General features: G+C 62.6%; 111 protein-coding genes, 1 other RNA gene, 3 pseudogenes and 1 riboswitch (2 of these 116 only partly in view). Of the genes and pseudogenes, 75 read left to right on the forward strand and 40 right to left on the reverse strand.

Features of this window, described 5'->3' with window-relative positions; all coding sequences use genetic code 11:
• The 4 genes from NKI29_RS13685 to NKI29_RS13700 all read left to right on the forward strand — a co-directional run.
• A protein-coding gene (locus NKI29_RS13685; protein WP_352754660.1) for a divergent polysaccharide deacetylase family protein crosses the window boundary here: on the forward strand, positions 1–395 show its final stretch. 799 nt of this gene lie to the left of the window's left edge; 395 of the gene's 1,194 nt are visible here — the last part of the coding sequence; its start codon lies beyond the left edge, outside the window; it ends in the stop codon at positions 393–395.
• Position 396: 1 nt separating this feature from the next.
• Positions 397–918 (forward strand): RNA pyrophosphohydrolase, encoded by a 522-nt coding sequence (locus tag NKI29_RS13690; protein ID WP_352574652.1) that lies wholly within the window; start codon positions 397–399, stop codon positions 916–918.
• A gap of 29 nt (positions 919–947) precedes the next feature.
• The gene (alr, locus tag NKI29_RS13695) at positions 948–2,099 is read left to right on the forward strand and encodes an alanine racemase (RefSeq protein WP_352754659.1); all 1,152 of its coding nucleotides are present in this window, start codon (positions 948–950) and stop codon (positions 2,097–2,099) included.
• 138 nt (positions 2,100–2,237) lie between these two features.
• The gene (locus NKI29_RS13700; protein ID WP_502896693.1) at positions 2,238–3,494 is read left to right on the forward strand and encodes a D-amino acid dehydrogenase; all 1,257 of its coding nucleotides are present in this window, start codon (positions 2,238–2,240) and stop codon (positions 3,492–3,494) included.
• Positions 3,495–3,531: 37 nt separating this feature from the next.
• Here NKI29_RS13700 and NKI29_RS13705 read toward each other — a convergent pair whose 3' ends face one another.
• A complete protein-coding gene (locus NKI29_RS13705) occupies positions 3,532–4,413 on the reverse strand; it encodes a LysR family transcriptional regulator (RefSeq protein ID WP_023678060.1) in 882 nt (293 codons plus the stop codon).
• A gap of 378 nt (positions 4,414–4,791) precedes the next feature.
• Here NKI29_RS13705 and NKI29_RS13710 point away from each other — a divergent pair, with 378 nt between their 5' ends.
• From NKI29_RS13710 to NKI29_RS13720, 3 genes are all read left to right on the forward strand, one after another.
• On the forward strand, positions 4,792–6,288 hold the full coding sequence (locus NKI29_RS13710) for a CoA-acylating methylmalonate-semialdehyde dehydrogenase (RefSeq protein ID WP_352471248.1): 1,497 nt from the start codon (positions 4,792–4,794) through the stop codon (positions 6,286–6,288).
• A 190-nt stretch (positions 6,289–6,478) separates the two neighbouring features.
• Complete coding sequence (locus NKI29_RS13715) at positions 6,479–6,775, forward strand: hypothetical protein (protein WP_023678058.1); 297 nt, start codon at positions 6,479–6,481, stop codon at positions 6,773–6,775.
• A gap of 303 nt (positions 6,776–7,078) precedes the next feature.
• Positions 7,079–7,393, forward strand: coding sequence for a hypothetical protein (locus NKI29_RS13720; RefSeq protein WP_352569558.1), 315 nt, complete (start codon positions 7,079–7,081; stop codon positions 7,391–7,393).
• A 13-nt stretch (positions 7,394–7,406) separates the two neighbouring features.
• Here the strand turns inward: NKI29_RS13720 and NKI29_RS13725 are convergent, their stop codons facing one another.
• Positions 7,407–7,997 (reverse strand): GntR family transcriptional regulator, encoded by a 591-nt coding sequence (locus NKI29_RS13725; protein WP_502895519.1) that lies wholly within the window; start codon positions 7,995–7,997, stop codon positions 7,407–7,409.
• 166 nt (positions 7,998–8,163) lie between these two features.
• Between NKI29_RS13725 and NKI29_RS13730 the strand changes: the two genes are divergently transcribed.
• The 13 genes and pseudogenes from NKI29_RS13730 to NKI29_RS13790 all read left to right on the forward strand — a co-directional run bounded on the left by NKI29_RS13730 (position 8,164) and on the right by NKI29_RS13790 (position 22,783).
• Positions 8,164–9,057: a dihydrodipicolinate synthase family protein gene (locus NKI29_RS13730; protein WP_352569559.1), complete on the forward strand. Its 894-nt coding sequence runs from the start codon at positions 8,164–8,166 to the stop codon at positions 9,055–9,057.
• A 48-nt stretch (positions 9,058–9,105) separates the two neighbouring features.
• Complete coding sequence (locus tag NKI29_RS13735; protein ID WP_352569560.1) at positions 9,106–10,356, forward strand: NAD(P)/FAD-dependent oxidoreductase; 1,251 nt, start codon at positions 9,106–9,108, stop codon at positions 10,354–10,356.
• A gap of 28 nt (positions 10,357–10,384) precedes the next feature.
• Positions 10,385–11,386: a 4-hydroxyproline epimerase gene (locus NKI29_RS13740; RefSeq protein WP_352634258.1), complete on the forward strand. Its 1,002-nt coding sequence runs from the start codon at positions 10,385–10,387 to the stop codon at positions 11,384–11,386.
• 333 nt (positions 11,387–11,719) lie between these two features.
• Positions 11,720–12,622 carry a branched-chain amino acid ABC transporter permease gene (locus tag NKI29_RS13745; RefSeq protein WP_023678052.1) on the forward strand — a complete coding sequence of 301 codons (903 nt, stop codon included), beginning with the start codon at positions 11,720–11,722 and terminating at the stop codon, positions 12,620–12,622.
• 4 nt (positions 12,623–12,626) lie between these two features.
• Positions 12,627–14,255: a high-affinity branched-chain amino acid ABC transporter permease LivM gene (gene livM / locus NKI29_RS13750; RefSeq protein ID WP_352574662.1), complete on the forward strand. Its 1,629-nt coding sequence runs from the start codon at positions 12,627–12,629 to the stop codon at positions 14,253–14,255.
• Positions 14,255–15,415: pseudogene (locus NKI29_RS13755) on the forward strand (ABC transporter ATP-binding protein); the annotation flags it as partial. The gene livM and the pseudogene NKI29_RS13755, both read left to right, overlap by 1 nt.
• Positions 15,416–15,423: 8 nt before the next feature.
• Positions 15,424–16,152: an ABC transporter ATP-binding protein gene (locus NKI29_RS13760; RefSeq protein ID WP_352455032.1), complete on the forward strand. Its 729-nt coding sequence runs from the start codon at positions 15,424–15,426 to the stop codon at positions 16,150–16,152.
• Between the two features lie 19 nt (positions 16,153–16,171).
• Positions 16,172–16,519 carry a DUF6867 family protein gene (locus NKI29_RS13765; protein ID WP_023678048.1) on the forward strand — a complete coding sequence of 116 codons (348 nt, stop codon included), beginning with the start codon at positions 16,172–16,174 and terminating at the stop codon, positions 16,517–16,519.
• A 138-nt stretch (positions 16,520–16,657) separates the two neighbouring features.
• Positions 16,658–17,788, forward strand: a complete 1,131-nt coding sequence (locus NKI29_RS13770) for a branched-chain amino acid ABC transporter substrate-binding protein (RefSeq protein ID WP_023678047.1) — start codon at positions 16,658–16,660, stop codon at positions 17,786–17,788.
• A gap of 231 nt (positions 17,789–18,019) precedes the next feature.
• A complete protein-coding gene (gene pyc, locus NKI29_RS13775; RefSeq protein ID WP_352796498.1) occupies positions 18,020–21,478 on the forward strand; it encodes a pyruvate carboxylase in 3,459 nt (1,152 codons plus the stop codon).
• Positions 21,479–21,639: 161 nt separating this feature from the next.
• Positions 21,640–21,900, forward strand: coding sequence for a DUF2312 domain-containing protein (locus NKI29_RS13780; RefSeq protein ID WP_023678045.1), 261 nt, complete (start codon positions 21,640–21,642; stop codon positions 21,898–21,900).
• 61 nt (positions 21,901–21,961) lie between these two features.
• A complete protein-coding gene (locus NKI29_RS13785) occupies positions 21,962–22,402 on the forward strand; it encodes a hypothetical protein (protein WP_352569564.1) in 441 nt (146 codons plus the stop codon).
• A 66-nt stretch (positions 22,403–22,468) separates the two neighbouring features.
• Positions 22,469–22,783 (forward strand): hypothetical protein, encoded by a 315-nt coding sequence (locus NKI29_RS13790; RefSeq protein ID WP_023678043.1) that lies wholly within the window; start codon positions 22,469–22,471, stop codon positions 22,781–22,783.
• Between the two features lie 3 nt (positions 22,784–22,786).
• Here the strand turns inward: NKI29_RS13790 and msrB are convergent, their stop codons facing one another.
• From msrB to NKI29_RS13805, 3 genes are all read right to left on the reverse strand, one after another.
• Positions 22,787–23,191, reverse strand: a complete 405-nt coding sequence (gene msrB, locus NKI29_RS13795) for a peptide-methionine (R)-S-oxide reductase MsrB (protein WP_352569565.1) — start codon at positions 23,189–23,191, stop codon at positions 22,787–22,789.
• A gap of 109 nt (positions 23,192–23,300) precedes the next feature.
• Positions 23,301–24,122, reverse strand: coding sequence for an MBL fold metallo-hydrolase (locus NKI29_RS13800; RefSeq protein WP_352569566.1), 822 nt, complete (start codon positions 24,120–24,122; stop codon positions 23,301–23,303).
• Positions 24,123–25,313 carry a vWA domain-containing protein gene (locus tag NKI29_RS13805; RefSeq protein ID WP_352569623.1) on the reverse strand — a complete coding sequence of 397 codons (1,191 nt, stop codon included), beginning with the start codon at positions 25,311–25,313 and terminating at the stop codon, positions 24,123–24,125.
• A gap of 630 nt (positions 25,314–25,943) precedes the next feature.
• On the opposite strand from NKI29_RS13805, the gene NKI29_RS13810 reads away from it, so the two are divergent.
• Positions 25,944–27,005, forward strand: a complete 1,062-nt coding sequence (locus NKI29_RS13810) for an RNA-directed DNA polymerase (protein WP_352644587.1) — start codon at positions 25,944–25,946, stop codon at positions 27,003–27,005.
• Between the two features lie 15 nt (positions 27,006–27,020).
• Here the strand turns inward: NKI29_RS13810 and NKI29_RS13815 are convergent, their stop codons facing one another.
• Together NKI29_RS13815 and NKI29_RS13820 are read right to left on the reverse strand one after the other, a co-directional pair.
• Positions 27,021–27,467 (reverse strand): GNAT family N-acetyltransferase, encoded by a 447-nt coding sequence (locus tag NKI29_RS13815; protein WP_023678039.1) that lies wholly within the window; start codon positions 27,465–27,467, stop codon positions 27,021–27,023.
• Between the two features lie 117 nt (positions 27,468–27,584).
• Positions 27,585–28,424 carry an AAA family ATPase gene (locus NKI29_RS13820; RefSeq protein ID WP_352569568.1) on the reverse strand — a complete coding sequence of 280 codons (840 nt, stop codon included), beginning with the start codon at positions 28,422–28,424 and terminating at the stop codon, positions 27,585–27,587.
• A 175-nt stretch (positions 28,425–28,599) separates the two neighbouring features.
• Here NKI29_RS13820 and ssrS point away from each other — a divergent pair.
• The 7 genes from ssrS (at position 28,600) to NKI29_RS13855 (ending at position 32,407) form a co-directional block, all read left to right on the forward strand.
• Positions 28,600–28,755, forward strand: a non-coding RNA gene (gene ssrS / locus NKI29_RS13825) — 6S RNA.
• 141 nt (positions 28,756–28,896) lie between these two features.
• Complete coding sequence (locus NKI29_RS13830; RefSeq protein ID WP_352569569.1) at positions 28,897–29,481, forward strand: 5-formyltetrahydrofolate cyclo-ligase; 585 nt, start codon at positions 28,897–28,899, stop codon at positions 29,479–29,481.
• Positions 29,482–29,559: 78 nt separating this feature from the next.
• Positions 29,560–30,081: a DUF3592 domain-containing protein gene (locus NKI29_RS13835; protein WP_352569571.1), complete on the forward strand. Its 522-nt coding sequence runs from the start codon at positions 29,560–29,562 to the stop codon at positions 30,079–30,081.
• A 54-nt stretch (positions 30,082–30,135) separates the two neighbouring features.
• Entirely contained in the window at positions 30,136–30,960 is an 825-nt protein-coding gene (locus NKI29_RS13840; RefSeq protein ID WP_023678036.1) for a TIGR00282 family metallophosphoesterase, read from the forward strand.
• A 70-nt stretch (positions 30,961–31,030) separates the two neighbouring features.
• Complete coding sequence (locus NKI29_RS13845) at positions 31,031–31,798, forward strand: TerC family protein (RefSeq protein WP_352569572.1); 768 nt, start codon at positions 31,031–31,033, stop codon at positions 31,796–31,798.
• Between the two features lie 53 nt (positions 31,799–31,851).
• A complete protein-coding gene (locus NKI29_RS13850) occupies positions 31,852–32,139 on the forward strand; it encodes a BrnT family toxin (protein ID WP_352569573.1) in 288 nt (95 codons plus the stop codon).
• On the forward strand, positions 32,120–32,407 hold the full coding sequence (locus tag NKI29_RS13855; protein ID WP_352450852.1) for a BrnA antitoxin family protein: 288 nt from the start codon (positions 32,120–32,122) through the stop codon (positions 32,405–32,407). Before NKI29_RS13850 ends, NKI29_RS13855 begins: the two co-directional genes overlap by 20 nt.
• A gap of 42 nt (positions 32,408–32,449) precedes the next feature.
• Here the strand turns inward: NKI29_RS13855 and NKI29_RS13860 are convergent, their stop codons facing one another.
• The 3 genes from NKI29_RS13860 to NKI29_RS13870 are packed head-to-tail and all read right to left on the reverse strand — an operon-like array spanning position 32,450 to position 33,809.
• The gene (locus tag NKI29_RS13860; protein WP_352569574.1) at positions 32,450–32,917 is read right to left on the reverse strand and encodes an SRPBCC family protein; all 468 of its coding nucleotides are present in this window, start codon (positions 32,915–32,917) and stop codon (positions 32,450–32,452) included.
• 30 nt (positions 32,918–32,947) lie between these two features.
• Positions 32,948–33,310 carry a VOC family protein gene (locus tag NKI29_RS13865; protein WP_352454915.1) on the reverse strand — a complete coding sequence of 121 codons (363 nt, stop codon included), beginning with the start codon at positions 33,308–33,310 and terminating at the stop codon, positions 32,948–32,950.
• Between the two features lie 16 nt (positions 33,311–33,326).
• Positions 33,327–33,809 carry an SRPBCC domain-containing protein gene (locus NKI29_RS13870; protein WP_352569575.1) on the reverse strand — a complete coding sequence of 161 codons (483 nt, stop codon included), beginning with the start codon at positions 33,807–33,809 and terminating at the stop codon, positions 33,327–33,329.
• 51 nt (positions 33,810–33,860) lie between these two features.
• On the opposite strand from NKI29_RS13870, the gene NKI29_RS13875 reads away from it, so the two are divergent.
• The 3 genes from NKI29_RS13875 to NKI29_RS13885 all read left to right on the forward strand — a co-directional run bounded on the left by NKI29_RS13875 (position 33,861) and on the right by NKI29_RS13885 (position 35,480).
• Positions 33,861–34,184, forward strand: a complete 324-nt coding sequence (locus tag NKI29_RS13875) for an ArsR/SmtB family transcription factor (RefSeq protein WP_352569576.1) — start codon at positions 33,861–33,863, stop codon at positions 34,182–34,184.
• A gap of 238 nt (positions 34,185–34,422) precedes the next feature.
• On the forward strand, positions 34,423–35,172 hold the full coding sequence (locus NKI29_RS13880) for a YebC/PmpR family DNA-binding transcriptional regulator (RefSeq protein ID WP_352540320.1): 750 nt from the start codon (positions 34,423–34,425) through the stop codon (positions 35,170–35,172).
• Entirely contained in the window at positions 35,169–35,480 is a 312-nt protein-coding gene (locus tag NKI29_RS13885) for an Rdx family protein (RefSeq protein WP_352644582.1), read from the forward strand. Before NKI29_RS13880 ends, NKI29_RS13885 begins: the two co-directional genes overlap by 4 nt.
• Positions 35,481–35,507: 27 nt before the next feature.
• On the opposite strand, the gene NKI29_RS13890 is transcribed toward NKI29_RS13885, so the two are convergent.
• Positions 35,508–35,987 carry an anthrone oxygenase family protein gene (locus NKI29_RS13890; protein ID WP_352590001.1) on the reverse strand — a complete coding sequence of 160 codons (480 nt, stop codon included), beginning with the start codon at positions 35,985–35,987 and terminating at the stop codon, positions 35,508–35,510.
• Between the two features lie 131 nt (positions 35,988–36,118).
• Between NKI29_RS13890 and NKI29_RS13895 the strand changes: the two genes are divergently transcribed.
• On the forward strand, positions 36,119–36,760 hold the full coding sequence (locus NKI29_RS13895) for a TetR/AcrR family transcriptional regulator (RefSeq protein WP_352589998.1): 642 nt from the start codon (positions 36,119–36,121) through the stop codon (positions 36,758–36,760).
• Between the two features lie 69 nt (positions 36,761–36,829).
• Here the strand turns inward: NKI29_RS13895 and rpmE are convergent, their stop codons facing one another.
• Positions 36,830–37,051, reverse strand: a complete 222-nt coding sequence (gene rpmE, locus NKI29_RS13900) for a 50S ribosomal protein L31 (protein WP_006327661.1) — start codon at positions 37,049–37,051, stop codon at positions 36,830–36,832.
• Positions 37,052–37,255: 204 nt separating this feature from the next.
• Here rpmE and NKI29_RS13905 point away from each other — a divergent pair, with 204 nt between their 5' ends.
• A complete protein-coding gene (locus NKI29_RS13905) occupies positions 37,256–39,058 on the forward strand; it encodes an ABC transporter transmembrane domain-containing protein (RefSeq protein ID WP_352796501.1) in 1,803 nt (600 codons plus the stop codon).
• A gap of 118 nt (positions 39,059–39,176) precedes the next feature.
• On the opposite strand, the gene NKI29_RS13910 is transcribed toward NKI29_RS13905, so the two are convergent.
• Both NKI29_RS13910 and NKI29_RS13915 read right to left on the reverse strand, forming a co-directional pair.
• Positions 39,177–41,204: a DUF3857 domain-containing protein gene (locus tag NKI29_RS13910; protein ID WP_352696868.1), complete on the reverse strand. Its 2,028-nt coding sequence runs from the start codon at positions 41,202–41,204 to the stop codon at positions 39,177–39,179.
• Positions 41,205–41,411: 207 nt separating this feature from the next.
• Positions 41,412–42,896 carry a carboxypeptidase M32 gene (locus tag NKI29_RS13915; RefSeq protein ID WP_352454909.1) on the reverse strand — a complete coding sequence of 495 codons (1,485 nt, stop codon included), beginning with the start codon at positions 42,894–42,896 and terminating at the stop codon, positions 41,412–41,414.
• A gap of 182 nt (positions 42,897–43,078) precedes the next feature.
• Between NKI29_RS13915 and NKI29_RS13920 the strand changes: the two are divergent.
• A pseudogene (locus NKI29_RS13920) lies at positions 43,079–43,422 on the forward strand (DUF1304 domain-containing protein).
• A gap of 78 nt (positions 43,423–43,500) precedes the next feature.
• Here NKI29_RS13920 and NKI29_RS13925 read toward each other — a convergent pair.
• The 7 genes from NKI29_RS13925 to NKI29_RS13955 form a co-directional block, all read right to left on the reverse strand.
• The gene (locus NKI29_RS13925; protein WP_352454908.1) at positions 43,501–43,899 is read right to left on the reverse strand and encodes a hypothetical protein; all 399 of its coding nucleotides are present in this window, start codon (positions 43,897–43,899) and stop codon (positions 43,501–43,503) included.
• Positions 43,900–44,184: 285 nt separating this feature from the next.
• Complete coding sequence (locus NKI29_RS13930) at positions 44,185–45,216, reverse strand: peptidoglycan -binding protein (RefSeq protein ID WP_352796504.1); 1,032 nt, start codon at positions 45,214–45,216, stop codon at positions 44,185–44,187.
• 1 nt (position 45,217) lies between these two features.
• Complete coding sequence (locus tag NKI29_RS13935) at positions 45,218–46,243, reverse strand: MotA/TolQ/ExbB proton channel family protein (protein ID WP_023678019.1); 1,026 nt, start codon at positions 46,241–46,243, stop codon at positions 45,218–45,220.
• Positions 46,244–46,358: 115 nt separating this feature from the next.
• On the reverse strand, positions 46,359–47,066 hold the full coding sequence (gene trhA, locus NKI29_RS13940; protein WP_352796507.1) for a PAQR family membrane homeostasis protein TrhA: 708 nt from the start codon (positions 47,064–47,066) through the stop codon (positions 46,359–46,361).
• Positions 47,067–47,165: 99 nt separating this feature from the next.
• Positions 47,166–47,966, reverse strand: a complete 801-nt coding sequence (locus NKI29_RS13945) for an inositol monophosphatase family protein (RefSeq protein WP_023678017.1) — start codon at positions 47,964–47,966, stop codon at positions 47,166–47,168.
• Between the two features lie 81 nt (positions 47,967–48,047).
• Positions 48,048–48,614, reverse strand: a complete 567-nt coding sequence (gene efp, locus NKI29_RS13950; RefSeq protein ID WP_023678016.1) for an elongation factor P — start codon at positions 48,612–48,614, stop codon at positions 48,048–48,050.
• A 138-nt stretch (positions 48,615–48,752) separates the two neighbouring features.
• Complete coding sequence (locus tag NKI29_RS13955; protein ID WP_352796509.1) at positions 48,753–49,610, reverse strand: LysR family transcriptional regulator; 858 nt, start codon at positions 49,608–49,610, stop codon at positions 48,753–48,755.
• A 112-nt stretch (positions 49,611–49,722) separates the two neighbouring features.
• Here NKI29_RS13955 and NKI29_RS13960 point away from each other — a divergent pair, with 112 nt between their 5' ends.
• Positions 49,723–50,739, forward strand: coding sequence for a zinc-dependent alcohol dehydrogenase family protein (locus NKI29_RS13960; RefSeq protein ID WP_352796512.1), 1,017 nt, complete (start codon positions 49,723–49,725; stop codon positions 50,737–50,739).
• A gap of 42 nt (positions 50,740–50,781) precedes the next feature.
• On the opposite strand, the gene NKI29_RS13965 is transcribed toward NKI29_RS13960, so the two are convergent.
• The 3 genes from NKI29_RS13965 to NKI29_RS13975 all read right to left on the reverse strand — a co-directional run bounded on the left by NKI29_RS13965 (position 50,782) and on the right by NKI29_RS13975 (position 53,523).
• Positions 50,782–51,813: a tetratricopeptide repeat protein gene (locus NKI29_RS13965; RefSeq protein ID WP_352796515.1), complete on the reverse strand. Its 1,032-nt coding sequence runs from the start codon at positions 51,811–51,813 to the stop codon at positions 50,782–50,784.
• Between the two features lies 1 nt (position 51,814).
• Positions 51,815–52,462: a thiamine phosphate synthase gene (locus tag NKI29_RS13970; RefSeq protein ID WP_352450837.1), complete on the reverse strand. Its 648-nt coding sequence runs from the start codon at positions 52,460–52,462 to the stop codon at positions 51,815–51,817.
• A gap of 176 nt (positions 52,463–52,638) precedes the next feature.
• Positions 52,639–53,523 (reverse strand): DMT family transporter, encoded by an 885-nt coding sequence (locus NKI29_RS13975; protein ID WP_352796518.1) that lies wholly within the window; start codon positions 53,521–53,523, stop codon positions 52,639–52,641.
• A 132-nt stretch (positions 53,524–53,655) separates the two neighbouring features.
• Between NKI29_RS13975 and NKI29_RS13980 the strand changes: the two genes are divergently transcribed.
• Positions 53,656–54,105: an Lrp/AsnC family transcriptional regulator gene (locus NKI29_RS13980; protein ID WP_023678010.1), complete on the forward strand. Its 450-nt coding sequence runs from the start codon at positions 53,656–53,658 to the stop codon at positions 54,103–54,105.
• 94 nt (positions 54,106–54,199) lie between these two features.
• Complete coding sequence (locus NKI29_RS13985; RefSeq protein ID WP_352450835.1) at positions 54,200–54,970, forward strand: sulfite exporter TauE/SafE family protein; 771 nt, start codon at positions 54,200–54,202, stop codon at positions 54,968–54,970.
• Here NKI29_RS13985 and NKI29_RS13990 read toward each other — a convergent pair.
• Positions 54,907–55,563, reverse strand: a complete 657-nt coding sequence (locus NKI29_RS13990; protein WP_352796521.1) for a DUF2269 family protein — start codon at positions 55,561–55,563, stop codon at positions 54,907–54,909. The genes NKI29_RS13985 and NKI29_RS13990 overlap by 64 nt on opposite strands.
• A 580-nt stretch (positions 55,564–56,143) precedes the next feature.
• Between NKI29_RS13990 and rcdA the strand changes: the two genes are divergently transcribed.
• Positions 56,144–56,671 (forward strand): protease adaptor protein RcdA, encoded by a 528-nt coding sequence (gene rcdA / locus NKI29_RS13995; RefSeq protein WP_352796523.1) that lies wholly within the window; start codon positions 56,144–56,146, stop codon positions 56,669–56,671.
• 38 nt (positions 56,672–56,709) lie between these two features.
• Here rcdA and NKI29_RS14000 read toward each other — a convergent pair whose 3' ends face one another.
• Positions 56,710–57,027: a winged helix-turn-helix transcriptional regulator gene (locus NKI29_RS14000; protein WP_245274745.1), complete on the reverse strand. Its 318-nt coding sequence runs from the start codon at positions 57,025–57,027 to the stop codon at positions 56,710–56,712.
• Positions 57,028–57,219: 192 nt separating this feature from the next.
• Here NKI29_RS14000 and NKI29_RS14005 point away from each other — a divergent pair, with 192 nt between their 5' ends.
• The 18 genes from NKI29_RS14005 to ftsH all read left to right on the forward strand — a co-directional run bounded on the left by NKI29_RS14005 (position 57,220) and on the right by ftsH (position 72,589).
• Entirely contained in the window at positions 57,220–58,074 is an 855-nt protein-coding gene (locus NKI29_RS14005; protein ID WP_352796526.1) for an SDR family oxidoreductase, read from the forward strand.
• Between the two features lie 264 nt (positions 58,075–58,338).
• Positions 58,339–58,851, forward strand: coding sequence for a crossover junction endodeoxyribonuclease RuvC (gene ruvC / locus NKI29_RS14010; protein WP_352796529.1), 513 nt, complete (start codon positions 58,339–58,341; stop codon positions 58,849–58,851).
• A 56-nt stretch (positions 58,852–58,907) separates the two neighbouring features.
• Complete coding sequence (locus NKI29_RS14015; RefSeq protein WP_352589970.1) at positions 58,908–59,177, forward strand: AbrB/MazE/SpoVT family DNA-binding domain-containing protein; 270 nt, start codon at positions 58,908–58,910, stop codon at positions 59,175–59,177.
• Complete coding sequence (locus tag NKI29_RS14020; protein ID WP_352796531.1) at positions 59,155–59,577, forward strand: type II toxin-antitoxin system VapC family toxin; 423 nt, start codon at positions 59,155–59,157, stop codon at positions 59,575–59,577. The genes NKI29_RS14015 and NKI29_RS14020 overlap by 23 nt, the downstream gene beginning before the upstream one ends.
• A gap of 13 nt (positions 59,578–59,590) precedes the next feature.
• Positions 59,591–60,211, forward strand: coding sequence for a Holliday junction branch migration protein RuvA (gene ruvA / locus NKI29_RS14025; protein ID WP_352454898.1), 621 nt, complete (start codon positions 59,591–59,593; stop codon positions 60,209–60,211).
• Between the two features lie 67 nt (positions 60,212–60,278).
• Positions 60,279–60,563, forward strand: coding sequence for an AbrB/MazE/SpoVT family DNA-binding domain-containing protein (locus tag NKI29_RS14030; protein WP_352569593.1), 285 nt, complete (start codon positions 60,279–60,281; stop codon positions 60,561–60,563).
• On the forward strand, positions 60,560–60,964 hold the full coding sequence (locus NKI29_RS14035; RefSeq protein WP_352569594.1) for a type II toxin-antitoxin system VapC family toxin: 405 nt from the start codon (positions 60,560–60,562) through the stop codon (positions 60,962–60,964). Before NKI29_RS14030 ends, NKI29_RS14035 begins: the two co-directional genes overlap by 4 nt.
• Positions 60,961–62,001: a Holliday junction branch migration DNA helicase RuvB gene (gene ruvB, locus NKI29_RS14040; protein ID WP_023677999.1), complete on the forward strand. Its 1,041-nt coding sequence runs from the start codon at positions 60,961–60,963 to the stop codon at positions 61,999–62,001. The genes NKI29_RS14035 and ruvB overlap by 4 nt, the downstream gene beginning before the upstream one ends.
• Before the next feature lie 128 nt (positions 62,002–62,129).
• Positions 62,130–62,600: a tol-pal system-associated acyl-CoA thioesterase gene (gene ybgC / locus NKI29_RS14045; RefSeq protein ID WP_023677998.1), complete on the forward strand. Its 471-nt coding sequence runs from the start codon at positions 62,130–62,132 to the stop codon at positions 62,598–62,600.
• A gap of 296 nt (positions 62,601–62,896) precedes the next feature.
• The gene (tolQ, locus tag NKI29_RS14050) at positions 62,897–63,607 is read left to right on the forward strand and encodes a protein TolQ (RefSeq protein WP_023677997.1); all 711 of its coding nucleotides are present in this window, start codon (positions 62,897–62,899) and stop codon (positions 63,605–63,607) included.
• A 9-nt stretch (positions 63,608–63,616) separates the two neighbouring features.
• The gene (gene tolR, locus NKI29_RS14055) at positions 63,617–64,075 is read left to right on the forward strand and encodes a protein TolR (protein ID WP_352569595.1); all 459 of its coding nucleotides are present in this window, start codon (positions 63,617–63,619) and stop codon (positions 64,073–64,075) included.
• Positions 64,076–64,082: 7 nt separating this feature from the next.
• The gene (tolA, locus tag NKI29_RS14060; RefSeq protein WP_352569596.1) at positions 64,083–65,240 is read left to right on the forward strand and encodes a cell envelope integrity protein TolA; all 1,158 of its coding nucleotides are present in this window, start codon (positions 64,083–64,085) and stop codon (positions 65,238–65,240) included.
• A 79-nt stretch (positions 65,241–65,319) separates the two neighbouring features.
• Positions 65,320–66,591 (forward strand): Tol-Pal system beta propeller repeat protein TolB, encoded by a 1,272-nt coding sequence (gene tolB / locus NKI29_RS14065; protein ID WP_245274748.1) that lies wholly within the window; start codon positions 65,320–65,322, stop codon positions 66,589–66,591.
• A gap of 74 nt (positions 66,592–66,665) precedes the next feature.
• Positions 66,666–67,043 (forward strand): four helix bundle protein, encoded by a 378-nt coding sequence (locus NKI29_RS14070; RefSeq protein WP_023677993.1) that lies wholly within the window; start codon positions 66,666–66,668, stop codon positions 67,041–67,043.
• A 221-nt stretch (positions 67,044–67,264) separates the two neighbouring features.
• A complete protein-coding gene (gene pal, locus NKI29_RS14075; RefSeq protein WP_023677992.1) occupies positions 67,265–67,771 on the forward strand; it encodes a peptidoglycan-associated lipoprotein Pal in 507 nt (168 codons plus the stop codon).
• 188 nt (positions 67,772–67,959) lie between these two features.
• Positions 67,960–69,069, forward strand: a complete 1,110-nt coding sequence (gene ybgF, locus NKI29_RS14080; protein WP_352569598.1) for a tol-pal system protein YbgF — start codon at positions 67,960–67,962, stop codon at positions 69,067–69,069.
• A 57-nt stretch (positions 69,070–69,126) separates the two neighbouring features.
• Entirely contained in the window at positions 69,127–70,557 is a 1,431-nt protein-coding gene (gene tilS, locus NKI29_RS14085) for a tRNA lysidine(34) synthetase TilS (protein ID WP_352569625.1), read from the forward strand.
• Between the two features lie 106 nt (positions 70,558–70,663).
• Positions 70,664–72,589, forward strand: a complete 1,926-nt coding sequence (ftsH, locus tag NKI29_RS14090; protein ID WP_023677989.1) for an ATP-dependent zinc metalloprotease FtsH — start codon at positions 70,664–70,666, stop codon at positions 72,587–72,589.
• A gap of 587 nt (positions 72,590–73,176) precedes the next feature.
• On the opposite strand, the pseudogene NKI29_RS14095 reads toward ftsH, so the two are convergent.
• Positions 73,177–74,180, reverse strand: a pseudogene (locus NKI29_RS14095) (hypothetical protein).
• A gap of 535 nt (positions 74,181–74,715) precedes the next feature.
• Here NKI29_RS14095 and glmM point away from each other — a divergent pair.
• From glmM to serA, 5 genes are all read left to right on the forward strand, one after another.
• Entirely contained in the window at positions 74,716–76,068 is a 1,353-nt protein-coding gene (glmM, locus tag NKI29_RS14100) for a phosphoglucosamine mutase (RefSeq protein WP_031213285.1), read from the forward strand.
• 225 nt (positions 76,069–76,293) lie between these two features.
• Entirely contained in the window at positions 76,294–77,121 is an 828-nt protein-coding gene (locus tag NKI29_RS14105; RefSeq protein ID WP_352796534.1) for an outer membrane protein, read from the forward strand.
• Positions 77,122–77,353: 232 nt separating this feature from the next.
• On the forward strand, positions 77,354–78,103 hold the full coding sequence (locus NKI29_RS14110; RefSeq protein ID WP_352450819.1) for an outer membrane protein: 750 nt from the start codon (positions 77,354–77,356) through the stop codon (positions 78,101–78,103).
• Between the two features lie 182 nt (positions 78,104–78,285).
• A complete protein-coding gene (locus NKI29_RS14115; RefSeq protein ID WP_352589938.1) occupies positions 78,286–79,461 on the forward strand; it encodes a phosphoserine transaminase in 1,176 nt (391 codons plus the stop codon).
• A gap of 185 nt (positions 79,462–79,646) precedes the next feature.
• The gene (gene serA / locus NKI29_RS14120) at positions 79,647–81,245 is read left to right on the forward strand and encodes a phosphoglycerate dehydrogenase (RefSeq protein WP_352465712.1); all 1,599 of its coding nucleotides are present in this window, start codon (positions 79,647–79,649) and stop codon (positions 81,243–81,245) included.
• Positions 81,246–81,304: 59 nt separating this feature from the next.
• Here serA and NKI29_RS14125 read toward each other — a convergent pair whose 3' ends face one another.
• A complete protein-coding gene (locus NKI29_RS14125) occupies positions 81,305–82,207 on the reverse strand; it encodes a DMT family transporter (RefSeq protein WP_023680655.1) in 903 nt (300 codons plus the stop codon).
• A 321-nt stretch (positions 82,208–82,528) separates the two neighbouring features.
• Between NKI29_RS14125 and NKI29_RS14130 the strand changes: the two genes are divergently transcribed.
• On the forward strand, positions 82,529–83,827 hold the full coding sequence (locus NKI29_RS14130; RefSeq protein WP_352574737.1) for an adenylosuccinate synthase: 1,299 nt from the start codon (positions 82,529–82,531) through the stop codon (positions 83,825–83,827).
• A 72-nt stretch (positions 83,828–83,899) separates the two neighbouring features.
• Positions 83,900–85,570, forward strand: a complete 1,671-nt coding sequence (locus NKI29_RS14135; protein WP_352569604.1) for a hypothetical protein — start codon at positions 83,900–83,902, stop codon at positions 85,568–85,570.
• A 31-nt stretch (positions 85,571–85,601) separates the two neighbouring features.
• Here NKI29_RS14135 and NKI29_RS14140 read toward each other — a convergent pair whose 3' ends face one another.
• From NKI29_RS14140 to NKI29_RS14155, 4 genes are read right to left on the reverse strand one after another with little or no spacing between them, the layout of a single operon-like run.
• Entirely contained in the window at positions 85,602–85,901 is a 300-nt protein-coding gene (locus tag NKI29_RS14140; protein WP_352569605.1) for a CcdB family protein, read from the reverse strand.
• Positions 85,901–86,143, reverse strand: coding sequence for a type II toxin-antitoxin system CcdA family antitoxin (locus NKI29_RS14145; protein ID WP_352569606.1), 243 nt, complete (start codon positions 86,141–86,143; stop codon positions 85,901–85,903). Before NKI29_RS14145 ends, NKI29_RS14140 begins: the two co-directional genes overlap by 1 nt.
• Before the next feature lie 57 nt (positions 86,144–86,200).
• Positions 86,201–88,021: an ABC-F family ATP-binding cassette domain-containing protein gene (locus NKI29_RS14150; RefSeq protein ID WP_352569607.1), complete on the reverse strand. Its 1,821-nt coding sequence runs from the start codon at positions 88,019–88,021 to the stop codon at positions 86,201–86,203.
• Positions 88,022–88,036: 15 nt separating this feature from the next.
• Positions 88,037–88,681, reverse strand: a complete 645-nt coding sequence (locus NKI29_RS14155) for a thiamine diphosphokinase (protein ID WP_352569608.1) — start codon at positions 88,679–88,681, stop codon at positions 88,037–88,039.
• A gap of 127 nt (positions 88,682–88,808) precedes the next feature.
• Positions 88,809–88,923, forward strand: a riboswitch (TPP riboswitch).
• A gap of 43 nt (positions 88,924–88,966) precedes the next feature.
• On the opposite strand from NKI29_RS14155, the gene thiB reads away from it, so the two are divergent.
• From thiB to NKI29_RS14175, 4 genes are all read left to right on the forward strand, one after another.
• Positions 88,967–89,980, forward strand: a complete 1,014-nt coding sequence (gene thiB / locus NKI29_RS14160; RefSeq protein WP_352569609.1) for a thiamine ABC transporter substrate binding subunit — start codon at positions 88,967–88,969, stop codon at positions 89,978–89,980.
• A 251-nt stretch (positions 89,981–90,231) separates the two neighbouring features.
• Complete coding sequence (gene thiP, locus NKI29_RS14165) at positions 90,232–91,851, forward strand: thiamine/thiamine pyrophosphate ABC transporter permease (protein ID WP_352569610.1); 1,620 nt, start codon at positions 90,232–90,234, stop codon at positions 91,849–91,851.
• Positions 91,848–92,639, forward strand: coding sequence for a thiamine ABC transporter ATP-binding protein (gene thiQ, locus NKI29_RS14170; protein ID WP_352569612.1), 792 nt, complete (start codon positions 91,848–91,850; stop codon positions 92,637–92,639). Before thiP ends, thiQ begins: the two co-directional genes overlap by 4 nt.
• A 254-nt stretch (positions 92,640–92,893) precedes the next feature.
• Positions 92,894–94,363, forward strand: coding sequence for a M48 family metalloprotease (locus NKI29_RS14175; RefSeq protein WP_023680559.1), 1,470 nt, complete (start codon positions 92,894–92,896; stop codon positions 94,361–94,363).
• Between the two features lie 13 nt (positions 94,364–94,376).
• Here the strand turns inward: NKI29_RS14175 and NKI29_RS14180 are convergent, their stop codons facing one another.
• Entirely contained in the window at positions 94,377–95,234 is an 858-nt protein-coding gene (locus tag NKI29_RS14180; RefSeq protein ID WP_023680558.1) for an RNA polymerase factor sigma-32, read from the reverse strand.
• Positions 95,235–95,559: 325 nt separating this feature from the next.
• Here NKI29_RS14180 and NKI29_RS14185 point away from each other — a divergent pair, with 325 nt between their 5' ends.
• From NKI29_RS14185 to NKI29_RS14195, 3 genes are all read left to right on the forward strand, one after another.
• Positions 95,560–96,333 (forward strand): amino acid ABC transporter substrate-binding protein, encoded by a 774-nt coding sequence (locus NKI29_RS14185; protein WP_023721021.1) that lies wholly within the window; start codon positions 95,560–95,562, stop codon positions 96,331–96,333.
• 122 nt (positions 96,334–96,455) lie between these two features.
• Positions 96,456–97,136: an ABC transporter permease subunit gene (locus NKI29_RS14190; RefSeq protein WP_352796538.1), complete on the forward strand. Its 681-nt coding sequence runs from the start codon at positions 96,456–96,458 to the stop codon at positions 97,134–97,136.
• Positions 97,133–97,903: an amino acid ABC transporter ATP-binding protein gene (locus tag NKI29_RS14195; protein ID WP_352452513.1), complete on the forward strand. Its 771-nt coding sequence runs from the start codon at positions 97,133–97,135 to the stop codon at positions 97,901–97,903. Before NKI29_RS14190 ends, NKI29_RS14195 begins: the two co-directional genes overlap by 4 nt.
• A 78-nt stretch (positions 97,904–97,981) precedes the next feature.
• On the opposite strand, the gene NKI29_RS14200 is transcribed toward NKI29_RS14195, so the two are convergent.
• The 6 genes from NKI29_RS14200 to NKI29_RS14225 form a co-directional block, all read right to left on the reverse strand.
• Positions 97,982–98,563 carry a CarD family transcriptional regulator gene (locus NKI29_RS14200; RefSeq protein WP_006327799.1) on the reverse strand — a complete coding sequence of 194 codons (582 nt, stop codon included), beginning with the start codon at positions 98,561–98,563 and terminating at the stop codon, positions 97,982–97,984.
• Positions 98,564–98,931: 368 nt separating this feature from the next.
• Complete coding sequence (gene fdxA / locus NKI29_RS14205; protein ID WP_023680554.1) at positions 98,932–99,270, reverse strand: ferredoxin FdxA; 339 nt, start codon at positions 99,268–99,270, stop codon at positions 98,932–98,934.
• A gap of 148 nt (positions 99,271–99,418) precedes the next feature.
• Positions 99,419–99,805 (reverse strand): RNA-binding S4 domain-containing protein, encoded by a 387-nt coding sequence (locus NKI29_RS14210; RefSeq protein ID WP_023680553.1) that lies wholly within the window; start codon positions 99,803–99,805, stop codon positions 99,419–99,421.
• Between the two features lie 12 nt (positions 99,806–99,817).
• A complete protein-coding gene (locus NKI29_RS14215) occupies positions 99,818–103,225 on the reverse strand; it encodes a helicase-related protein (RefSeq protein ID WP_352796541.1) in 3,408 nt (1,135 codons plus the stop codon).
• 731 nt (positions 103,226–103,956) lie between these two features.
• Positions 103,957–104,682, reverse strand: coding sequence for an acetoacetyl-CoA reductase (gene phbB / locus NKI29_RS14220; RefSeq protein ID WP_023678447.1), 726 nt, complete (start codon positions 104,680–104,682; stop codon positions 103,957–103,959).
• Between the two features lie 94 nt (positions 104,683–104,776).
• Positions 104,777–105,964 carry an acetyl-CoA C-acetyltransferase gene (locus NKI29_RS14225; protein WP_352696845.1) on the reverse strand — a complete coding sequence of 396 codons (1,188 nt, stop codon included), beginning with the start codon at positions 105,962–105,964 and terminating at the stop codon, positions 104,777–104,779.
• 278 nt (positions 105,965–106,242) lie between these two features.
• Here NKI29_RS14225 and phaR point away from each other — a divergent pair, with 278 nt between their 5' ends.
• A complete protein-coding gene (gene phaR, locus NKI29_RS14230; protein WP_352454871.1) occupies positions 106,243–106,851 on the forward strand; it encodes a polyhydroxyalkanoate synthesis repressor PhaR in 609 nt (202 codons plus the stop codon).
• Between the two features lie 66 nt (positions 106,852–106,917).
• On the opposite strand, the gene NKI29_RS14235 is transcribed toward phaR, so the two are convergent.
• Complete coding sequence (locus tag NKI29_RS14235; RefSeq protein ID WP_352634179.1) at positions 106,918–108,066, reverse strand: citrate/2-methylcitrate synthase; 1,149 nt, start codon at positions 108,064–108,066, stop codon at positions 106,918–106,920.
• A gap of 92 nt (positions 108,067–108,158) precedes the next feature.
• Between NKI29_RS14235 and NKI29_RS14240 the strand changes: the two genes are divergently transcribed.
• The 4 genes from NKI29_RS14240 to NKI29_RS14255 all read left to right on the forward strand — a co-directional run.
• A complete protein-coding gene (locus tag NKI29_RS14240) occupies positions 108,159–109,247 on the forward strand; it encodes a citrate synthase/methylcitrate synthase (protein ID WP_352634177.1) in 1,089 nt (362 codons plus the stop codon).
• A gap of 184 nt (positions 109,248–109,431) precedes the next feature.
• On the forward strand, positions 109,432–110,214 hold the full coding sequence (locus NKI29_RS14245; RefSeq protein ID WP_352696842.1) for a 3-hydroxybutyrate dehydrogenase: 783 nt from the start codon (positions 109,432–109,434) through the stop codon (positions 110,212–110,214).
• Between the two features lie 26 nt (positions 110,215–110,240).
• Entirely contained in the window at positions 110,241–111,371 is a 1,131-nt protein-coding gene (locus NKI29_RS14250) for a patatin-like phospholipase family protein (protein WP_352572011.1), read from the forward strand.
• 280 nt (positions 111,372–111,651) lie between these two features.
• On the forward strand, positions 111,652–111,755 hold the 5' portion of the coding sequence (locus tag NKI29_RS14255; protein ID WP_352724341.1) for an efflux RND transporter periplasmic adaptor subunit. 1,108 nt of this gene lie beyond the right edge of the window; the window shows 104 of its 1,212 coding nt (coding positions 1–104); it begins with the start codon at positions 111,652–111,654; its stop codon lies beyond the right edge, outside the window.

Below are 111,755 nucleotides of genomic sequence, written 5' to 3' on the forward strand. Positions count from 1 at the left end.
CCAACTACACCGGCGTCATGAACTATATGGGCGCCCGCTTTTCGGCCGACGCGACGGCGATGGGGCCGTTGATGGCCGAGCTTGGCAAGCGTGGTCTGGCCTATGTCGACGACGGTTCGTCGGCGCGCAGCCTGGCACCCGAACTGGCGCAGAAGGACGGCGTGCCGTTCGTCGGCGGCGATACGGCGATCGATGCGGTGCAGGACCGCGGCGCCATATTGAAGAAACTGGATGGGCTGGAAGCGACGGCACGGGCGAAAGGGTTTGCCGTCGGCATCGGCTCGGCTTTCGACCTGACGGTGGATACCGTGTCTTCCTGGGTGACCGAGGCCAAGAAGCGTGGCATCGAGATCGTGCCGGTTTCGGCGGTGGCCATAGATCCGGAAAAAGGCTGAGATGGCAAAGAACAAGCTCGTTGACCCCGAGACGCTGCCCTACCGGCCCTGCGTAGGGGTGATGGTCCTCAATGAGGCCGGCCTGGTCTGGGTCGGCCGTCGCATTGCCGAGCCGGACAGCGAATTCGCTGGAACGACGCAGCTCTGGCAGATGCCGCAGGGCGGCATCGATGATGGCGAGGAGCCGCTGCCCGCGGCGGCGCGTGAACTTTACGAAGAGACCGGCATGCGCTCGGTGTCGCTGCTGGCCGAGGCGCCGCACTGGATCAAATACGACCTGCCGGCGCATCTGGTCGGCGTCGCCTTCAAGGGACGATATCGCGGCCAGACGCAGAAATGGTTTGCCTTCCGTTTCCACGGCGACGAAACCGAGATCGCGATCAATCCGCCGCCGGGTGGCCACAAGGCCGAGTTCGACCGGTGGGCGTGGCGGCCGATGCTGGAATTGCCGGGCCTGATCGTGCCGTTCAAGCGCAAGGTCTACGAAGACGTGGTGGCGGCGTTCCGGCACCTGGTGGCGTAGCCGCCGGCCTTCCGTTAAAACAGGTCGGCATGAACGACATCTCCAGCAAATCTCTTCCGCCGACCGTCACCCTGGGCGAACCGATCAGCGAAGCCGCGGCAGGGGCGATCCTGACCATCGATCTCGGCGCCGTCCGTGAGAACTACCGGCGGCTGAAGGCGCGGCTGGGCGGCGTCGGCTGTGCTGGAGTGGTCAAGGCCGACGGCTATGGGATTGGCGCGGCGCCGGTGGCGGCGGCGCTGATGGGTGAGGGCTGTAATACTTTCTTTGTTGCGCATTTGGCCGGCGGCATCTTGCTGCGCAAGGCGCTCGGCTCAGACCCGGCCATTTATGTGCTGAACGGCATTCCGCCGGGTGCGGAAAGGGAAGCGGTTGCGGCAGGGCTTTGCACCGTACTCAACAGCGCCAGCCAGCTCTCGGCATGGCGTGAAGCGGCGGGGCGGGTGGGCCGCAAATTGCCAGCCGCCGTCCAGGTCGACAGCGGCATGTCGCGGCTCGGCATGACGCCATCCGAGGTGAAGACAGTCGCGCAGGATCCGCAGGCTTTCGACGGTGTCGAACTGACGTTCGTGATGAGCCATCTCGCCTGCGCCGATGAACCCGAGCAGCCGGCCAACGAGCGGCAGCGGCTGGAATTCGAACGGCTGCGCCGGATGCTGCCGGAAGCGCCGGCTTCCTTTGCCAATTCATCAGGCATTTTTCTCGGGCAGCGCTATCACTACGACCTCGTTCGTCCGGGTGCCGCTCTCTATGGCGTCAATCCGACGCCGGCGAAGGACAATCCGATGCTGCCGGTGGTGCGATTGCAAGCCAAGGTCATCCAGACGCGGATATTGGAGGCCGGCGCCGGTGTCGGCTACGGTCACACTTTCCACACCAAGGCTCCGCTTGCCGCGGCTACGATTTCGCTCGGCTATGGCGATGGCTGGCATCGACGCGCCGCTTCCTCCGCCTGGCTCGAAAATGTGCGGCTGCCCTTCGTCGGCCGGGTTTCGATGGATTCGATCATCCTCGACATTTCCGCATTGCCGCCCGGCAGGCTGAAGGCCGGCGACCTCGTCGAACTCATTGGACCGTCGTCGCAGACGGTGGACCAGGTAGCCGGCCAAGCCGGCACCATCGGCTATGAGGTCTTGACCAGCCTCGGCCACCGTTTCCACCGGCGCTATGTGAATGGCTAGGACGCAAGGTTGTTGTCCTCACGCATGTCTTTTCCCTAAGCATCGGCACTTGGCTGACGCCACAGAATCCGGCAGACATGAGGCGGCGATGATCCCGGTCTCGAATCCCGACGAGATGCCGCCGCGGAGAACCAAACGATGAAGATCTTCGTGCTGGGCGGCGGCGTGATCGGGGTCACCACCGCCTATTTTCTTGCCGAGGCCGGTCATCAGGTGACGGTGATCGATCGCCAGAAAGGCCCGGCGCTGGAAACCAGCTTTGCCAATGCCGGCGAGATCTCGCCCGGCTATGCCTCGCCCTGGGCCGGGCCCGGCGTTCCGCTGAAGGCCATCAAATGGCTTTTGATGAAGCACGGTCCACTGGTGGTGCGACCGGCCCTCGATCCGCATATGTGGATGTGGCTGGTCAAGATGCTGCGCAATTGCACGGCTGAACGCTACGCGCTGAACAAGGCGCGCATGGTGCCGCTGGCCGAGTACAGCCGCGACACGCTGAAGGCGCTGCGCGAGGCGACCGGCATCGCCTATGACGAGCGCGCCAAGGGCACGCTGCAGCTCTTCCGAACGCAAAAGCAGCTCGACGGCGTCGGCGGCGATGTCGAGGTGCTGAAGGCCTATGGCGTCCCCTACGAGGTCCTCGACCCCGACGGCTGCATTGCGGCCGAGCCTGGGCTGGCCGGCGTGCGCGAAAAATTCGTCGGTGGCCTGCGGTTGCCCGGCGACGAAACCGGCGACTGCAAGATGTTCACCGACAGGCTTGCCAAGCTTTGCGCGGTACGCGGCGTCACCTTCGAATACGACACGGAGATACGGCGCGTCGTCAAGAAGCGCGATCGCATCACCAACGTCAGCACCAGCAAGGGCTGGATGGTCGCTGATGCCTATGTGATGGCGATGGGCAGCTATTCGGCACGGTTCATGCGCATGCTGAAGCGGCCCATCCCGGTCTACCCGGTCAAGGGCTATTCGATCACCCTGCCGATCAAGGACGCCGCCGCCGCACCGGTCTCGACCGTGATGGACGAGAGCTACAAAGTAGCGATCACCCGGCTCGGCGACCGTATCCGGGTCGGCGGCACGGCGGAGATTTCCGGCTTCGACCTGCGGCTGCACGAATCGCGGCGGCGCACGCTCGAACATTCGGTCGGCGACCTGTTTCCGGGCAGCGGCGACATGCGATCGGCGACCTTCTGGTGCGGGCTGCGGCCGATGACACCCGACGGGCCGCCGCTGATCGGCCGCACCGATTTCTCCAATCTCTATCTCAACACCGGCCATGGCACACTCGGCTGGACCATGGCCTGCGGCTCGGCCAAAGTTCTGGCCGACATCATCTCCAGCCGGGTGCCGGACATCGACGTCGGCGATCTCGGGCCCGGACGATACGCCAAGTAAGACGCCCACCAGCTAAGACAGCCAGCGGCCGGCAGGCTCACGCAAACAAACCCCTGTCCCGTTCGACGGCCTTGGTAATGAAGCTCGCGACGACCTGGACGCGGCGCAGCGGCCTGACCGATTCATGATAGACCAGCCAGTAGGCGCGGCGTATGGGTGCGACGATATCGAGAGGCACCAGCTCCGGCATCGAGCGGGCAACGAAGGTGTGCAGGATGCCGATGCCGGCGCCGGAACGCACTGCTTCGGCCTGGCCGAGCGCGGAGGAAATAGCGAAGCTGGTGCGCCAGTCGGGGCTGAATTCGGCCGCGTAGTCGAGCGAGCGACTGACGATCAGGTCCGGCACGTAGCCGATCAGCGTATGCTGGCCTAGCTCGGCGGCGGTTCCGGGCAGGCCATGGGTGTCGGCGTAGGCCCGCGACGCGAACAGGCCGAGCGTGTAGTCGACCAGCTTTCCCGCCACCAGGCGGCCTTCCGTCGGCCGTTCGACGGTGATGGCAATGTCGGCCTCGCGCCGGGACAAAGAGAAGGAGCGTGGCACCGGCACCAGCTGGATGGTGAGCTCACGGTGCAGAGCGGTCAGCGCGCCGAGGCGCCTGGCCAGGAAGGCGACGCCAAAGCCATCCGGCGCGCCGATGCGCACGGTGCCCGAGACGTCGTCGCCTTCGCCTGAAACGGTCGAGCGCGCGGCGATCATGTCGCCCTCCATGCGTTCGGCAATCTCGAGGAAACGCTCGCCCGCCGGCGTCAGCTCGCTGCCGGTGGTAAGCCGGCGAAACAGTTTTGTCCTGAGCGCATCCTCGAGGGCGGCAATGCGGCGCGAGACGGTCGCGTGATTAAGCTCCAGCCGCCTGGCGGCGCCGAGGATCTGGCCGGCCCGCGCTACGGCAAGGAAGATACGGGCATCATCCCAGTTCATGAGGGTGGTCCTGGCGATAACGATCAAAACCGCGTTCCTTCGCGCCCCCCTCTGTCCTGCCGGACATCTCCCCCTCAAGGGGGGAGATTGGCAGTTTCGCCGCAGGCGTCTTTCTTGCCGCGGTGAAGATTTCCGAAGGCGGGCGTGACAGCCAATCTCCCCCCTTGAGGGGGAGATGTCCGGCAGGACAGAGGGGGGCGGTGAAGGAACTCAATCTCAATCCTTGCTGCTGGGGACCTGCATTCTTCCTATTTGCGAGAATTGATGCTCTGCCGTCAACCGCTATCTATTCTCCGCACAACGGTTGCGTTTTCGCTCGCGTTGCCATCGCTCCCGCAAAGGCGGACAATGCCTCATCACGAACCAGGGAGAGAGACCATGATCGAATACGGTCATTTCATCGGCGGCAAGCGCGTCGCCGGAACCAGCGGCCGCAAGCAGGACGTCATGCAGCCGATGGACGGCACGGTGCGCGGCACGGTGGCGCTGGCTTCGCAGGCGGAATTGCGCGCGGCGGTCGAAAACGCCAAGGCCGCACAGCCCGGCTGGGCGGCGACCAATCCGCAGCGACGCGTACGCGTCCTGATGCGGTTCCTCGAGCTGGTCGCCAAGGAGTATGACGCGCTGGCCGAGATATTGGCGCGCGAACACGGCAAGACCATCGCCGACGCCAAGGGCGACATCCAGCGCGGCCTCGAAGTGGTCGAGGTCTGCATCGGTGCGCCGCATATGATGAAGGGCGAGTTCACCGATGGCGCCGGCCCCGGCATCGACGTCTATTCGATGCGCCAGCCGCTCGGCGTCGTCGCCGGCATCACGCCGTTCAATTTTCCGGCGATGATCCCGTTGTGGAAGATCGCGCCGGCCATCGCCTGCGGCAATGCCTTCATTCTCAAGCCGTCCGAACGCGACCCGGGCGTGCCGATGCGCATTGCCGAACTGTTCATCGAGGCCGGTCTGCCGGCGGGCATCCTCAATGTCGTCAACGGCGACAAGGAAGTGGTCGACGCCATCCTCGACGATCCCGACATCAAGGCCATCGGTTTCGTAGGCTCGACACCGATCGCCCAGTACATCTATTCGCGCGGCTGCGCGGCCGGCAAGCGCGTGCAGTGCTTCGGCGGCGCCAAGAATCACATGATCATCATGCCGGATGCCGACATGGACCAGACCGTCGACGCGCTGATCGGCGCCGGCTACGGCTCGGCCGGCGAGCGCTGCATGGCGATCTCGGTGGCCGTCCCGGTCGGCAACGACACCGCCAACCGGCTGATGGAAAGACTGGTGCCGCGCGTCGAGAGCCTGAAGGTCGGTCCGTCGACGGATTCTTCCGCCGATTTCGGCCCGCTGGTCACGGCGCAGGCGCTGGAGCGGGTCAAGTCCTATGTCGACACCGGCGTCAAGGAAGGCGCCAAGCTGGTCGTCGACGGCCGCGGCTTTTCCATGCAGGGCTACGAGAACGGCTACTATATGGGCGGCTGCCTGTTCGACAATGTGACCGCCGACATGCGCATCTACAAGGAAGAGATCTTCGGGCCGGTGCTCTCGGTCGTTCGCGCACCGACCTACGAGAACGCCATCAAGCTCGCCAACGAGCACGAGATGGGCAATGGCGTCGCCATCTTCACCCGCGACGGCGACGCGGCGCGCGACTTCGCCTCGCGGGTTCAGGTCGGCATGGTCGGCATCAACGTGCCGATCCCGGTGCCGATCGCCTACTACACCTTCGGCGGCTGGAAGGCGTCCTCCTTCGGCGACCTCAACCAGCACGGGCCGGACGCGTTCCGCTTCTACACCAAGACCAAGACGGTGACGTCGCGCTGGCCGTCCGGTGTGAAGGACGGTGCCGAGTTCGTCATCCCGACGATGAACTGATCCAGATCGCAAACACTGAACGAGGCCTGGGCTCGGACCCGGGCCTTTTCGTTTGAACGTTAATGTGATGGAACCAAGAAGGCAGCAATCTTCTTAGGTTGCAGTCCTGCCGCGAAGGAGACGCTGGCAGATCAACCAACGGCGCTGGTGACGGCTCCGGGGGAAATGTCCGGCGCAAAGGAGGTGTCAGATGACACGTCTCATGGCGACTATAGCTTGCGCTGCGATGGCCCTTTCCGCCGTCCCGGCAATGGCTGCCGAGCAATGCGCGGCTCGCGCCGATATGGTCAAGGCGCTCGGCGAGAAGTTTCATGAAAACCCGAGCGCGGTCGGCGTCGTCAATCCGAATGTGGTGCTTGAAGTCTTCGTTTCCGACAAGGGCACCTGGACCATCCTCGCCAGCGACACAAAAGGTCAAAGCTGCGTGATTTCAGTCGGCGAAGGCTGGGAAAGCGCGATGACGACAGCGGCGCTGCCAGGCATCTGAACGATTTATCACGGGTCTGCGCGCCTCGGCATGGCCGCGCGGCCTGTGGCCCATTCTTTCGGCGACAACCGTAAAACGGATCTGCAGGCGCCCGCTTGGGCGCCTGCTTGCGCTTTTCCATTGCCGATACCATATATCGAGAACATAATGGGAACATCTGGAATCGTTCCCACCAATGGCAGACCGGAACACAGAAAGGAACGACGCGATGATGATGACGTCGGAACCGGCCTGGATCGCTCCGGCAAAATGAGGCAATCAAACCCCTCCTTTGCCGGAACGTGATGGCAAAGGAGGTGCCCTATGGCACGCAAATCGCTGTTGAGATGGGTGAAAACCCTGGTTTTTGCTGGCGCATTGGCGGTGGGTACGAACACCGCAGGCGCGCAATATCAATACTGCGTTGAACATGGCGAGATCGTCGCCCATTTGAGCGAGAAGTTCCAGGAAAGGCAGTTTGCTTTGGGGCTGATCGGTCATGAGGCGGTCATGGAAGTCTTTGTCGCCGAGACCGGAACCTGGACCATCGTCGTCACCGATATCGCTGGCAGAAGCTGCATCGTCGCGGCCGGCGACAATTGGGAAAACGTGATGGCCCTGCCCGGCCAGGGCGCATGACGAAATGGCAGGCTCAGCGCGTAGCAGCCGCCTCGGCATGGCCGCGCAAAAGCGCCATCAGCCGCTTGGCGTCCTTGGCCGCGGCCTCTTCGTCGCCGGCGAGGATCGAACGGATCAGCGCGACATGATGCTCGGCCGATTCGGCCAATCCGGTATCGGCCTTGTAGCGGAACCAGAAGCGACGGCTGTGGGTTTGCAAGGGTGCCGCCAGGCGCGCGGCGAACGGGTTGTCGGCAGCCAGCGCCAGCGCCTCGTCGAGCGCCTTGTCGGCCTGGATGAAGTAGAACACATTTTCCGAAATCACTGCCTTTTGCATGGCAAGGGCAGCGTCATGGAACAGGTCGGCGGCCTCGCGGGTAACGAAGCGGGCGGCCGAGCGGGCAAGCACCACCTCGACGCCACGGCGGGCGTCGAGGACACGCAGCCAGTCGCCGGGGTGGAGCGGCGCGATGGCGATGCCGGCGCGCGGCCGGACCTCGAGCAGCCCCTCCCAGGCCAGCCGCTGGATTGCTTCGCGAACCGGGGTGCGGCCGAGGCCGAGCCTGTCGATCAGCGCCCCCTCGGTGATGAAGCTCGCCGGCGCCAGTTCGAGAGTTACGATCATGTGCTCGAGCCTGCGGTAGGCCTTCGCGGTCGCCGGCTCGGAGCCCGGTCTGTCATATACCAATGCGACTTCTCCTGATATATTGTTGATATATCATATCAGATTCAATGTTGACAGCCGGCTTCTTAAGAAATATACGACTGATATATCAGATGGAGCGATCGACATGTGGGCCGGAGTCTTCCCCGCCGTTACGACCAAATTCACCGAGGACGACGGCCTCGACCATGCCGAGATGGAGCGCTGCTTTGCGCTGCAGATGGAGGCCGGCTGTGACGGCATCATCGTCTGCGGGTCGCTCGGCGAAGGCCCGATGCTGTCGCACGACGAGAAGATCGCGGTGCTGAAGAACGCGCAGAAGATCGCCGGCAAGAAACCGGTGCTGTTGACGGTCAACGAGGCCGGTACACGCGAGGCGGCGGCGATCGCGCGCCGCGCCGCCAAGGCGGGCGCCAACGGTTTGATGGTGGTGCCGAGTCCGATCTACCATACCAATGCCGAAGAGACGGTCGCGGCACTCAGCGCCGTCGCCGCGGCCGGCGACCTGCCGGTGATGATCTACTCCAACCGGCTTGCCTACCGCGTCGACGTCACCGTCGACCAGATGGAGGAGTTGGCGAAGGACCAACGCTTCGTCGCCATAAAAGAGTCCTCCGACGACATCCGCCGCTCGACCGAGATCATCAACCGCCTCGGCGACCGCTACGACCTGTTCACCGGCGTAGACAATCTCGCCTTCGAGGCGCTGTCGGTCGGCGCCATCGGCTGGGTGGCGGGCCTGGTCACCGCGTTCCCGCGCGAGACGGTCGCCATCTACCAGCTGATGAGACAGGGCCGTCGCGAGGAGGCGCTGAAGATCTACCGCTGGTTCCGGCCGCTGCTCGACCTCGACGTCTCGACCTATCTGGTGCAGAACATCAAGCTCGCCGAAGTGTTGGCGATCAACACCAACGACCGCGTGCGCATGCCGCGCCAGCCATTGTCGGGCGAGCGGCGCAAGGCAGTCGAAAAGATCGTCAGGGATGCGCTGGCGGTGCGGCCAGAGCTGCCGACATTCTGATCCAGTCGCTTTGAAGGCATTTGCAGATGTGCAGCGCGGCGCATGGCAATGAATGATAATGCTACGCTCGATGTCGCCATCATTGGTGGCGGCATCATCGGCATCTGCGCCGCCGCCTTTCTGGCAGAGGCGGGCCAAAATGTCACGATCTTCGATCGGACGGGGATCTGTGAGGAAACCAGCTCCGGCAATGCCGCTGCCTTTGCCTTCTCCGATGTGCTGCCACTCGCCCACAAGGGCATGATCAAGCAGTTGCCGAAATGGCTCGCCGACCCGCTCGGCCCGCTCAGCATCCCACCCGCGTATCTGCCGAAGCTGCTGCCCTGGCTGGTCCGCTTCTGGCGCGCCGGCCGAAGCGACCGCTATGAAGCCGGCCTTGCCGCGCAGGCCGGGATGATGAAGCTCGCCGAGGCGGAATGGATGGGCTTGCTCGACCGTTCCGGCACACGGCCGATGCTGCATGAGGACGGCTCGCTCGAACTCTACGACAGCGAGGCCGAGTTCAAGGCCTCGCTGACCGGCTGGGCGGCAAGGCAGCGCTTCGGCATCGGCTTCAGCCATGTCGAGGGGAGCGCTCTCACAGCCCTGCAGCCCGGTCTGTCGCCGCGCTTCGTCAAGGGAACGTTCGTGCCGGGGTGGAAAACCGTTGCCGATCCCAAGCTGCTTGGAAAGGCCTTGTGGGCCTATGCCGAGAGGTTGGGCGCCGGGTTCGAAAGGGCCCGGATCGAGCGTGTCAAGGCGGGACAGGACGGCGCGATCTTGACCACGGCCGACGGCACGCGGCGACGGGCGAAGCACGTCGTCATCGCTGCCGGGGCCTGGTCGCATCTGCTGGCGAGACATCTCGGCGACGGAATCCCGCTGGAGACCGAGCGTGGCTACAACACGACGTTGCCGAAGACTGCCTTCGATGTAAGGCGGCAATTGATCTTCTCCGGGCATGGCTTCGTCATCACGCCGCTCGAGACGGGCCTGCGCGTCGGCGGCGCGGTCGAACTCGGCGGCCTTGAGCGGCCGCCCAATTATGCGCGCTCGAAAGCGCTGCTCGAAAAGGCGCAGAAATTCCTGCCGGGACTGGATCCGGCCAATGGACGCGAATGGATGGGGTTCCGGCCGTCGCTGCCGGATTCGCTGCCGGTGATCGGGCGGTCGCAACAAACGCCGTCGGTGGTGTATGGTTTCGGCCACGGTCACCTCGGCCTGACCCAGGCTGCGGCGACCGGGCGCTTGATCCGCGAGCTCGTTCTCGGGCAGAATCCATCGCTCGATCTCGGCCCGTTCAGCCCGCAACGGTTTTGAGTTCGAAGACATTCAGTTGGGAGCCGGCATGGCCAAGAATTCCTTCTTCTGCATAGACGGCCACACCTGCGGCAATCCGGTGCGGCTGGTCGCCGGCGGTGGGCCTTTGCTCAAGGGCTCAACGATGATGGAGCGGCGAGCGCATTTCCTGGCCGAATATGACTGGATCCGCACCGGGCTGATGTTCGAGCCGCGCGGCCATGACGTGATGTCCGGCTCGATCCTCTATCCGCCGACGCGTGAAGATTGCGACATCGCCATCCTGTTCATCGAAACCTCGGGCTGCTTGCCGATGTGCGGCCACGGCACCATCGGCACGGTAACTTTTGCCGTCGAGCATGGGCTGATCAAGCCGAAGACACCGGGCGTGCTCAGGCTGGATACGCCGGCGGGCGTGGTCGTAGCGGAGTACAGCCAAGTCGGCGACTATGTCGAGGAGGTGCGCATCACCAATGTGCCTTCCTTCCTCTATGCCGAGGCACTGACGGTCGAATGCCCCGGGCTCGGCGAGATCAGCGTCGATGTCGCCTATGGCGGCAATTTCTACGCCATCGTCGAACCGCAAAAGACCTATCGCGACATGGCCGACCATTCGGCCGGCGAACTGATCGCCTGGAGCCCGGTGGTGCGGCAGCGGCTCAACGAAAAATATACCTTCGTGCATCCGGAGAATCCCGGCATCAATACGCTGTCGCACATATTGTGGACCGGCGCGCCGACCAACCCGCAAGCCGATGCCCGCAACGCCGTCTTCTACGGCGACAAGGCAATCGACCGGTCGCCCTGCGGCACCGGCACCTCGGCGCGTATGGCGCAGCTTCACGCCAAGGGCAAGCTTGGGGTCGGCGACGACTTCGTCCACGAATCGATCATTGGTTCGCTGTTCAAGGGCAGGGTCGAGGAAGAGGTCACCGTCGCCGGCAAGCCGGCAATCATTCCGTCGATCGGCGGCTGGGCACGAATGACCGGATTGAACACGATCTTCATCTACGACCGCGACCCGTTCGCGCACGGCTTCGTCGTCAAATAGAAAAAACACTGACGCAAGGGAAAGAGAGAGCGCAAGCGGATTGACGTCAACGGCGCAACGATCCCGCTCATCAACTTATTTTGACGGCGATTTCTTCGAAATGGAGCGCATGCTGCGATTGAATCGTCAAAGACATTGCGTTAGGCCAATGGTAGGGTCCGCGATGGTCCAGGGGGCGGACGGGAACAAAACGGGCAATCGAACGGCGTGCGGCGAAAACACGCATAATGATCGAAAAATCACGTTGCAATCCGGGCTCGAAACTTTACGACTAGGGGAAATACGAAAAGGAATGCGTCTGCATGGGCGACATTCCAGGGGAGCCACGACAGCATGCAGTATTTTGTCCAGCAGCTTATCAATGGGCTGACGCTGGGATCGATCTATGGGCTGATCGCGATCGGCTATACGATGGTCTACGGCATCATCGGCATGATCAATTTCGCCCATGGCGACATTTTCATGATCGGCGCTTTCACCGCGCTCATCGTTTTCCTTATCCTCGGTGCGTTGTTCTATTCGCTGCCGATCGTCGTTGCGCTGCTGATCATGATGATCGTCGCAATGCTGCTGACCAGCCTGTATAATTGGACGATCGAGAAGGTGGCCTACCGGCCTTTGCGCGGTTCATTCCGGCTGGCGCCGCTGATCACCGCGATTGGCATGTCGATTGCGCTGTCCAATTTCGTCCAGGTGACCCAAGGGCCGCGCAACAAGCCGGTCCCGCCAATGGTGTCCAAGGTCTACAACATCGAAGGCATCAGCGTCTCGCTGAAGCAGATCATCATCGTCCTGGTCACCATAGTCCTGCTGGCGCTGTTCTGGTACCTGGTCAACAAGACCTCGCTCGGCCGGGCGCAGCGCGCCTGCGAGCAGGACCGCAAGATGGCCGCACTGCTTGGCATCGACGTCGACCGCACCATCTCGATCACCTTCATCATGGGCGCCGCCCTTGCCGCCGTCGCCGGCACGTTGTTCCTGATGTACTACGGTGTGGTGGTGTTTTCCGACGGCTTTACGCCCGGTGTGAAGGCATTTACTGCCGCGGTGCTCGGCGGCATCGGCTCACTGCCCGGCGCCGTGCTCGGCGGGCTGATGATCGGCTTCATCGAGAGCATGTGGTCGGCTTATTTCTCGATCGACTACAAGGATGTCGCGGCGTTCTCGATCCTGGCGATCGTACTGATCTTCCTGCCTTCCGGCATTCTCGGCCGGCCAGAAGTCGAAAAGGTCTGAGATCATGGCGGTTACCGTGTCTCCGGAAAGCACCGTCGTCGCCACCCCGGTCCAGCGCGCCTTTCGCGAAGCGCTCTATGCCGGCGCCATTTCGCTTGGCCTGTTCGTGCTGTTCATCGGCCTGAAGACCGACCAGAACATCTCCAACGAACTGATCCTGGTGCAGCGCTGGGGCTTGCTCGCCGGCGTCGTGATCGCCACCATGGCCGGACGCTTCCTTTACGTCGCCTATGGCCAACCCTTCCTGGCGAACCAGAAGATCGTCGACGTCGCCACCGGCCTGCTGCCGGTCAGCCTGGCTTCGCGATTCTTCCGCTTTCCCGCGTTCATCGTGGCGCTCGCCGTCGCCGTTATTCTGCTCGCACTCAGCGGCTTTCTGACCGAGGCCTTAGGGCCGGAACTTTCCGATTTCGTGCGGTTCGTGCGGGCGCTTGCAATCATCTATGCGCTGGCCTGGCTGATTTATCATTTCCGGGCCTTCATTCATGCTCATTTCTCGGCATTGGGCATAACTGCACTGGCGCTCTACCCGATCGTGGTGGTGTTGGTGCTAGCGCTATATGCCGGGTCGATGGCCGCCGGTTTCCAGGGCTCGCTGAAATATGTCGACAATTACGGCATCCAGATCCTGATCTACGTGATGCTGGCCTGGGGGCTGAATATCGTTATCGGCTTGGCCGGCCTGCTCGATCTCGGCTATGTCGCCTTCTACGCCGTCGGTGCCTACGCCTATGCGCTGCTCGGCACGCATTTTGGCCTCTCCTTCTGGATCCTGCTGCCCGCCGCCGGCCTAATGGCTGCGTTTTGGGGGGTGATGCTAGGCTTCCCGGTGCTGCGCTTGCGCGGTGACTATCTGGCGATCGTGACGCTCGCCTTCGGCGAAATCATAAGGCTGGTGATCATCAACTGGCGCGAGGTGACCAACGGCTCGGCCGGGATTTCCGGCATCCCGAAGGTCTCTTTCTTCGGCCTGATGTCGTTCAACGTCTCCGATCCGAACTACATCTCGAAGGTGCTCGGCATCGCCCAATCGGGTGCCTACTACAAGATATTCCTCTACTATTTGATCCTCGGGCTCTGCCTGCTGACGGCCTTCGTCACCGTGAGGCTCAGGCGGATGCCGGTCGGCCGTGCCTGGGAAGCGCTGCGCGAGGACGAGATCGCCTGCCGTTCGCTCGGCATCAACACCACCACCACCAAGCTCACCGCCTTTGCCACGGGCGCGATGTTCGGCGGCTTCGCCGGCTCGTTCTTTGCCGCGCGGCAAGGCTTCGTCAGCCCGGAATCCTTCGTCTTCCTGGAATCGGCGATCATCCTCGCCATCGTCGTGCTTGGCGGCATGGGCTCGCTGGTCGGCATTGCCGTCGCCGCCATGGTGATGATCGGCGGCACCGAAGTCCTGCGCGAACTGGATTTCCTCAAGACCGGCCTCAGGTGGGGCAACACTACGGTCATACCCGGTTTCGGGTCCGGCTTCACGCCGGAACTGTATCGCATGCTGCTGTTCGGCATGGCGATGGTCATCGTCATGCTGTGGAAGCCGCGCGGCTTCGTCGGCAGCCGCGAGCCGACAGCTTTCCTCAAGGTGCGCAGGGCGGTGTCCGGGTCCTTCACCAAGGAGGGACACGGCTGATGAACGCGAGCCCCTCCATGAACAATGCCATCCTGCAGGTCGAGCATCTGTCGATGAAGTTCGGCGGTCTCGTCGCCATCGGCGACCTTTCCTTCCAGGCCAAGCGCGGCGAGATCACCGCGCTGATCGGTCCGAACGGCGCCGGCAAGACCACCGTGTTCAATTGCATCACCGGTTTCTACAAACCGTCGGAAGGCATGATCACGCTCAACCGGCGCGACGGCTCGACGTTCCTGCTCGAACGCTTGCCCAACCATGAGATCCCGGCGCGCGCCAAGGTGGCGCGCACCTTTCAGAACATCCGCCTGTTCTCGGGCATGACGCTGCTGGAGAACCTTCTCGTCGCCCAGCACAACAAGCTGATGAAGGCCTCCGGTTACACCATTCTCGGCCTGTTCGGCTTTAGCGGCTACAGACAGGCCTCGGCGGAATCGGTTGAACTGGCCGAGCACTGGCTGGAGAAGGCCGATCTTGTCGACCGCGCCGACGATCCGGCCGGCGATCTGCCCTATGGCGCGCAGCGGCGGCTCGAAATCGCTCGCGCCATGTGCACCGGGCCTGAGCTTCTGTGCCTCGACGAGCCGGCCGCTGGTCTCAATCCGAAAGAATCGGCGGGGCTCAATGCGCTGCTGATGGACATCAAGGACAACACCGGCACGTCGATCCTTTTGATCGAGCACGACATGGCGGTGGTGATGCAGATTTCCGATCACGTCGTGGTGCTCGAATACGGGCGCAAAATCTCGGACGGCAACCCGCAATCGGTGCGAACCGACCCGCGCGTCATCGCCGCCTATCTTGGCGTCGACGACGAGGAGGTCGAGACGGTGCTCACCGAAGTCGGCGACGAAGATGTCATCGAGCAATTGGATACGGGCCCGGATGCCGCCCACGGCCCAGGCACATCGTCTTCCTATCTCGCCGGACCGGTTGCCGACACGGTCGGCCACAGCGAGGGCGAGCGCGTCACCGTGTCGAAAGGTGCCTCGAAAGCCGGGCAGTTCGATGCGAGGTCGAGTGCCGCAGCAAGCAAGGCGGCAGCGCAGGCCAAAGCCAAACCGACGGCGAAATCTTCTGCCGCGAAATCCTCTGCAGCAAAGCCGGCCACCAAGGCTCCGGTGAAGCCGAAGACGCCGCGCGTCTCCAATCGGCGCGGAGGGCGCAAGTGATGGCCGGCACAACGCTGCTCGATATCAAGGGCGTTCAGACCTACTACGGCAACATCAGGGCGCTGAACGGTGTCGACGTCACCGTCAGGCAAGGTGAGATCGTAGCGCTGATCGGTGCCAACGGCGCCGGCAAGTCGACGCTGATGATGACCATCTTCGGTGCTCCCCGCGCCCGCGCGGGTACCATCACATTCGCCGGTACCGACATCACCCAACTGCCGACCCACGAGATCGCGCGCATGCGCATCGCCCAGTCGCCGGAAGGGCGCCGCATTTTCCCGCGCATGACGGTGATGGAAAACCTGCAAATGGGCGCCAGCCTCGACAACCTTGAGCATTATGACGAGGACGTCGAGAAGGTGTTCACGCTGTTTCCACGCCTGAAGGAACGCATTGCCCAGCGTGGCGGCACGCTGTCCGGCGGCGAGCAGCAGATGCTGTCGATCGGGCGCGCGCTGATGGCACGGCCGAAGCTGCTTTTGCTCGACGAGCCGTCGCTCGGCCTGGCGCCGCTGATCGTCAAGCAGATATTCGACGCAATCCGCGAGCTGAACCGGACTCAAGGCCTGACCGTGTTCCTGGTCGAGCAGAACGCCTTCGGCGCGCTGAAACTCGCCACGCGCGGCTATGTCATGGTCAACGGCAATGTGACGATGAGCGGCACCGGCAAGGAGTTGCTCGCCAATCCGGAAGTGCGCGCCGCCTATCTCGAAGGCGGCCATCACTGAGTTTCAGGAGGCATCAATCATGCAGGGCATTCTCTATGAGGAACCCTCGATCTGGCAGTTCTTCTTCGTCACCTGCCTGCTCGGCGGCTGGGCGGCGTGGATGACGGGCAAGGCGTGTGCGCAGACGTGGCGCAGCTTCGCCCAGTTGTTCGCCTTCATGCTGGGGCTCGGCATCGGCATAAGGTTCATTCATCACGCGCTGTTCGGCGGAACGATGTTCTCGCTGCATTACTACATCGTCGATACCATTGTGCTGATGATCTTGGGCTTCATCGGCTACCAATACACGCGCACCAACCAGATGGTAACGCAGTATAATTGGCTTTACGAAAGAGCCTCTCTTTTGAGCTGGAAACCAAAAGGTTGACATTTATCATTAACGGCGTTTCAGGGATGAATCGGCGTGACAAGTGCCTGAAAATCGGCAAAGTACTCTTTCTGCGAGCAAGAGTGGGCATCGCATGAAAGCAACATCCACGCCCACTCGGTAAATGGGAGCGTTTCAATGAAAAAGTCACTTTTGTCCGCCGTCGCCCTGACCGCGCTTGTCGCGTTCAGCGGCAACGCGTGGGCTGACATCCTGATCGGCGTTGCCGGTCCGATCACCGGTCCGAACGCAGCGTTCGGCGCCCAGCTTCAGAAGGGTGCCGAACAGGCAGTCGCCGATATCAATGCGGCCGGCGGCGTTCTTGGCCAGCAGCTCAAGCTTGAAGTCGGCGACGACGTCTCCGATCCCAAGCAAGGCATCTCGGTCGCCAACAAGTTCGTCGCCGACGGCGTCAAGTATGTCGATGGCCACTTCAACTCCGGCGTCTCGATCCCGGCGTCGGAAGTCTACGCCGAGAACGGCATCCTTGAGATCACGCCGGCCGCGACCAATCCGAAGTTGACGGAACGTGGCATGTGGAACACCTTCCGCACCTGCGGACGCGACGATCAGCAGGGCAAGGTCGCTGGCGACTATCTCGCCGCGAACTTCAAGGATGCCAAGATCGCTGTCATCCATGACAAGACGCCTTATGGCCAGGGCCTCGCCGACGAAACCAAGAAGGCGCTCGCAGCCAACGGCGTGACTGAGGCCATGTATGAAGGCATCAATGTCGGCGACAAGGATTTCTCGGCCCTCATCGCCAAGATGAAGGACGCGGGCGTCTCGGTCGTATACTATGGCGGCCTGCACACCGAAGCCGGCCTGATCATACGCCAGCTCGCTGACCAGGGCCTCAAGGCAACCTTCATGTCCGGCGACGGCATCGTGTCGAACGAATTGGCCTCCATCGCCGGCGACGCCGTCGAGGGCACGCTGATGACGTTCGCTCCGGATCCGCGCAAGAATCCGAACGCCAAGGAACTCGTCGAGAAGTTCCGTGCGGCCGGCTTCGAGCCCGAGGCCTATACCCTCTATTCCTACGCAGCGATGGAAATCATCGCGGCCGCCATCACCAAGACCGGTTCAGCCGATGACGCTCAGAAGGTAGCCGAGACCATCAAGTCGGCCGGCCCCTGGAAGACCGCGATCGGCGAGATCGGCTACGACGCGAAGGGCGATATCACCCGTCCTGACTACGTCATGTACACCTGGAAGAAGGGTGACGACGGCAAGTACACCTATGTCGAGAACGCACCCGGCAAATAACCGGACGTTGCTACATGAGAATGCCCGGCGCCTCGCGCCGGGCATTTTTTATGAGAGTTCCCGAAAGCCTGGATCGGAACTGCCCAGGCGTTCTTCGGATCGACACGCAATGTGTCAGCGCGATAGATCAAATTAAATCGGTTTAATCCTCTTTTCGATTTTGTTTGCACTGCAGCATTTTCGCGCTAATCATATCCGGCAGTTCCCTTCCCCGCGTCCGGAGCCCTGTCCTTGGCAATCTCGAAGATCCTTGTCGCCAACCGCTCCGAAATAGCCATCCGCGTCTTCCGCGCGGCAAACGAGCTCGGCCTCAAAACCGTGGCGATCTGGGCAGAGGAGGACAAATACTCCCTGCATCGCTTCAAGGCCGACGAAAGCTACCAGGTCGGGCGCGGGCCGCATTTGGCCAGGGATATGGGGCCGATCGAAAGCTATCTGTCGATCGAGGAGGTTATCCGCGTCGCCAGGCTATCGGGCGCCGATGCCATACATCCAGGGTACGGTCTGCTGTCGGAAAGCCCGGAATTCGCCGAAGCCTGCGCCAAGGCCGGCATCATCTTCATCGGGCCAAAGCCGGATACGATGCGCAGGCTGGGCAACAAGGTCGCCGCCCGCAATCTCGCAATCGAAGTCGGTGTGCCGGTAATTCCCGCTACCGATCCCTTGCCGGACGACATGGCGGCGGTAAAGGAACTCGCCAAGACGATCGGCTACCCGGTGATGCTCAAGGCGTCCTGGGGCGGCGGCGGCCGGGGCATGCGCGCCATCCGCTCCGAGGCCGATCTCGCCCGCGAGGTGATGGAAGGCAAGCGTGAGGCGAAGGCCGCTTTCGGCAAGGACGAGGTCTATCTCGAAAAGCTGATCGAGCGCGCGCGCCATGTCGAGGTGCAGGTGCTGGGCGACACACATGGCAACGCCGTGCACCTGTTCGAGCGCGATTGTTCGATCCAGCGTCGCAACCAGAAAGTGGTCGAGCGGGCGCCGGCGCCCTACCTCGAAATGTCACAGCGCGAGGAGCTTTGCGGCTACGCGCTGAGGATCGCGCGCGAAACCAGCTATATCGGCGCCGGCACGGTCGAGTTCCTGCAGGATGCCGATACCGGAAAATTCTATTTCATCGAGGTCAATCCGCGTATCCAGGTCGAGCACACCGTCACCGAACAGGTGACCGGCATCGACATCGTCAAGGCGCAGATCCACATCCTCGACGGCTTTGCCATCGGCACAGCGGAATCGGGCGTGCCGGCGCAGAAGGACATCAGGCTCAACGGCCACGCGCTGCAGTGCCGCATCACCACCGAAGACCCCGAGCATAATTTCATCCCCGATTATGGCCGCATCACCGCCTATCGCGGCGCCACCGGCTTCGGTATCCGCCTTGATGGCGGCACCGCCTATTCGGGCGCGGTCATCACCCGCTTCTACGATCCGCTGCTGGAAAAGGTAACGGCGTGGGCGCCGACGCCGGCCGAGACCATCGCCCGCATGAACCGGGCGCTGCGCGAATTCCGCATCCGCGGCGTGGCGACCAACCTCACGTTCCTCGAGGCGATCATCAATCACCCGAGCTTCGCCGACAATTCCTACACCACCAAGTTCATCGACACGACGCCGGAACTGTTCGCCAGTGTGAAGCGGCAGGACCGCGCGACCAAGCTGCTCAACTACCTTGCCGACGTTTCGGTCAATGGTCATCCCGAGACGCGCGGCCGGCCGCAGCCAAAGGCCGATGCGGCGCCACCGGTGGTGCCATATCTCAACGGCAATGTGCCTCAAGGCAGCAAGCAGAAGCTCGACGTGCTCGGGCCGGAGAAATTCGCCGCGTGGATGCGCGAACAAAAAGAGGTGCTGGTCACCGACACGACAATGCGCGACGGGCATCAATCCTTGCTCGCGACGCGTATGCGCACCTATGACATCGCCGGAATTGCCGGCACCTATGCGCGTGCTCTGCCGCAGCTTTTGTCGCTCGAATGCTGGGGCGGCGCCACATTCGACGTCGCCATGCGCTTTCTCACCGAAGACCCATGGGAGCGGCTGTCGCTGGTGCGCGAGGCAGCACCCAACCTTGTGCTGCAGATGCTCCTGCGCGGTGCCAACGGCGTTGGCTATACCAACTATCCCGACAACGTCGTCCAGCATTTCGTCCGCCAGGCCGCTGCCGGCGGCATCGACCTGTTCCGCGTCTTCGACTGCCTGAACTGGGTCGAGAACATGCGCGTCGCCATGGATGCGGTCGGCGCCGAGGGCAGACTGATCGAAGCGGCGATCTGTTATACCGGCGACATACTCGATCCGGCGCGGGCCAAATACGATCTGAAATACTATGTCGGCCTGGCCAGGGAATTGCAGGCGGCAGGCGCCCATATCATCGCCGTCAAGGACATGGCTGGGCTTCTAAAGCCGAGCGCTGCCCGCGTGCTGTTCAAGGCGCTGCGCGAGGCGACGGACCTGCCGATCCACTTCCACACCCACGACACATCCGGCCTGTCGGCGGCAACCGTGCTGGCGGCGGTCGAGAGCGGCGTCGACGCCATCGACGCGGCGATGGATTCGCTATCCGGCAACACCTCGCAGCCGTGCCTCGGTTCGATCGTGGAGGCGCTGAAGGGCACCGAGCGCGATCCGGGCCTCGACCCGCAGTGGATCAGGAACATCTCGTTCTACTGGGAGGCGGTGCGCAACCAGTATTCAGCCTTCGAAAGCGACCTGAAGGGGCCGGCATCGGAGGTCTATCTGCACGAAATGCCGGGCGGTCAGTTCACCAACCTCAAGGAACAGGCGCGCTCGCTCGGGCTGGAGACACGCTGGCACGAAGTGGCGCAGACCTATCACGACGTCAATCTGATGTTCGGCGACATCGTCAAGGTGACGCCGTCGTCCAAGGTCGTCGGCGACATGGCGCTGATGATGGTGAGCCAGGACCTGACCGTCGCCGACGTCGAGAATCCGGCGAGGGACATCGCCTTCCCGGATTCGGTGGTGTCGATGTTGCGCGGCGATCTCGGCCAGTCGCCGGGCGGCTGGCCAAAGCCATTGCAGAAGAAGGTGCTGAAGGGCGAAAAGCCGATCACGGTGCGGCCGGGTTCGCTGCTCAAACCGGCGGACCTCAAGGCCAGTCGCGCGGAGGTCGAGGAAAAGCTCGAGCGCAAGCTCAGCGAGTTCGAGTTCGCGTCGTGGCTGATGTATCCGAAGGTGTTTTCCGATTTTGCCGCCGCGCAGGAGACCTACGGGCCGGTCAGCGTGCTGCCGACGCCGACCTATTTCTACGGCATGAAGCCGGAAGACGAGATTTTCGTCGACATCGAAAAAGGCAAGACGCTGGTGGTGCGCTGCCTTGCCATGGGCGATGTCGACGAAAAGGGCATGGTCACCGTGTTCTTCGAGCTCAACGGGCAGCCGCGCCGGGTGAAGGTGCCGGACCGGGCGCATGGCGCGTCCGCTGCCAAGGCACGGCGCAAGGCGGAGCTGGGCAATGAGGCGCATGTCGGCGCGCCGATGCCTGGCGTCGTCTCGGCGCTTGCGGTCGCTGCCGGCCAGCCGGTGAAGGCCGGCGACGTGCTGCTGTCGATCGAAGCGATGAAGATGGAAACGGCGCTGCATGCCGAACGCGACGGCACCATAGCCGAGGTGCTGGTCAAGGCCGGCGACCAGATCGATGCCAAGGATCTGCTGATCGCGTTCGGGTGAAATAGGCCGGCATCAGACAGCCTTGTCGGCGCCTGGCAGCAACCCTTCATGCCGCATCGATAGCACCTTGACCCGCCGCGCCCGGTCGGGCATCGAACCGCTGCAATTCGCCGCTCGGGTCACCCCGAGTCGCGGTGAGAAAACGACGCGGAGAGAAGACTATGGCCGACGACATCATCGAGACCAGCCAGACTGTTGCCGCCGGCCAGCTGCGCGCCTTCATCGAACGCATCGAGCGGCTCGAGGAAGAGAAAAAGACGATTGCCGACGACATCAAGGAAGTGTTCGCAGAGGCCAAGGGCACCGGCTTCGACACCAAGGCGATGCGGTCGATTATCCGGCTGCGCAAGAAGGACCAGGCCGAGCGGCAGGAAGAGGAATCCATCCTCGATCTGTACAAGGCTGCGCTCGGCATGGTGTAAAGGCCGGCCTCGGCGCCGGAGACGATCGCGGGAGAAGCGGTTCTGACCATGGATTCCAGCCATGAGCGAATTCGATTTTGGCGCCCGCCGCGCCTCTGAATTCCGCCAACGCAGCTTCTGGACGCTGTTCGCGGAACGGCATCCGGATGAAAGGGCTCTGCTGGCGAGGCGCGGACCGTGGTTCTGGCAGCGTGGGCTGCCCGATTTCGCATTGGTCCTTTCCATGTACGTCGCGCCTGCGCAGAATCATGTCGGCGTCTTCTTCGGCCGCAACGAGAAGTTCGGTGCCACGCAAGCCTGGTCGCGGTTGAAGCCGTTCCAGCCGGCCATCGAAGACAGGCTGAAGCTCAGGCCAGAACAAAGTTGCGACGGCCTCGGCATCAATTCGATGTGGCGGGTGAATTGTCTTGCCGAAGACAATTGGCCGGCGATGACCGACTGGCTGGTGACGGAAGCCTCGCGTTTCGAGCGCGCGATTGCCGAAGTTCTGGGTCAGGAATAAAGCAGGGTTTCCAGACGCAATCCTTAGAATCGCTCTGGTGAGCAGAGCGAGGGAGCCGGTCGATCGATGACGATCATGTCGCGCGTTGCCGCCTTCTTCCGCTCACGCTGGTTCGGCGGCGTGCCGCTCGATCGGCTGTTCTGGCGCGACCTGGTCGTTGTCGGCACAGCGATCAACGTCGCGTCGTCGGTGGCGGCACTCATTCTGCTCGGGCTGAAGCTGCCGCTTGCGCTAGTCCTGGCGGTGCATTTCGCGCCGGTGCCCTACAATATCTTCCTGACCTTTGCCGTTTGGCGAACTGCCGGAAAATCGAGTGGCGTCATGGCCTCGCTGATGACGCTTGGCGCCACGTTGTGGCTGATCCTGGTGGTTGTGGCCTGACGATCAGGCGGCCGGATCGAATTTGAGCGCCACGCCGTTGATGCAATAGCGCAGACCGGTCGGCGGCGGGCCGTCGTCGAAGACATGGCCGAGATGGCTGCCGCAGCGGGCGCAATGGCACTCGGTGCGGACCATGCCATAGCTGCGGTCGACGGTGGTCTCGAGCGAACCCGGCACTGGGTCGTTGAAGCTCGGCCAACCGGTGCCGCTCTCGAATTTCAGCTTGGATTCAAACAAGGGCTGGTCGCAGCCGACGCAGGAGAAGGTGCCGGCGCGCTTCTCGTGCAGCAGGGCGCAGCTTCCCGGCCGCTCGGTGCCGTGGTTGCGCATCACCGCATATTGCTCGGGCGTCAGCCGGGCGCGCCATTCGGCATCGGTGCGGGTAACGGGGTAGGTGTGGCTGTCCATTTTTTCCTCTTAGCTTATCTCGCTATTTGGGTTGCCTTCCCAACTTCGCCTGAAATAGGCATTTGTTACGGCGTTTGCCCGTATTTCCAATCCCGTTGCAAAGAATTCCTCAGGCGATGGCCGCGAGATAGCGCGCAACCGATGCTGAAAATGCCGCCTTTGCATCTCCGATGACGTTCTGGTTCCACCATGCGCCGTAGATATGGTCGAACGCGAAAGGCTCCAGCGCGGCCTTGATGCCGTGCACCTTCGTCGCGTTGAGCGGGATATAGTTCGGATAGCTGTACATGAAGCTGACATGACGGCGGGTCGGCGTCACCTGCAGGATGTCGCCGGCCAGGATGGCATTGCCGGCATCGCGCTTCCAGTGCAGCACCTGGCCACCGGCAAAGTGGCCGCCGCAGCGGATGAGCGTCAGCGACGGGTTTATGGCGCGCATCTCGCCCTCCCAACTGATGATTGCCGGATGCGGCCGCATGATCCACTGACGATCATCGGCGTGCAGATAAATCGGCACGCCGCCAAACGCCGCGCTCCATTCGACCATTGCCGAATAATAATGGCCGTGCGAAATGGCGATGGCGGCCAGGCCGCCCCGGCGGTTGATCTCCGCCACCGCCTCGTCGCTGACCATCGAGATACAGTCCCACAGCACATTGCCGTGCGGCGTTTGCGCCAGCAATGCGCGCTGGCCGATAGCGAAGCGCGGCTCGATGCCGAAGGCGAGCACGCCGGCGTCATCCCTCATCATGATCCGATGGCCGGCGGCGAGCTCTTCCGGCGTGATCCAGGCCTGGCCCTCCCAGCGCACATATTGCCGCTCGTCCTCGCAGATCGGGCAATGTCGCGGCGGCGTCGCTGTTGCCGCGAACTGGACACCGCATTGCAGGCAAAGGAAACAGGTCGACCGTCCTGTTTTGCGTGGATCCATTCAGTGCTTCCTTGAAAGTTGCTTCGTCGCGGCTTCGAGGCCGGCGAGCGTCAGCGGAAACATGCGGCCGCCAAAGATATCGCGGATCATGGCAATCGAATGGGTATAGCCCCAGTTCTTCGCGCCTTCCGGATTGAGCCAAATGGCGTTCGGCCATTGCTGCAGCAGCCGGCCGAGCCAGACGGCACCGGCCTCCTTGTTCCAGTGCTCGACCGAGCCGCCGGGATGGGCGATCTCATAGGGGCTCATCGAGGCGTCGCCGACGACGATCACCTTGTAGTCGGGGCCATATTTATGCAGGAGATCGAAGGTCGGAATCACCTCGGCATGGCGGCGGCGATTGTCCTTCCACACGCCTTCGTAGAGGCAGTTGTGGAAGTAGAAATATTCGAGCTGGCGGAATTCGGCGCGGGCAGCCGAAAACAGCTCCTCGACGCTCCTGATGTGGTCATCCATCGAGCCGCCAACATCGAAGAACATCAGAAGCTTGACCGCATTGCGACGTTCGGGTTGTGTCTTAACGTCAAGATAACCGTGTTCGGCGGTGGCGTGGATGGTGCCGGACAGGTCGAATTCCTCTTCGGCGCCTTCGCGCACCCAGCGGCGCAAGCGCTTCAGCGCGACCTTGATGTTGCGGGTGCCGAGTTCGACGGCATCGTCGAAATTCCTGAACTCGCGCCTGTCCCAGACTTTTACCGCGCGGCGGTTGCGGCTCTCGTGCTGGCCGATGCGCACGCCTTCGGGATTGTAGCCATAGGCGCCGAAGGGCGAGGTGCCGCCGGTGCCGATCCATTTCGAACCGCCCTGATGCCGGCCCTTTTGCTCCTCCAACCGCTTCTTCAGCGTCTCCATCAGCTTTCCGAAGCCGCCCAGCGCCTCGACAAGTTTTTTTTCCTCGTCGGAGAGGTGCTTTTCAGCGAGCCTCCGCAGCCATTCCTCCGGGATGTTTGCGACATCGACCGCGTTTTCGCCAGCCAGCGCCTCGACACCTTTGAAGATGTGCGAAAAGACCTGGTCGAAGCGGTCGATGTGGCGCTCGTCCTTCACCAGAGCGGCGCGGGCGAGATAGTAAAAGCCCTCGACATCATAGTCGACCAGCCCGGCCTCCAGCCCCTCCAGCAGCGACAGATATTCGCGGAGCGAGACCGGAACCCGCGCTGCCTTCAGTTCGAGGAAGAAGGGGATGAACATGAAAATGAATGTATTAGATTGAATGCTGGCTGTCATTTACGATAACCTCGAACGAGGCTATCCGGTTATAGGGCATTTTGTCGTGAATTCATGTCTTTGAGAAGAACCCTACTGAGCAAAGGCCTTTTCCCTGAAACCCTTCCGCCTTGCTTCGATAGTGCGGACTTAAATAGATCTCTAATTGGATTGGTGGGAGAGCTTAATACTAGAAAATTTTATAAAAAGCGGTCCACCGCCTATATTCGGTATGTCGGCACGAAACACGATCGAAATCGTCGGGCTTATGCGACGCCAAATCCTATAACGTACTTTAGTATTTGTGAGTTTGTCTCTGCAAACTGGAAAAAGTTTGAAAAACAATTCAACCTTTCTCCATATAGCCTGAGTAGCCCAAAGATTGGGGGCAAGGATGACGATCGATCCGTCATAGTAGCCTCTCTCAGCGAGTTATCAGACCAGACCGCTAAGCGAATTAGATACGCTCCATACATCCTTAAGACTGACATATCTCAGTATTTTTCCAGCATATACACGCACTCAATACCGTGGATCGCGCATGGGACAGAGGCGTCTAAGCTGGATAGGGACCCAAAATCAAAGAAAAATAGGTTCAATGCACTCGACTGGTTCGTGCAGCAATCTCAAAGGGAGCAGACGCGCGGTATTCTAATTGGCCCGGACGCATATCGTTTGATAGCCGAATTCATTGGATGTCAGATAGACAAAAGCCTTAACGAGCGAGCTCAGCATCTAATTGTCGGGGCCATTCGGCATGTCGATGATTTTTATATTGGAGTTAGAAGCGAGTCTGACGCCAGCGTTGTCTTATCTCATCTAAGAGAGGTATTGCTGGACTATGAATTGCAACTTAACGATCCAAAAACCGGAATTTTGAACGGCCTGTCTCCAATTGACGACCTGTGGGCACAAAGATTACGAGGGTTCGGTGTTGAAAAGTGGGGGGAGCTTGAATCGGATAAGGTAGCATACCTGCTCGACAGTTCCTATCAGATGTCAAAGGACATGGGCTCCGAAAGCCCCCTTAAAATCGCTTTACGAAAACTAGATAAAGCGAAAGTTTACAAGAAAGATACATGGAACATAATAGAGCCAAAGCTTCAAAGAATAGTTCAGCATTTCCCGCATTCAATAGATTATGCATTTTTACTTGTAGCAAAGCGTTATGCTATTGGTGAAGATTTAGATGTGGACGGCTGGTCAGAGGTCATATCGACGTTAATCGCAAAGCATTCGTCTTATAGCCATCATCATGAAATTGTTTGGTGCCTTTGGCTCCTTTTTACGTGCGGCCTTAAGCATAGCAAGGATCTTATAGAGAGAACCGGCAAGCTGGAAAATGCTCATATTAGAGCGATAATAATTGCCGCGTATGGCGACGGCAGATGCCTTTATGGTCCTGGAATCAATTTGGGCGCTCGATTGCCATCTGACGATCAAAATTGGCTATCTGCGATTGTTTCCCGGACTTCTGGTGTTTCTAAGGCGCCTTTTGGCGGATCATTGGCGCCAGAATTTGAGCATCTGTCGGATCGAAACCTCCGGTTAATCGATTTTGAGAAGCATATCGAGGCTGTCCGTGTAAACAAGGTGCGGGCGATTAGCCGCTCTCGCTACGGCTATGACGACGATGACGATGATGTTGATTTTGACATCGATGATCTAGAATTTTGACAGTATGCGCTCTCATCACAACAGATCGTATTCGATGAAGCCGGTCCTGCGCGCCACGTGGTCGTAGAGCTTGCGTGCGGTGGTGTTGGTCTCGTGGGTCATCCAGTAGACGTTCTTGACGCCGATCTTGCCGGCTTCCTGCTTGACCGCTTCGATCAGGGCGGCGCCGACGCCCTTGCCGCGCACATCGGGGTCGGCGAACAGGTCCTGCAGATAACAGTTGTTTATCTGCGACCAGCAGGAGCGATGGTAGAGATAGTGCGTCAGGCCGACGGCCTTGCCGTCGAGGGTGGCGATGAAACCCTTCGGCTCGAACTCGCCCGCCGTGAACAGCCGCTTCCAGGTGACGGCGTAAACCTCTTCCGGCAGCTTGGTTTCGTAAAAGGTGAGGTAGGCGGTCCACAGACGCCGCCAGTTGGTATGGTCGGATTGCGCCAATGGGCGGACGGTGATCTCGGTCATTTCGTTTCCCTCTGAACTCGGCAACCCGAAGCTGCCTCCGTGCCCGGCTAGAGGCAACGGTCCAGCACCGGGAAAGCGCTGTCCGGTGACTTCGTGGGCTTCCGGCCGACCGGCCCCTCACCCCTGCCGTCTCGCCATGAAAGCCAGGCGCTCGAACAGATGCACGTCCTGTTCGTTCTTCAGCAAGGCGCCGTGCAGTTTCGGCAGCGCGTTCTTCGGGTCGGCGCGCAGGTCTTCGGGCGCGATGTCGTCGGCGACCAGCAGGCGGATCCAGTCGAGTGCCTCGGAGGTCGACGGCTTCTTCTTGAGGCCCGGCACGTCACGGATTTCATAGAATTGCGTGAGTGCGGCGCGCACCAGGTTCTGCTTGATGCCGGGATAGTGCACGTCGACGATTTTGTGCAGCGTCTCGACGTCGGGAAAGCGGATGTAGTGGAAGAAGCAGCGGCGCAGGAAGGCGTCCGGCAGCTCTTTTTCGTTGTTGGAGGTGATGATGACGATCGGCCGGACGGTGGCACGGATGGTCTCGCCGGTCTCGTAGACGAAGAACTCCATCCGATCCAGTTCCTGCAACAGATCGTTGGGGAACTCGATATCGGCCTTGTCGATCTCGTCGATCAGAAGCACGACTTTCTTGCCGGCAGCAAAGGCGTCCCACAGCTTGCCGCGCTTGATGTAATTGCGGATGTCGTTGAAGCGCTCGTCGCCGAGTTGGCTGTCGCGCAGCCGCGAGACGGCATCATATTCATAGAGGCCCTGCTGCGCCCGCGTGGTCGATTTGACGTGCCATTCGATCAGATCCAGGCCGAGCGCCGCCGCCACCTGGCGGGCAAGTTCGGTCTTGCCGGTACCGGGCTCGCCCTTGACCAGCAACGGCCGCTCCAGCGCGATCGCCGCGTTGACCGCCACCATCAGATCCTTGTCGGCAACATAGGCTGCCGTGCCTTCGAAACGCATTTTTGCTCCCGGGTTCATCGCGCGACCCTAAGGACGCGGCCTTCGCTGTGCAAGGCGCCGCTGGCAAAGCGGGGATCTTGCCGGCGCGACCTCGTCGAGCGGTTCTGCGTCGATTTAAGACTCGAAACATGTCGTCTCTCTGGCGCTTGGTCTGCCGTCTGCCTATATTGGCGGAGACGGTCTGCGCTTCCCGGCAGGAGAACATTTTCCCCGGGGCCTTAATGATCCCTAGGGAGCTGTCCCTGGGAAGACCCGTGGGTTTTCTCATACGGCGCCCACCTACTTTGTAGGTTCCCGGGATCGCTCTCTCCACCGGTTGTGTGGATCGTCACCTATCGAAAAGGCCATGTCTGGCGGATCTTGTCGTCGCGCCGCTTTGTGCGGTGCTCTCACGAACGAAAAGTTCGCCCCGCTCCTCCAAAACGTCGCTCGTAAAACTCCATTCAAATCTGACCTTTTCTAGCGTCGGCGCATGACATCCCCAAAAGACCTGAAAAAAAATCTCCGCAACCAAGCCCTCGGGCGCCGCGACGCGCTCGATCCTTTCTGGCGGGTGGAGGCAGCACTCGAAATGGCCGAGACGGCGCGCGACCGGATCACGGTCGAGCCGGGCCAGATCGTCTCAGGCTTCTGGCCGATGCGCTCGGAAGTCGACGTCCGGCCGCTGATGTTTGCCTTGCGCGAGAAGGGGGCAAGGCTCTGCCTGCCGGCCATTCTGGACAAGACCACCATCGTCTTTCGCGAGCTGGTGCGTGGCGCGCCGATGATCGACATGGGCTTCGGCACCGTCGGGCCGCATGAGGAAGCCGAGGTACTCGACCCCCAGGTCATGCTGGTGCCGCTCGCCGCCTTCGATGCGCGCGGCCACCGCATCGGTTACGGCGCCGGCTATTACGACCGGGCGATCGCGCGGCTGGCCGACAAGGGGCAGCAGCCGCGGCTGATCGGCATTGCCTTCGACTGCCAGGAGGTGGCCCTGGTGCCGGACGAGCCGCATGACGTGATCATTCCGGAAATACTCACCGAGAGCGGGTTGCGCCGGTTCGGTATCCCTTAAAATGTTCCGATCCGCTTAACGCGTTTTCAAGACATATCAGGATAGTGTTTCTGCAATACAATCCGGGTCGATGGCGCGATGGCTTTTGTCTTTATGCGATTCCTCTTGATGCCGTTCGCCCTGATCGCGGTAGCGCTGTTTGCGATGGGATTGCACGTCATCGGGACCACGCTGCATCACAAAGCCGCCTGGCATCAGACGGTCGCCACGGTGACGGATGTCGATCCCTACACCGAAACGCAGGAAAACGGCCTCACCACGGATGGCATCGATGTCGCCGTCACCTATGTGGTCAACGACGCGCCGATGACCTGGTCCGGAAAGGGAAAAATTATCGGTCTTTACAGTGCGTCCATGGGCGACAAGGTAGAATTGTACTACGACCCTGCCGATCCATCGAACCTCGATACCGCCGCAATGAAAGGCTGGCGTGGCGGGCTGTTGCTGCTTGTCGTCACCGGCGGTTTCATCGCCTTCTACGTCTGGTTCTTCTGGCTACGCGGACGGAATCCGCCGTCGCCTATGACGCCATCGCCCGTTCGCGCAGCGGGCGCGAGCGCAAAGCCGCAACGGCAGCGCGCCACTTTCGGCCGACATTAGAACCAATCGCGGGTACCGCTTGCCTAGCGTCCATGGCTCTGGATAGAAGTGCGCATGAGACTTCTCTTTCTCGGCGACATGGTCGGCAAGACAGGACGTACGGCGGTGTGGGAACAGCTGCCCGGCCTGATTTCGGATTTCAAGCTCGACTTCGTCATCGTCAATGGCGAGAACGCCGCCGGAGGCTTCGGCATCACCGAGGAAATTTTTCGTGAGACGATCTCGGCCGGCGCCGATGTCGTCACCACCGGCAACCACGTCTGGGACCAGCGCGATGCGCTGATTTTCGCGCCGCGCGAAGAGCGCTTCCTGCGTCCGTCCAATTTCCCCAAGGGTACGCCGGGGCGCGGCTCAGGCGTCTACATCGCCAGGAACGGCGCGCGCGTGCTGGTCGCCAACATCATGGGCCGGGTGTTCATGCATCCCGAGCTCGACGATCCGTTCCAGGCCGGCGAGCGCGAACTTGCCGCTTGTCCGCTTGGCGAGCAGGCCGATGCGATCGTCATCGATTTCCATGCCGAGGCGACCTCGGAAAAAATGTGCTTCGCTCATTTCGTCGACGGCCGTGCCAGCCTTGTTGTCGGCACCCATACGCATCAGCCGACCGGCGATCACCAGATCCTCAATGGCGGCACCGGTTATATTTCCGATGCCGGCATGTGCGGCGATTACGATTCCTCGCTCGGCATGGACAAGGAGGAGCCGCTCAACCGGTTCTTGTCCAAGGTGCCGAAAGGCCGCTTCGAGGCGTCGACCGGACCGGCGACATTGTGCGGCGTCGGCGTCGACATTTCCGACCGTAGCGGCCTGACCGAACGGATCGCGCCGTTTCGCCGCGGCCCGCGGCTGGAGGAAACGGCTCCATCCTTCTGGTCGTGACATTGATATAGACGCTTGCAATACCCAATTGCCGGCGAAACTGCTCTAGATCGTAGAGGGGACGACCTCCATGCAGCTAGTCGAATTCCTGGCGCCGCATCTCGCCTTTGTCTCCGACCCGACGGCATGGGTCGCGCTGCTGACGCTGATCGTGCTGGAAGTCGTGCTCGGCATCGACAATCTGATCTTCATCTCGATCCTGACCAACAAATTGCCGGTAGCGCAGCGGGCCCGCGCCCGGCGGCTCGGCATCTCGGCCGCGCTGGTGATGCGGCTGATCCTGCTGGCCACCATCTCGATCATCGTCCAACTGACGACGCCGATATTCACCGCCTTCGGCCACGGGTTTTCATGGCGCGACCTGATCCTGATCGCCGGCGGCCTGTTTCTCGTCTGGAAGGCGACCAAGGAGATCCACCACACGGTCGATCTCGATGATCACCAGGACACCATGATGGGCGAGACGCTGCAGCTTTCGCTGGCCGGCGCGATTTTCCAGATATTGCTGCTCGACCTCGTCTTCTCGATCGACTCGATCATCACCGCCGTCGGCATGACCGACGAAATCGCGATCATGTACATCGCGGTGATCGTGGCGGTGAGCGTGATGATGCTGGCGGCCGGGCCGCTGGCCGATTTCATCGCCAGGAACCCCAGCATCGTCATGCTGGCGCTCGGCTTCCTGCTGATGATCGGCATGACGCTGATCGCCGACGGCATGGGTTACCACGTGCCGAAAGGCTACATCTACGCCGCCATGGGTTTTTCGGCCTTGGTCGAAGGGCTCAACATGCTGGCTCGGCGGCGGAAGAAGGCAAAGGGCGGGGGCGGGCATTGACTTGACTCTTACAGAATTGTGCGTACAATTTTGTAAATAACGGTGCCGCCATATTGCGATTTGAATGGGATCCCGAGAAGGCCAAGCGCAACCGTGCCAAGCATGGTGTTGCGTTCGATCTCGCCGAAGATGTCTTCAAGGATCCGCTTCATCTGATTGTGCCTGACCGGTTTGAAGATGGCGAGCAAAGGTGGCATGCGATCGGGATGATCCAAGGGCTGGTGGTACTGCTCGTTGTTCACACTTATCCCGATCTCGAAGATGAGGAACGAATTCGGATTGTCGGTGCCCGGAAAGCAACGCCGCATGAAAGGAGGCGCTATGAGCAGGAAGGAACTTAGCCAAGATCAGCGCAACCAGCTCGCCAATTTGGCAGATTTGCCTGACAGCGAAATTGACACGTCCGACATTCCGGAAACTTCGGCCGAGAATTGGGTTCATGCTCGCCGAGGGCACCTCTACCGGCCACTAAAGCAGCCGGTGACCATTCGGCTTGACGCTGATGTGCTGTCCTGGTTCAAGGAGCATGTCGAAGGCGGTGGCTATCAAACGGAGATCAACCGCGTGCTCCGCCGTCATGTGCTAGAGCAGGAAAAGCGGCGTTCCTGAGCATTCGCGGTCTGTTGCCAGCCGATCTTGGCTCGCCGTTACTTAATTTGCTGGAACGTCCTTCGGGTGGCGGTCGCCGATCAGGCCGAGCATCACGCCTTGCTCCAGCCACGCCTTGGCGCCGGCGAGCACCAGCGCAAAACCGCCGGTCGAGCCGATCGCCTGCTTGACCTGCTCATCGGGGCTGCCGACAAAGCCGGAATTGCGGACCTCGACAAAGGTCGTGCCGCCCGGCATCTCGGCGAAAGTCCACACTACGGTGGTCGGCGGATCGCTCCATTGCATGACGATCTTCTTGTTATCGACGATCTCACTGACATTGACCGTCGTCGAGACGCCATACATGCGCCATTCCCAACTGATTTCCTTGCCGCTGTCCAACCTGTCGCTGCCATGGGTGAACCAGAATTTCGTCGTGATCGCCGGATCGACGAAGGCTTCGAATACGTCAGCGACCGGCCGCCTTATCAGCATGCCGGCTTCGGCGGTCGGTGTTTCACGGATTTTCATAGCGTCCTCCTTTCCACGGCGCCGCCCTGTTCACCAGGCATCGGGTTCGCGCACGAGGTGAATGATGTTGGCCGGATTGGTGATCCAGCCGCCGCGAAAGCCTTCACCCAGTGCCTCAATGGCATCGCAGCGCACGACGCCGGCCTTGGCGAGATGGTCCGCAGCGCCTGGAAAATCATCGGTGAACAGTTCCAGCCAGATCTCGGCCTGGCTAAGCGTCGGCGCTTCGTCGATCCACAGGCGATTGGGGCCGAGTTCGAAGCCGACGGCCGGCGGCTTGGCCGTGAATGGCTTCAGGCCGATGACGTCGCGATAGAAGGCGATCGTCGCCTGGTATTGATGCGGCGGGACTTTCATGGCGATGTTGATGCCGCCGGTGATCTTCGCGGTCATTCTTACTCCATTGCTCTCAGATGTTGTTCTCGTTAGCCGGCTCGCCCTTCATCTCGCTGCGGTAATAGCCGTCGCGCAGATTGATGCCGTATTCGACATAGGCCTTCATGCAGGCCAGCATCTGCGACCAGCCCTCGCAATTGAGGTAGGATTTCTTCAGGCCGACCGCGTTCTCGTGCCAGCCGGTTTCGGCGATGGTGACGAAGGTGCCGCCATCGTCGAGCGGCTCGAAATTCATCTCGATGCGGGTCTTGTAGGCTGGCTTGCCGTCGGCGTCGGTGGCATCCCAGCGCAGCACGATGCGGCTGTCCTTGGCCACCTCCTCTACCTCGACGGGAACCTTGCCCCACCAGATGACGGTGGCGCCCGCCACCAGCAGTGCGCTGGCGCCGCCGATCGTGGTGAAGTAGCCGCTGAGTTTCTTCGGATTGACGACCGCATCGAAGACTTCGGCGACGGGTTTGCCGATGCGGCCAGAAACCCTGAATCCAAGAGACATATCCACAGCTCCTTCCTTGAATGGCTCAAGGATATGTTATAGAAATATAACATGTCAAGCCAATCGCGAGACGACAATGTTTTCAAGGCGCTGGCGCATCCGCGCCGGCGTGCGTTGCTGGACCGGCTGAAGGATGCGCCGCAGACCACCGGCATGTTGTGCGATGCCTTCCCCGACATGGACCGCTGCACGGTCATGCTGCACCTGAAGGTGCTGGAGGAGGCCGACCTGGTCGTGGCGCGGCGCGAGGGGCGCGAACGCTGGAACCATCTCAACGCGCTGCCGATCAAGCACATCCACGACCGCTGGATCAGTCAATATGCCACGCACGCGATCAGCATCCTCGACCGGCTGAAATCCGATCTTAAGGGATGAAAGGTTTGCCGAAGCCTGCCGATTTTCGGATCTTGAAAGCCTTGCGTGCCGGCAGCAATGGCGCGGCTGGACGAATTGAGCCGATTTATCTATAAGCCGGCCATTCCGACAGCGAGCGCCGTCCGTCCGTCAGGGACGCAGCAGGACGTTCTGAAATTTTGAATTCGAGCATTTTTGCAAGATGCCGGGTGGTTCACCAGGCGGCAGATGCTCTAGCCGAGAAGACGACAGGGGTGCCATGGCTGGCCATTCACAGTTCAAGAACATCATGCACCGCAAGGGCCGCCAGGATGCGGTGCGGTCTAAAATGTTTTCCAAGCTGGCGCGCGAAATCACCGTCGCCGCCAAGAGCGGCACGCCCGATCCATCGATGAACCCGCGCCTGCGCCTTGCGGTGCAGAACGCCAAGGCGGTGTCGATGCCGAAGGACAATATCCAGCGCGCCATCAACAAGGCGTCGATGGGCGATGCCGAGACCTACGAAGCCGTGCGCTACGAGGGTTACGGGCCAGGCGGCGTCGCGCTGATCGTCGAGGCGCTAACCGATAACCGCAACCGCTCGGCGTCGAATGTGCGCGCCGCCTTCACCAAGGCCGGCGGGGCGATGGGCGAGACCGGCTCGGTATCGTTCATGTGGGACCGCGTCGGCGAGATCTACTATCCGGCATCGGCCGGCAGCGCCGAGAAGGTGATGGACGCGGCGATCGAGGCCGGCGCCGACGATGTCCAGTCGGACGAGGACGGCCACACGATCTATTGCGCCTTCGAGAATCTCGGCGAAGTGTCGAAGGCGCTGGAAGGCGCGCTCGGCGAGGCTGAATCGGTGAAGCCGATCTGGAAGCCGCAGACCAATATCGCGGTCGACGAGGAGCGGGCACAATCGCTGATGAAGCTGGTTGCGACGCTCGAGGACGACGACGACGTGCAGAGCGTCTACGCCAATTTCGAGGTCGACGAGGAGACCTTGGCGAAGCTCAGCGCGGCATGATCCAACAGGCGCTGCCCACAGTCCGCATCACCTATTGCACCCAGTGCCAGTGGCTGCTCAGGGCCGGCTGGATGGCGCAGGAGCTGCTGTCGACCTTCGGCACCGATCTGGGCGAAGTGACGCTGGTGCCCGGCACCGGCGGCATCTTCACCATTTCCTGCAATGACACGCTGGTCTGGGACCGCAAGCGTGACGGCGGTTTTCCCGACGCCGCAAAGCTCAAGCAACTGGTTCGCGACGTCATCGATCCGGATCGCGATCTCGGCCATGCCGACCGCAAGGGCGATAAGTCAAAAGACCCTGCCTGACGGCCTTTTAGGACTTCCGTCCTGCATTCACCGCCATGCGAAGATGAAGCAGCCCAGCGCCATGATGGCGGTGATAGTGCGGACGTGGTTCCACATCACCCAGTCCCTGAGATAGGTGGCCCACACGGCGGCGCCGTTGGCGCTTGCCGGATCGACGGCGGCCAGGGCGTTGTTGAGCGGCACGTTGAACATCATCGTCACGATCGGATTGCCGACGACATAGATCAGGGCGCCGGCGAGAAGCCAGAACGAACCCGGTTGGCTCCAGCCGATAAGAGCGCCGGCGGCGAGGACAAGACAGACCAGCCCGGTGCCGAAAAGTGCGGTCATGAATGTCGGCGTGATCACGGTGATGTTGATGGAATTCATGGCGGCGATGCCGCCTTCGGCAGGCAAGCGGGCGAGCGCCGGCATGATAAAGTTGGAGAAGGCGAAGAAAACGCCGCCGACAACGCCTGAGCCAATGGCAGCGACGAAAGCAAGGGTGGGAAGCAGTTTCATGATCATGTCAGTTGCTCCGGTTCGGGGTTCGACAGTTTGATTGGCGTGTCGTTTAAAAAATGTGAGCGATCCTCACATTTGCAAAACGTGATAAACCCTCGTATTTTGTCAGTCAAGCCATTTTTCTGGAGACAGTCATGGAAGGCACCGCTGCACCGGGTTCCCGCAACGAGCAGGCCGCATCGCCGCGCCGGGCGCCGAGCCAGCAGCGCAGCCGCGAGCGGGTCGAGCGCATGCTGGCCGCCGCCTCGGCGCTGATCGCCGAGCAAGGCAGCGACGCCATGCGCATGGGCGAGGTTGCGGAGAGGGCCGGCGTGTCGATCGGCTCGCTCTACCAGTTCTTCCCCGACAAGAGAGCGATCATCTGGGCACTGGCCGAACGTTATACCGCCGAAAGCCAGGCCTGCATTGCCGCGGCACTTGCCGACGTCAGTGACGCCGACGGCTTGCGCAAGGCGTTTTCGGAGTTGGTGGATATCTATTACCGGTTGTTCCTGGCGGAGCCGGTGATGCGCGACATCTGGTCGGGCACGCAGGCCGACAAGGCGTTGCGCGAACTCGAGCTTGCCGATAGCCGGGCCAACGCCGAATTCCTCACCACAGTGCTGAAGCGGCTGCGGCCGTCCGCCGATTCGGAAGCGCTGGAAACGACGTCATTTCTCATCTGGCAACTGGGCGAGGCCACCATGCGGCTGGCGATCTCGGTCGGGCGGCAAGAAGGCGACAGGCTGGTCGCAGCCTACAAGCGCATGGCCCTGCGCGAGTTGCTCGGCGAGTAGGGCCGTATTTTCGCAACAAAAAACCCGCCACGAAGGCGGGTTTCTCGATCTGCGAAACGCCAATGCGGCTTAGAGGCCGAAACCTTCGAAACGCTTCTTGAACTTCGACAGGCGGCCGCCGCGGTCGAGCAGGGTCTGCTGGCCGCCGGTCCAGGCCGGATGGGTGGTCGGGTCGATGTCGAGGTTCATCGTATCGCCTTCCTTGCCCCAGGTCGAACGGGTCATGTACTCGGTGCCGTCGGTCATGACGACCTTGATGGTGTGGTAGTCGGGATGGATATCGGTCTTCATGGGTCTGTTCCTGGCTTGCCGGGTGCTGCCGACGGGCTGAAGCCTGCGTCGATGCGCCCCTTTTTAAAACTCGAAGCCGCAGCTATTGAGGAGCCACGGCTTCTAAAACGGTCGGCGAGCCTATACATCAGCCGGAATTGAATCACAAGGCCGCGGCAAGCGCATATTGATGGCGCAAACCCCAAAGGGCCAAAGGAAACGGTCATGGCGAACATCAGCGGCGATGCAGACGAGCGCAGGCGCTCGCTGAGGCCGCTGCAGCGCCTGTTTCCCTACATCACCCATTACCGCAAAATGGTCATCGGCGCGATCGTCTCACTGGCCGTCGCGGCGGCGACGACGCTGGCGCTGCCGCTGGCCGTGCGGCGGATGATCGACCACGGTTTTTCCGCTTCCGATTCCAGCTTCATTGCCGAATATTTCGCCATGCTGGTGGTGATGGCCGCCGTTCTGGCGGCGGCGTCGGCCAGCCGCTACTATTTCGTCATCACGCTCGGCGAGCGCGTCGTTGCCGATATCCGCCGCGATGTCTTTGCCCACGTCACCACGCTGTCGCCCTCCTTCTTCGACACGGCCCAGTCGGGCGAGATCGTCTCGCGGCTCGCCGCCGACACGACACAGGTCAAATCGGCCGTCGGTGCTACCGCCTCGGTGGCTTTGCGCAACGTCATCCTCGGCCTTGGCGCCGTGGCGATGATGGTCTTCACCAGCCCAAAACTGTCCGGCCTGGTCATCGCGGCCATTCCGCTAATCGTGCTGCCGCTGGTCGCCTTCGGCCGCTCGGTGCGGCGCAAGTCACGGCTGGCGCAGGATACTCTGGCCAATGCCACCGCCTACGCCAGCGAGCAGATCGGCGCGGTGCGCACCCTGCAGGCCTTCACCAACGAGAAGCTTGTAACCGGGTATTTTTCATCCGCCGTGGAAGCAGCGTTCGAAGCGGCGCGGGCCTCGATCTTTGCCCGCTCGTTTCTCACCTTCTTCGCCATCTTCATGATCTTTTCCTCGGTCGTGGCGGTGCTATGGTTCGGTTCGCGCGACGTGCTCGACGGCACGCTGTCGCCAGGCACGCTTGGCCAATTCCTGCTCTATTCGGTGTTCGCCGCCGGCGCGCTCGGCGCCCTGTCGGAAGTCTGGGGCGAACTGTCCCAGGCAGCGGGCGCTGCCGAACGGCTGACCGAGATCCTGGCCGAGAAACCGGCGATCCAGGCGCCCGCCGATCCGAAGCCGCTGCCGGCAAAGGCGAGAGGCGCGATCAGTTTCGACGATGTCTCCTTCTCCTATCCGGCCCGGCCCGACCGCGCCGCCGTCCATGGCCTGAGCTTTCAGGTCAAACCCGGTGAGACGGTGGCGATCGTCGGGCCATCCGGCGCCGGCAAGAGCACGGTGTTTTCGCTGCTTCTACGCTTCTACGATCCGGAGGCCGGCAGGACCGTCATCGACGGGGTCGATCTGCGCGAGGCCGATCCGGCCGCGATCCGCGCGCGCATCGCCATCGTGCCGCAGGACGTCACCATCTTTGCCGCAAGCGCGCGCGACAATATCGGCTTTGGCCGGCCTGGCGCCAGCCAGGCCGACATCGAGGCGGCGGCGAAGGACGCGCTTGCCGACGAGTTCATCCTGAAACTCGAAAAGGGCTATGACAGCCAGGTCGGCGAGCGCGGCGTGACGCTGTCGGGCGGCCAGCGCCAGCGCGTGGCGATCGCCCGCGCGATTCTGCGCGATGCGCCCATCCTGCTGCTCGACGAGGCGACCTCGGCGCTAGATGCCGAAAGCGAGACGCTGGTGCAGACGGCGCTGGACCGGCTGATGCAGGGCCGCACCACGATCGTCATCGCCCATCGGCTGGCAACCGTGCTGAAGGCCGATCGCATCCTGGTCATGGATGGCGGCCGCATCGTCGAGGAAGGCACGCATCAGAGCCTGGTCGCCAAGGGCGGCATCTATGCGCGGCTTGCCAAGCTGCAGTTCGACACCGGGGCGAATGCTTTCAGGGGCGCGGCCGAGTAGCATCGCTCCATCCCGATGAAATCGGGATGAGGCTCCATCTTCTTGTTTGACCATGATCTTTTCCGAAAACCGGCATCCACTTGTCGGGATCATGGTGCCCAGCGGCCGCCGAGTTTCTTCAGCTACCGAAAGCTCGGCGTTTGCCGCGTCGATAGGCTATGAACAGGGGAACGCCGACAAGCAACGACAACAAAAGCATGCTGGCGACGGTCTGTCGCTGCTCCTTTGCCGGATCGCTGAGCTGCACATCGGCAGGCGGCTCTTCATAGGTAAAATCGTACTGCCAGCGAACCTGGTCTGCGAGGTCATCGACGGTTTTCAGATAATCGGCAATCGCCTTGGCCGGTACTTCAGTCGCCAGCGTCTGAAAGTTCCATTCAACTTGAAATTCGGTGGGCGTGTTGGACCAGGATGCCTTGAGAGACAGATAGGGCGTCACGACGTTTTTCATCGACTCGCCGGAAAACCTCGCCTTGAGGTTGCGCACGGTCACCTTGTGGCGGCGGTAGAACTGGGGGCCGAGGGAGACGGGCCCGGTTCGGTCGACGATTGTCGGGGTTGGAAGAGAGTTGTTGCCGAGATCGGCCGCGCGGATCGGGAAATTCTTTGCCAGATCGTTGGCCGCCAGCGCCTCCGCCGGCAAGCGATAACTTTCCTTCACGCTCACTATGTTGCCGTCGCGGCGATCCACGATTTCCGGCTTGGCGATGGTTTGGATGCCCGGATATTGCTTGTTGTAGTATTTCAGGTAGGCGTCCGACACCTCGCTCAGCGACCTGCTGGCGAAATTGCCGCGCATCCAATCGGCATCGGCGTCCTCATATGTCGAGAAGACCGTCAGCACGAGGGGATCGCCCGGTTTCCGCGGAAAGTCGAATTCCTCGGCGATCTGGATCGATGGGCTGGTAAGCACAGGGCTCGGCATCTTCTCCAACCCGCCGGTGCTGGAAAGCGGCAGCGCGAAGCCGTAGTCGGGCTGTGCGAGATTGTGCGCCCTGCCGCCCTGAAGATAGTTCGTGGCGTCCAGCCAATATGTCTTTGCTCCGATCCTTGCCTTGACGATGGCATGGTCGAAATCGCGGAGCGCCGGCAGATGCTGGTCCAGGGCCCGTCCCTCGTCGAGATCGGCCAAGGCGACCTCGGCAGCAATGCCAAGCCGCACAAGCGACGAAACCAGCAGCAGGGCCTTGTCCTTGCAGTCACCAAACCCGCTCAGGATGACCGTCGCGGGATCACGCGGAACGTAGGAACCGGCACCCATCGACAGGCTTACATAGCGGATCTGGTCCTGCACCAACCGCATTGCCTCGACCATCCGGTCTTCGGGCACCGGATGCCGCAGAGCGATGTCGTCGAGCTTTGCGGCAAAAGCCGAGGGAAAAACGGTCGCTGGCTTGTAATAGGGCGCAACGGCATCGACCACACTTTGCCAATTCGCGGTAGACGCGACATCGATGGAGCCCCAGCCTGGATAGGTCACGGGCAGGTTGTCCTCGACATTGACCGGTTTCGGGTTTGAGATTTCCCACAGATAGGTGATGTCCGGCCCAGTCGGGGAGATTGAGGGCTTAAGTCGGGTTCCCCTTGTCTTGATCTGGAGCGGCTGGCCCGAGGGCCAAATGATGCTTGTGCGGATAAGCGCTACCGGCTCTTCCCATTCGGTGGAGAAATTCTTGAAGAAAAGGTCCTTGCCGACCAGCGGTGTTACTTCGTAGGTCGACCCGTAATCGACGATGTCGCCGGCACGCACGTCATCGATGTTGACATGTGCTGTCAGCCAGCCGTCGAAGACGCCTTTCTCGGCGTCTCTTTCCCTGCGGAAGATGTCGAATCCGACGCCTTCCAGCCGGTCCAAAACGGCACCATCGCGGATGATGTGAAGATGGTTGAGCGTGACCTTGTGCCGGGACGGATCGAACTGCAGATCGATACTCGCGCCACGATCCAGGCCGGGACGGTCGACGATTTTATAGACGGTGCGCGAGTACTCGACATAGCCGCCGGCGCGATGCTTGATCTGGTCGTCCGAGAGCAGCCATGAAACGCCATTCTTGATTTGATCCGATCGGGTGGGATCGGCAGCCGGAATATCAAGCTGCTTTACCCAGCTTTCTGCCGGACCCTTGAGAACCATGTCGTCGGACATGGCCGGAGAACTCAGGCCGATCAATAAGATGAAAAATACCAAGCGGGGCCAGAAAGACTTCATCCTATGAAAACTGTAACAGACAGACATCTACGCTCGCCCAACTTGGAAGAACTCCTTTTTCAGAGGCTTTCCCACCAAAGTAAAGGCCAGTTTCGCGGATTTCTGCAAGTCACCGCGGCAAGAACCTGGAATAGACGAAGCGGCTCAGTTCCCGTACCGCTTCTTCAGATGGTCAGTGAAATGTGCGGCATCGAGCTTTTCGCCGGTAGCGCGTTCGAGCAGTTCCGGTGTCGACCAGCGCGAGCCTTGCGACCAGATCCTTTTGCGGCGCCAGTCGTTGATCGCGGCGAAATCTCCCTTGGCGAGGTCTTCGTCGGCTGAAGGATGATCCCTGGTCAGCGCCGCCCATTGCTGCGCCGCCATCATGGCGCCCAGCGTGTAGGAGGGGAAATAGCCGAAGGCGGCACCCGGCCAGTGGACGTCCTGCATCGGACCGTCAGCCGGATTGTCTGATGTCGACAGGCCGAGATAATCGCGCATCTTGGCATCCCAGGCTTCGGGCAGGTCGGCTGCTTCCAGCCGTCCCGAGACAAGCTCCTGCTCCAGCTCGTAGCGCAGGATGACGTGCAGCGGATAGGTGACCTCGTCGGCATCGACGCGGATCAGGCCGCGCTCGACCCGGTGTACATGCGGCAGGATGTCGTCGATCGTCCAGCTCTCGCCGAGGTGTCTTTCGACCACCGGCAGCGCCCAGCGCCAGAATTCTGGATTGCGGCCGATCTGCTTTTCGACGAACAGGCTCTGGCTTTCATGCACCGCCATGCCGCGCGCTCTGCCCAGAGGCCAGTGCGCCCACGCCTTCGGCAGGTTCTGCTCGTACAGCGCATGGCCGGTCTCGTGCAGCACGCCCATCAGCGCCGACAGGAAATCCGAGGTCTTGTAGCGGGTGGTGATGCGCACGTCGCTCGGCACGCCGCCGCAGAAGGGATGGTGCGAAACCGACAGCGAGCCGTGGGTGAGGTCGAAGCCGACCGCCGCCATCATGGCGAGGCCAAGCTCGCGCTGCTTGTCCAAGGGGTATCTGCCGGAAAGCGGCTTCAGCGGATGTTTCGCCAGCCGCTCTTCCTGCACGGCCAGTGCCTCCGGCACGAAGCCTTTCAGGAAGGTCTTCAACTCGACAAACACAGGCGTGATGTCGGCGGCGCGATTGCCCGGGTCATATTGCTCCATGAGCGCGTCGTAAGGCTCGAGCCCGAGCACCTCGGCGCGAAGGGCCGCCTCCTCGCGGACCAGCGCCACGACGCCTTCGAGCGCCGGTAGGAAACCCGCCCAGTCGTTCTTGGCGCGCAGGTCGCGCCAGAGCTGCTCGGAGCGCATGCGCGCGGTCGTCTGGCGCTCGACGAACTCGACCGGCAGGCAGGTCAGGTTGGTGTATTGCCGGCGGAATTCCCTGACCGCGGCCTGCTGCTCTTCGTTCAGCGCCTCCTGCTCGGCCGCCGCGATCCAGTCGGCAATCTCCGGCGCAGTCGCCCGGGCATGGTGCATGCCCGCAAGCGCCGACATTGCCTCTGCGCGCTTCTCGCCGCCGCCGACCGCCATATGGGTCGCCTCGTCGGCGCCGAGGATGGCGAGGGCGTGTTCCAGCGCTTCGAGCTTGTGGCCGAGGTCGTCGAGTTTTTGAAAGGACATTGTGGGTTCCGCTGATTTGACGGCGGGAAAAGATACCAATGCAAAAGTGTTGGCAACCCCGAAGCCGTCCGCGATCGACGCATCGACTGCCAGCTGCAACGGCCGAAAAGCATCTTGTGGAAGCGGTGGCGTGCGTGGTCAATGTCGTCCGGCGGCGGCAGACCGCGATGCGGAGACGAAACATGATCGCCAATGTGCTGGTCGGGCTGGTGGCCGTGATCCACCTCTGCATCGTCTATCTTGAGATGGTGCTGTAGGACACGCCGCGCGGCCATATGGTATCCAGGCTGACGCCGGAATTCGCCAGGGCCTCGAAAGTGCTCGCGGCCAATCAGGGGCTTTACAACGGCTTTCTCGCAGCCAGCCTGATCTGGGGCTTTACCTCGGCGAAGCCGGTTTCCAGTAGTCTTCTTCCTGCTCTGCGTCGCCGTCGCCGGCCTTTACGGCAGCGACGGCGGGCCGTAAAATCCTGTTCATCGAGACAGTGCCGGCAGCGCTGGCGCTGATTGCACTGGCGGTGGGCTAGCGCATGATCCCTGAACCGAAAGCTGGAACGGGATCATGCGCAAATCAATTGCCACAGCGCCGGGCACTGCGGCCGATTTCAGCCGCCTGGATAAGTTGGGCCATAGCCGTTGGGATAGTATCCGCCATCGGCGCCGTTGCCGATGAGGAAGGCACTGCCGGTGTCAGCGCGCAGCTTTTGGCTGACATCGTCGAGCTGCGCCAGCAACTGCTGATATTGCGTGCTCGGCATGGTTCCATCGCGTGCGGCCCTCTGGGCGGCCCGATCGAGTTGAGCGACCTGCGTGCGCAAGTCACGTGCCTCGCCCGGCTCGAGCTTGTTCGCCCGGATGGCGCCCTGGATACCCGTCTCCACGCTCTGGATCTGATTGATCAAGGCCGTCGCACGCGGGCCGGCGTAAGCGCCAGCAAACGGAACGGCGAGGAGCAGTGTGGCGAGCGTAGCAGTCCTGAGATTCCTGGGAGCGAAGAAGCGCATGGTTGCGTCTCCTTTACTGGGGAAGGCGGTGGTTGGGAGGGTCCTGCCTTCCGGCCGCGGGCCGTCAGGTTCCGTCGCGTCGCGATGAGCGGTTCCACCGCCGGCGGTTCTCGGCCCATGACCAAGGCTAAAAGGCCATGGCGGCAAAGTGTAATTAAAAAAAGGTAATTTTTTTCAGCTCTTGCCGCTGCCGCACCAGTGCCCTAAATGCCGCCGACTTGAGCCGGCTCGAGCCGGCTCGACCTGGCCCGACCTGGCGCATGATACAAGCCAAAGGCCTGCAGATCACCGCTCGGTCAGCTTCAACTCGATGCGGCGGTTCTTGTTGCGCGCCTCGTCGGTATCGGCGGGGTCGAGCGGCTGGAATTCGCCGAAGCCGGCCGCGACCAGCCGGTTGGCCGGCACGCCGTTCTCGATCAGGAACTTGACCACCGATGTCGAGCGCGCCGTCGACAATTCCCAATTGTCGCGGTAGCGGCCGGTGCCGGAGAGCGGCTTGTTGTCGGTGTGGCCATCGACGCGCAGCACCCAGTTGATCTCCGGCGGGATTTCCTTTCGCAATTCGATGATGGCATCGGCAAGCTTCTTCATCTCGACCTTGCCGGCATCGTTGATCACCTCGGAGCCGGTCGGGAACAGCACTTCCGACTGGAAGACGAAGCGGTCGCCGACGATACGGATGTTCTCGCGGTCGGCGAGAATTTCACGCAAGCGGCCGAAGAAATCGGAGCGGTAGCGGTTTAGCTCCTGCACGCGTTGCGCCAGTGCGACGTTGAGGCGGCGGCCGAGATCGGCGATCTTGGTGTTGGATTCGCGGTCGCGCGTTTCGGACACGTCGAGCGCTTGTTCGAGCGCTGCGATCTGCCTGCGCAGTGCCGAAATCTGCTGGTTGAGGATCTCGACCTGGCTCAGCGCCTGCTGGCTGATCTGGCGCTGGCTGTCGAGCTCGCCGGAAAGTGCCGTCGCGCGCTGGTTGGCGGCATCGCCGGCACCGGCGCCTTGCGCCAGCAATTGCTCGAGCCGGCTCTTTTCCGCCTCCGACGCGGACAGCGACGCCTGCAAATTGGCAAGGGTGTCCTCCTTGTCCTGCGTCGTCGAGCGCTCCAGCGCCAGAAGCTGGGTCAACTCGTTGATCTGCGAGTTGAGGCGGTTGAGCACCGTGTCCTTGCCGGAGATCTCGCGGCCGAGCAGGAACTGCGCCAGCACGAAAACCGTGAGCAGGAACATGATCGCCAACAGCAGCGTCGACAGCGCATCGACGAAGCCCGGCCAGTAATCGATGCGGCGGTCGGAGCGCCGGCCTCGTGCCAACGCCACGTCAATGCACTCCAGGCTTCTTCAAGGCGTCGGCGATCTTCTCCAGGGTGTTGCGCATCGCCTTCTGCTCGTCGGACTGGGCCTCGACCCAGTCGCGCATGATCTGCTGTTCCGAGCGCATGTTCTTGACCAGGCCGGAAATGCCGTCGGCGAGATTGGCCATGGCGGTGGCGACGCGCGGATTGGAGCCGCCGCCATTCTCCTGCAGAGTGCGCAGCTTTTCCGACAACAGCCGGATTTCCTCGGAGGGTTCGGTCTTGGCGGCGTCGGCAACAACGATGTCGGAGGACAGGTCGGTGACCGAGGACAGCCAGTTTTCGAGTTCGGTATAGAAGCGCGTCTGGGCGCGGCCGGCCTGCAGGTCGAGGAAGCCGAGCACCAGCGAGCCGGAGAGGCCGAACAGCGAGGACGAGAAGGCGGTGCCCATGCCGGCCAACGGAGCGGAAAGCCCCTGCTTCAGGGATTCGAGCACGGCCGCGGCATCGCCGGTGCCGGGATCGAGCGACTCGATGGTTTCGCGGATCGAGCCGATCGTGTTGAGCAGGCCCCAGAAGGTGCCGAGCAGGCCGAGGAACACCAGCAGTCCGACAAGGTAGCGCGACGTGTCGCGGCTTTCGTCGAGCCGGGTGGCGATCGAATCCAGCATGGTGCGCATCGAACTGGTCGAGAAAGCAATCGTCGAGGAGCGGCCGATCATCGCCTTCATCGGCGCCAGCAACACCGGTTCGGTGGTTTCGGAACCGGCGCGGAACGAGTTGACCCAGCGCACCTCGCGGAACAGCCGGCCGACCTGGACGAAGGCCAGCAGGATGCCGACCGCCAGCACGCCGATGATCAGGCCGTTGAGGCCGGGATTGGTGACGAAGGCGGTCGAGATCTGGCGGGTCAGGATGGCGGCGATGAAGGCCACGATGAACAGAAAGATCACCATGGTCAGCAGAAACACCTGCGGGCTCGACAATTTGTGCGGGTCGTAGATCAGAACGTCGGAGCGCCTGCCCATGCCGAAGGATCTGAGAAGAGTCATCCGTGCCCCGTTTCCGATGCCGTCGCCGCCGATCAATTTGTGTTTGCGACTCTAAACGGAATTGTGACGAAATTGAATGGCGCTTGGCAATATTGCCACTGTCCGCGACCGGAGGTCAAAGCCGGTTGATGACCAGGCAGTCGACCATGGCGGCCAGATGCAGGCCGGCGCCGGTGACGACAAAGCCATGCCACAGCGCATTGTGGAAGCGCAGGCCCTTCCAGGCGAAGAAGATCACGCCACAGGAGTAAACGATGCCGCCGGCAACGATGAGCGCGATCGATGTCGCCGGCAGCGTCCGCACGAGCGGCTCCACCAGAACGATACCGCTCCAGCCGATGGCTAGGTAGAAGACGATCGCCAGCCGGTCGAAACGGCCGGGAAGAAAGACCTTGATGGCGATGCCGACCGCCGCGGCGGTCCAGACCAGGACGATCATGGAAACGGCCAGCGGCGGGCCGCCGAGCTGGGCCAGGAAAGGCGTGTAGGTGGCAGCGATCAGCAGATAGATCGCGGCATGGTCGAAGCGCCGCAATATCCATTTTGCCGGCGACGACACCGGCCAGACATTGTAGGCCAGCGAAACCGACAGCACGGTGAGCAGCGAGACTACATAGAAGGCGGCGGCGACGTATTCGCCGGGGCCGGTTCGATAGGCGGCCAGTGCCAGCAGCGTCGAGCCGGCAGCGATCGCCAGCACGATGCCCACGGCGTGGACAATGCCGTCGGCGATGATCTCGGCGCGCGAGTAATGCCAGCGCCCCATAAAGGGAATGTCGAGCTGGGAGAGTTCGCTCTGGGGTTGGGGCCGGCTGTTCGTCATCGATGATCCTGCGCCACCTTATCTGGGCGGCCGCGGGACAGTATTTCAAGCTTTGGTTGCGGTTTTGCGACTGCGGCGGTTCAGCGCGGCGTGCCTCTATCAGCCGGCTGAGAGTGGCCTTTTGATAGTCTTCAACAGCGCGCGCTGGATGAGTTCGTTGCCGGCGACCAGTGAACCGGCGTTCAGCACATCCTGTCCCCCGGCGAAATCGGAGACGAAACCGCCCGCCTCGCGGATCAGCAAAATGCCGGCGGCGACATCCCAGGCCGACAGGCCGGTTTCCCAGAACCCGTCCATGCGGCCGGCGGCGACGTAGGCGAGATCGAGCGAGGCGGAGCCGAGACGGCGGACGCCAGAGACCTCGGCCATGACATTGCGCAACTCGATGAGGAAATTGCCGTGCTGGCCACGCCCGAGATGCGGCATGCCGCAGCCGATCACCGCATCGACCAGCTTGGTGCGGCCGGCGACGCGCAGCCGGCGGTCGTTCATGAAAGCGCCGCCGCCGCGCTCGGCGGTATAGAGTTCATCCATCGCCGGATTGTAGACGACGCCGGCGACGATCTGGCCCTGGCGCTCCAGCGCGATCGAAACGGCAAAGAGCGGAATGCCGTGCAGGAAATTGGTGGTGCCGTCGAGCGGGTCGACGATCCAGCGGTGCTGGCCGTCGTCGCCCTCGATCACGCCGCGTTCCTCCATCAGGAAGGCGTAGCCGGGCCGCGCCTTGGAGAGTTCGGCAAAGACGATGTCTTCGGCCTTGCGGTCGGCCTGGCTGACATAGTCGCCCGGCCCCTTCATCGAGACCTGCAGGTTCTGCACTTCGCCGAAGTCACGCGACAGCGAGCGGCCGGCTTTCATTGCGGCCTGGACCATGACATTGAGGATCGCGGAACGCGCCATTGCTGTTCTTCCTGTCGCTGCGCCTATTTGCCTTGACGCATGATCTTATCCAAAAAGTCTGCAACTCTTTGGGATCACGCCTTAGTCGGCGCGGCGCACATAAGTGATTTCGTTGGTATCGACGATGATGCGCTCGCCCGAGCCGATGAACGGCGGCACCAGCACGCGGATGCCGTTTTCGAGTATCGCCGGCTTGTAGGACGAGGCTGCCGTCTGGCCCCTCACCACCGGGTCGGCCTCGGTGATGGTCAGCGTCACCTGGTCGGGCAGCGAAATGCCGATCGGCCTTTCGTCATAGAGCTGGACCGTCACCATCATGCCGTCCTGCAGGAAGGCGGCGCGATCGCCGACGAACTCCTTTTGCAATTCGAGCTGCTCGTAGCTTTCGGTGTCCATGAACACCAGCGCGTCGCCCTGCTCGTAGAGGAAGGAAAAATCCTTCAGATCGAGCCGGATCTGCTCGACCGTCTCGGCCGAACGGAAGCGCTCGTTGAGCTTGGTGCCGTTGATCAGGTTCTTGAGTTCGACCTGGTTGTAGGCGCCGCCCTTGCCGGGCTTGACGGTGTTGGTCCTGACGGCCACCCAAAGGCCGCCATCATGCTCGATGACGTTGCCGGGACGGATTTCGTTGCCATTGATCTTGGCCATGGTGAGGTGATCCGGAAATGAGATGATCGCCGCAAAGGGCAATTTGGCGCCTCCAAGACCACAAATCGCCAGCAGAGGCAAGGAGCGCCTTCCGATGAAGCGGGAACGAAGCTGGCCCGGCAGCGCGCCGTGGCGGCCTCAGTCCGCCCTGACAGTCGCGGTGACGGCCTCGGTCACTGCGTCGGCGACCTCTGTCAAAAGATGCAGGTGCGGCGAACGCAGGACGACAATTCGCAGCGACAGCTCGAGGCCGGGAGCGTCGACCAGGGCAATGCCCTCAGGCAGCTTTTCCCGCAGCAGCCGCTTGGGCAGCAGGCCAAGGCCTTGGCCTCGACGAACCCAGTCGATCTGCAGCGCGCTGTCCTGAATCTCGGCGCCGACCATCAACCTGTGGCCGCCCTCGGCCAGGGCAGCCGCCAGCCGCCGGCGCGCGTCGCAGGGTTCAGGGCTGAGGACCCAGGGCATGGTCTTGACGTCGGCTTGCCGGCTGGTGTTTTCGGCAGCGATGATGCCGAGGGGCTCGGTTCCGACAACGCCGTCGCCAGCTTTGGAATTGCTGCCGTCCAGGATGAAGGCGAGTTCGAGCTGTCCGCGCTTGTGCTGGTCGGCCAGCTCAAGACTCCAGCCGCTCTTCAGACGCAGCGAGACCTTCGGAAACCGCGCCACGGCATCAGCAATGGCGGCGGCCACGGCTTTGTCGCAAAGTCCATGCGCGAGGCCGAGCCGCAGCAGGCCCTCCGGCTCGTTGCCCTTGGCGAATGATCTCAGCGCGTCGACGGCGGCGAGAATTTCCTTGCCGCGTGCCAGCACCTCTACGCCGGCCGGGGTCAGTCGCGACGGCTTTAGCCGGCGGTCGAGCAATTCCGTGCCGAGCATCTCCTCCAGCCGCTGGATCTGGCGGGTGACGGCCGGCTGCGTCAACGGCAGGCGTTGCGCCACCTTCTGAATCGAACCCTCCTCGGCAAAGAGGGCCAGTGTTTTCAGTTCTTCAAGCACGATACACCCGAACATGTCATGGAAGCATAATTATCCTGAACATTATGAATTTGAAATCCGATGGATGGCAAGCGATTTTCCTCTGGCAGGACCCAGCTAGAAAGGAACGACGATGAAAGCGATCGAATTGCAGAGCCCGGGCGGCCTCGAGAACCTCAGAATGGTCGAGCGGCCGATGCCTGAGCCAGGGCGCCAAGAGATGATTGTGAAGGTCAAGGCGACGGCGCTGAACTACCGCGATGCCGAGATCGTTCGCGGCAGCTATCACACGAAGTTTGCATTGCCGCTGGTGCCGCTGTCGGACGGCGTCGGCGAAGTCGTTGCCATCGGCGCCGAGGTCAGCCGGTTCAAGATCGGCGACCGGGTCTGCGCCACGTTCTGGCAGCGCTGGGTCGGCGGCAGTTTCGCCATGGCCGAGCCATCCTATCAACGCGGCGGCCCAATCGACGGGCTGCTCAGCGAATTTGCCCGGCTCGACGAACAGGCGGCGGTGCTGGCGCCGGCCAATCTGAGCGACCTCGAAGCGGCGACGCTGCCATGCGCCGGCGTGACGGCATGGCACGCGCTGTTTACGGAGGGCAGCGTCAAACCCGGCGACACCGTGCTTTGCCTCGGCACCGGCGGCGTTTCGCTGTTTGCGGTGCAGTTCGCCGCTACTGCCGGGGCGCGCGTCATCGTGACGTCGAGCAGCGACGAGAAGCTTGCGCGGGCAAGGCAACTTGGCGCGCAGGATGGCGTGAACTATCGCAGCGCCCCCGACTGGGCATCGGCCGTGCTGGGATTGACGGATGGCCGCGGCGCCGACCATATCATCGAGGTTGGCGGACCGCAGAGTTTTGCACAATCGCTGAGGGCAGCGGCGCGCGGCGCCCAGATCAACGTCATCGGCTATCTCGGCGGCAGTGACGGCGCCATCAACCCGCTCGACATCTTCCGCCGGCAGGTCCGGGCGCGAGGCATACCGGTGGGCTCACGCGAATCCTTCGAGGCGATGAACCGCGCCATTGTCGTCAACCGGTTGAGACCGGTGATCGACCGGGTCGTGCCATGGAGCCGGGCCGCCGAAGCCTTTCGGTACCTTGAACACGGCTCGCCTTTCGGCAAGGTCGTGCTCGATCATACGCAATGAGTCCGCCTGACGAGCCTGGTGCAATGAGTCGCGAGACCGCGGTCAGGGCAGGCGGTTGGCCCGTTGCAGCGCCTGCTGCGTCTGCTCGTCGGTCAGGCCCTGCAGGAAATCGTCCATCTCTTGGTCGATCAGCCCGGCGCGGCGGGCGACAACATACCAGGCGCCGGCGAGGATGAGATCCGGGTCGGTGCCGATGCCGTTCATGTAGAGCTTGGCGAGACGGTTCTGGGCGGCGACATTGCCGCCTTCGGCGGCCTGCTTCATCCAGTTGAACCCGGATTTCAGGTCGCGGGCGCCGCCGCGCCCCTCGATCATCCAGGTGGCGAGATCGATCTGTGCGGTGTCGTAGTTCTGCCGCGCGGCCTGTGCCAGCAGGCCGCGGGCGCTGACATCGTCGCGCGGCTTGCCGCCGGCGCCATTGGCGTAGACCTGTGCCATCGCATATTGTGCGTCGGCAAGCCCGGTCGCGGCAGCGCGCTCGTAATAGGACACGGCTTTGGCAATACCGGCATCGCCGGGCTCCTGTTCGACCATCAGCTGCGCAAAATTGAACTGCGCCAGGCGGTTGCCGGCCTCGGCGGCGGCCTGCATCAGCGCATAGGCCTCCTTCTCGTCCTTTTTGACGTAGCGGCCGTCGAGCAGCATCAGCGCATACTGGAATTGCGATTCCGGCACGCCCTGCTCGGCGGCAAGCGCATACCACTTCGCCGCCCCTGCCGCGTCGACCGGCACGCCGAGGCCGCGCGACAATATCTCGGCCACCAGCGTCTGTGCTGCCGGATCGCCGTTTTGAGCGCGGGAGAGCGCAAGGTTGTAGGCCGTCTTGTAGAGCCCGCGCTGAAAGGCCCCGTAGGCAGCATCGGACGGCTTTGCGCCGAAGCGGTCGGGGTTGATGGTGTCGGCCGACGGCAACGGGGTGGTGGTGGCGGGCTGCGGCAATTGTGCGGCGATCGGCTTGTCGGCAGGTTCGCTGGAATCCGGCCTGGGCTGCGGCAGCGGAACGGGTTCCGCCGCTATCGCCTGCGTCACGGCCGTTGCGAGAAAGGCGCTGAAAAGGATTTTCCGCGAGAGCACGTCAGTCCTCGAAGCGCGGCGCGGTTTCGTCGAGCAGCGCGTTGGCGGCGGCAACCGCCATCTTCGGATCGACGCCGTCGGCGAAAACGGCGCTGGACAGCGCCACGAATTCGGCGCCGGTGGCGGCGACCGCTTCCACCGAGGCAAGATCCGATCCGGCCATGACGATGCAGGGGATCTGGATGACGTCCGCCCACCATTGCCCGAGCGACAGGTTGCGCGGGTGCGGCTCAGGCTTGTTGTCGTAGCCGAAGCGGCCGAAGAAAATGTAATCAGGCCTGACCTCGCCGAGTTCCAGCGCATCGTCGCGGGTCTTGGCGCCGCCGGTGCCGACCATCATCCTGGCCTGGAAGTGTTCGATCGTTTCGGCGAGCTCGTCCTTGCCGACCTCGACATGAATGCCGTCGGCCTGGACGCGGCCGGCGATGCGGGTGTCGCCGGCAATGATGACGGCAATGCCGGCCGCTTGCGCCACCGGCACGATCTGCTCGGCAAAGGCTTGGAAAGAGGCCTCGTCCATACCGTTTTCCGGCAGGATAAGCGAGGCGACGTCACCGCCGTCGAAAGCCGCGGCGATGCGCTCGGCCGGCACGTTCGGCGGCGCGATCAGCACGATGCGGCAGCGGTTGGGCGGCGTTGCGTCATTCATTGGTGTTCGGTCCCGGTTATCGCCTATGCCGGGCGAAGATGGTTGCATTGCGGCATAGAGCAAAGTGCGGGAGTTGAACAGGCGGCAGGGGGATCACGTTTGCCGTCAACGATTCCATAGGGCTCGGCGCATGGCTGCCGTTGGCCGAAATTCTCCTCGCCTGGTCGCTTGCGGCCCTACGCAGGCACCTTCGATTTCCACAGCGACCAGCCGAGATTCATGCCGGCGGCGGCGACCAGGATGGCGGCGGCGCCGACGATCTGTGCCGGCTGCAGCCGATGGCCGAAGGCGACGACATCGACGAGGATGGCGACGACTGGGTAGATGAAGGACAGCGATCCCTGCAGATGCGTCGGCAGCTTCTGGATGGCACCGTACATGAGGATGTACATCAGGCCGGTATGGACGATGCCGAGCGTCGCCAGCATGACCCAGCTCCACGCATCGGCGGGAAGGTGGGTGAGATTGGCGAAGGGTGCCAGCATGAGAACGCCGACGCAGACCTGGATCAGGGCGATCAGGTGCGGCGGCGTGCCTTTGAGCTTCTTGGTGACGATAGCCGCAACGGCCCAGAAGAAAGCCGCGGCCAGCGCCATCGCAATGCCGGTAAAGTAATCCGTACCATGATCGCCTGCATCGGGCGCGGCCTGCACGATCAGCAGCATGCCGGCGAAGGCGATGCCGAGCCAGGTCAGCTTGGTCACCGTCAGCCGTTCGGAGAAGAAGAGCGCGCCAAAACCCACCAGCATGAAGGGCTGCGTGTTGTAAACGGCCGTGGCGATCGAGATCGACGCGCGGGAAAACGCGCTGAACAGCAACAGCCAGTTGATAACGATGGCAGCACCGCCGAGAGCCGCGATCGCGACGATGCGAAGCGACAGCCTGCCACGCAGCAGTCCCAGCGCCGCGCAGATGATCAGCAGCGTTACCGCCCCGAAAGCACAGCGCCAGAACACCACGTCCATGATGGGCTGGCCGGAAAGGACGACGAACCAGCCGATCGTGCCGAGGATCGCCATCGCCGCCGTCATTTCGATCGTGCCGCGTACCGTGTTGTCCATGGATGCTGCTGAAACCCGTTGAGATTTTATAATCTCACAGCGGATCGGGTCTTTCCATGACTTCTAGCTGGTGATATGCAGGACAAACCTAATTAAATTAGGTAAGCATCGGCTTTTTCTTGGAATTGTAAAATGCTGGACGAGCTCGACAGAAAGCTCCTCGATATCCTGGTCAAGGATTCACGGACCTCGCTGAAGGAACTGGCGCTGCAGGTCGGGTTGTCGTCACCAAGCGTTTCGGAGCGGCTTCGACGGCTGGAGGATCGCGGCGTCATCCGCGCGTTCACCATCGACATCGATCCGCAGGCGCTCGGCTACGCCTTGCAGGCGATCGTTCGCATCCGGCCATTGCCGGGCAAGCTGCACATCGTCCAGAAGCTGATCGAGGAAATCCCGGAATTCGGCGAATGCGACAAGGTGACGGGCGATGACTGCTTCGTTGCCCGGCTGTTCGTCCGCTCGATCGGCGAGCTCGACGGGATTCTCGACCGCATCGCCGACAAGGCCGAAACCAGCACCGCCATCATCAAGGCGCAGCCGATCCGGAGACGCCCGCCGCCGCTCGACATGCCAAACATGTGACGGGTTTCGGTGGCGTGGCCCACATATTTGCGGTCGCGGTCTGGCCATTTCTGGTCTATTCCAGAGTTCAACTTTCCCTCCAGCGTCCTTTCCCATGTCAGGCCTGCTCGTCGATCCCTGGTTCTATGCCGCGGCCATTCCGGCCGTCATCCTCGTCGGCCTGTCGAAAGGCGGCTTCGGCGGCGCCGTCGGCTTTGTCGGCGTGCCATTGATGGCGCTGACCATGCCGCCGGTTCAGGCTGCCGCAATTCTTCTGCCAATTCTGTGCCTGATGGACATTGTCTCGGTGTGGACGTGGTGGGGTATCTTCGACCGCAAGATGCTGGCCGACATGATGCCGGGTGCCGTGATCGGCATTGCCCTTGGCTGGCTGACGGCGGCACTTGTAACCGAAGAGATGGTGCGGCTGATCGTCGGCGCGGTTGCGTTGATCTTCGTGCTGCGCTGGCTCTATTTGCAACTCCGCCACGGTGCCGGCCACGCGGCGGAGCCCAACCGCGTCGCCGCCGGCTTCTGGGGAACCGTTGCCGGGTTCACCAGCTTCGTCGCCCATGTCGGCGGCCCGCCTTTTCAGGTCTATGCGCTGCCGATCAGGCTCGATCCGAAGGTGCTGTCGGGCACCGCGGCGATCTTTTTCGCCGTCACCAACGCGCTGAAGCTCATCCCTTATTTCGCGCTCGGCCAGTTCGACACCACCAATTTGACCGCGTCGGCGGTGCTGATGCCGCTGGCGCCGCTGTCGACAATCGCCGGCGCCTGGCTGGTGCGGCGGATGCGGCCGGAGCTGTTCTATCCCTTCACCTATGCGACCGTGGCGGTCGTCGCGGTCAAGCTTCTGTGGGACGGCATCGCCGGCCTCCTGTAAGACGGCGGCCCCATTCGGCCGCCGCCGGATTCCTTACACCTCAGGCGGCACTCGGCAGCAGCTGCCGCGTCCTGCCAAGTGCCAGGGCAATGCCGGTTGCCAGTACGAGCGCCATGCAGCCCAGAATGGTGATGTCGTGGAGCGTCGGCTTCAGCACCATGTCCGCGATGATCACCAGCATCACCGAATAGTCGAAGCGCGCGGCGCTGAGGACGCGCTGGCCCTGGGGCAAGCACTGCCGGCGTCACGCCCTCCTTGGCGATCATGCCTGCCATGCGGTCGGCAGTCGGCTTGAAGATGAACATGCCGATGCAGAAGGTCGTCGCATAACCGGCAAGGCCGATCAGCACCCACAGATCGGAAAAGCCGACCCAGAAGCCGCACATGATGAGGCCGAAAAGCAATGTCAGCATCGACATCGGCGCGAAGAACCGGTTGCCGAGCTCGCCGGTAGCGCGCATCGCCTGCAGCATGCCTTCGACGTTTCCAGCGCGGTCGGCGCGTACCGCGAGCAGCATCAGCGTGAAGCCGCCGCCGACCCAGAGGATCGCCGAGACGATATGCAGAAATTTAACGGCCGAGTACCAGTCCATTATTCGCTCCTTGAGAGATTTGATGATTTGCCGGAGCGCAAGGTTTGCTCCGCCTCGTTGCGAGGAGCGGGCGTTTACCGCGGCGCCTGTTTCGGAACGATGTCGCGCGGCGAGCGGATCTGTTTCGGTATGTCGGTCACGATCTGGAGGAAACATGGCGCAAGCGCGTCGCCCCGACTTCCAGCCGGTGGTGTGAACGGGTGCCGTGGCCAGTCAGCTGTGCTGTTACGGCACAGATGCTGGGCGCTTGATCAAAAAATATACCCTGCGTTAAGGGTTCGTTAAGCTTTACAGGCGTTTACTATGTCCATCCAGTGATCTGGATTCTTACCGAGTGGTTGGAGCCACTTTGTTTGACGCCTCCCTGTTAAACTCCTGAGAGCCGCCTTATCCGCGGCTCTTTTTTTGTCCGCCGGCATGGGCGTCCTTCCGGCTAAATGCGGCCGTTAACCGTTTGTTAAACATGTGCTTGCCTTCGCTGGCAGCGAAGCGCATTTTCAAGCTTCAGTCGTTTAGGCTGCCGGATATGGCGGCCAAGAGCCGAATCGGCCGGCTGTCAGGCAAGTGCAGGGGCGTAGCGATGAACGAGCCTTCGAAGGCGAGCGCGAAAACCATCAAGCTGGCGGAGCGCCGGGTTTTCTCCCAATCCTTCAAGCCGCTCTATCAGGAAGGCATGGGCCTGGTCGAGCAGGCGGCCGAATATCTCGACGGCAAGGGCCGCGCCGAGGCCAAGAAGCTGTCGAGGCTGGCGGCGACGCTTTATGCGGCCGAATCGATGCGGCTGACTACCAGGCTGATGCAGGTCGCCTCGTGGCTGCTTTTGCAGCGGGCGGCGAATTCCGGCGAGATGACCCGCGATCAGGTGGCCTCAGAAAAATCCAAGGTGCGTCTCGACACCGCCTCCGCGCATGAGGAGGCGCCCGGCTGGGCCGAGCTGCCGAAGGATTTCATAGACCTCGTCAACCGTTCGCTGCGGCTGCAGGCGTTGGTGCGCCGGATGGACGAGGAGATCTATGGCGGCCTTGCCGAGGTGCCGCCGTCGAGCCGTCGCCTCAATCCTGTCTCCGACCAGATCACGCTGCTCAACACGGCTTTCGCCCGCGGCTGAGAGAACGTTTCATAATTCTACTCCGGCGGCCATCTAGACTAACCGCGAAGGGATGGGCTCGCGATCATCAGGCGGGGAGAATCACGCAGCAGCAGGCGCGATCCGACCTCCACGATAGACCTGATCGCTGGGAGCAGCTCCTGCCCCAATGACGTCAGCTCATACTCCACGGTCGGCGGCGATGTCGGCATCACGTGGCGTGCGAGGACGCCACGCTCCTCGAGATCGCGCAACCTGCCGGTCAGCACCTTCGCCGAAATGGCTGGGATATCGCGGCGCAATTCGGAGAACCGGCGCGGGCCGTCGCTCAAGGACCAGAGCACCTCGGGTGTCCAGCACCCGCCAAGCAGCGCCATGCACCTCGACATGGGGCAGCCGGGAAGCGCCTTCACCTTCGTTCGCATCCTGAGGACCATCGCGCATCTTCCATGAGAGTTTCCAGTTGGTTACCGGAAAATGATGGTAACTACAAGATACGTGGTTTCCGACGGTAACGAGAGCCGCTATCTGAGGCTCTCAATCCATCCAACCACGAAATGGACAGAACGATGTACGCAATAACTGGAGCAACAGGACAGCTTGGCCGTCTCGTGATCGACGCACTGCTGAAGACAGTTCCGGCCAGCCGGATCGTTGCGGCGGTTCGTGATCCGGCAAAGGCCAGCGATCTTGTCCAACGCGGCGTAGTCGTGCGGGAGGCGGACTATAATCGTCCCGACACGCTCCCGATGGCGCTGGCCGGCGTCGATAGACTGCTGCTGATTTCCTCGACCGAAGTCAGCGGCCGCTTGCCGCAGCATCGGTCAGTGGTCAAGGCCGCCCAACGGGTGGGGGTTTCGCTGATCGCTTACACAAGCATGCTGCATGCGGACACGTCTCCCGCGAGGCTCGCGGTCGAACATCGGCAGACGGAGGAGGTCATCGCGGCCTCCGGCCTACCCGCCGTCATCCTGCGCAACGGCTGGTATACCGAGAACCATCTGATGGCGCTCCCGGCGGCTCTGGAGCACGGCGCCTTCATCGGCGCCGCAAATGAGGGGCGCTTCTCGTCCGCGGCGCGGCAGGATTATGCCGAGGCCGCGGCCGTGGTGCTGACGAGCGAGGATCAAGCAGGGAGGACTTACGAGCTCGCCGCGGACCAAGCCTTCACGCTCGCCGAGCTTGCGGCGAAGGTCTCGCGGCAATCGGGCAAGGCGATCGCCTACAACGATCTTGCCGGGGCGGCCTATGAGGGTGTGTTGACAGGCGCCGGGCTGCCCGCCGATCTCGCCGCTATCCTGGCCGATGCCGACATTGCAGCCTCACGCGGAGCGTTGTTCGATGACGGCGGCGCCATGAGCCGGCTGATCGGTCGACCGACAACGCCACTGGAGAGCGTCGTTGCGGCAGCATTGCGCGGTTGAAACCGAGATGGCGGTCACATCCGCCAAAGGATCAGAGGACCGTCTGTCGCTCGCGCCAACAGTTATTCAAACGACTAGACTAGCGCAGCCTTCTGCGCTTCCGGTGCTCGCGTACTTATGTACGCTCCGCTCCGGTTCTCGAAAACCACGCTATCTGTCTCGCCAGAGCGAATTCTCAAACATTCTCTAAACCAGACTCGGTTGCTGTTTCTGGTTTGTTCACATTTCGCTGGCATCGCTGCTCGCCGGGGTTAAAGTTGACGGATGGGGGAAGCGATTCGCATCATCGGCATCGATCCAGGGCTGAGGCGCACCGGCTGGGGCATAGTCGACAGCCTCGGCAATTCGCTGCGCTTCGTCGCTTCCGGCACGGTGCGGTCCGACGACAAGGCCGCGCTGGCGGTGCGTCTTTGCCAGTTGCATGACGGGCTCGCCGAGATCCTGCATGCCGCGATGCCGCACGAGGCGGCGGTCGAGCAAACTTTCGTCAACAAGGACGCGGCGGCGACGCTGAAACTCGGCCAGGCACGCGGCATCGCCATGCTGGTGCCGGCGCGTGCCGGCCTTGTCGTTGCCGAATATGCGCCAAACGCCGTCAAAAAGGCGGTGATCGGCGTCGGCCATGGCGACAAGAAACAGATCCACATGATGGTCAAGGTGCTGATGCCGAAGGCGACTTTCGACACCGACGACGCCGCCGATGCGCTGGCCATCGCCATCTGTCACGCGCATCACCGGCAGAGCATCGCCTACAGGATGGCGGCGCTGGCCGGATAAGTATGTTCTTGACTTGTTCTCCAGTGGGCAATAAGTAATACCAACGAGGTATTACCATGCGCGTTACCACCAAGGGCCAAGTGACCATCCCGAAGGAAATACGGGATCATCTCGGTATCGGCCCGGGCTCGGAGGTGGAGTTCGTCCCCACCGAGGACGGCGCTCGTGTCATAGCCGTCGACGAAAACATGTCGGAGGAGGAAGCCTCGCGCAGATTCAGCCAGATGCTCGATCGTATGGCCGGTACGCTGGATCTGGGAGGCTTGACGGCGGATGAATATGTGGAATGGCTGAGGGGCCCACGTGAAGATCTCGACATTGATTGACACAAATGTCTTGATCGACGTTTGGGGTCCTGCCGGACGGGAGACGAAATGGTCGGCATCCGCGATTACCGCATGCCGGCGCGACGGCGCACTCGTAATCAATGCAATCGTCTGGTCCGAGCTCGCGCCGTTGATTGCGACCGAACAGGCTCTTCGTCAAGCAGCCGACATGCTCAAGATGGATCGCGAATTTCTGCCGTGGGAAGCAGCCTTCCTCGCTGGTGTCACGCACTCGCGCTATCGCCGCTCCGGCGGCCTGCGCCAACGAACGCTGCCGGATTTCTTTATTGGAGCCCATGCGGTTGTCGCTGGGCATCGCCTGCTGACGCGCAATGCTGCGCGCTATCGCGGCTATTTCCCGGACCTCGATATCATCTCTCCGGAAACCCACCCGGCATGATCGGCACGCTCAAATGATCGGCAAGCTAAAAGGCACGCTGGATGAGATCGACGAGGATTTCTGCATCGTCGACGTGCATGGCGTCGGCTATGTCGCCTACTGCTCGGCGCGCACGCTGGCGGCATTGCCGCGGCCGGGCGAGGCGGTCGTGCTGTTCATCGAGACCTATGTGCGCGAGGACATGCTGCGGCTCTATGGGTTCCAGTCGGTGCTGGAGCGCGAATGGTTCCGGCTGTTGATGAACAATGTGCAAGGCGTCGGCGCCAAGGTGGCGCTGGCCATCCTGTCGACGCTGGCGCCGACCGATCTCGCCAATGCGATTGCGTTGCGCGATATCGCCATGGTCAGCCGTGCGCCGGGCGTCGGCAAGAAGGTGGCGGAGCGCATCGTCACCGAATTGAAGAACAAGGCGCCGGCCTATGCGGGCACTGCCTCCGGCACTATCGGCCTGAAGCAGGAGCTCGGCGAGGGCGTCGCCTCGGCGCCGATTACCGACGCCGTCTCGGCGCTGGTCAATCTCGGCTATTCGCGCGACACCGCCGCCAATGCGGTGGCGGCGGCGCTGAAGACGGCAGGCGAAGAGGCGGACGCGTCGAAGCTGATCCGCTTCGGGCTGAAGGAGCTGGCACGCTGAGACGTTGCTGGAAAGTGAAATTCCAACTACTATCTGGTCGGTAAGAATTTTTTGCAGGAGTAAGAATATGGGCGCATATGCCAGTCTGACCTCCAAGGGACAGCTCACGATTCCAAAGGACGTCCGCGACGCCTTGTCGCTCAAGACGGGCGACACGATCGCCTGGACGGTGATGGATGGCTATTTGGTCGGGACGCCGCGCAATCTCGACTTCGCCGACCTAGCCGGATTTCTCGGCGATCCACCCGGCGGTCCCGCTTCCCTGGAAGAGATCGATGCGGCTGTGAGGGAGGCCGTAGGCCAGCACGTTGTTGGTGACAAGCCACAGGGCGGAAAAGAGGGCGACGCGTGACGTCGATAGGTATCGATACCAACGTTCTGCTTCGAATGGTGCTGAACGATGATGCCGAGCAACAGGCCAAGTCTCTCGCCTTCGGTAAGAGCCTCAGCGGCGACAAGCTCGGCTTTGTGAGTTTGATTGTGCTGGTGGAATTCAGTTGGTCACTGCTTTCGCGTTACCGGCAGCCAAAGGAGCAAATACTGGCCGCGATCCAGAGATTGCTCAAGATCAAGACGCTGGTGTTTGAGGATTTCGATGCCATCGTGATCGCGCTCGAACGATCGAATTCGAGCCAGGTCGACTTTGCTGATGCGCTGATAGCCGAGCACAATCGAAATTTCGGTTGCTCGCATACGGTCACGTTCGACCAGCGGGCTGCAAGGTCCATTGCCGGTATGGAACTGCTCGCATGAGCCTTTCGCCACGGCTCATTGCTCCCGACAGACGCGGCGAGGACGCCGAGCAGACCTTGCGGCCGCAGACGCTCGGCGACTTCGTCGGCCAGGCGGCGGTGCGGGCCAATCTCAAAGTGTTCATCGAGGCCGCCAAGGGCCGCAGCGAAGCGCTCGACCATGTGCTGTTCGTCGGCCCGCCCGGCCTCGGCAAGACGACGCTGGCGCAGATCATGGCGCGCGAGCTCGGCGTGAATTTCCGCTCGACCTCGGGTCCGGTCATCGCCAAGGCCGGCGATCTCGCGGCGCTGCTCACCAACCTCGAAGACCGTGACGTGCTGTTCATCGATGAGATCCACCGGCTCAACCCGGCGGTCGAGGAAATCCTCTATCCGGCGATGGAGGATTTCCAGCTCGACCTGATCATCGGCGAGGGGCCGGCGGCGCGCTCGGTCAAGATCGACCTGGCCCGCTTCACGCTTGTCGCCGCCACCACCCGGCTCGGCCTTTTGACCAACCCGCTGCGCGACCGGTTCGGCATTCCGGTGCGGCTCAATTTTTACTCGGTCGAGGAACTCGAGCAGATCGTGCGGCGTGGCGCCCGCATCCTTGCCATGCCGCTCGGCGACGACGGTGCCTTGGAGATCGCCCGGCGGGCGCGCGGCACGCCGCGCATCGCCGGCCGGCTGTTGCGCCGGGTGCGCGACTTCGCCAGCGTTGCCGGCGACGGTCATGTCGACCGCAAGGTCGCCGACGAGGCGCTGACGCGGCTGGAGGTCGACGGGCTCGGCCTCGACGCGCTCGACCGCCGTTATCTGTCGATGATCGCCCGGAATTTCGGCGGCGGGCCGGTCGGCATCGAGACCATCGCTGCCGGGCTTTCCGAGCCACGCGATGCCATCGAGGACATCATCGAACCCTTTCTGATCCAGCAAGGCTTCATCATGCGTACCCCGCGCGGCCGCGTGCTGGCGGCCAATGCCTGGCGGCATCTCGGCCTCGACGCGCCAAAGGACCTGGCGCAGCAGCAGATCAGCCTGTTCCAGGAAGAACCGTAAGTTCCGCTGCTTATGGCTTCGGTGCTGGCAGTTCCCCGGCCCAGCCCTCCAGGTCTTGATCATCGCCGGTCTATGCGCAAAACAGGTGTTGCTTGAAACAGGGCCTGTCGGGCCAAAAGGACAGCGCAATGGACGATCACGGTGAATCGGCATTGTCCGCCGGACTTTCCGGCGCGCTGACGGAATTCGGCCATCGACTGATGGCGCGGGTCTATTATGCAGACACCGATTTTTCCGGCGTCGTCTACCACGCGCGCTATCTCGAATTCTTCGAGCGCGGCCGTTCCGACTATCTGCGGCTGGCCGGCGTCCACCACACCGAGCTTGCCGACGGCAAGCATGGCGAGAAAATAGTCTGGGTGGTGCGGCGCATGGAGATCGACTTCCGCGGTTCGGCCCGCATGGACGACATCCTGACCATCGATACGCGCACCGACGAGATTTCCGGCGCCCGCATCGTCATGGCGCAACAGTTGAAGCGCGGCAGCGAAGTGCTGGTCGAGGCGCGTGTCGAAGCGGCGATCGTCGGCGAGAACGGGCGGCCGCGGCGCTTTCCCAAGGACTGGATCGCAGCCTTCATGCCCAGAACGCGCAAATAAAGGTTCAGAGGCGGACGATCCCGGAGCTCCCGGTCCAGGCCAGAATCGCGAGGCGGCCTATCAGGGCGCGGCAATGCGCCGCGCTGTACGTCCTAACCCATCCTTAACCATAACGGTCCATGAAGGGATTGGTTAAGATTGGGAGAATCCAAGCGCCTTCCTTTCACCAATATTTGCCCCGAAAAGGCCGCCAACGGTGCATTTGGGGTTATTCCGCAAGCCTAACGCGAACGGACCACAAGGGATGCCCATGGGCCAGCCGCCAGCCACGCCCGGAAAATCTTTAAGGACGTAACATGGAAAACATCGCTCTCGCCGAACCGGGCGCGCATTTATCGATTTGGGCCTTGTTCATGCAGGCCGGTTGGGTGGTCAAGCTGGTCATGATCGGGCTGCTTGGTGCCTCGATCTGGACCTGGGCGATCATCGTCGACAAGCTCGTCGCCTATGCCCGCATGCGGCTGGCGCTCAACCGCTTCGAACAGGTGTTCTGGTCGGGACAGTCGCTGGAAGAACTTTACCGCACGCTCGCCGACCGCAAGACGACCGGCATGAGCGCGATCTTCGTCGCCGCCATGCGCGAATGGAAGAAAAGCTTCGAGAAGGGCGCGAAATCGCCGCTCGGCCTGCAGACCCGCATCGACAAGGCGATGGATCTGGCGCTGACCCGTGAAATGGAAAAGCTTGAAGGGCGGCTCGGCTTTCTCGCCACCACCGGCTCGGCGGCGCCCTTCATCGGCCTGTTCGGCACGGTTATCGGCATCATGACCTCGTTCCAGGCGATCGCCGCCTCGAAGAACACCAGCCTCTCGGTGGTCGCGCCCGGCATCGCCGAGGCGCTGCTGGCGACGGCCATCGGCCTGCTCGCCGCCATCCCAGCCGTCATCGCCTACAACAAGCTGTCGTCCGACGCGAGCAAGATCGCGGTGCGCATGGAAGGGTTCGCGGATGAGTTCTCCGCCATACTCTCGCGCCAAATCGATGAAAAAGTCGCGCAGAAGGCCTGAGGAACGATCATGGGAATGTCCGTAAGCGCAGGTGGCGGAGGACGCGGCGGGCGCGGCCACAGGCGGCGCGGCCGCCATCACGCCTTGATATCGGAGATCAACGTCACGCCGATGGTCGACGTGATGCTGGTGCTGCTGATCATCTTCATGGTCGCGGCGCCGTTGCTGACGGTCGGCGTGCCGATCGACCTGCCGGATACCCAGGCCAAAGCGATGAACGCCGATACGCAGCCTATAACCGTGTCCATCAACTCGGCCGGTCAGATCTACCTCCAGGAAACCGAGATCCCGATCGAGGAGCTGGTGGCAAAGCTGCAGGCGATCTCGAAGACCGGCTATGAAGAGCGCATTTTCATCAGGGGTGACAAGTCCACCGACTATGGCACTGCCATGAAGGTGATGGCCCGCATCTCGGCTGCTGGCTACAAGAATATCGGCCTGGTTTCACTGCAGGAACAGGATCAGTAGACGCAAGATGAGGACCGGCCTCACCACATCGGTGATCTTGCATACGGTGGCGATCGCCTTCGGGCTGTTCACGTTGTCCTCGCCGCCCGCGATGCCTGCGTCCGATGCGGAATCGGTGTCGGTCGAGATCGTGCCGATGGAAGCGACGGCACAGGTCCTGCAAGGCGACAAGAAGGCTGTAATGCACGACAAGCCGGCGCCGGTACCGACGCAGCGTCCCGACATCGTTCCCGATGCCCAGAAAGTCGGCGATAACAGCGTCGACACCGACAAGCCGCCGACACCTGAGCCCAAGCCCCAGCCAGTCGACATGACGGCGGCTCCGCCACCCGCGCCGACGCCGGTCGAAAAGCCCAAGCCCGAGGACGTGCCGAAGCCGAAGGAAGAGCCGAAGCCTATTCCCGCTACGGAGGTGGCGCCGGTGCCGCAGCCGAAGGAAGAGGTCAAGCCCGAACCTGTCAAGCAGACCGAGCCCAAGCCGACGCCGGCCAAGGAGCCGACGCCCACGCCGCCGCAGGACAAGACTGCCGCGATCGATCCGCAGCCCGAGGTCAAGCCGGATGCCGTCGCCGAGGCGATTGCCAAGCAACCGCCAACCGAGGAGGCGCAGCTTCCGGACTCGGCGCCAGCACCCGAGGCTCGGCCAAAGCCGCAGCCGGCCCAGGCCGAGAGCGCCAAGGCACCGGAGCGCAAGGACGCCGACAAGCCGGTCAAGGAAGCCTCATCCAAGCCGAAATCGGACGACAAGCAATTCAACGCCGACGAGATTTCGGCTTTGCTCGACAAGCGCAAGCCGTCGGGCGGCGGCGCCAAGCGCTCGACCCAGCAGGCATCGCTCGGCGGCGAGAAGGATCAGGGCCAGAAGCTTTCGAAATCGGAGCAGGGGGCATTGGAGGCCCAGCTTGGTGGTTGCTGGACGCTTCCGGCAGGGCTCGAGGGTTCGGAGAATTTCGTCGTCGTGGTCCGGTTTAATCTGGACGCCTCCGGCAAGCTGGATGGCCGGCCGAGCGTTGAAAAGTCGAGCGGAAACCGCCCGTTTGACGAAAGCGCAGTGCGCGCGGTTCAGAAATGCGATGTGGCCGGCCTGCAGGTTCCAGCGGGCAAGCAAGACATCTGGTCCGACGTTCGGGTCACTTTTGACCCCAGGGAGATGCTCGGTCTTTAGGCCCGGCTCCCACAGAATCAGCGAAGAGAAGCGAGAAGACATGAAATCCATCCTCAAGCCGCTCCTGACGATCGCAGCGATGGCGCTGGGTATGACCGTTGCTGTCACCCTGCCGGCGCGGGCGCTCGTTGAGCTCAACGTCAATAAGGGCAATGTCGAGCCGTTGCCGATCGCCATCACGGACTTCCAGGGCGGCGATGCCCTCGGCGCCGAGATTTCCGGCATCGTCAGTGCCGACCTGAAACGCTCCGGCCTGTTCGCGCCGATCGACAAAAGCGCTTTCATTGAAAAGATCTCGAATCCGGATGCCACGCCGCGCTTCGAAGACTGGAAGGTGATCAATGCGCAGGCGCTGGTCACCGGCAGTGTCGGCAAGGAGGCTGACGGCCGCATTCGCGCCCAGTACCGGTTGTGGGACACGTTTGCCGGCCAGCAGATGTCGGGCGAGCAGTTCTTCGCCAACGACGCCAATACCAGGCGCGTCGCCCATATCATCGCCGATGCGATCTACGAGCGGCTGACCGGCGAGAAGGGCTATTTCGACACGCGCGTTGTCTTCATCGACGAGTCCGGTGCCAAGAATGCGCGCAAGAAGCGGCTTGCCATCATGGACCAGGACGGCGCCAACGTCCGCTATCTCTCGAACGGCAAATCGATCGTGCTGACGCCGCGCTTCTCGCCGAACCGGCAGGAAATCACCTACATGTCCTATGAAAGCGGTCAGCCGCGGGTGTACCTGCTGCAGATCGAGACGGGGCAGCGCGAGCTGGTCGGCAATTTCCCCGGCATGACGTTTGCGCCGCGCTTTTCGCCCGACGGCCAGAAGGTGATCATGAGCCTGCTGCGCGATGACGGCAATTCCAACATCTTCGCCATGGATCTGAGAAGCCGCTCGACGACCAGGCTCACCAACTCGACCGCCATCGACACCTCACCGTCCTACTCGCCTGACGGCAGCAAGGTGGTGTTCACCTCGGATCGCGGCGGCCGCGCGCAGATCTATGTGATGGGCGCCGACGGCTCGGGCCAGACCCGCATCTCGTTCGGCGACGGCGTCTATTCGACGCCGGTGTGGTCGCCGCGCGGCGATCTCATCGCCTTCACCAAGCAGACCGGCGGCGAATTCCAGATCGGCGTCATGCGCACCGACGGTTCGGGTGAGCGCATCCTGTCCACCGGCTTTCAGCAGGAAGGGCCGACCTGGGCGCCCAACGGCCGGGTGCTGATGTTCTTCCGCGATTCCAATGGCGGACCAAAACTTGTTTCGGTCGATCTCACCGGCCGCAACGAACAGTCGATCCCGACGGCGAACTTCGCCTCGGATCCGGCCTGGTCGCCGCTGCTGGAGTGATGGAAGAAGAACTGAGGAATTGAAGAACTGACGAACTGACGAGTTGAAGAACTGAAGAGTTGAAGAACTGAAGAATGGAGAAGGCAGGGGTCTACATCGAGCACGCGAGGGATTTAGAAGTCTATAAGCGTGCCTATGCGGTTTCCCTTGGGGTACACAGAGCCACGCTTGCTTTTCCGAAAATGGAGCAATACGCGCTCGCCGATCAACTACGTCGTTCCAGCAAGGCGATCTGCGCCAATTTGGCCGAAGGCTTTGCCAAACAGACTCACTCCAAGCCCGAATTCGCACGCTTCATTTCGATGGCCATAGGATCATGCAGTGAGGTGGAGACCTGGATTTCGTATGCGTTCGACCTCGAGTACATCACACAGGCGCAACGCGACGATTGGTTGCAATCCTATGCCCGCATCTACGGAATGCTGGTCAATCTCAGAGAGAAGCTGAGGTGATCTCTTTCCTCAATTCCTCAGTTCTTCAGTTCCTCAATTCCCTCTTTTTCATGTTTTGGCCGCATTTCCGCCTACGGTCCGCGCTCATTGTCGCCCCTCGGCAGAACGGTTGCGGACGGCAGCCGAAACCAAATTTTAACCGTGTTTCTTGAGCGCCGGTTAACCCAAACGTGGTTACTGGACGATCAATGAAATCACTCGAATTGCGAAGGAGAGGCGGCATGGGCCGTATCGCAGCACTTACCACAAACCCGGTCATGATCGCGCTGGTCGCTATGCTCGCGATCACCGGTTGCGCCTCGAAGAAGACGCCGAACAGCGCCGCCGATCTCGGCCTCAACGGCGCCGGCGCGGCAACGCCCGGGTCGGCCCAGGACTTTACCGTCAACATCGGCGACCGCATCTTCTTCGATACCGATTCGTCCTCGATCCGCGCCGATGCGCAGACGACGCTGTCGCGCCAGGCGCAGTGGCTGAACCAGTACAAGCAGTATGCCATCGTCATCGAAGGCCATGCCGACGAGCGCGGCACGCGCGAATACAATCTGGCGCTCGGCGCCCGCCGTGCTGCCGCCACACGCGACTTCCTGGTCGCCAAGGGTGTTTCGGCGCAGCGCCTGAAGACCATTTCCTACGGCAAGGAGCGTCCGGTCGCGGTTTGCGACGACATCTCCTGCTGGTCGCAGAACCGCCGCGCCGTAACCACCCTGGGCGGCGCCGGTTCTTGATCGGCATAAATGCAACACTTGGTGCGAAAGGCGGCCAAAAGGCCGCCTTTTTCATATCTGCTCGCTCCAAACAAAATTTGGCCGAAGTCTCACGTCCTGTTAAGAGCCGAGAGCGTCTGGCTAGTCCCCAGTTGACTGGTCTACTTCGAATGAGAGGCGCGCAACAATGGTTTCACGGCGAGAGGCACATGCATTTCAGATCGGTCTTGAGCGGTACGCTTGCGCTGCTGCTCGTATCAAGTATCGCGGCACTTGCTGACGGGGCAAACGGCACCGGGCAGTCATCGGAAAGCGGTTTTTCCTTCCACCTGCCGACGATCAAACTGCCCGGCATTTTCGGCGAAAAGAAAAAGCCGGATCAGGTTCAATTCGCGCAACAGGATGGCACCGGCACTCCGGCGCTGGAGGAACAGCTCCGGCAGATGAATGGCAAGATCGAGGAACTCAATTTCCAGGTCCTGCAGATGCAGGAGCAGATCCGCAAGCAGCAGGAAGACAACGAATTCCGCTTCCAGCAGTTGGAAGGCGGTCCGCAAGGCGCGCAGCAGCCGGCCGAGCAGAAGAAGTCCGAGGCGGCGCCTAGCAGCGACAGCCCCAACGGCGACAGTAACGTGGCGGAGGCGCCGGGGACGCCGGCTCCGGCCGATGCGGGCAAGGCGGCAGACGGCGACAAGAGCGTCGAGGACGTCATCGTCGAATCGCCCAACGGCGATCCCGGCAAGCTGATCCCCGGCGCGCCGCCCAAGACGTTCGGCACCATCACCGTCGACAAAAACGGCAATGTCGTCGAAGCCGACGGCAATGCGCAAGCGAATGCGCCGCAGCAGAATACGGCCCCAGCCAACGGCGCCAGCGCAGCCGGCAACAAGGCCGGTAAATCCGATGATACGGTGGTCGCGGCACTCCCGTCGACCAACGATCCGGAGGAGCTTTACCGCAATTCTTACCAGTTCATCCTGTCGGGCGACTACAGCACCGCCGAACAGGGTTTCCGCGACCATATCGCCCGTTTTCCCAGAGACGCCAAGGCGGCGGACGCGCATTACTGGCTCGGTGAATCGCTGCTCGGCCAGCAGAAATACCGCGATGCGGCCGAGATTTTCCTCGCTGCCAGCAAGGACTATCCCAAGGCCAAGAAGGCGCCCGACATGCTGCTGAAACTCGGCGTTTCACTGGTCGGGCTGAAGCAGCGCGACGTGGCCTGTGCCACTTTCAGCGAGATCGGCAAGCGCTACCCCGATATTTCCGGCGCGCTCAAGGAGCGGGTCAAGCAGGAAAGGGCGCTCGCGGCGTGCTAGTTTTTCCTTTGCATGTCGTTGCCCCAAAACCGGGCCCACTTTTGGGCGACATGCATGATGCTCGACACCGAGCCTGACCTTCCGGATTTTTCGCGGATCGACTTTTCCAACGGCGCTGTTGCGGCCGTGTCCGGCGGCAGCGACTCGACCGCCCTTCTCCTCCTCCTCAAAGCCCATCTCGACCGTAACGCCCCGGCAACGAAATTGCTGGCGGTAACGATCGATCATCAATTGCGGCCGCAAGCGGCAGCGGAAGCGCAAGCCGTGGCCAGGCTGTGCGCGGCGCGCGGCATTGCCCATCGCGTCCTCGCCTGGTCGGGGCACAAACCATCGACCGGCCTGCCTGCCGCCGCGCGCGAAGCCCGATACCGGCTGCTCGCCGAGGCCGCCGAAGCGGCAGGCATCGGCCTGATCCTGACCGGCCACACCGCCGACGACCAGGCCGAGACCGTGCTGATGCGGCAAGCACGTGACGACGGGCCAGGTGAGGAGAGGCCGCGCGACGAAGGGCGGGGCCTTGCCGGCATGGCGCCGGCAACCCTCTACGATTGGCGGCACTGGATCGTGCGGCCGCTGCTCGGCGTGCGGCGTGCTGAGCTGCGCGAATTGCTGCAACGCGAACAGGTCGCCTGGATCGAAGATCCGACCAATGCCGACACTGCTTTCGAGCGGCCGCGCGTCCGCGCAGCACTTGTTGAAGGCGACGATGCGCCTCGCATGGCTGAAGCTATGGCGCTGGCCAGAAAGGCGGCGGCCGAGCGTGAGCAGCTGGGCAATCGCGCGGCCATGCTGATCCGCAGCTTGGCCTCCAGGCCGGCCGCCGGCCTCGTCCGCCTCGATCGGGATTTTGCGACGGCCGCCGACAGCCGGACGGCCATTTATGCGCTGCGCATCCTGCTGGCGGCGACCGGCGGCACCGCCTTCCTTCCCGACCAGGCCCGCAGCGAAGCCCTTTTCGGCCGGTTCCGCACCGGGCCGCTTTGTGCCACATTGTCGCGGACCGTGATCGATGCCCGGCGTACCGGCATCTTTCTGCACCGCGAATTGCGGGATCTGCCGCCCGCTGTTGCGGTTTCCGACAATGCCCTGTGGGACGGCCGCAGACGGATCACATTGGGCGACAGTTCAGGTGCATTGTTGATCGCGCCGCCGTTGGTGGCACCGCTCGGGGCGGCTCTTGCCGCAAAGCGGGCAATTGAAGGGCATGGCACGCCGGCAAGCCTTGTATGTGCCGCCCTGGCCGCCGAGCCGGCGCTCTGGCGGGACGGCGAATGCCTTGGTTTGCTCGGGGAAGGCCCGGGTTTGCCCGGGGAAGGCCCGATGCCGGCGGCTGTCGCCGCATATCCGGCAGTCGCGCCCTTCGCCCGTTTCCTGCCGTCCTTCGATCTGGCGCCGGCCGATGCCGTCGCCGCGTTGCTTGGCGCGGCGCCCGTTCCAGCCGTGCCATTCGGCGGCCACAGTGCCGGCCTACCACGGGCGAAAGCTTAACCGAGACCTGCTGTTATGCTTGGCAAGGGGGAACGCTCTCCCTATGTTAGGGCCAAGTTTCCTCTCACGACGCGTGTCCGCCCAGCGGGCGCCAACGGGACAATTGATGAATCCGAATTATCGCAACCTCGCGCTCTGGGCGATCATAGCGGTCCTGCTCATCGCGCTCTTCAATCTTTTCCAGACGCCGCAGACGCGTGGAGCCTCGAGCGATGTTCCCTATTCGCAGTTCCTGCAGGAAGTCGCGGCGGGACGGATCAAGTCGGTGACCATCGCCGGCGCCCGTATCTCCGGCAATTACACGGACAGTTCCAACGGCTTCCAGACCTATTCGCCTGGGGACCCGTCGCTGGTTTCGCGCCTGCAGGACAAGAACGTCACCATCAATGCGCGTCCTGAATCCGACGGCTCCAATTCGCTGTTCGGCACCCTGATCTCCTGGCTGCCGATGATCCTCATCCTCGGCGTCTGGATATTCTTCATGCGCCAGATGCAGTCCGGTTCCGGCCGCGCCATGGGCTTCGGCAAGTCGAAGGCCAAGCTTTTGACCGAAGCACATGGCCGCGTCACCTTCCAGGACGTCGCCGGCGTCGACGAAGCCAAGGAAGATCTGGAAGAGATCGTCGAGTTCCTGCGCGACCCGCAGAAATTCCAGCGGCTCGGCGGCAAGATCCCGCGCGGCGTGCTGCTCGTCGGTCCTCCCGGAACCGGCAAGACGCTGCTCGCCCGCTCGGTCGCGGGTGAAGCCAACGTGCCGTTCTTCACCATTTCGGGCTCGGACTTCGTCGAGATGTTCGTCGGCGTAGGCGCAAGCCGCGTCCGCGACATGTTCGACCAAGCCAAGAAGAATGCGCCTTGCATCATCTTCATCGACGAAATCGACGCGGTCGGCCGCCATCGCGGCGCCGGCCTCGGCGGCGGCAATGATGAACGCGAGCAGACGCTGAACCAGCTGCTGGTCGAGATGGATGGCTTCGAATCCAACGAAAGCATCATCCTGATCGCCGCCACCAACCGGCCAGACGTGCTCGATCCGGCGCTGCTGAGGCCGGGCCGCTTCGACCGCCAGGTGGTGGTGCCGAACCCCGACATCGTCGGCCGCGAGAAGATCCTGAAAGTGCATGTGCGCAACGTGCCGCTGGCGCCCAATGTCGACCTCAAGGTGATCGCGCGCGGCACGCCGGGCTTTTCCGGCGCCGACCTGATGAACCTGGTCAACGAATCCGCCCTGATGGCGGCGCGGCGCAACAAGCGCCTCGTCACCATGGCCGAATTCGAGGACGCCAAGGACAAGATCATGATGGGCGCCGAGCGCCGCTCGTCGGCGATGACACAGGCCGAGAAGGAGCTGACCGCCTATCACGAGGCCGGTCATGCCATCCTGGCACTCAACGTGCCGTCGGCCGATCCGCTGCACAAGGCGACCATCATCCCGCGCGGCCGGGCACTCGGCATGGTCATGCAGCTGCCGGAAGGCGACCGCTATTCGATGAGCTACAAATACATGATCTCGCGCCTCGCCATCATGATGGGCGGCCGTGTCGCCGAGGAGTTCAAGTTCGGCAAGGAGAACATCACCTCCGGCGCCTCCTCCGATATCGAGCAGGCGACCAAGCTGGCGCGTGCCATGGTGACGCGCTGGGGCTTCTCCGACAAGCTCGGCCATGTCGCCTATGGCGACAACCAGGAGGAGGTGTTCCTCGGCCATTCGGTGGCGCGCACGCAGAATATCTCGGAAGAGACGGCGCAGATCATCGACGCCGAAGTGCGCCGGCTGATCGACGAGGCCTATTCGACGGCAAGGTCCATCCTGACCAAGAAAAAGAAGGAATGGATCGCGCTGGCGCAGGGCCTGCTCGAATACGAGACGCTGTCCGGCGAGGAGATCAAGCAGCTGATCGCCGGCAATAAGCCCGCGCGCGACCTTGGCGACGACACGCCGCCGAGCCGCGGCTCGGCCGTGCCGAAGTCCGGCCGCCGCAAGAAGGGCCCCGAGCCCGAAGGCGGCATGGAACCCCAGCCATCAAGCTAGGCTCCGGCCCAGGACAGATCGACTTCGAAACGCCGCGGCTCTAACCGCGGCGTTTTCTCTTGGGGAATGCGACCCTTCCTGCATCGCTGGAAATTGGCGAAAGTGACGATAACGGCCAATCTCCCCCCTCGTGGGGGAGATGTCCGGCAGGACAGAGAGGGGCGCGAAGGAATGGGGCCTTCTATCGTCCTCGTTGACGACTTCGGGAAGATCGACAAGGCGCGCCGGAGAATGAAGTTCGCATTTTTTGCCGACGGCGCCACATTTTGTTCTTGCTTTGTGCCGGCAGGTATGCTACTAATTTGAGTATGGTGCCAATTGGCGCCGCCGACCCGCCCACGGAGGCGGGTTTTTTTATTTCAGGCTCCTTCGACCCGACGTGGCGCGTGCTGGCGACCATCGATGTCGGCGGGACAGTGCCCTGGACAGTGCCCCTCTGTCCTGCCGGACATCTCCCCCGCACGAGGGGAGATTGCTAGTCTAGAGCGGCGGCCGATGCCGCCTCTTCTGAACGCGCGGCAGCATGCAACAAAAAAGCCCGCGAACCTTGCGGCTCGCGGGCTCATGTCGTCGGATGGTGGCGCCGGTCAGCTCTTCAGCTTGGCGTTGCAGAGGCTGTAGAAGCCGCCGCCTTTCTGGATCCACCTGAGGCCGCCCAGCGTGTTGGCGTCCTTGTTGGCGTAGTAGAGGTCGAGGCAGGTGTGCATGCGGCCCTTGGCCGGGGTCTCGGTTGCATACTTCTTGGAGACCGCCGTCGGGAATTTCACACCCTGGGGGGCGGTGATCGTCGGCGGTTGCGGATCGCCGGTGTACTTGGCGTCGGGAGCCGGCAGGGTGTCGTCGTCGGCTGCGCCGGCGCCGCATTGGCTCTTGCGGAAGTCGTTCCACTTCATGCCATTCAGCGTGTTGCCGGTCTTGGCAGCCTGATATATTTGGCGCTGCAATCCGCCATGCTGAGGCCTTTGCCGGTATCGGTCGCGGCGGCTGTCGTCGCCTTGGCAGGTGCCGCGGCAGGCTGTGCGGCTGCAGTTGCGCCGGCGGCGCATTCACTCTTGCGGAAGTCGTTCCATTTCATGCCGTTGAGCGTGCCGGCAGCCTTGGCGGCCTGGTATTTGGTGCTGCATTCCTTGGCCGTCAGCCCAGGCGCCGCGTCATCGCTGCTGGTCGCCGCTGCTTTGGTCGTGGCGGTGGGTTGTGCGGCTGCCGTCGCGCCGGCGGCGCACTGGGTCTTGCGGAAATCGTTCCACTTCATGCCGTTGAGCGTGCCGGCAGCCTTGGCGGCCTGGTATTTGGTGCTGCACTCCTTCGCCGTCAGGCCCGGCGCCGCATCGTCGGCGGCGGCTGCCTTGGTCGTGTCGGCGGCCTTGGCCGTGGCTTTGGCTGGGGCGGGATCGTTCGTAGCAGCGGTGGCGTCGGTGCCGCATTGGGCCTTGCGGAACTGGTTCCAGTTCTGCCCGCCAAGCGTTCCCGCATCTTTGGCCGCATTATACTTGGTGCTGCACTCGGCCATGGTCAGCGCGTTGGCAGGCGCGGCCAGGAATAAGGTCGCGACGGCAAGACCCGTCAAAGTGGCAAGTCGGTGGATGAGCATGCGTTTTCTCCCTACGGCGGTTCATGATATGTCCCAGTGCAGCAATAGCGCTCAACGGCTGGTTGCGCCAGATGCTAAGTAGCGTAGAGACAAATTTAGAAGTGCATTCTTTTCTTTAAGGTGATGAATTCGTTGCCGGGACTGTCTCCCGGCCAAGTTCGTCCGGGTGCATTGCACGGAGAGCGCGCATATGGCTGGTTCCCAGCGAGGACACTGCGTCGCATGACAGCCAGTCAAATCGGCGGGTGCGGCGGACCTGAGCCTACCGCTGTCTGGAGCAGCACGATGCGGATTCGGGTTCAAGGCCACACTGCCACAGACCAAAGGATCCAGATGAGGTTTGAGTTGACGTTTCTGATGTTGCTGCCGCAACAAGGGCTCGGAACTTGAAAATCAACACACTAGCGTGACGCAAAACACACAAAACAATAATTTTCTAAGGATTGGTCGTCCATAATCATACAATGTGATGACGGGGCTTGGGCCATTTTATGGCATGAGATGCTCGGAAAGAACCATCGGGAAGCTGGCGAACATGGCAGGACATTATTTCGGTACGGACGGCATTCGTGGGCGAGCCAACAAGTTTCCAATGACGGCGGAGGTCGCCATGCGGGTCGGCATGGCCGCCGGCCTCTCCTTCCAGCGCGGCAGCCACCGCCACCGCGTCGTGCTCGGCAAGGATACCAGGCTTTCCGGCTACATGATCGAGAACGCGATGGTATCCGGCCTGTGCGCCGCCGGCATGGATGTCTTCCTGCTCGGCCCGATTCCGACGCCGGCTGTTGCCATGCTGGTGCGCTCGCTGCGCGCCGATATCGGCGTGATGATCTCTGCCTCGCACAACCCCTATTACGACAACGGCATCAAGCTGTTCGGCCCCGATGGCTATAAGCTGTCCGATGAGATCGAGGAGCGTATCGAGGGGATGCTCGACAAGGATATCGAACTGGCGCTCGCCGATTCCGATGGGCTCGGCCGCGCCAAACGCGTCGACGGCGTGCATGACCGCTATATCGAATTCGCCAAGCGCACGCTGCCGCGCTCGATGTCGCTGTCGGGCCTGCGCATCGTCGTCGATTGCGCCAATGGCGCCGCCTACAAGGTGGCGCCCGACGCGCTGTGGGAACTCGGCGCCGAGGTCGTTGCCATCAATGTCGAGCCCAACGGCTTCAACATCAACAAGGAATGCGGCTCGACTCATCCGGCCGGCCTGCAAAAGAAGGTGCACGAGGTGCGCGCCGATATCGGCATTGCGCTCGACGGCGATGCCGACCGCGTCGTCATCGTCGATGAAAACGGCGCGATCGTCGATGGCGACCAGATCATGGCACTGATCGCCGAGTCCTGGCACCAGAGCGGACGGCTGGCCGGCGGCGGCGTCGTCTCGACGGTGATGTCCAATCTCGGCCTCGAACGCTTCCTCGGCGACATGAACCTGCAGTTGCATCGCACCAAGGTCGGTGACCGCTATGTCGTCGAGCACATGCGTGCCCATGGGCTCAATGTCGGCGGCGAACAGTCGGGCCACATCGTGCTGTCCGATTTCTCGACTACCGGCGACGGGCTCGTCTCGGCGCTCCAGGTGCTCGCCTGCATCAAGCGGCATAACCGGCCGGTCAGCGAACTGTCGAAGAAATTCGAGCCGGTGCCGCAGCTTTTGAAGAATGTGCATATTTCCGGCGGCAAGCCGCTGGAGGAGGCGCCGGTCAAGGCGGCGATCGAAGATGCGCGCAATCGCCTCGGCAAGGCCGGGCGCCTGGTCATCCGGCCATCCGGCACGGAGCCGCTCATCCGCGTCATGGCGGAGGGCGACGACCCGCAGCTTGTCGAGTCCGTGGTCAACGACATCGTCGAGGTCATTTCGGAAACGCGCAGCGCCGCCTGATCTCCCTCCAACATGGGTCAAAAGCCCGCCTTGCCGGCGGGCTTTTTATTGGGTCGCGGCCAGCTCCGCCTGCAGCAACGGCCGCCAGATTGCTCGACTTTTAGAGATTCGTGGTTAATCAATACGGTTAAACGCCTTTTAACCTTTCCGATTCATTATCCACAACTGAGGTCAATCACATTTCGGGCGCGTTCGCCGTTCGAGGGTTTCTCAGGGGTGATAAGCATGTTCAACACAGCAAGAATGGCTCTCCTGGCCGCGGTGTTTGCCGGCGCCGGGCCGGCATTCGCCGCCGATTTCGTCGAGCCGCCCGTCGTCGAGGAGGCGCCGCCACCGATCGCCTACGAGCAGCCGGCCGACTTTGGCGGCTGGTATATCCGTGGCGACATCGACTATCACTGGTCGAAGTTTCGCGGCGCCGACTATATCACCTACGGACCGCCTCCCGGAACCGGCACTTTTGACAGCGGCAAGCTGAAGAGTGCTTTCTCGGCCGGTGCCGGCGTTGGCTATCAAATCGACCGGCACTTCCGCGCCGACTTGACCGCGGACTGGATGAGCAAATCCACCTTCCGCGGCTCGACCAGCGGCATCTGCCTTGATGGAGATCCTTGTACTTCGGTCGACACCTCGTCCTATACCGCGCTGCTGCTGCTCGCCAACGCCTATGTCGATATCGGCACATGGCACGGTATCACGCCCTATGTCGGCGCCGGCATCGGCGGCGCCTGGGTTAAGTGGGATACACTCCACAACAGCGATGAAGACGGTGAATTCTTCCACCGCGGCGGCAAGGGCTGGCGTTTTGCCTATGCTGCCATGGTTGGCGCATCCTACTGTTTGACCGATCGCGTCAAACTCGACGTCGGCTACCGCTACAGCCATATAAACGGTGGGAAGATGTTCGACTTCGGCAGCGGCGTCGGCCCCGGCTATGACAATGGCATCAATGTTCATGAGGTGCGCGGCGGCCTGCGCTACCAGTTCGGCAGATCGGACTGCGTTGAACCGGAACCTTATGTTCCGGAACCCGAGCCCGTCTACACCAAGTAGTCGCTTCGAAATCGAGGAATTCGTTGACCGCCCGGCTGATGCCGGGCGGTTTCGTTTGGCTGCCTAAACATGCTGCGGCGCTCTGTAACACCGTCCGGCTCGAGGAGCGAAGGCGGATCAAATCAATTGCTAACGCCTTGTTATCCTTAACCCGCACTTAACCACTATGGTTAACAATGCTGTCTGAAACGGCGCGCGATCGCGAATGCGCCAAGTTCGGGAGCCGAGGACCATGACATTCAAATCGCCTGTAGCACTGGCGCTTGCAGCAGTCGTCCTGGTGCCGCTGACGCCGGCGCTTGGCGCCGATTACGAACCGCCGGTCTATGTCGACCAGGCGCCCGACTATGTACCGGTCGAGGTTGGCTCGGGATGGTATCTGCGTGGCGATGTCTCCTATCTGGTGCAGAAGAGCTTCAAGGATGAGCATTTCGCCTTTACACCCGCGAGCTTCGACGAAAAGGAAGATCCCATCTTCGCCAGCATCGGCTTCGGCTACCATTTCAACGACTATCTGCGCGCCGATCTCAATGTGGGCTATCTTCCCGGCAACAAGATCGACGTCGGCTATAACGACGGAACGACCGTGGCATCGGCGACCCTGAAGAACTATGCCTTCTCAGGCATACTCAATGGCTATGTCGATCTTGGGACCTATGTCGGAATCACACCTTATCTCGGCGCTGGTGTCGGTATCCTGCAGAGCAAGCGTCGCCTGTCGGCGAGCTACTTCACCGACAACGCCGACCCCACCGACGATTTCGTCCTGCGTGACAACAAGACCCAATACTCCTTCGCCTACACGCTGAATGCCGGCCTTGCCTACCAAGTGTCCAAGAACGTCTCAGTCGATCTGGGCTATCAGTATTTTTCCGCGCCAGACGCCGAATATGTGACTGCCGAGAGCCTGACTTCCTTTCCGATCCGCAAAGGAATCAACAATCATCAAGTCAAAGTCGGACTACGCTACGATCTCTGGTAGGCTCGATCGAAGCCGAGGCGTTGACAATGGCGGGTCGTAGGCCCGCCGTTTACGTTTCGTCGCCGGCAATATCCCGGCAGCGACAAAAACTTTCCCCTTGACGCCGAAAGCCTGAACGCATATCGCCGTCCGTGGGCCACCCCTCCCCAACGAGGGGCCACTATCTGGAAGGATAGACCACGATGACGACGCATACGAAGCCCGGATTCCGTCCGGCAAATCCCAATTTTTCCTCAGGTCCCTGTGCAAAACGCCCCGGCTGGTCGGTCGAGGCGCTCAAAAATGCCGCGCTCGGGCGCTCGCACCGTGCCAAGATCGGCAAGACCAAGCTCGAACAAGCGATCGAGCTGACGCGGGAAATCCTCCAGGTTCCGGCGGATTACCGCATCGGCATCGTGCCGGCCTCGGATACCGGCGCGGTCGAAATGGCGCTGTGGTCGCTGCTCGGCGAGCGCGGCGTCGACATGGTGGCCTGGGAGAGCTTCGGCTCCGGCTGGGTCACCGATGTGGTCAAGCAGCTGAGGCTCGCCGATGTGCGCAGGTTAGAGGCTGACTACGGCGCACTGCCCGACCTGACCAAAATCGACTTCGACCGCGACGTGGTCTTCACCTGGAACGGCACGACGTCGGGCGTGCGCGTGCCGAACGGCGACTTCATCCCGGCCACACGCAAGGGCCTGACCATCTGCGACGCCACTTCGGCGGCCTTTGCGCAAAAGCTCGATTTTCAGAAACTCGACGTCGTCACCTTCTCCTGGCAGAAGGTCTTGGGCGGTGAGGGCGCGCACGGAATGCTGATCCTCAGCCCGCGCGCCGTGGAACGCCTGGAAAGCTACAAACCGGCCTGGCCGCTGCCGAAGATCTTCCGTCTCACCTCGGGGGGCAAGCTGATCGAAGGCATCTTCAAGGGCGAGACGATCAACACGCCGTCGATGCTGTGCGTCGAGGACTATCTCGACGCGCTGCGTTGGGCGAAGTCGATCGGCGGCCTCGACGCGCTGGTCACCAGAGCGGATGCCAATGCCGCTGTTCTCGATCGCTTTGTCGGAAAATCTTCCTGGCTCGGCCATCTTGCCGTAGACCCGGCGACGCGTTCGAACACGTCGGTCTGCCTTTCCTTCACCGATCCGGATGTCGCTGCACTCGACGCCGACGGACAGGCTGCATTCGCCAAGGCAATTGTCTCGGTGCTCGACAAGGAAGGCGTCGCCTACGACATCGGCGCCTACCGCGATGCACCGCCCGGCCTGCGCATCTGGTGCGGGGCGACAGTCGAGACCTCCGATCTCGAAGCGCTGCTGCCCTGGCTCGACTGGGCCTTTGCCGCGCAAAAGGCGTCGCTCAAAGCGGCGGCCTGATCCCTCCCCCTTCGAGGGGAGGGTGGCCCGAAGGGCCGGGTGGGGTCGCCTCCACCCGCTCAACGATCCGCCATCCAGAAAGAAAAAGATTTTCGGCCGCGCCCGGCCGCAACGACCCCACCCCGGCGCTTCGCGCCGACCCTCCCCTCAAGGGGGAGGGACGCCAATCGCAAAGGACCAAGCCAATGCCCCGCGTTCTCGTCTCAGACAAACTTTCCACCACCGCCGTGCAGATCTTCAGGGATCGCGGCATCGAGGTCGACTATTTGCCGGATCTCGGCAAGGACAAGGAAAAACTGCTCGAAGTGATCGGCCAGTATGATGGGCTGGCCATCCGCTCGGCGACAAAGGTCACGGAGAAGCTGATCAACGCCGCGACCAGGCTGAAGGTCGTGGGCCGCGCCGGCATCGGCGTCGACAATGTCGACATCCCGGCGGCGAGCCGCAAGGGCATCATCGTGATGAACACGCCCTTCGGCAATTCGATCACCACCGCCGAGCATGCCGTCGCCATGATCTTCGCGCTGGCCCGCCAGATACCGGAGGCCAACGCCTCGACCCACGCCGGCAAATGGGAAAAGAACCGCTTCATGGGTGTCGAGATCACCGGCAAGACGCTGGGCATCATCGGCTGCGGCAATATCGGTTCGATCGTCGCTGCGCGCGGCGTCGGCCTGAAGATGCATGTCATCGCCTTCGATCCATTCCTGTCGGACAGCCGCGCCGAGGAGCTCGGCGTCGAAAAGGTCGAGCTCGACGAGCTGTTCGCCCGCGCCGACTTCATCACGCTGCACACGCCGCTTACCGACAAGACGCGCAACATCATCGACACCGCGGCGATCGCGAAGATGAAGACCGGCGTGCGTATCATCAACTGCGCCCGTGGCGGGCTGATCGTCGAGGCCGACCTGATCGCGGCGCTGAAGAGCGGCAAGGTGGCCGGCGCCGGCATCGACGTGTTCGAGGTCGAACCGGCGGACAACAACGCACTGTTCGGCATGGAGAATGTCGTGGCGACGCCGCATCTCGGCGCGTCGACCACCGAAGCGCAGGAGAATGTCGCCCTGCATGTCGCCGAGCAGATGTCCGACTATTTGATCAAGGGCGCCGTTTCCAACGCCATCAACATGCCGTCGATCACCGCCGAAGAGGCGCCGCGGCTGAAACCTTTCGTCAAGCTTGCCGAAGTGCTCGGCGCCTTTGTCGGACAGGTCACCGAGGATCCGATCAAGGAGGTCGAGATACTGTTCGACGGCTCGACCGCGACGATGAACACGCGCGCGCTGATCAGTGCCACCCTTGCCGGGTTGATCCGGCCGCAGGTCTCCGACGTCAACATGGTGTCGGCGCCGATCATGGTGAAGGAGCGCGGCATCATCGTCGCCGAGGTCAAGCGTGACAAGTCGGGCGTGTTCGACGGCTATATCAAGCTGACGGTCAAGACCGAGCACAGGACGCGCTCGATCGCCGGCACCTGTTTCTCGGACGGCAAGCCGCGCTTCATCCAGATCAAGGGCATCAATCTCGACGCAGAGGTCGGCCAGCACATGCTCTACACGACCAATGCCGACGCGCCCGGCATCATCGGTCTGCTCGGCACGGTGTGCGGCGAGAACGGCGTCAACATCGCCAACTTCCAGCTCGGCCGCAACCGGCCGGGCGGCGATGCCATCGCATTGCTCTATCTCGATGCGCCGTTCCCGGAAAACGTGTTGGCGCAGGTGCGCTCGCACAAGTCGATCGACTCCGCCAAGCGGCTGCATTTCGATGTGGGGATAGCCTGAAATTCGATCGCCCCGTGTGCAGCAGCACGCGGGGCGGTGGAACGTCGCGGCAAGCGACTTCATTCAGCAGCGGATGCCGCCATCTTCCGTCCGCTGTATTCGGCGAGGCTGATGCCACCGAGCACCAGCGCGAGAGCCAGCGCCTGATAGAGCTGGAATGTCTCACCGACAATCAGCACCGATAGCAGCGTACCGAAGATCGGCACCAGATTGATGAACAGGCCGGCCCGGTTGGCGCCGATCAGCTCGTTGCCCCTGATATAGAAGATCTGCGCGATGACCGAAGCACCGATGGCGGTATAGAACGCGACCGCCCAGCCGCGGGCATCGGGGACAATGACCTTGCCGGCGGCAATCTCCCACAGGAAGAAAGGCAGCGATGTGACGAGTGCGGCAACCGAAAGCGCCAGCATCAGGCTCTGCCAGCGGATGACCGGCTTCAGCCGCAACCCCACCGAATAGAAGGAGTAGCAAAGCACGGCGACCAGCATGATCGCGTCGCCAAAGTTGAGATCCAGCTTGAGAAGCTGGCGCAGGTCGCCATGGCTCGCCGTCACCGCGACGCCAATGATGGTCAGCACGACGCCAGCTATCTGCACCCGGTTCACCCGCAGGCGAAACAGCACGAAATTGGCGATGATGATCACGATCGGTATCGCCGCCTGCTCGATCGAGACGTTGATCGCCGTCGTGTAGTTGAGCGCCGTGTAGAAGATCGCATTGAAAAAGGCGAAGCCGCAAGCGCCGAGCCCGCCAAGCAGCAACCAGTGCCTGCGCACCACCGGCCAGTCTTGGCGTAGCGTTCCCCAGCCGATCGGCAGCAGGATCAGAACCGCCAGCAGCCAACGCAGGAAGACCAGCGTCATCGGCGAGATATGACCGACCGCCAGCTTTCCCGCCACGGAGTTGCCGCCCCACAGCAAGGTGGTGAACAGCAGGAACAGATAGGCGGCTCGATGCATCGTGAACTCCCGGCCAGGCAGAGGGAATTTGACGGTCGGTGTGGGCCTATTGCGACCGCCAGCCCAAGTAAATGATGTCAAAGGCGAAAATTGTTGTGCCTCGGAGCGTTTTGGGCGGCAAAGAGTGGTCGCGCTCGCCGGGTCTTGACGCTATAGAGCGACGTGCGTGCAATTGGACGCTACAAAGTACGCGTCGGAAGGCTTTAATCTCGCGTCGTGCTTTTCCGAAAATCGATTCCGATTTTGGGGGCCGATGCGATAGAGGCCTATCGTTTCGAATTGTTTCAAGCTGCTCGTGCGGCGTCTCAAGGGAAAAGAAATATGGCCAATGTGGTGGTCGTCGGCTCGCAATGGGGCGATGAGGGCAAAGGCAAGATCGTAGACTGGCTGTCGGAGCGCGCCGATGTTGTCGTGCGCTTCCAGGGCGGCCACAATGCCGGCCACACGCTGGTCGTCGACGGCAAGGTCTACAAGCTGTCGCTGCTGCCGTCCGGCGTGGTGCGGCAAGGCAAGCTTTCCATCATCGGCAATGGCGTCGTCTTCGATCCGCACGCTTTCGTCGCGGAGGTTGCGAAATTGAAGGCGCAGGGCGTCGAGGTGACGCCAGACCGCCTGAAAATAGCCGAAAACACCGCGCTTATCCTGTCCTTGCACCGGGAGCTGGACGGATTTCGCGAGGACGCCGCTTCCAATTCCGGAACGAAGATCGGCACGACCCGTCGCGGCATCGGTCCCGCCTATGAAGACAAGGTGGGCCGGCGCGCGGTCAGGGTGATGGATTTGGCGGATTTGGAAACGCTGCCCTTGAAGGTCGACAGGCTGCTGACGCACCACAATGCGCTGCGGCGCGGGCTCGGCCATGCCGAGGTCACGCATGGGGCGATCATGAGCGAGCTGATCTCGGTAGCCGACGAGATCCTGCCCTATATGGACCGCGTCTGGAAAATCCTCGACGACAAGCGCCGCGCCGGCGAGCGCATCCTGTTCGAGGGCGCGCAAGGCACGTTGCTCGACATCGACCACGGCACTTATCCGTTCGTCACCTCGTCCAATACGGTTGCCGGTCAGGCCGCCGCCGGGTCGGGTGTCGGGCCGGGCGCCATCGGCTATGTGCTCGGCATCACCAAGGCCTATACGACGCGCGTCGGCGAAGGCCCGTTTCCAACCGAACAGAAGAACGAGATCGGCGAGTTCCTGGGCACGCGCGGCCATGAATTCGGCGTCGTCACCGGCCGCAAGCGGCGCTGCGGCTGGTTCGATGCCGTGCTGGTCCGCCAGGCCGTCGCCGTCAACGGCATCAAGGGCATTGCGCTGACCAAGCTCGATGTGCTCGATGGGCTGGACGAGATCAAGGTCTGTACCGGCTACCGACTCGACGGCGAGGCGATCGATTACCTGCCGGCCAGCCAGGGTGCGCAGGCCCGCGTCGAACCGGTCTACGAGACGCTGGAGGGGTGGAAAGGCACCACTGCCGGCGCGCGTAGCTGGAACGACCTGCCGGCCCAGGCGGTGAAGTACGTCCGCTACATCGAAGAGCTGATCGGCGCGCCGGTCGCACTCCTTTCCACCAGCCCTGAACGGGACGACACGATACTTGTGACCGATCCGTTTCAAGACTAGTTTCTCAGCCTTCCGGGCATTGCGGCTGATTTGCGGGGGCCGGCCCAGAAACAAATGCAGGTCGACTGACGTATGGTAGATTTTGTTCCTATTCTGAAAAAGGCGCTCGATAAACTCGGTGAGCCGTCGGCGGAAGTGCGCGCCAGGGTCTATGACAGGGCCCGTTCGTCAATCGCGAAACAACTCGCAGAGAAGGCCACGATGACGCCTTCCGATGTCGACCGGCAGATGCGTGCACTGGAAGACGCCATCGCCAAAGTCGAGCGGGACTATGCCAAGCCTGCGCCGCCACCCGACCCGCTGGCGGAACTGGAGGACATCTTCTCCTCCATCGACCGCAACAAGAACCAGTCCAGCCATATCCGACAGCCAGCAAAGACGGAGCCGGCATGGCAGCCGGCCAAGACCGAGCCGGCAAAGACCGGGCCGGCCTGGCAGCCCACGCCCGCCAAGGCGGCGCCGAACTGGCAAAAGCCGCAGCCCGTCGCTCTTTCTCAGGAGCGCGCTGGTCCGCCGCCGTCCGATATGGATCTTCCGACGGCTGACGGCCAAGACGGCGTTTTTCGGGGCGACGACTTTTCCAACGACGGCGGGCCCGCGGAGGACAGGTTCCAGCGGCTCCATCCTGCCGAGCGCAGGCGTAGCTATGGCGGTGTGATCGCCGCCGCCATTGCCTTGCTCGTCATTGCCGGTGGTGGCTATGGCATCTGGCTGAACAAGGATGCGTTCGGCAGCATGCTCGGCCTCGACTCGACCAAAGCCGTCGCCACCGAACCGCTGGTAAAACCAGCCCCGCCCAAGCCTGAGGCCGATGCGGCCGTACCGGCCGCCGCGCCTCCGACGGAGGCCGGCGAGGGCGCGAAGTTCACGCAGCGCCTGACGCCCGAGGGCCACGAAGTCGATCCCGGCCCCGCGGCCGGGCAGGCGGGCATCGGCGAAGGCGAATCCGTCGCCGCACTGACCACGCCGCCATCGGCCGCACAAGCGCCGACCACCCCGGCACCCGCCGCGCCGGCACCGGCCGCACCCGCCGACACGCAAGCCACGGCCAATGCTCCAGCAGTCGATGGGTCCGCTGCACCAACTCCCGCAACGCCGCCCGCCAACGGGGCAGCAGCGCCTGCAGCGGCCGCCCCGCCGCCCGCACCGGCAGCGGCACCAACGGCAGTTCCGCCGCAAGCCACGTTGGCCGTCGGCCAGAAGGCGATCTTCTACGAGGAGCGCACCAGCACCGCTCAAGGCTCGGCCGAGCCCGGCAACATCGTCTGGTCGCTGGTGCAGGAATCGCCCGGCGGCGACCTGCCGCCCGAGCCGGCGATCCGCGCCGAGGCGACCATTCCAGGCAAGGATATCCAGTTGCGCATGACGATCCGTCGCAACACCGACCAGACGCTGCCGGCCAGCCATATTATCGAGATGATCTTCCTGACGCCTGACGGCTTCGAGGGCGGCGGCGTCGACAACATCCTGCGTGTCGCCATGAAGGGCTCCGAGCAGGATGCCGGAAGCCCGCTGATCGGCATCCCGGCCAAGATCGCCGACGGTTTCTTCCTGGTTGCGCTCAACGATACCAAGGCGGATGAAGACGCCAATCTGACCTTGCTCAGAGGTCAGGACTGGATCGATGTGCCGGTCGTCTACAAGACCGGGCGGCGGGCGCTGCTCACCATGGAAAAGGGCATTCCAGGCGAGAAGGTGTTCGACGAGGCGCTAAAGGCCTGGCAGACAAAGACGGCGGGGTGAGGCCGGCTCACCAGCCCAACGCCTCTCTGGCTCAGAAGCCTTGGAACAGCATGTCGAGCGCGCTCACGATGTCGTCGTGATGGCGAGAAAGATTTCCTTCGGCAACGGGCAATTCAGAGGTCATCAAGGCTGACATGAATTGAGTGACCATGACATGGTCCTTACCGTTGATGGTGAAGATAGGGTTTAGCCGGCGGCCCGGCACTGGGGCCTTGTTGGCTGGCATCAGCGGGACGACGACCTTCGTGTCGAGCCGTCCCAGAAGGTCGGATTGGACATCGAGAAGGTAACCGTCGCCTTCGGCACTCTGGTAGAAATCATAACGTGCCATCAAAACAGCCGGTGCTTGGCCAGAGGCAAGCCGTTGCGCCTGACATAGTCATTCGAACTGTCGATCGCTTCCTTGTTTTCCTCCTGCCACCGGCGGTTTTTTTCGGCCGAAATCGCCTTGGCGATGCCCTCTTCCGCAGCGCGGGATATATTGATGCCCAACGCCTTGGCATCCTCGATCAATCGGGAGTCGATCGATGTATTAACCGACTTTCTTTGGGTTTTTGGCTTCGATTGAAGCATACAGCCGCTCCCATTTATGCGCATAATGTAGGCGCATATGAGCGTGCACGCAACCTCTCATCCCTCCATCTCTTCCCTTAGCATCTCGAGTTCCAGCCATTCCTCCTCGAGCGCTGCCAGTGTGACGCGCTCCTTGTCGAGCGCGGCAATCGTCTTCTGGAACGAGGCCGGGTCGCGCTCGTAATAGGCCGGATCGGCGATGTTGTTCTCCAGCCGCGAGATCGAGGCCGACACCGCCTCGATCTTCTTGGGTAAGGTTTCCAGCGCGAATTTCTGCTTGAACGACAGTTTCTTGGCCGGGCCCTTCGGTGCGGCCGCTTCGTTCCTGCTTGCCGCCGTCGCTTCACCGGCTTCTGCTTTTGGCCGCGCCCTGCGGTCGTCCAGCCTGGTGCCGCCGCGCTGCCCAAGCATGTCGGAATAGCCGCCGGCATATTCGATCCAGCGGCCGTCACCATCCGGCGCGATGATGCTGGTCACGGTGCGGTCGAGGAAATCGCGATCGTGGCTGACCAGGATCACCGTGCCGGCAAAACCGGCGACCAGTTCCTGCAGCAGCTCCAGCGTCTCCATGTCGAGATCGTTGGTCGGCTCGTCGAGCACAAGCAGGTTTGCCGGCCGCGCCAAAACGCGTGCGAGAATCAGCCGTGCCCGCTCGCCGCCCGAAAGCTCGCGCACCGGCGTGCGCGCCTGTTCCGGCTTGAACAGGAAGTCTTTCATGTAAGAGACGACGTGGCGCTGCTCGCCATTGATGACGAGGTTCTCGCCGCGCCCGTCGGTCAGATACTGCGCCAGTGTCTCCTGCGGGTCGACGGCTTCGCGCTTCTGGTCGAGCGTGGCGATCTCCAGATTGGTGCCGAGCCGCACCGTGCCTGCGTCCGGCTTCAATTCGCCGGTCAGCATCTTCAACAGCGTCGTCTTGCCGGCGCCGTTCGGCCCGACCAGGCCGACGCGATCGCCGCGCTGGATGCGGGTCGAGAATCCCTTGACCACGGTCAGATCGCCAAAGCTCTTCTCGATGTTCTTGGCTTCGATCACCAGTTTGCCGGATTCGGCGGCGTCGCTGGCTGTCATCGTCGCCGCACCCTCGGCGCCGCGATGACCACGAAAGCGCTGGCGCATGGTCTGCAATTCACCGAGCCGGCGCATGTTGCGCTTGCGCCTTGCCGTCACGCCATAGCGCAGCCAGTGCTCCTCGCGCACGATCTGGCGACCGAGCTTGTGCTGCTCGCGCTCTTCCTCCTCCAGCACCGTGTCGCGCCATTCCTCGAAATAGCCAAAGCCCTTGTCGAGACGGCGGGTCTGGCCGCGGTCGAGCCAGATTGTGGCGCGTGACACGCGCTCGAGAAAACGGCGGTCATGCGAGATGACGACCAGTGCCGAGGAGGTGCGGGCAAGCTCCTCCTCCAGCCATTCGATGACCGAAAGGTCAAGATGATTGGTCGGCTCATCGAGGAGGAGAATGTCGGGCTCCGGCGCCATGACGCGGGCGAGGGCGGCGCGCCGCGCCTCGCCGCCGGAGAGGTCGTTCGGCCGTTCCTCGCCGGTCAGGCCGAGATGCTCCATCAGATAGGTGGCGCGGTAGGGATCGTCGGCCGGCCCGAGCCCCGCCTCGACATAGGCGCGGACAGTCGCAAAGCCGTCCATGTCGGGCATTTGCGGCAAGTAGCGCACGGTCGCCGAAGGCTGGCGGAAGACTTCGCCGTCCTGCGGTTCGATCAGCCCGGCGGCTATCTTGAGGAGCGTCGACTTGCCAGAGCCGTTGCGGCCGACCAGGGCGATCTTGTCACCAACTGAGGCCGTCAGGGCGGCACCGTCGAGCAGCGGCGTGCCGCCAAATGTCAGCTTTATCCCGTCGAGATTGAGAAGCGGCGGCGCCATGTCAGCTTTCTGGGCTCAGCTTTCCGGAAGAGGGTAGGGATGCGCGAGCAGCAGCGCGCGGCCGCTGGCCAGCGCGATTTCCAACCGGCCCCTGACCTCGTTGGAAATGGTCAGCGACGAGCCGAACGCAACCTCGACATGGTCGAGCGGCCATTTGGCGCCGGTGACTGTCAGGCCGGCGAGATCCGAAAAGCCGAGCACCGAAAACAGCGTGCCGTCGACATAGTCGAAGCCAGTCTTTCCAGGCAGCAAAGGAATGCCTTCCTGTGCGCCGCTGGTCAAAAGCACTTCCGTTCCGCCTTCCGCCAGCCGGACGCTTAGCGCCAGATGCAGGAAGATGTGGTCGGTACGTTTGCCGCCGAAGGCGCCTGCGAGCACAAGGCTGGTCGCACCACGTTCGAGTGCGGCGGCGATAGCGAGTTCACCGTCGGTCTTGTCTTTTTCGGCGGGAAACACCTGCCGTGGCACGGCGGCCAGATCCTCCGGCAACTCGGCAGGCACCGAATCGAAATCGCCGACCCAGAGTTCCGGCCTCAGGCCCAGCATGCGGGCATGGCCGATGCCGGCATCGGCGGCGATGACGCGCGAGCCTTCGACCTGGCGGTCGAGCAGCGGCGTGCGGATGAGATCGCCGCCAAGCAGGATGGTGAATGTGCTCATATCTCGTGGCCCTTACCAGCCCTGCCCCGGAAACGGAAGATGAAACGGCAGACGAAACGGAAGGCTGGGCTTTGGATGCCCGGCAAACTTCCGCTTGCGCAGCACTTCGGCCGGGCCTATGTGTCGAAACGCTCTAACGGGGTGCCGGACGCGATCTTCGCGGACCGGCTGAGAGGCAAGACTGCCAACCCGCTGAACCTGATCCGGTTTGTACCGGCGGAGGGATTAGACGTTTCGGACAGCCCGACGCCTCAATTCCTTTCAACGCGAACGAAGGAGGCGCCGATGCGCAGTTTTTTCCACTCTCTTGTCTCAATTGTCCTGCTTGCGGCATCCGCGCTCGCCCTGCCAGGGCAGGCATCGGCACAGGATAGACTGACGGTCTATACCTATGAAAGCTTCACCGCCGATTGGGGTCCGGGACCGGCGGTGAAGAAGGCCTTCGAGGCCGAATGCAGTTGCGTCGTCGAATTCGTCTCGGTCGCCGACGGCGTGGCGCTGCTCAATCGTGTGAAGCTGGAAGGCGCCGCGACCAAGGCCGATATCGTACTTGGCCTCGATACCAACGTAACCGCCGACGCCAAGGCAACCGGCCTGTTTTCGCCGCACGGCGCCGTGTCGGGCGTCAGTGTGCCGGGCGGCTGGAGCGACGATATTTTCGTGCCGTTCGACTATGGCTATTTCGCCGTCGTCTACGATACCGAAAAACTGAAGAGCCCGCCGAAGAGCCTCAGGGAATTGGTCGAGGGCGATGCCGGAGAGAAGATCGTCATCCAGGATCCGCGCACCTCGACGCCGGGCCTTGGCCTGCTGCTGTGGGTCAAGTCGGTCTACGGCGACAAGGCGCCGGAAGCCTGGGCCAAACTCAAGGCGAAGGTGCTGACGGTAACGCCGGGCTGGAGCGAGGCCTACGGCCTGTTCACCAAGGGCGAGGCGCCGATGGTGCTGTCCTACACCACCTCGCCGGCCTACCACATGGTCGCCGAAAACACCGAGCGCTACCAGGCGGCGTCCTTCGAGGAGGGCGAATATCTGCAGATCGAGGTTGCGGGGATCACCACCAAGGGTGCGAAGAACCCGCTGGCAGAAAAGTTCATTGCCTTCATGACCGGACCGAAGTTCCAGGATGTCATTCCCGAAACCAACTGGATGTTCCCGGCCGGCAAAACCGACAAGCCGCTCAACCCGGCGTTCGATAAGCTGGTCAAGCCGACCAAGACCTTGCTGTTCAGCCCGGAAGACGTCGCCGCAAATCGCAAGGCCTGGGTCGACGAGTGGCTGGCGGTGATGAGCAAGTAGGGCTCAAGCCTCGTCGGATGTTTGCGCCAAGCCACCCCCCTCTGGCCTGCCGGCCATCTCCCCCTCAAGGGGGGAGATCGGCAGCTTTGTCGCCTCTCCTCATCCTGCCACTTGTGAGATTGGCGAAGGCGGCTGAGTGCGCAATCTCCCCCCTTGAGGGGGAGATGGCCGGCAGGCCAGAGAGGGGTGGGCTCGGCCATTGTCAGGTATTTCCTTCGATCAACACCTGTCGTAGTGTCGGGTAGCGCGACATGCGTACGCGTCATCCGGCCGATCCCCGCGTCACTGCCGGCATCGTCGCGCTCGCCGCCATCGCGCTGCTGATCGGCGGTGCATTCGCCGGGCTCGTCGTCGAAGCCACACGCGACCTGTCCGGCGCCGCCTCCGCTTTCGATTCCTATCTCTTGCGCGTCGTCCGTTTCACGCTCTGGCAGGCTCTGCTGTCGACCCTGCTCTCCGTTGCACCGGCGCTGTTCGTCGCGCGTGCCCTGTCGCGGCATCCACGTTTTTTCGGGCGAGGCTTCATCCTCCAGCTTTTCGCCGTGCCGCTGGCGCTGCCGGCCATTGTTGCCGCACTCGGTGTCTTGGCGCTCTATGGCCGCGCCGGCTATTTTGCCGGCACGCTGGGCGCGCTAGGCGGCCAGAGCTGGCCCGGCATCTATGGCCTGTCGGGCATACTCGTCGCCCATGTCTTCTTCAACCTGCCGCTGGCGACGCGGCTGTTCCTGGAGGCGTTGCAGACCGTGCCGGCCGACCAATGGCGGCTGGCGAGCCAGCTTGGCATGGGCGCTGCGCCGGCCTTCCGGCTGATCGAATGGCCGCCGCTGCGTGCGGCCTTGCCCGGCGTTGCAGGGCTCGTTTTCATGCTGTGCATCACCTCCTTCACCATCGTGCTTACGCTCGGCGGCGGACCCAGCGCGACGACGCTCGAGGTTGCCATCTACCAGGCGCTGCGTTTCGACTTCGACCCGGCGCGGGCTGTGACGCTGACCCTGCTGCAGATTGCCCTGACCTTCGTCGTCGTGCTGGCCTTGACGCGGCTCGGCGCCAATATGGTAGGGGATGCCAATCTGCCGGTGGCGCCGCGCCGGTATTTTTCAGCCGGTGCGGCCGAGACCGTGCTGAACGCATTGGCGATCGGGCTGGCACTGCTGTTTGTCGCCGGGCCGATGGCGGCCACGTTGGCAGCCGGGCTTGGCGCCGATCTCGGCCGCCTGGCCGGCGAGAGCGCGGTGCGGCAAGCGACGGCGACCAGTGCCGTGCTCTCCCTCCTATCGGCGCTGCTCTCTGTGGCGTTGTCGCTGTCGCTGGTCATGGCGCGCCGGGCGCTGGCGCTCACCCGGCGGACAGGCCGGCGGACACTGCTCGAACATCTGGCCGACACCGGTGCGGGGTTCGTCCTGGTGGTGCCGCCCATCGTCATCGGCGCCGGCTGGTTCCTGCTCTTGCGCACCGTCAGCGATGTCTTTGCGATCGCCCCTGTCATGGTCGTTGCGGTCAATGCGGTGATGGCGATGCCGTTCGCCATCCGCGCCATCCGCCCTGCCTATGACGCGTCGAGCGAACGCCACGAACGGCTCTGCGCACAGCTTGGTATCTCGGGCTGGAACCGGTTGCGGCTGGTCGACTGGCCGTCGCTGCGGCGGCCGCTCGCCACCGGCTTCGCTTTCGCCATGGCGCTGTCGCTTGGCGATCTCGGCGTCATTGCGCTGTTCGGCAGCGATTCCGTGCAGACCTTGCCCTATCTGCTGCTGGCGCGCATGGGCAGTTACCGCACTGAGGATGCCGCCGGCCTGGCGCTGCTGCTCGGCCTTGTCTGCCTGGCGCTGGTGTTGGCCGCGGACTGGCTGGGAAGGGGCGAGAAATCATGATGCCGACCAGCCCGGAACGGTCCATTTCGGTGGAAAAAGGCGCGGCCGTACGACTCGATAATGTCTCGTTCAGCTATGGTGAAACGCCGCTTATATTCGATGTCGATTTCCCGGCGTCGGAAATCACCGCCATTATGGGGCCGAGCGGTTCGGGAAAGTCGACGCTGCTCAATCTGGTGGCCGGCTTCGAGACGCCGCGGTCGGGCCGCGTGCTGATCGGCGGCGCCGACGTCAGCACTGCGCCGCCATCAGCGCGGCCGGTATCGATGGTGTTCCAGGAAAACAACCTGTTTGCCCATCTTTCCCTCGAGCAGAATGTCGGGCTCGGCCGCTCGCCTTCGCTCAGGCTGAGCGAGGCTGACCGCGCCGCAATCGCCGCAGCGCTGAAGCGCGTCGGCCTTGCCGGCAAGGAAAGCCGGCTGCCGCGCGAACTCTCGGGCGGCGAGCGGCAGCGCGTCGCGCTCGCCCGCGTCCTGGTGCGCGACCGGCCGGTGCTGTTGCTCGACGAGCCGTTCGCTTCGCTCGGACCGGCACTGCGCGACGACATGCTCGACCTGGTGGCCGACGTCCATTCGGAGCAGCGCATGACGGTGCTATTCGTCACGCACCAGCCGGACGATGCGCGCCGTATCGGCCAAAACATGGTTTTCCTGGATGGTGGCACGGTTGCCGCGACGGGCACCGCGGCCGATTTTTTCGTCGGGGCTGGACCGGAGGCATTCCGACGCTATATCGGCTCGGGTCCCTTTGCGGCTGGATCACGAGATGTTGCCCGGAAGCGGACATAATTTATGGTCAAACCGGCGGAAGGCGAAGCGGCGCTTGCTTGCCATGGTCGAGGTAGTGTGGCTAGGTCCGCCAGGAGCTGGTCCGGCCTAGACCGTGATTTGCCCTTGCTGCCTCGTATCTGTCGGACGCACGAAGGACGCCGTAGCACTTGATTTTGCGCGTGATGCTTTCCGGAAATCGCGCCCGATTTTCGCGGTCACGTGCCAGGACTTGAAAGGACGCCGATCTGCCGACCGGCATCGACAATCGGAGGGTGAAACCGCTGGCGCGCTTTCTGGCGCTGGCCGGTCTTGCCGTGGCGCTGGCAAGCTGCCAGATGTTCACGCCTCCCGACGTGCAGGAATCGGGCTTCCAGCCCTCCGACAAGCCGATCACGGTCGACAATGTCGCCGCCAACGGCAAGCTCGCTCAACTGGCGAAGGCGCAGCACCCGCGCATCCTCGCCACCTATGGCGGCGAGTATTCCGACCCCAAGCTCGAGCGCATGGTGGCCAAGATCGTCGGCAGACTGACCGTGGTGTCGGCCAACCCAACCCAGACCTACCGCATCACCATCCTCAACTCGCCCAACGTCAATGCCTTCGCGCTGCCGGGCGGCTATCTCTACATCACCCGCGGGCTGCTGGCGCTGGCCAACGATTCCGCCGAGCTTGCCGCCGTCATCGCGCATGAGATGGGCCACGTTACGGCCAACCACGGCCTGCAGCGCCAGCAGCTGGAAGCCGAGGAGGGGTTGGCGACCAAGGTCGTTTCGGATGTGCTCGGCGACAACCCGACGGCCAAGGCGGCGCTGATCCGCGGCAAGCTGAGGCTGGCCCAGTTCTCGCGCAATCAGGAGCTGGAGGCCGACGCCATCGGCATCAAGTCGATCGGCGAAGCCGGTTTCGATCCCTACGCCGCCGGCCGCTTCCTGCAGTCGATGTCGGCCTATACCGATTTCCGCTCGATCAGCGGCGCCACCGACGCCAGCCTCGACTTCCTGGCGACGCACCCCAACACGCCGCAGCGTATCGACCTCGCGCAGCGCCACGCCCGCCAGTTCGGCGCGCCCGGTGTCGGGTCGCGCGACCGCGATTCATTTCTTGCCGGCGTAGACGGGCTACTTTACGGCGACACGCCGGAGGAAGGCTATGTGCGCGGCGAAACCTTCCTGCACCCTGGCCTCGGCGTGTCGTTCTCGGTGCCCAACGGCTTCGTCATCGACAATTCGGCGGCGGCGGTGACGGCGACCGGCCCGGGCGACATGGCGATCCGCTTCGACGGCGTTTCGATCGACAAGAACCGCTCGCTGACCGACTACATCCGCAGCGGCTGGGTTGCCGGCCTCGACGACAGCAGCGTGCGCCAGGAGACGATCAACGGCAACGAAGCGGCAACCGCGCATGCCGGCGCCGACGGCTGGCAATTCGACATTGCGGTGATCCGCGCCGGCGGCCAGGTCTACCGCTTGCTGACCGCGGCACCGTCGGCCAGCACCTCGCTGAGCACGGTGGCGCGCTCGGTCAGCGGCTCGTTCCGCATCCTGAGTGCTGCCGAGAAGGCGGCGTTGAAGCCACTGCGTATCCGCATCGTCACGGTGCAGCCCGGCCAGACAATGGGCTCCCTGGCCGCACAGATGGTCGGCGTCGACCGCAAGCTGGATTTGTTCAGGGTGCTCAACGCGCTGTCGCCGGGTGCCGCGGTTTCGGCCGGCGACAAGGTCAAGATCGTCACCGACAAATAGCAGCCGACGCAATTCAGGCTGCGAGAAATTCCGGGTTCTGCTTTACCAGCGCCGCCTTGAGCTTTTCCATGGCGCGCGCCTCGATCTGGCGGACACGTTCCTTGGAGATGCCGAGCGTCTCGCCGAGCGCTTCGAGCGTCGCGCCCTCGTCGCTCAGCCGGCGCTCCTCGATAATCCTGAGCTCGCGCGCATTGAGAGCGCCGAGTGCCGTCTTCAGCCACACCGAGCGGCGTTCGACGTCGATCGTATCGCCGACGACCTCATCGGGCAGCGGGTCATCCGAAACCAGGAACTCCATCCGCTCGGTTGCGCCCGCATCGTCGGCTAGCGGCGTGTTGAGCGAGCTGTCCGGCGCCGAAAGGCGGGAATCCATCATCGCCACATCGGCCTCCGATACCCCGAGAGCCGCCGACACTTCGCGGTAGAGCGTGGCATTCGACATCTGCTCGGCGCCGTTTGCCAGGCGGGCGCGCAGACGCCGCAGGTTGAAGAACAGCGCCTTTTGCGCCGAGCTAGTGCCGCCGCGCACGATCGACCAGTTGCGCAGGATATAGTCCTGCATCGAGGCGCGAATCCACCAAGTCGCGTAGGTCGAGAACCGGACCTCGCGCTCGGGCTCGAAACGGGCCGCTGCCTCCAGCAGCCCGACATGGCCTTCCTGGATCAGGTCGCCCAGCGGAAGGCCGTAGTGGCGAAACCGCGACGCCATGGAAATGACCAACCGCATATGCGCGACGGTGATGCGGTGCAGCGCGTGCTGGTCATTGTTTTCCTTCCAGCGCAGCGCCAGGAGATGCTCTTCGTCACGTTCCAGATAAGGGGCTTTCATCGCCGCGCGAACCATGGTCCGTCCTGCACTGTCTTCCATCATGCCGCGCTCCTGCTCCAGGCGTTGCGGTGCGATCGAATCGTGAGTTGGCGCCGATGGTTGAAATGGCGGCGCCGCGCCCTACAACAGCGAAGAACGTGCCATGCGGGGGAATGTTCCCCCGGACTGTCATGTCGATTGCGCTGTTCCAGGCGATTCGCCACCGGCCTTGACTCAGCCGGATGGCGCCCGGAGATGCTGGTTGAGAATTGGATTTCAAGGGCGCGAGATTTTTGAAATTTAGTTTCTTATTCTGGCATCGCGCATCTGTCATTTTCCGGCACTCGCAATGACGCCGGACATCGGCCGAGGACGGGATCACAGAAAAATGAAATGGCTCAAATCGCTCATCATCGCCGGAACGCTGCAGGTTCTGGCCATCGCCGCCGGTCACGCCGGCGCCAATCTCGACCAGATCAAGCAGTCCGGCGTCTTCAAGGTCGGCACGGAAGGAACCTATGCGCCCTTCACCTATCATGATGCTTCCGGCGCGCTGGTTGGCTTCGACGTCGAGATCGCGCGGGCCATCGCCGAGCGCCTCGGCGTCAAAGCCCAGTTCCTCGAAGGCAAATGGGACGGGCTGATCGCCGGTCTCGATGCCAACCGCTACGATGCCGTCATCAACGAGGTCGGCATCACCGAGGCGCGCAAGGCCAAATATGATTTCTCCGATCCTTACATCGCCTCCAAGGCGGTGCTGATCGTGCGCGGCGACAACACCGACATCAAGGGTTTCGCCGATCTCAAGGGCAAGAAGGCGGCGCAGTCGCTGACCTCGAATTTCGGCAAGCTGGCTGAAACCAACGGCGCCGAGCTCGTCGGCACCGACGGCTTCGACCAGTCGATCCAGCTGCTTCTTACCGGCCGCGCCGACGCCACCATCAACGACAGCCTGTCCTTCCTCGACTTCAAGAAGCACAAGCCCGACGCCAATGTGAAGATTGCCGCGCAGGAAGAAAACGCCGACTATTCCGGCGTCATCGTACGCAAGGGCGATCCGGAACTGGTGGCCGCCATCAATAAGGCGCTGGCCGACATCAAGGCCGACGGCACCTACCAGAAAATCGCCGACACCTATTTCGGCCAGGACGTTTCGAAGTAAAACGGCTTTCTCGTGTGGGCCGAACGCCGGCCCGCGTCGTTCATATCGCGGCGAGCTGTCTTTTGACGGCCCGCCGCTTTCGCGTGATATGAGCGACGGCAATCTGGCAAGGAGGAGCCTTCGTGCCGCACTGGCTGCAATTGATGCTGGAATCCCTGCCTACGCTGCTGTGGGCTGCACTGATCTTCACCGTGCCGTTGACGCTGCTGTCGTTTGCATTCGGTCTTGTCCTAGGCCTGGTTGTGGCGCTTGTCCGGCTGTTCGGTCCCAAACCGCTGGTCGCCGTGGTCCGCTTCTACGTCTGGATATTCCGCGGCACGCCGCTTCTCGTGCAACTGTTCCTTATCTTCTACGGCCTGCCATCGGTCGGCATCCTGCTCGACGCCTTTCCGGCAGCACTGATCGGCTTCACCTTGAACATCGGTGCTTATTCGTCGGAAATCATCCGCGCCGTCATCGGTTCGGTGCCCAAGGGCCAGTGGGAAGCGGCCTATTCGATCGGCATGACCTGGGCCCAGGCAATGCGGCGCACCATTCTTCCACAGGCGGGGCGCGTCGCCGTGCCGCCGCTGTCCAACACCTTCATCTCGCTGGTCAAGGACACTTCGCTCGCCGCCGCCATCACCGTGCCGGAGATGTTCCAGGCAGCGCAGCGCGTCGTCGCCACCACCTATGAGCCGCTGATCCTCTATGTCGAGGCAGCGGCCCTCTATCTGGTCATGAGCTCCGTGCTGTCGGCCTTGCAGGCGCGGCTGGAAACGCGGCTCAACCGTTATGGCGGCTTCCTGGAGGCGCGCGCATGATCGGCCTCACCAACATCGAAAAGCGTTTCGGCGACAATTTGGTGCTGAAGGGCGTCACCGTCACCATCGAGGAAGGCAGCGTCACGGCGCTTGTCGGGCCGTCGGGCGGAGGGAAGAGCACGCTTTTGCGCTGCATCAACCTGCTCGAGCTGCCGACTTCAGGCACGGTACGGATCGGCGACGATGCACTCGAATTCCACCCCGGCGGCAGGGTCTCGACCAGGGATATCCAGCGACTGCGGCTGCAGACCGGCATGGTGTTCCAGAATTTCCAGTTGTTTCCGCATCGCACCGCGATCGAGAACATCATGGAGGGGCTGGTGACGGTGCTGAAATGGCCCAAGGAAAGGGCGCGCGAACGGGCGCTGGCCCTGCTCGAAAAGGTCGGCATGGCGCACAAGGCCGACGCCTGGCCGGCGACGCTGTCAGGTGGCCAGCAGCAGCGCGTGGCGATTGCCCGGGCGCTGGCGCCTTCGCCGAAGGTCCTGCTCTGCGACGAGCCGACCTCGGCACTCGATCCGGAACTGGCGCAGGAGGTGGTCGACGTGCTCGGCAAGCTCGCCAGCGAGGGCACGACCATGGTGATGGCGACGCATGACCTGCGGCTCGCCTCCAAGATCGCGCGGGAAGTGGTGTTCCTCGATGCCGGCAACATCGTCGAACAAGGCCCGGCCGCGGTGCTGTTCAGCAACCCGGAACGCCAGCGGACCAAGCGGTTCATTGCCACGCTGAAGCACGAGGCGGAAAGGGAGGGCGGCGAAGGTTAGATATGCCCGTCGCCGGTCAGCTAAGACAAAAAAACCCGGCGCAAGGCCGGGTTTTTCTGAATTCGAAAGCAAAAAAGCTCAGGCGGCTTCTTCCTGCTCGGCTTCCTCGTTGTCGGCCTTGGCGCCGCGCTTCGGGCCCTTGTTGAGGTTCACCTCGATGAGGCGCACCGCTTCGGTCTCCGACATGCGGTTGACGGCCGCGATCTCGCGGGCCATGCGGTCAAGCGCCGCCTCGTAGAGCTGGCGCTCGGAATAGGACTGCTCCGGCTGGTTATCGGCGCGGTAAAGGTCGCGCACCACTTCCGAGATCGAGATCAGATCGCCGGAGTTGATCTTGGCATCATATTCCTGGGCGCGGCGTGACCACATGGTGCGCTTGACGCGGGCGCGGCCCTGCACGACCTTCAGCGCGCGCTCGACATAATCCTCTTCCGACAGCTTGCGCATGCCGATCGAGGTCGCCTTGGCGACCGGCACCTTGAGGCGCATCTTGTCCTTCTGGAAGTCGATGACGAACAGCTCCAGCTTGTGGCCCGCGACTTCCTGCTCATCGATCGAGACGATCTGGCCGACACCATGCGCCGGATAGACGATGTACTCGCCGGTCTTGAAACCGTGGCGCGCTGCGGTGGACTTCTTCTGCGGGGTGATCGTTGCCATTACGCCCTGAACTCCTTGTTGTGGTACCGGCATCGTGCCGGCCCGAACTCGTGCGACCGGGGTGACCGGTCCTTAGCCACACAACGATGAACTCACCGGAAAGGCCAGGACCGGCAAATCGCAACATTGCGACCGCCTGCCCCAGATCGCTCTGGTCCGGATTGAGAAATTCACCTTTCAGTGATTTGGGGCGTTTGCGCCATAAATCGACGTTGTGTCACCGGCATGTTTGGTTGATATAACACAAAAAGTCGGAAGAATCAAGGTTTTGCTGCACGCGCGAAGGCCACGCGCCGTCGCCGCCTGTCAAGGCAGTTAATGTATCACGTCTGTTACGCGGCGTCAGGCCGCCGCAGCCGGCAGGCTCGTCAGTCGCCTTCGCCGGGCTCGGCGGAGAAATATTTCTCGAACTTGCCAGTTTCGCCATCGAAATTTTTAGCGTCGGCCGGCGGCTCCTTCTTGGCGGTGATGTTGGGCCATTTGTCGGCATATTCGGTGTTGATCTGCAGCCATTTGTCGAGGCCCGACTCGGTGTCGGGCTTGATCGCGTCGGCCGGGCATTCCGGTTCACAGACGCCGCAATCGATGCACTCGTCCGGGTGGATGACGAGCATGTTCTCACCTTCGTAGAAGCAGTCGACCGGACAGACCTCGATGCAGTCCATGTATTTGCATTTTATGCAATTGTCGGTCACGACATAGGTCATTGGTCGGCTCCGGGACGTCCCATTTTATTGGGCTTTTTTGGTGAGGTAACGCCTTTGTCCGCTGGTGGCAAGGGCGGCCCCTGCCAGCGGTGCCGCGGTTTCCGGAATGGAATTCCGGAAGGCCGGCAAAGCGGGCGTTCGACCTTGCTCAATCGTCGCCGAGCAGGTGGTCGGTCTGGCGGCGTTCCTTCTTCGTCGGGCGACCGCTGCCGGCCTCGCGCAACGGCGGCACCGCATCCGGAAGCGCCTCGCCCTTGGGCGCGGGGGGCGGCGACATGTCCTCGTAGAGTAGGCGGGCCTCTTCGGCCGGGCCACGCCGTACGCCGGTGCCAAGGACTTTCCAGACGAAGATCCGCCGCTCCAGCGTGATGGTCAAAACGTCGCCCGGCCGGACCGTATCGGAGGCCTGCGCTGCTTTGTCGCGATTGATGCGGACGCGTCCGGCGACGACCAGCTTGGCTGCCAGCGTGCGCGATTTTACCGCGCGCGAGAAGAACAGCCACTTGTCGATGCGCTGGCGGGCATCAGTGACCATTGGACGAGCAGCCTACTTCTTCAGCTGGTCGCGCAACGCGGCGAGCTTGGCGAAGGGCGAGTCCGGATCGAAGCGGACCGGGCGTTCCTCACGCGGCTTTGGCTGGAAGGCGGGCTTTGCGCCTTGGGCGCCGCCTTTGCCGTCCTGTCGGCCAGCCTTCCAGTCGGGCCGGTTTTCGCGCCGGTCCGGGCGTTCACCTTGCGGCTTGCCGGCGCGCTGTTCTGCCGCCTCGCCTTGCGGCCTGGGCTTGAACTTGCTGCGATCGAAGCGCGGCTTGCCGGCGCCGTCGCGCTGGTCGTGGCGCCCCTGACGGGCGGGCCGGTCGCCCGGCGTCGGTTGCCCGCCGGCATCTGCCGGCGCATCGCTGCGGCTGTCCGGCCCAGCTTGACCATTGCGCGCGCGATTGTCCCGATGATTGTCCCGGGGGCGGTTGTCATGCTGGCGATGACGCGGGCGCTGGTCGAAACGACCCTGCCGCCATAACAGGACAGGTTTTGGCTCCTCCGCTTCTGGAGCAGCTTCGCCGGAGACGGCTTCCGCCGTCGCTGCAGGTTCGGCCGGCGATGCTTCCGTAGTGTCGGAAACCGGCGGTTCTGCCGATGCCGCAGCCTCAGTTTCCGCCCCAAGTTCCGCCCTTGGCTCGGCCGCTGGTTCCGCAGGCGCTTCAGCAGTCGCCTCCGCGGCGGGCCGGGTCTCTTGCGTGACTTCTGCCGCAGCTTCAGGGGCTGGAGCTTCCGCGACAGGCTCTGCCGTCGCTTCGGTCACAGCTTCGGCCGCCGCCTCCGCAACAGGAGCCGCATCCGACACAGGTTCCGAAGCCTCCGCCGGCGGCTCTGCCGCGGCAGATGCTTCCGCCATCCTCGCCTGCTCGACTCGCGCAGCCTCTTCCGCCGCCTGCTTTGCAGCGGCAGCTTCACGCGCGGCATTGTCCTGTGCTTCGAGCCGCGCCTTGACCTCGGCCGCCGGTTTGGCATCGGCGCGATAGCCGAGTCCCTTCAGGATTTCTTCCATGTCGTCGGCGGTGGCGCCGAGAATCGACATCATCGGCGGCGTCACCATGAAGGACTGACCGTCATAGGCGCCGTCGGGGCGAGGGCCGAGGCCCGGCTTCCAGTTGGTCGCCGGCCGGATCAGGTCGGCCAGCCGTTCGAGAATATCGACGCGTACAGCACGCCGGCCAAGATTGCGGTAGCCGGCAAGCTTGTAGAAGGTCTTGTCGAAGGTCGGATCGATGACCACCGAGGTGCGGCCGGAGGCCAGTGCGTGAACGACATCGCCGAAGCCGGGCTTGTCCTTGCCGTCGTTTCTCAGCGCCCACAGCAGCGTTATCAGCCCCGCCGGCGCCGGTTTGATCAGCGCCGGCACGAAGACATGGTAGGCGCCGAAGCGCACTCCGAGACGGCGAAGCGCCGCGCGGCCTTCCTGGTCGAGGGATTTCATCTCGTCGGCGATGTCGCGACGGTTGATGAGGCCGAAATGCTCGACGAGCTGGAAAGCAATGCCGCGGCCGATGCCGGTGATCTGCTCCGCATTCTTGAGGTCGACCAGCGGCTTCAGCAGGGATTCGATCTGGAAGTTGACGAAGCGCTCGGCGCGCGCCGCAACCTTGTCGCGTGCCGGGCCGGTGAGTTGCTCGTCGGCGAGCAGAACGAGACGCGGCTTCAAAGCGTCTTCGCCGGCAACCAGCGTGCCGATCGGCGCGCCGATCCAGCGCAGCGTGCCATCCGAACCCAGCGCAATGTCGCCATTGGCAGAGGCGCCGAACCGCTCGGCCCGCGCTTCGAACTCGGCGGCAAGCGCCTTCTGCGCCGCCGCCCGCACCGCCTTGGCATCCTCGCCGCCGGCGCTCTGGTCGGCGGTGAAGCGGAAACCCTGCAGCTCGCCGACGTGATGGCCTTCGACGAGGACGGTTCCGGTTGGGCTGATTTCGGCTTCAGGCATCGTGTTTTCTCTAAGGCGCCGCATGAGGACGGAAGTCCTGCGGTCTACAAAACGTTTCGTCAACCGCTCATGCAGCGCATCCGACAATCTGTCTTCGATTTCGCGCGTCTTTTCCTGCCAGTGTGCCCGATCGGCCAGCCAGCCGGGCCGGTTGGAGACGAAGGTCCATGTGCGGATCTGGGCAATCCTGTGCGACAGCGTGTCGATGTCGCCTTCAGTGGTGTCGGCACGGCGCACCTGCTCGGCCATGTAGTTCTCGTCGACATGGCCGTGCCTGGCAAGGTCCATGTAGATGGAGGCGATCAAGTCGGCGTGCTGGGCCGGCGCGATCTTCCTGTAGTCGGGCAGCGCGCAGGCTTCCCACAGCAGCGCCACGCGTCTGGCATCGGTGGTGAGTGCCCGGACGTCCTCGTCGCGCGACAGATGCTCGAGCGCCTGCGCGTCTACTGCCGGCAGTGCGCGCGTCAGGCCTTCTACCGGGGCGTTGGTCTCAATCGAGCGCTTCAGCGCATCGAGGCTGGCGAAATCGAAATGCGCGGTACGCCACTGCAGCACTTTCACCGGATCGAAATCATGCGCCTCGATCTTGTTGACCAGTTCATCATCCAGCGGATCGACCTGGCCGGTGACGCCGAAGGTGCCGTCGCGCAGATGCCGGCCGGCGCGGCCGGCAATCTGGCCGAGCTCGGCCGCCGTCAGGTTGCGGTACTGGTAACCGTCGAATTTGCGATTCTGGGCGAAGGCAACGTGGTCGAGGTCGAGGTTGAGGCCCATGCCGATGGCGTCGGTGGCGACGAGGTAGTCGACGTCGCCCGACTGGAACAGCGCCACCTGGGCGTTGCGGGTGCGCGGGCTGAGTGCGCCGAGCACGACGGCGGCACCGCCCTGCTGGCGGCGGATCAGCTCGGCGATGGCATAGACCTCGTCGGCCGAGAAGGCGACGATCGCGGTGCGCCGCGGCAGGCGGGTCAGCTTCTTCGAGCCGACATAGGCAAGATGCGACAGGCGTGGTCGCGTCACTACCGACACGCCCCGCAGCAGGCGCTGCAGAATGCCGTGCATGGTGGCGGCGCCGAGCAGCAGCGTCTCCTGGCGGCCGCGCAGATGCAGGATGCGATCGGTGAAGATGTGTCCGCGTTCGAGATCGCCGGCGAGCTGGACCTCGTCGATGGCAACGAAGGCGGCGTCGGTCTCGCGCGGCATCGCTTCCACGGTGCAGACCGAGTATTTCGCGCCCGCCGGCTGGATCTTTTCCTCGCCGGTGATGAGCGCCACCTTATGGGCGCCGACCTTCTCGCAGACGCGCGTATAGACCTCGCGGGCAAGCAGCCTGAGCGGCAGGCCGATGACGCCGCTTTCGTGCGCCACCATGCGCTCGATCGCGAGATGGGTCTTGCCGGTATTGGTCGGGCCGAGCACGGCCGTCACGTCTCGACCCGACAGGATCAGCGGTTCAGTGTGTTTCGGATAGATGTTCATCGGCCTGGAAATAAGGCTCTCTGCCTCGCATTGTCGGGAGCGCGCCCATATTGGCCGCGTATGACAGGCGACACATAGGGATTTCGGGCGCGAAGCGAAAGCGGAATATGCCGAGGGCAGGCCGATTGGTTGGTTCGAAGCCAGAAAATCTGTTCCCGATTAACAGTTGGAACGAGTCTGGAACGAATCAGCGACGAATCACTGACTCGCGCTGATTCAGGGTTTGTTCACGGCTACATCTGGGTTTTCTGTCGGCGAGTCTCACCACATGCTGAATCACGGAAACTGGCCCGATTTATGCAAGTGGCATCCAAGCGAGCACTGCGGTTAACCTTTGCCGGTGAATGGTCGTGGCTGGCCAATCTGCTTCGCACAACATTATGAAATTATTGATGTTTCCTAACGCGCTTCAATCATTTCGAGGGTGTTTTCAGCTCTCGCCGTTAACGTTCCGCTCAAAGCCGGAACGAATCGGCGACGAATCAGAGATAGCCGAAGTTTCTTGGTTTGTTCACCGCTGCATGTTGTGTTGTGAACAGCTTTTCCACCGAGAATCCACAGGCTGCCGGGCGGTTTTTGCATAGGCTGCGCAGCGGCCGTTAACCTTTGCGTGCCGGATTGGGGCAGCGTGCCGCATCGAGATCTTGCAACGGGAAGACCGCTATAGAAACGGGCCGTTTTGCAGGCCCGTTCGTCCAAGCGCGTATCTGTCTCAACGTAAAGATAAACGATCAGGCGATGTACTGGCCGCCATTGGCTGATATGGTCGAGCCGGTGATGAAACCGGCATCGTCGGAAGCGAGGAAGACGACGCAGCGCGCGATTTCCTCCGGCTCGCCGAGACGGCCGACCGGGATGTGCGGGATGACGCGCTCGTTGAGGACCTTCTCGTCCATTGCCTTGACCATCTCGGTGGCGATGTAGCCAGGGCAAATGACGTTGACGGTGATGCCGGCGCGCGCGCCTTCCTGGGCCAGTGCCTTGGTGAAGCCGATATCGCCGGCCTTCGAGGCCGAATAATTGACCTGGCCGACCTGGCCTTTCTGGCCGTTGATCGAGGAGATGGTGATGATGCGACCGAACTTGCGGTCGCGCATGCCGCCCCACAACGGATGCGTCATGTTGAAGACGCCGGAAAGGTTGGTGTCGAGGACCTCTTTCCATTGCTCGCGCGTCATCTTGTGGAACATCGCGTCACGAGTGATGCCGGCATTGTTGACCAGCACCGAGACGGGACCGAGATCGGCTTCGATCTGTTTGATGCCGGCGGCGCAGGCCTCGTAGTCGGCGACGGACCATTTATAGACCGGGATGCCGGTCGCGGCCTTGAACTTTGCCGCCGCTTCTTCATTGCCGGCGTAGTTTGCGGCGACCGAATAGCCGGCGCTTTTCAAGGCGACCGATATCGCCGCGCCGATGCCGCGCGACCCGCCTGTGACGATTGCAACCTTTGTCATGCGTTTCCCTCCCAGAGTGAATGGTGAATGGGGAATGGGGAATGATTATTGCGTAAGCCCTCCGATCTTCCATTCACCATTCACAATTTGCCATTCATCCCATTGCTTCCACGCACATGGCAACACCCATGCCGCCGCCGATGCACAGCGTGGCAAGGCCTTTCCTGGCACTTCTGCGGCGCATCTCGTAGACCAGCGTGTTGAAGATGCGGGCGCCCGAGGCGCCGACCGGATGGCCGATGGCGATGGCGCCGCCATTGACGTTGACGATGGCCGGATCCCAGCCCATGTCCTTGTTGACGGCGCAGGCCTGCGCGGCAAAGGCCTCGTTGGCTTCGACCAGATCGAGGTCGCCAACCGACCAGCCGGCCTTGGCCAGCGCCTTGCGCGAGGAGGGGATCGGTCCCGTCCCCATGATCTGCGGGTCGACACCGGCGGTCGCCCAGGAAACGATACGCACCAGCGGTGTGATGCCGCGCCTTGCGGCTTCCGCTTCGGTCATCAGCACCACGGCGGCGGCGCCGTCGTTGATGCCGGAAGCATTGGCAGCAGTCACCGTGCCTTCCTTGTCGAAGGCGGGCTTGAGCTTGGTCATGGCATCGATTGTCGCGCCGTGGCGGATGTATTCATCCTGGTCGACTACGGTGTCGCCCTTCCTGCCCTTGACTGTAAAGGCAACGATCTCGTCCTTGAATTTCCCGGCTTTCTGCGCGGCCTCGGCCTTGTTCTGGGAAGCCAGTGCGAACTGGTCCTGGTCGTCGCGGGTGATCTGGAACTGGCGGGCGACGTTCTCAGCGGTGTTGCCCATATGATAGCCATAGAAGGCATCGGTCAGGCCGTCCTTGATCATGGTGTCGATCAGCTTGAAATCGCCCATCTTGACGCCACCGCGCAGATGTTGCGCATGCGGAGCCATTGACATCGATTCCTGGCCGCCGGCAACGATGATTTTTGCATCGCCCTGGGCGATCTGCTGCATGCCGAGCGCGATGGCGCGCAAGCCGGAGCCGCAGAGCTGGTTCAGGCCCCAGGAGGTCGCCTCCTGCGGCACGCCGGCGGCCATAGCCGCCTGCCGCGCCGGGTTCTGTCCTTGAGCCGCGGTCAGGATCTGGCCGAGGATGACCTCGTCCACCTCCTTGCCGTCGACGCCGGCACGGACCAGCGCTTCCCTGACGGCGACGGCACCCAATTCATGGGCTGGGGTGTTGGCGAAAGCGCCGTTGAAGGAGCCGACGGGCGTGCGTGCTGCACTGGCGACAACGATGGCGTTGGAAGCGGACATGTTCTTCTCCAGGCTTTCGGGGAACGATTTCGGGTGCCGTCGGGGACTTTTCTTGCCCTTTCCACAACCCGAGTCAAACCCGAAATGGGCATGGCGTCCCACTGCCGCAAGCATGCCGCCCGCCGCTGCAACGGCGGCCCATCCGTGCTGCGCAGCATAAAATGTTCCCGCACTGCACAAACTGCTTGGATTCATGACGCTTTTGCGCATATCCTTTAAAAAGGCGCAATCGTTACCGGCGGCTTACTTAAGCTGCCCGGTGTCCGGGGAGGATGCAGATGGCCGCAAAAGACGAACCTATTGTTATCAAGAAATATGCCAATCGCCGTCTCTACAATACGGGCACCAGCACCTATGTGACGCTCGAGGATCTCGCTGAAATGGTCAAAAGAGGCGAGGACTTTACTGTCCAGGACGCCAAGACCGGTGACGACATCACGCATCCGGTACTGACCCAGATCATCTTCGAGCTGGAGAACAAGGACGGGCAGAACATGCTGCCGATCCCGTTCCTGCGTCAGCTCATCGCCTATTATGGCGACCAGATGCAGATGATCGTGCCGAGCTTTCTCGAGCAGTCGATGCTGGCCTTCTCGAAGGAGCAGGAGCGCTTTCGCGAGCAGATGAAAGATGCCCTCGGCAAGTCGCCGATGGACATGATGAAGATCGCTACGCCGATCAAGGTGCTGGAGGAGCAGACGCGGCGCAACATGGAAATGTTCCAGAACGCCATGCGGCTGTTCACGCCGTTCCCGTCCGCGGGCTCGGCGCCGGCAGCAGCGCCGGCCGAACCGGCCAGGAAGGAAACGCCGGAAAAACCCGACGACCTTCAGGAGCTGAAGGAGCAGATCGCCGCGATGCAGCGCAAGCTCGACACCATGTCGTGATTGCCGGGGCGAGGCGCCGCGTCGAACCTTCGCTCAGGCGCCGCTGAGACTTCGCAAACAGCGCGGCTAGAGCTGCTCCGGCAGCGGCCCCTGGTAGCGGGCGCGTGGCCGGATCAGGCCGTTGCTTGTCACCTGCTCCACGGCATGCGCGGCCCAGCCGACGCTGCGGCCGAGCGCGAACAGGCGGAACGGCGCATCGGACGGCAAACGGAGACCGCGCGTCAGCGCGGCCAAAGCGAAATCGACGTTCGGGCGCATGCCCGTTGCCGCAAAGGCCGCATCGCAAAGCCGTAACAGCCCATCATCGACATCTATCGCGGCCAGCAACGGTTCCGCACGCGGATCGCCGTCGGGATAAAGCGGATGGCCAAATCCGGGCAGCGGCCTGTCGTGACCGAGCCAGCGTCCGACAGCCGCATCCGGCCCCAATCTCTGCGCATCTTCCGCCAGCATCATGACCGCCTCCGCGGCGCCGCCATGACGCGGACCGGAGAGCGTGGCGAGGCCGGCAAGCAGGCAGGCCGAAACAGGTGCACCGGTGGACGCGGCGACCCGCGCGGCGAAGGTCGATGCGTTCAATTCGTGATCGGCCAACAGTACCAGTGAGCGACGGATCAAGTCTGCGCCGGCCGCATCGAGCGACCATCCCCGCGCCAGCCTTTCGTGCACGGCACCAGTTCCGGGATTCGCGCCGAGCGCCTGGGCCAAAGCGGCGATGGCGCCGGCCGCATCGTGGTTGAGCGAAGCCGATCTTCGGCCGAGCGAAGGCCGGCCGTTGGCCGCCAACGCGGCCAATTCCGCGAAGGCAGCCGGCCGGCCAGTTGCGCCGTTGTCATGGCGGCTCGCCGAGACGAACGACACTGGTGCGCCAGATGCCCAAAGCAGGTTTGCCGTCTGCTCCAGCGTGGCAGCCTCGCAGAGAGCAACCGCATCCTGGCCGCGATAGACAAGGCGGCCATGCAAAACGGTCGAGATCGTGGTGGCGATCGCCGGCTCACCCCAGGCAATTGCACTTTCGGCGATTGCCTGGGGATTTCGGCCACGAGCCCGGCGGCTCGCCAGCGCCGCGATATCGTCGGCGCGATACTGGCTGCGGCGTGGATCCGCCCGGTCCGGCCGCACGCCGATGCGTCCGCGGCTGACATAGGCATAGAGGGTCTGGGCTCGCACCTTGAGACGCTCCAGGGCTTCGTCCCGCGTCAGCCACTCCGTCATGTCAGCCTTGTCATGTTGATTCCGTTGATCAAGATTGATGGTCGAGTCACCAACCCTTATCTTCCACCCGGAAAGGGTCAAGGAGAAAACCAATGGCGAATGGGCTCGATGATGTGGTGGCGGCGGAAACGGTGCTCTCCGATGTTGACGGTCTTGGTGGCCGCCTGACCATCCGGGGCCATTCGTTGCCCGAACTGGCAGGCCGCTGGAAATACGCCGAGGTGGTTCATCTGCTGTTCGACGGCTTTTTCGACGATCTTCCCGACGGCAGCGAGCTGGCGAACGCGATCGGTCGGGCGCGCAGCGAAGTGTTCGAGCAGATCAAACCCTTGCTGCCGTTTCTCGCATCCGTCGATATCTACAGCGCGATGCGCGCCGGTATTGCCCTGCTGCCGGATGGCGGCAAATTGTCGGACGCGCTGCGGCTGGTTGCGGCACCTGCCGTGCTGACGCCGGCCTTGCTGCGCTTGCAGCGCGGCGAAAGCCCGATTGCGCCCGATAGCAAGGCCGATCATGCAGCCGACATGCTGCGGATGCTGACCGGCATTGTGGCCTCGCCTAAATTGGCGAAGGCGCTCGATGCCTATCTCGTGACGGTTTGCGACCACGGCCTCAACGCATCGACCTTCGCCGCGCGCGTGGTCGCTTCGACGCAGGCCGGGCTTACTTCGGCGGTGCTGGCCGGGCTCGGAGCGCTCAAGGGGCCGCTGCATGGCGGCGCGCCAGGTCCGGTGATCGAGATGCTGGATGCGATCGAGGCGCATGGCGACGCCGCCGGCTGGCTGCGTGGCGAGATCGCGCGTGGCCGCCGCATCATGGGCTTCGGGCATCGCATCTACCGTGTGCGCGATCCGCGTGCCGACGTGCTGAAAGCGGTGGTGCGGCAGCTCGGCGCCAAGGGCGAAGCCGGCCACCGGCTGGCGTTTGCCGAAAGCGTGGAGCAAGCGGCGCTCGAAGTGCTTCTCATCGCCAAGCCGTCGCGCTCGCTCCAGACCAATGTCGAGTTCTTCACAGCGCTCCTGCTGGAAGCGGCGGGCTTTCCGAAAGAGGCGTTCACCAATGTCTTTGCTGCCGGGCGCGTCGCCGGCTGGATTGCCCATGCGCGCGAGCAGCAAACGAGCGGACGGCTGATCCGGCCGCAGTCGCGCTATATCGGGACGGTGCCGGACCTCGTCGCCTGACGAGCTTTCAGCGCATGCTTTGCGAAACGAGGCAACGACCTCTCTTAGGGGACGAGAGAGGTCTACATGACAAAAATTTCATGTCATTGCTCCACACATCCGCTGTTCTTGGGTGACAGAGAGCCTATATGCTGCAGTGCAGCATGGTTCCACGGGAGCCCGCCTCGAAAGGAATAAAGCCGCCTTGACCGCCAGAAAAACCGCCATCATCACCGGTTCCACCTCGGGCATCGGCCTGGCCATTGCTCACGCGCTCGCGGCCGAAGGCTGCAACGTCGTCGTCAATTCCTTTTCCGACACCGCCGACGATCACGCCATCGCCGACGCAATCGCGAAGCACCACCAGGTGAAGACCGTCTACGTCAAGGCCGATATGTCGAAGCCGGCCGAGTGCCGGACTTTGGTGGCGAAGGCAGCCGAGGCATTCGGCTCGGTCGACATCCTGGTCAACAACGCCGGCATCCAGCATGTCGCGCCGGTCGAAAGCTTCCCGATCGAGAAATGGGATACGATCATCGCCATCAACCTGTCATCGGCCTTCCACACCATCGCAGCCGCCATCCCGTTGATGAAACAGGCCGGTGGCGGCCGGATCGTCAACGTCGCCTCGGCCCACGGCCTTGTCGCCTCGCCGTTCAAATCGGCCTATGTCTCGGCCAAGCATGGCATTCTGGGCCTGACCAAGACGGTCGCCCTGGAGCTGGCGCGCGACAAGATCACCTGCAATGCCATTTGTCCCGGCTATGTGTTGACGCCGCTGGTCGAGGCGCAGATCCCCGACCAGATGAAGGCCAACAAGATGGACCGCGAGACGGTGGTCCGTGAGGTCATGCTCGAAAAGCAGCCTACCAAGGAGTTCGTCACCGTCGAGCAGGTTGCGGCGGCCGCGGTGTTCCTATGCTCGGATGCGGCGGCGCAGATCAACGGCGCGCACATCTCTGTCGATGGCGGCTGGACCGCTCAGTGAGGCTTCCAGCGGTCAAGGGCCACGCCATGCCGAAAAATGGCAAGGCGGAAGAGCCAAAGAAGATCAATGTCGCGCTGCAAGGCGGCGGTTCGCACGGGGCGTTTTCCTGGGGCGTGCTCGATCGGCTGCTCGAGGACGGGCGCCTCGACATAACGGCGGTTTCGGGCACCAGCGCCGGCGCCATGAATGCCGTGGCGCTGGCCGACGGCTTTGTCCGCGGCGGTGTCGAGGGCGCGCGGCGGAAGCTCGACGATTTCTGGCGTGCGGTGGCGGCAAAGGGCCGCTTCAGCCCGGTACAGCGCATGCCTTGGGACGTCGCCTGGGGCAATTGGTCGATCGAGAACACGCCCGGCTATTTCCTGTTCGATACGATGTCTCGGGTATTTTCGCCCTATGTCGCCAATCCGCTCGCCATCAATCCGCTGCGCGACGTGGTCGAACGTGAGATCGATTTCGACAATGTGCGCGCCTGCAAGTCGATGGAACTGTTCATTTCCGCTACCAATGTCGAGACCGGCCAGTTGCGGGTCTTCTCGGACGGCGAGATCGACCTCGACACGGTGATGGCGTCGGCCTGCTTGCCGCAATTGTTCCGTGCCGTCGAGATCAAGGGCGTGCCCTATTGGGATGGCGGTTATGGCGGCAACCCGGCACTGTTCCCGTTCTTCAAGACGGCGGCCACCGAGGACGTGCTTTTGGTGCAGATCAATCCGGTGGTCCGCGAGGGAACGCCGAAGAGCGCCAATGAGATCCAGAACCGCATCGACGAGATCACCTTCAATGCCGGGCTGTTGCGCGAATTCCGCTCGATCGCCTTCGTCAAGGAACTGATCGCCGCCGGCCGATTGCCGCACGGCGAATATCGCGACATCCGCATGCACCGCATCGATGCCGACGAAGCGTTCAAGGATCTGTCGGCATCATCCAAGGTCAATGCCGAATGGGCGTTCCTTGCCTATCTGCGCGACCTCGGCCGCACCGCAGCCAGTGATTGGCTGGAAGAAAATTATGACGCCGTCGGCAAGCGGCCGACGATCGATCTGTCCGGCGAACTCGACGACGGCTTGAAGCCGGTGCGCGGGCCGGCGCCGGGCCGGCGGGTCAAGGAATTTCTTGCGGCGCGCAAGCAGCCCGAGGCCGCCCGCCGTCCGGCCTAGCTGCTTCGCAAGCAGATGGCATTCGCAATCCGTCAATCATCCTGACACTTGCTGCCATACCGCTGTTTTGGCGATCAACAGCCGATGCTGCAGCCGCATCTTTGCGGACAAAGCAACAACCCATCAACTTTTCTGACTATATTGCGATGCAACTTTGAGGTAGAAGCGCGCTTCGCCGATCACGGCAATTTGAATACGGCCTCGCGCGCACCCATATCGGCGACGCGCCCCAAGTAGAAGATGCGGCCTGGCCGAACCCCGCGCACTGGAAAAAATGACGATGCCGAAATTCAGGTTTCACAAGCTTGCAGCCATTGTTGTGCTCATCGGGTTCGCCGGCTGGATGGCGACAGGCGAATTCTCGTCCGTCGGCAGCGCGTCCGC

The sequence above is a fragment of the Mesorhizobium sp. M0678 genome, assembly GCF_040320505.1.
In the GTDB taxonomy this organism is placed as follows: Bacteria; Pseudomonadota; Alphaproteobacteria; order Rhizobiales; family Rhizobiaceae; genus Mesorhizobium.

Bases quoted from the DNA above. Each gene is read 5' to 3' on its own strand.
- NKI29_RS13690 (WP_352574652.1), top strand. From the start codon at position 397: ATGGCAAAGAACAAGCTCGTTGACCCCGAGACGCTGCCCTACCGGCCC.
- alr (WP_352754659.1), top strand. From the start codon at position 948: ATGAACGACATCTCCAGCAAATCTCTTCCGCCGACCGTCACCCTGGGC.
- NKI29_RS13700 (WP_502896693.1), top strand. From the start codon at position 2,238: ATGAAGATCTTCGTGCTGGGCGGCGGCGTGATCGGGGTCACCACCGCC.
- NKI29_RS13705 (WP_023678060.1), bottom strand. From the start codon at position 4,413: ATGAACTGGGATGATGCCCGTATCTTCCTTGCCGTAGCGCGGGCCGGC.
- NKI29_RS13710 (WP_352471248.1), top strand. From the start codon at position 4,792: ATGATCGAATACGGTCATTTCATCGGCGGCAAGCGCGTCGCCGGAACC.
- NKI29_RS13715 (WP_023678058.1), top strand. From the start codon at position 6,479: ATGACACGTCTCATGGCGACTATAGCTTGCGCTGCGATGGCCCTTTCC.
- NKI29_RS13720 (WP_352569558.1), top strand. From the start codon at position 7,079: ATGGCACGCAAATCGCTGTTGAGATGGGTGAAAACCCTGGTTTTTGCT.
- NKI29_RS13725 (WP_502895519.1), bottom strand. From the start codon at position 7,997: ATGATCGTAACTCTCGAACTGGCGCCGGCGAGCTTCATCACCGAGGGG.
- NKI29_RS13730 (WP_352569559.1), top strand. From the start codon at position 8,164: ATGTGGGCCGGAGTCTTCCCCGCCGTTACGACCAAATTCACCGAGGAC.
- NKI29_RS13735 (WP_352569560.1), top strand. From the start codon at position 9,106: ATGAATGATAATGCTACGCTCGATGTCGCCATCATTGGTGGCGGCATC.
- NKI29_RS13740 (WP_352634258.1), top strand. From the start codon at position 10,385: ATGGCCAAGAATTCCTTCTTCTGCATAGACGGCCACACCTGCGGCAAT.
- NKI29_RS13745 (WP_023678052.1), top strand. From the start codon at position 11,720: ATGCAGTATTTTGTCCAGCAGCTTATCAATGGGCTGACGCTGGGATCG.
- livM (WP_352574662.1), top strand. From the start codon at position 12,627: ATGGCGGTTACCGTGTCTCCGGAAAGCACCGTCGTCGCCACCCCGGTC.
- NKI29_RS13760 (WP_352455032.1), top strand. From the start codon at position 15,424: ATGGCCGGCACAACGCTGCTCGATATCAAGGGCGTTCAGACCTACTAC.
- NKI29_RS13765 (WP_023678048.1), top strand. From the start codon at position 16,172: ATGCAGGGCATTCTCTATGAGGAACCCTCGATCTGGCAGTTCTTCTTC.
- NKI29_RS13770 (WP_023678047.1), top strand. From the start codon at position 16,658: ATGAAAAAGTCACTTTTGTCCGCCGTCGCCCTGACCGCGCTTGTCGCG.
- NKI29_RS13780 (WP_023678045.1), top strand. From the start codon at position 21,640: ATGGCCGACGACATCATCGAGACCAGCCAGACTGTTGCCGCCGGCCAG.
- NKI29_RS13785 (WP_352569564.1), top strand. From the start codon at position 21,962: ATGAGCGAATTCGATTTTGGCGCCCGCCGCGCCTCTGAATTCCGCCAA.
- NKI29_RS13790 (WP_023678043.1), top strand. From the start codon at position 22,469: ATGACGATCATGTCGCGCGTTGCCGCCTTCTTCCGCTCACGCTGGTTC.
- msrB (WP_352569565.1), bottom strand. From the start codon at position 23,191: ATGGACAGCCACACCTACCCCGTTACCCGCACCGATGCCGAATGGCGC.
- NKI29_RS13800 (WP_352569566.1), bottom strand. From the start codon at position 24,122: ATGGATCCACGCAAAACAGGACGGTCGACCTGTTTCCTTTGCCTGCAA.
- NKI29_RS13805 (WP_352569623.1), bottom strand. From the start codon at position 25,313: ATGTTCATCCCCTTCTTCCTCGAACTGAAGGCAGCGCGGGTTCCGGTC.
- NKI29_RS13815 (WP_023678039.1), bottom strand. From the start codon at position 27,467: ATGACCGAGATCACCGTCCGCCCATTGGCGCAATCCGACCATACCAAC.
- NKI29_RS13820 (WP_352569568.1), bottom strand. From the start codon at position 28,424: ATGCGTTTCGAAGGCACGGCAGCCTATGTTGCCGACAAGGATCTGATG.
- NKI29_RS13830 (WP_352569569.1), top strand. From the start codon at position 28,897: ATGACATCCCCAAAAGACCTGAAAAAAAATCTCCGCAACCAAGCCCTC.
- NKI29_RS13835 (WP_352569571.1), top strand. From the start codon at position 29,560: ATGGCTTTTGTCTTTATGCGATTCCTCTTGATGCCGTTCGCCCTGATC.
- NKI29_RS13840 (WP_023678036.1), top strand. From the start codon at position 30,136: ATGAGACTTCTCTTTCTCGGCGACATGGTCGGCAAGACAGGACGTACG.
- NKI29_RS13845 (WP_352569572.1), top strand. From the start codon at position 31,031: ATGCAGCTAGTCGAATTCCTGGCGCCGCATCTCGCCTTTGTCTCCGAC.
- NKI29_RS13855 (WP_352450852.1), top strand. From the start codon at position 32,120: ATGAGCAGGAAGGAACTTAGCCAAGATCAGCGCAACCAGCTCGCCAAT.
- NKI29_RS13860 (WP_352569574.1), bottom strand. From the start codon at position 32,917: ATGAAAATCCGTGAAACACCGACCGCCGAAGCCGGCATGCTGATAAGG.
- NKI29_RS13865 (WP_352454915.1), bottom strand. From the start codon at position 33,310: ATGACCGCGAAGATCACCGGCGGCATCAACATCGCCATGAAAGTCCCG.
- NKI29_RS13870 (WP_352569575.1), bottom strand. From the start codon at position 33,809: ATGTCTCTTGGATTCAGGGTTTCTGGCCGCATCGGCAAACCCGTCGCC.
- NKI29_RS13875 (WP_352569576.1), top strand. From the start codon at position 33,861: ATGTCAAGCCAATCGCGAGACGACAATGTTTTCAAGGCGCTGGCGCAT.
- NKI29_RS13880 (WP_352540320.1), top strand. From the start codon at position 34,423: ATGGCTGGCCATTCACAGTTCAAGAACATCATGCACCGCAAGGGCCGC.
- NKI29_RS13885 (WP_352644582.1), top strand. From the start codon at position 35,169: ATGATCCAACAGGCGCTGCCCACAGTCCGCATCACCTATTGCACCCAG.
- NKI29_RS13890 (WP_352590001.1), bottom strand. From the start codon at position 35,987: ATGATCATGAAACTGCTTCCCACCCTTGCTTTCGTCGCTGCCATTGGC.
- NKI29_RS13895 (WP_352589998.1), top strand. From the start codon at position 36,119: ATGGAAGGCACCGCTGCACCGGGTTCCCGCAACGAGCAGGCCGCATCG.
- rpmE (WP_006327661.1), bottom strand. From the start codon at position 37,051: ATGAAGACCGATATCCATCCCGACTACCACACCATCAAGGTCGTCATG.
- NKI29_RS13905 (WP_352796501.1), top strand. From the start codon at position 37,256: ATGGCGAACATCAGCGGCGATGCAGACGAGCGCAGGCGCTCGCTGAGG.
- NKI29_RS13910 (WP_352696868.1), bottom strand. From the start codon at position 41,204: ATGTCCGACGACATGGTTCTCAAGGGTCCGGCAGAAAGCTGGGTAAAG.
- NKI29_RS13915 (WP_352454909.1), bottom strand. From the start codon at position 42,896: ATGTCCTTTCAAAAACTCGACGACCTCGGCCACAAGCTCGAAGCGCTG.
- NKI29_RS13925 (WP_352454908.1), bottom strand. From the start codon at position 43,899: ATGCGCTTCTTCGCTCCCAGGAATCTCAGGACTGCTACGCTCGCCACA.
- NKI29_RS13935 (WP_023678019.1), bottom strand. From the start codon at position 46,243: ATGACTCTTCTCAGATCCTTCGGCATGGGCAGGCGCTCCGACGTTCTG.
- trhA (WP_352796507.1), bottom strand. From the start codon at position 47,066: ATGACGAACAGCCGGCCCCAACCCCAGAGCGAACTCTCCCAGCTCGAC.
- NKI29_RS13945 (WP_023678017.1), bottom strand. From the start codon at position 47,966: ATGGCGCGTTCCGCGATCCTCAATGTCATGGTCCAGGCCGCAATGAAA.
- efp (WP_023678016.1), bottom strand. From the start codon at position 48,614: ATGGCCAAGATCAATGGCAACGAAATCCGTCCCGGCAACGTCATCGAG.
- NKI29_RS13960 (WP_352796512.1), top strand. From the start codon at position 49,723: ATGAAAGCGATCGAATTGCAGAGCCCGGGCGGCCTCGAGAACCTCAGA.
- NKI29_RS13970 (WP_352450837.1), bottom strand. From the start codon at position 52,462: ATGAATGACGCAACGCCGCCCAACCGCTGCCGCATCGTGCTGATCGCG.
- NKI29_RS13975 (WP_352796518.1), bottom strand. From the start codon at position 53,523: ATGGACAACACGGTACGCGGCACGATCGAAATGACGGCGGCGATGGCG.
- NKI29_RS13980 (WP_023678010.1), top strand. From the start codon at position 53,656: ATGCTGGACGAGCTCGACAGAAAGCTCCTCGATATCCTGGTCAAGGAT.
- NKI29_RS13985 (WP_352450835.1), top strand. From the start codon at position 54,200: ATGTCAGGCCTGCTCGTCGATCCCTGGTTCTATGCCGCGGCCATTCCG.
- NKI29_RS13990 (WP_352796521.1), bottom strand. From the start codon at position 55,563: ATGGACTGGTACTCGGCCGTTAAATTTCTGCATATCGTCTCGGCGATC.
- rcdA (WP_352796523.1), top strand. From the start codon at position 56,144: ATGAACGAGCCTTCGAAGGCGAGCGCGAAAACCATCAAGCTGGCGGAG.
- NKI29_RS14000 (WP_245274745.1), bottom strand. From the start codon at position 57,027: ATGGCGCTGCTTGGCGGGTGCTGGACACCCGAGGTGCTCTGGTCCTTG.
- NKI29_RS14005 (WP_352796526.1), top strand. From the start codon at position 57,220: ATGTACGCAATAACTGGAGCAACAGGACAGCTTGGCCGTCTCGTGATC.
- ruvC (WP_352796529.1), top strand. From the start codon at position 58,339: ATGGGGGAAGCGATTCGCATCATCGGCATCGATCCAGGGCTGAGGCGC.
- NKI29_RS14015 (WP_352589970.1), top strand. From the start codon at position 58,908: ATGCGCGTTACCACCAAGGGCCAAGTGACCATCCCGAAGGAAATACGG.
- ruvA (WP_352454898.1), top strand. From the start codon at position 59,591: ATGATCGGCAAGCTAAAAGGCACGCTGGATGAGATCGACGAGGATTTC.
- NKI29_RS14030 (WP_352569593.1), top strand. From the start codon at position 60,279: ATGGGCGCATATGCCAGTCTGACCTCCAAGGGACAGCTCACGATTCCA.
- ruvB (WP_023677999.1), top strand. From the start codon at position 60,961: ATGAGCCTTTCGCCACGGCTCATTGCTCCCGACAGACGCGGCGAGGAC.
- ybgC (WP_023677998.1), top strand. From the start codon at position 62,130: ATGGACGATCACGGTGAATCGGCATTGTCCGCCGGACTTTCCGGCGCG.
- tolQ (WP_023677997.1), top strand. From the start codon at position 62,897: ATGGAAAACATCGCTCTCGCCGAACCGGGCGCGCATTTATCGATTTGG.
- tolR (WP_352569595.1), top strand. From the start codon at position 63,617: ATGGGAATGTCCGTAAGCGCAGGTGGCGGAGGACGCGGCGGGCGCGGC.
- tolA (WP_352569596.1), top strand. From the start codon at position 64,083: ATGAGGACCGGCCTCACCACATCGGTGATCTTGCATACGGTGGCGATC.
- tolB (WP_245274748.1), top strand. From the start codon at position 65,320: ATGGCGCTGGGTATGACCGTTGCTGTCACCCTGCCGGCGCGGGCGCTC.
- NKI29_RS14070 (WP_023677993.1), top strand. From the start codon at position 66,666: ATGGAGAAGGCAGGGGTCTACATCGAGCACGCGAGGGATTTAGAAGTC.
- pal (WP_023677992.1), top strand. From the start codon at position 67,265: ATGGGCCGTATCGCAGCACTTACCACAAACCCGGTCATGATCGCGCTG.
- ybgF (WP_352569598.1), top strand. From the start codon at position 67,960: ATGCATTTCAGATCGGTCTTGAGCGGTACGCTTGCGCTGCTGCTCGTA.
- tilS (WP_352569625.1), top strand. From the start codon at position 69,127: ATGCTCGACACCGAGCCTGACCTTCCGGATTTTTCGCGGATCGACTTT.
- ftsH (WP_023677989.1), top strand. From the start codon at position 70,664: ATGAATCCGAATTATCGCAACCTCGCGCTCTGGGCGATCATAGCGGTC.
- glmM (WP_031213285.1), top strand. From the start codon at position 74,716: ATGGCAGGACATTATTTCGGTACGGACGGCATTCGTGGGCGAGCCAAC.
- NKI29_RS14105 (WP_352796534.1), top strand. From the start codon at position 76,294: ATGTTCAACACAGCAAGAATGGCTCTCCTGGCCGCGGTGTTTGCCGGC.
- NKI29_RS14110 (WP_352450819.1), top strand. From the start codon at position 77,354: ATGACATTCAAATCGCCTGTAGCACTGGCGCTTGCAGCAGTCGTCCTG.
- NKI29_RS14115 (WP_352589938.1), top strand. From the start codon at position 78,286: ATGACGACGCATACGAAGCCCGGATTCCGTCCGGCAAATCCCAATTTT.
- serA (WP_352465712.1), top strand. From the start codon at position 79,647: ATGCCCCGCGTTCTCGTCTCAGACAAACTTTCCACCACCGCCGTGCAG.
- NKI29_RS14125 (WP_023680655.1), bottom strand. From the start codon at position 82,207: ATGCATCGAGCCGCCTATCTGTTCCTGCTGTTCACCACCTTGCTGTGG.
- NKI29_RS14130 (WP_352574737.1), top strand. From the start codon at position 82,529: ATGGCCAATGTGGTGGTCGTCGGCTCGCAATGGGGCGATGAGGGCAAA.
- NKI29_RS14135 (WP_352569604.1), top strand. From the start codon at position 83,900: ATGGTAGATTTTGTTCCTATTCTGAAAAAGGCGCTCGATAAACTCGGT.
- NKI29_RS14140 (WP_352569605.1), bottom strand. From the start codon at position 85,901: ATGGCACGTTATGATTTCTACCAGAGTGCCGAAGGCGACGGTTACCTT.
- NKI29_RS14145 (WP_352569606.1), bottom strand. From the start codon at position 86,143: ATGCTTCAATCGAAGCCAAAAACCCAAAGAAAGTCGGTTAATACATCG.
- NKI29_RS14150 (WP_352569607.1), bottom strand. From the start codon at position 88,021: ATGGCGCCGCCGCTTCTCAATCTCGACGGGATAAAGCTGACATTTGGC.
- NKI29_RS14155 (WP_352569608.1), bottom strand. From the start codon at position 88,681: ATGAGCACATTCACCATCCTGCTTGGCGGCGATCTCATCCGCACGCCG.
- thiB (WP_352569609.1), top strand. From the start codon at position 88,967: ATGCGCAGTTTTTTCCACTCTCTTGTCTCAATTGTCCTGCTTGCGGCA.
- thiP (WP_352569610.1), top strand. From the start codon at position 90,232: ATGCGTACGCGTCATCCGGCCGATCCCCGCGTCACTGCCGGCATCGTC.
- thiQ (WP_352569612.1), top strand. From the start codon at position 91,848: ATGATGCCGACCAGCCCGGAACGGTCCATTTCGGTGGAAAAAGGCGCG.
- NKI29_RS14180 (WP_023680558.1), bottom strand. From the start codon at position 95,234: ATGATGGAAGACAGTGCAGGACGGACCATGGTTCGCGCGGCGATGAAA.
- NKI29_RS14185 (WP_023721021.1), top strand. From the start codon at position 95,560: ATGAAATGGCTCAAATCGCTCATCATCGCCGGAACGCTGCAGGTTCTG.
- NKI29_RS14195 (WP_352452513.1), top strand. From the start codon at position 97,133: ATGATCGGCCTCACCAACATCGAAAAGCGTTTCGGCGACAATTTGGTG.
- NKI29_RS14200 (WP_006327799.1), bottom strand. From the start codon at position 98,563: ATGGCAACGATCACCCCGCAGAAGAAGTCCACCGCAGCGCGCCACGGT.
- fdxA (WP_023680554.1), bottom strand. From the start codon at position 99,270: ATGACCTATGTCGTGACCGACAATTGCATAAAATGCAAATACATGGAC.
- NKI29_RS14210 (WP_023680553.1), bottom strand. From the start codon at position 99,805: ATGGTCACTGATGCCCGCCAGCGCATCGACAAGTGGCTGTTCTTCTCG.
- NKI29_RS14215 (WP_352796541.1), bottom strand. From the start codon at position 103,225: ATGAACATCTATCCGAAACACACTGAACCGCTGATCCTGTCGGGTCGA.
- phbB (WP_023678447.1), bottom strand. From the start codon at position 104,682: ATGACAAAGGTTGCAATCGTCACAGGCGGGTCGCGCGGCATCGGCGCG.
- NKI29_RS14225 (WP_352696845.1), bottom strand. From the start codon at position 105,964: ATGTCCGCTTCCAACGCCATCGTTGTCGCCAGTGCAGCACGCACGCCC.
- phaR (WP_352454871.1), top strand. From the start codon at position 106,243: ATGGCCGCAAAAGACGAACCTATTGTTATCAAGAAATATGCCAATCGC.
- NKI29_RS14235 (WP_352634179.1), bottom strand. From the start codon at position 108,066: ATGACGGAGTGGCTGACGCGGGACGAAGCCCTGGAGCGTCTCAAGGTG.
- NKI29_RS14240 (WP_352634177.1), top strand. From the start codon at position 108,159: ATGGCGAATGGGCTCGATGATGTGGTGGCGGCGGAAACGGTGCTCTCC.
- NKI29_RS14250 (WP_352572011.1), top strand. From the start codon at position 110,241: ATGCCGAAAAATGGCAAGGCGGAAGAGCCAAAGAAGATCAATGTCGCG.